100 protein-coding genes, 1 pseudogene, 3 riboswitches and 2 other annotated features (1 of these 106 cut by a window edge) are annotated in these 115343 nt (G+C 38.4%); of the genes and pseudogenes, 34 read left to right on the plus strand and 67 right to left on the minus strand.

The features are described 5' to 3' along the window. Nucleotides 1–277 precede the first annotated feature (277 nt). The 23 genes from B494_RS0103825 to speE form a co-directional block, all read right to left on the minus strand. Nucleotides 278–835 carry a hypothetical protein gene (locus B494_RS0103825; RefSeq protein WP_017471046.1) on the minus strand — a complete coding sequence of 186 codons (558 nt, stop codon included), beginning with the start codon at nucleotides 833–835 and terminating at the stop codon, nucleotides 278–280. A gap of 35 nt (nucleotides 836–870) precedes the next feature. Further along, nucleotides 871–1368 carry a hypothetical protein gene (locus tag B494_RS0103830; protein WP_017471047.1) on the minus strand — a complete coding sequence of 166 codons (498 nt, stop codon included), beginning with the start codon at nucleotides 1366–1368 and terminating at the stop codon, nucleotides 871–873. Nucleotides 1369–1623: 255 nt separating this feature from the next. After that, the gene (locus tag B494_RS0103835; RefSeq protein WP_017471048.1) at nucleotides 1624–2184 is read right to left on the minus strand and encodes a hypothetical protein; all 561 of its coding nucleotides are present in this window, start codon (nucleotides 2182–2184) and stop codon (nucleotides 1624–1626) included. A 44-nt stretch (nucleotides 2185–2228) separates the two neighbouring features. Then, the gene (locus B494_RS0103840; RefSeq protein ID WP_017471049.1) at nucleotides 2229–2729 is read right to left on the minus strand and encodes a hypothetical protein; all 501 of its coding nucleotides are present in this window, start codon (nucleotides 2727–2729) and stop codon (nucleotides 2229–2231) included. Between the two features lie 283 nt (nucleotides 2730–3012). Continuing rightward, nucleotides 3013–3564 (minus strand): manganese efflux pump MntP, encoded by a 552-nt coding sequence (locus B494_RS0103845; RefSeq protein ID WP_017471050.1) that lies wholly within the window; start codon nucleotides 3562–3564, stop codon nucleotides 3013–3015. Between the two features lie 182 nt (nucleotides 3565–3746). Beyond that, nucleotides 3747–4772 carry an L-threonylcarbamoyladenylate synthase gene (locus B494_RS0103850; protein ID WP_017471051.1) on the minus strand — a complete coding sequence of 342 codons (1026 nt, stop codon included), beginning with the start codon at nucleotides 4770–4772 and terminating at the stop codon, nucleotides 3747–3749. Between the two features lie 208 nt (nucleotides 4773–4980). Then, entirely contained in the window at nucleotides 4981–5346 is a 366-nt protein-coding gene (locus tag B494_RS0103855; protein WP_017471052.1) for a hypothetical protein, read from the minus strand. Between the two features lie 66 nt (nucleotides 5347–5412). Further along, nucleotides 5413–5973: a stage II sporulation protein R gene (spoIIR, locus tag B494_RS0103860; protein ID WP_017471053.1), complete on the minus strand. Its 561-nt coding sequence runs from the start codon at nucleotides 5971–5973 to the stop codon at nucleotides 5413–5415. A 58-nt stretch (nucleotides 5974–6031) separates the two neighbouring features. Further along, a complete protein-coding gene (prmC, locus tag B494_RS0103865) occupies nucleotides 6032–6889 on the minus strand; it encodes a peptide chain release factor N(5)-glutamine methyltransferase (RefSeq protein ID WP_017471054.1) in 858 nt (285 codons plus the stop codon). A gap of 2 nt (nucleotides 6890–6891) precedes the next feature. Further along, a complete protein-coding gene (gene prfA / locus B494_RS0103870) occupies nucleotides 6892–7962 on the minus strand; it encodes a peptide chain release factor 1 (protein WP_017471055.1) in 1071 nt (356 codons plus the stop codon). Between the two features lie 330 nt (nucleotides 7963–8292). After that, nucleotides 8293–8916, minus strand: coding sequence for a thymidine kinase (locus tag B494_RS0103875; protein WP_017471056.1), 624 nt, complete (start codon nucleotides 8914–8916; stop codon nucleotides 8293–8295). Nucleotides 8917–9374: 458 nt separating this feature from the next. Beyond that, the gene (locus B494_RS0103880) at nucleotides 9375–9620 is read right to left on the minus strand and encodes a type B 50S ribosomal protein L31 (protein ID WP_017471057.1); all 246 of its coding nucleotides are present in this window, start codon (nucleotides 9618–9620) and stop codon (nucleotides 9375–9377) included. 190 nt (nucleotides 9621–9810) lie between these two features. Continuing rightward, the gene (gene rho / locus B494_RS0103885) at nucleotides 9811–11097 is read right to left on the minus strand and encodes a transcription termination factor Rho (protein WP_017471058.1); all 1287 of its coding nucleotides are present in this window, start codon (nucleotides 11095–11097) and stop codon (nucleotides 9811–9813) included. 457 nt (nucleotides 11098–11554) lie between these two features. After that, nucleotides 11555–12838 carry a UDP-N-acetylglucosamine 1-carboxyvinyltransferase gene (locus B494_RS0103890; RefSeq protein ID WP_017471059.1) on the minus strand — a complete coding sequence of 428 codons (1284 nt, stop codon included), beginning with the start codon at nucleotides 12836–12838 and terminating at the stop codon, nucleotides 11555–11557. A gap of 541 nt (nucleotides 12839–13379) precedes the next feature. Next, nucleotides 13380–14234, minus strand: coding sequence for a class II fructose-bisphosphate aldolase (locus B494_RS0103895; RefSeq protein WP_017471060.1), 855 nt, complete (start codon nucleotides 14232–14234; stop codon nucleotides 13380–13382). A 251-nt stretch (nucleotides 14235–14485) separates the two neighbouring features. Further along, on the minus strand, nucleotides 14486–14848 hold the full coding sequence (locus tag B494_RS0103900) for a response regulator (protein ID WP_017471061.1): 363 nt from the start codon (nucleotides 14846–14848) through the stop codon (nucleotides 14486–14488). 473 nt (nucleotides 14849–15321) lie between these two features. Continuing rightward, nucleotides 15322–16917, minus strand: coding sequence for a CTP synthase (locus B494_RS0103905; protein WP_017471062.1), 1596 nt, complete (start codon nucleotides 16915–16917; stop codon nucleotides 15322–15324). 461 nt (nucleotides 16918–17378) lie between these two features. Further along, complete coding sequence (gene rpoE, locus B494_RS0103910; protein ID WP_017471063.1) at nucleotides 17379–17921, minus strand: DNA-directed RNA polymerase subunit delta; 543 nt, start codon at nucleotides 17919–17921, stop codon at nucleotides 17379–17381. Between the two features lie 143 nt (nucleotides 17922–18064). Continuing rightward, nucleotides 18065–18652, minus strand: a complete 588-nt coding sequence (locus tag B494_RS0103915) for a P-loop nucleotide/nucleoside kinase family protein (RefSeq protein ID WP_017471064.1) — start codon at nucleotides 18650–18652, stop codon at nucleotides 18065–18067. 565 nt (nucleotides 18653–19217) lie between these two features. Then, a complete protein-coding gene (argS, locus tag B494_RS0103920; RefSeq protein WP_017471065.1) occupies nucleotides 19218–20888 on the minus strand; it encodes an arginine--tRNA ligase in 1671 nt (556 codons plus the stop codon). After that, nucleotides 20885–21322 carry a YwiB family protein gene (locus B494_RS0103925; protein ID WP_017471066.1) on the minus strand — a complete coding sequence of 146 codons (438 nt, stop codon included), beginning with the start codon at nucleotides 21320–21322 and terminating at the stop codon, nucleotides 20885–20887. Before B494_RS0103925 ends, argS begins: the two co-directional genes overlap by 4 nt. Before the next feature lie 469 nt (nucleotides 21323–21791). Then, on the minus strand, nucleotides 21792–22664 hold the full coding sequence (gene speB / locus B494_RS0103930; RefSeq protein WP_017471067.1) for an agmatinase: 873 nt from the start codon (nucleotides 22662–22664) through the stop codon (nucleotides 21792–21794). Nucleotides 22665–22676: 12 nt separating this feature from the next. After that, nucleotides 22677–23498: a polyamine aminopropyltransferase gene (gene speE / locus B494_RS0103935; protein WP_017471068.1), complete on the minus strand. Its 822-nt coding sequence runs from the start codon at nucleotides 23496–23498 to the stop codon at nucleotides 22677–22679. Between the two features lie 290 nt (nucleotides 23499–23788). Between speE and B494_RS0103940 the strand changes: the two genes are divergently transcribed. Continuing rightward, the gene (locus tag B494_RS0103940; protein WP_017471069.1) at nucleotides 23789–25684 is read left to right on the plus strand and encodes a transglycosylase domain-containing protein; all 1896 of its coding nucleotides are present in this window, start codon (nucleotides 23789–23791) and stop codon (nucleotides 25682–25684) included. A gap of 40 nt (nucleotides 25685–25724) precedes the next feature. Here B494_RS0103940 and B494_RS0103945 read toward each other — a convergent pair whose 3' ends face one another. Next, nucleotides 25725–26237 (minus strand): YwhD family protein, encoded by a 513-nt coding sequence (locus tag B494_RS0103945; RefSeq protein WP_017471070.1) that lies wholly within the window; start codon nucleotides 26235–26237, stop codon nucleotides 25725–25727. A gap of 257 nt (nucleotides 26238–26494) precedes the next feature. Between B494_RS0103945 and B494_RS0103950 the strand changes: the two genes are divergently transcribed. Next, nucleotides 26495–26680 carry a 2-hydroxymuconate tautomerase gene (locus B494_RS0103950; RefSeq protein ID WP_017471071.1) on the plus strand — a complete coding sequence of 62 codons (186 nt, stop codon included), beginning with the start codon at nucleotides 26495–26497 and terminating at the stop codon, nucleotides 26678–26680. Nucleotides 26681–26746: 66 nt separating this feature from the next. Here the strand turns inward: B494_RS0103950 and B494_RS0103955 are convergent, their stop codons facing one another. Both B494_RS0103955 and B494_RS0103960 read right to left on the minus strand, forming a co-directional pair. Then, nucleotides 26747–27253 (minus strand): YwgA family protein, encoded by a 507-nt coding sequence (locus tag B494_RS0103955; protein ID WP_017471072.1) that lies wholly within the window; start codon nucleotides 27251–27253, stop codon nucleotides 26747–26749. Between the two features lie 11 nt (nucleotides 27254–27264). Further along, on the minus strand, nucleotides 27265–28563 hold the full coding sequence (locus B494_RS0103960; protein WP_017471073.1) for an HD domain-containing protein: 1299 nt from the start codon (nucleotides 28561–28563) through the stop codon (nucleotides 27265–27267). 98 nt (nucleotides 28564–28661) lie between these two features. On the opposite strand from B494_RS0103960, the gene B494_RS0103965 reads away from it, so the two are divergent. After that, nucleotides 28662–29501 carry a lipoate--protein ligase family protein gene (locus B494_RS0103965; protein WP_017471074.1) on the plus strand — a complete coding sequence of 280 codons (840 nt, stop codon included), beginning with the start codon at nucleotides 28662–28664 and terminating at the stop codon, nucleotides 29499–29501. A gap of 107 nt (nucleotides 29502–29608) precedes the next feature. Here B494_RS0103965 and pta read toward each other — a convergent pair whose 3' ends face one another. Beyond that, complete coding sequence (gene pta / locus B494_RS0103970; protein ID WP_017471075.1) at nucleotides 29609–30580, minus strand: phosphate acetyltransferase; 972 nt, start codon at nucleotides 30578–30580, stop codon at nucleotides 29609–29611. A gap of 746 nt (nucleotides 30581–31326) precedes the next feature. On the opposite strand from pta, the pseudogene B494_RS19845 reads away from it, so the two are divergent. The 3 genes and pseudogenes from B494_RS19845 to gerQ all read left to right on the plus strand — a co-directional run. Further along, nucleotides 31327–31628, plus strand: a pseudogene (locus tag B494_RS19845) (transposase); the annotation flags it as partial. Nucleotides 31629–32063: 435 nt separating this feature from the next. Continuing rightward, nucleotides 32064–32483, plus strand: a complete 420-nt coding sequence (locus tag B494_RS0103990) for a cell wall hydrolase (RefSeq protein WP_017471079.1) — start codon at nucleotides 32064–32066, stop codon at nucleotides 32481–32483. A gap of 28 nt (nucleotides 32484–32511) precedes the next feature. Continuing rightward, nucleotides 32512–32973 carry a spore coat protein GerQ gene (gene gerQ / locus B494_RS0103995; RefSeq protein WP_017471080.1) on the plus strand — a complete coding sequence of 154 codons (462 nt, stop codon included), beginning with the start codon at nucleotides 32512–32514 and terminating at the stop codon, nucleotides 32971–32973. Nucleotides 32974–33350: 377 nt separating this feature from the next. Here the strand turns inward: gerQ and B494_RS18925 are convergent, their stop codons facing one another. Beyond that, entirely contained in the window at nucleotides 33351–33626 is a 276-nt protein-coding gene (locus B494_RS18925; protein ID WP_017471081.1) for a YwdI family protein, read from the minus strand. A 94-nt stretch (nucleotides 33627–33720) separates the two neighbouring features. Between B494_RS18925 and B494_RS0104005 the strand changes: the two genes are divergently transcribed. After that, nucleotides 33721–34575 carry a fructosamine kinase family protein gene (locus tag B494_RS0104005; protein ID WP_017471082.1) on the plus strand — a complete coding sequence of 285 codons (855 nt, stop codon included), beginning with the start codon at nucleotides 33721–33723 and terminating at the stop codon, nucleotides 34573–34575. A gap of 198 nt (nucleotides 34576–34773) precedes the next feature. Here the strand turns inward: B494_RS0104005 and B494_RS0104010 are convergent, their stop codons facing one another. Continuing rightward, entirely contained in the window at nucleotides 34774–35766 is a 993-nt protein-coding gene (locus B494_RS0104010) for an acyltransferase family protein (protein WP_017471083.1), read from the minus strand. A gap of 211 nt (nucleotides 35767–35977) precedes the next feature. On the opposite strand from B494_RS0104010, the gene B494_RS0104015 reads away from it, so the two are divergent. Both B494_RS0104015 and recQ read left to right on the plus strand, forming a co-directional pair. Beyond that, nucleotides 35978–37060, plus strand: coding sequence for an AI-2E family transporter (locus B494_RS0104015; protein WP_017471084.1), 1083 nt, complete (start codon nucleotides 35978–35980; stop codon nucleotides 37058–37060). Between the two features lie 109 nt (nucleotides 37061–37169). Continuing rightward, nucleotides 37170–39239: a DNA helicase RecQ gene (recQ, locus tag B494_RS0104020; protein WP_017471085.1), complete on the plus strand. Its 2070-nt coding sequence runs from the start codon at nucleotides 37170–37172 to the stop codon at nucleotides 39237–39239. A 396-nt stretch (nucleotides 39240–39635) separates the two neighbouring features. Here recQ and B494_RS0104025 read toward each other — a convergent pair whose 3' ends face one another. After that, nucleotides 39636–40403 (minus strand): class I SAM-dependent methyltransferase, encoded by a 768-nt coding sequence (locus B494_RS0104025; RefSeq protein WP_017471086.1) that lies wholly within the window; start codon nucleotides 40401–40403, stop codon nucleotides 39636–39638. Between the two features lie 172 nt (nucleotides 40404–40575). Next, nucleotides 40576–41007, minus strand: coding sequence for a DinB family protein (locus tag B494_RS0104030; RefSeq protein ID WP_017471087.1), 432 nt, complete (start codon nucleotides 41005–41007; stop codon nucleotides 40576–40578). 366 nt (nucleotides 41008–41373) lie between these two features. Between B494_RS0104030 and B494_RS0104035 the strand changes: the two genes are divergently transcribed. Further along, complete coding sequence (locus B494_RS0104035; protein WP_017471088.1) at nucleotides 41374–45630, plus strand: 2-hydroxyacyl-CoA dehydratase; 4257 nt, start codon at nucleotides 41374–41376, stop codon at nucleotides 45628–45630. Between the two features lie 515 nt (nucleotides 45631–46145). On the opposite strand, the gene B494_RS0104045 is transcribed toward B494_RS0104035, so the two are convergent. From B494_RS0104045 to cls, 3 genes are all read right to left on the minus strand, one after another. After that, a complete protein-coding gene (locus B494_RS0104045) occupies nucleotides 46146–47384 on the minus strand; it encodes an aminopeptidase (protein ID WP_017471090.1) in 1239 nt (412 codons plus the stop codon). Nucleotides 47385–47455: 71 nt separating this feature from the next. Next, nucleotides 47456–49333, minus strand: coding sequence for an ABC-F family ATP-binding cassette domain-containing protein (locus tag B494_RS0104050; RefSeq protein ID WP_017471091.1), 1878 nt, complete (start codon nucleotides 49331–49333; stop codon nucleotides 47456–47458). A 242-nt stretch (nucleotides 49334–49575) separates the two neighbouring features. After that, nucleotides 49576–51018, minus strand: a complete 1443-nt coding sequence (gene cls / locus B494_RS0104055; protein ID WP_017471092.1) for a cardiolipin synthase — start codon at nucleotides 51016–51018, stop codon at nucleotides 49576–49578. Between the two features lie 418 nt (nucleotides 51019–51436). On the opposite strand from cls, the gene B494_RS0104060 reads away from it, so the two are divergent. Beyond that, the gene (locus B494_RS0104060) at nucleotides 51437–51850 is read left to right on the plus strand and encodes a NusG domain II-containing protein (RefSeq protein WP_017471093.1); all 414 of its coding nucleotides are present in this window, start codon (nucleotides 51437–51439) and stop codon (nucleotides 51848–51850) included. Here the strand turns inward: B494_RS0104060 and B494_RS0104065 are convergent. Further along, on the minus strand, nucleotides 51847–52293 hold the full coding sequence (locus B494_RS0104065) for an Hsp20/alpha crystallin family protein (RefSeq protein WP_017471094.1): 447 nt from the start codon (nucleotides 52291–52293) through the stop codon (nucleotides 51847–51849). The two genes, B494_RS0104060 and B494_RS0104065, sit on opposite strands and share 4 nt — an antisense overlap. A gap of 456 nt (nucleotides 52294–52749) precedes the next feature. Next, nucleotides 52750–52861, plus strand: a riboswitch (SAM riboswitch). A 204-nt stretch (nucleotides 52862–53065) separates the two neighbouring features. Here B494_RS0104065 and B494_RS0104070 point away from each other — a divergent pair. From B494_RS0104070 to B494_RS0104080, 3 genes are all read left to right on the plus strand, one after another. Beyond that, on the plus strand, nucleotides 53066–54748 hold the full coding sequence (locus B494_RS0104070) for an O-acetylhomoserine aminocarboxypropyltransferase/cysteine synthase family protein (protein WP_017471095.1): 1683 nt from the start codon (nucleotides 53066–53068) through the stop codon (nucleotides 54746–54748). Between the two features lie 211 nt (nucleotides 54749–54959). Next, nucleotides 54960–55901 (plus strand): GDSL-type esterase/lipase family protein, encoded by a 942-nt coding sequence (locus B494_RS0104075; protein ID WP_017471096.1) that lies wholly within the window; start codon nucleotides 54960–54962, stop codon nucleotides 55899–55901. Nucleotides 55902–56074: 173 nt separating this feature from the next. Continuing rightward, nucleotides 56075–56713 (plus strand): YpmS family protein, encoded by a 639-nt coding sequence (locus tag B494_RS0104080; protein WP_017471097.1) that lies wholly within the window; start codon nucleotides 56075–56077, stop codon nucleotides 56711–56713. 233 nt (nucleotides 56714–56946) lie between these two features. Here B494_RS0104080 and B494_RS0104085 read toward each other — a convergent pair whose 3' ends face one another. The 8 genes from B494_RS0104085 to B494_RS18940 all read right to left on the minus strand — a co-directional run bounded on the left by B494_RS0104085 (nucleotide 56947) and on the right by B494_RS18940 (nucleotide 62548). Next, nucleotides 56947–57780, minus strand: a complete 834-nt coding sequence (locus B494_RS0104085; protein WP_017471098.1) for a DUF4097 family beta strand repeat-containing protein — start codon at nucleotides 57778–57780, stop codon at nucleotides 56947–56949. Beyond that, nucleotides 57780–58334, minus strand: coding sequence for an HAAS signaling domain-containing protein (locus tag B494_RS20110; RefSeq protein ID WP_017471099.1), 555 nt, complete (start codon nucleotides 58332–58334; stop codon nucleotides 57780–57782). Before B494_RS20110 ends, B494_RS0104085 begins: the two co-directional genes overlap by 1 nt. An 18-nt stretch (nucleotides 58335–58352) precedes the next feature. Beyond that, a complete protein-coding gene (locus B494_RS0104095) occupies nucleotides 58353–58982 on the minus strand; it encodes a response regulator (protein WP_017471100.1) in 630 nt (209 codons plus the stop codon). A gap of 6 nt (nucleotides 58983–58988) precedes the next feature. Further along, complete coding sequence (locus B494_RS0104100) at nucleotides 58989–60029, minus strand: sensor histidine kinase (RefSeq protein WP_017471101.1); 1041 nt, start codon at nucleotides 60027–60029, stop codon at nucleotides 58989–58991. Next, the gene (liaF, locus tag B494_RS0104105; RefSeq protein ID WP_017471102.1) at nucleotides 60026–60745 is read right to left on the minus strand and encodes a cell wall-active antibiotics response protein LiaF; all 720 of its coding nucleotides are present in this window, start codon (nucleotides 60743–60745) and stop codon (nucleotides 60026–60028) included. The genes B494_RS0104100 and liaF overlap by 4 nt, the downstream gene beginning before the upstream one ends. Before the next feature lie 70 nt (nucleotides 60746–60815). Next, nucleotides 60816–61445, minus strand: coding sequence for a PspA/IM30 family protein (locus B494_RS0104110; protein WP_017471103.1), 630 nt, complete (start codon nucleotides 61443–61445; stop codon nucleotides 60816–60818). An 18-nt stretch (nucleotides 61446–61463) separates the two neighbouring features. Further along, on the minus strand, nucleotides 61464–61772 hold the full coding sequence (locus B494_RS18935; RefSeq protein WP_017471104.1) for a lmo0954 family membrane protein: 309 nt from the start codon (nucleotides 61770–61772) through the stop codon (nucleotides 61464–61466). Nucleotides 61773–61960: 188 nt separating this feature from the next. Beyond that, a complete protein-coding gene (locus B494_RS18940) occupies nucleotides 61961–62548 on the minus strand; it encodes a hypothetical protein (RefSeq protein ID WP_017471105.1) in 588 nt (195 codons plus the stop codon). A gap of 386 nt (nucleotides 62549–62934) precedes the next feature. Here B494_RS18940 and B494_RS0104125 point away from each other — a divergent pair, with 386 nt between their 5' ends. Next, nucleotides 62935–64269 (plus strand): ISL3 family transposase, encoded by a 1335-nt coding sequence (locus B494_RS0104125; protein WP_017470787.1) that lies wholly within the window; start codon nucleotides 62935–62937, stop codon nucleotides 64267–64269. Here B494_RS0104125 and B494_RS0104130 read toward each other — a convergent pair. Together B494_RS0104130 and B494_RS0104135 are read right to left on the minus strand one after the other, a co-directional pair. Next, nucleotides 64199–66490, minus strand: coding sequence for a DNA topoisomerase III (locus tag B494_RS0104130; protein ID WP_017471106.1), 2292 nt, complete (start codon nucleotides 66488–66490; stop codon nucleotides 64199–64201). The genes B494_RS0104125 and B494_RS0104130 overlap by 71 nt on opposite strands. A gap of 79 nt (nucleotides 66491–66569) precedes the next feature. Then, nucleotides 66570–66971: a DUF4181 domain-containing protein gene (locus tag B494_RS0104135; protein ID WP_017471107.1), complete on the minus strand. Its 402-nt coding sequence runs from the start codon at nucleotides 66969–66971 to the stop codon at nucleotides 66570–66572. Nucleotides 66972–67229: 258 nt separating this feature from the next. Between B494_RS0104135 and dat the strand changes: the two genes are divergently transcribed. From dat to chbG, 3 genes are all read left to right on the plus strand, one after another. Continuing rightward, nucleotides 67230–68069, plus strand: coding sequence for a D-amino-acid transaminase (dat, locus tag B494_RS0104140; protein ID WP_017471108.1), 840 nt, complete (start codon nucleotides 67230–67232; stop codon nucleotides 68067–68069). Nucleotides 68070–68090: 21 nt separating this feature from the next. Continuing rightward, entirely contained in the window at nucleotides 68091–68597 is a 507-nt protein-coding gene (locus B494_RS0104145; protein WP_017471109.1) for a DNA topology modulation protein, read from the plus strand. A 1494-nt stretch (nucleotides 68598–70091) separates the two neighbouring features. Beyond that, nucleotides 70092–70784: a chitin disaccharide deacetylase gene (gene chbG / locus B494_RS0104155; protein ID WP_017471111.1), complete on the plus strand. Its 693-nt coding sequence runs from the start codon at nucleotides 70092–70094 to the stop codon at nucleotides 70782–70784. Between the two features lie 182 nt (nucleotides 70785–70966). On the opposite strand, the gene B494_RS0104160 is transcribed toward chbG, so the two are convergent. Together B494_RS0104160 and B494_RS0104165 are read right to left on the minus strand one after the other, a co-directional pair. Then, the gene (locus B494_RS0104160) at nucleotides 70967–71566 is read right to left on the minus strand and encodes a nitroreductase family protein (RefSeq protein WP_017471112.1); all 600 of its coding nucleotides are present in this window, start codon (nucleotides 71564–71566) and stop codon (nucleotides 70967–70969) included. A 165-nt stretch (nucleotides 71567–71731) separates the two neighbouring features. Beyond that, complete coding sequence (locus tag B494_RS0104165; protein WP_017471113.1) at nucleotides 71732–73012, minus strand: helix-turn-helix domain-containing protein; 1281 nt, start codon at nucleotides 73010–73012, stop codon at nucleotides 71732–71734. Nucleotides 73013–73297: 285 nt separating this feature from the next. Between B494_RS0104165 and B494_RS0104170 the strand changes: the two genes are divergently transcribed. Further along, nucleotides 73298–74917: an ABC-F family ATP-binding cassette domain-containing protein gene (locus B494_RS0104170; RefSeq protein WP_017471114.1), complete on the plus strand. Its 1620-nt coding sequence runs from the start codon at nucleotides 73298–73300 to the stop codon at nucleotides 74915–74917. A 284-nt stretch (nucleotides 74918–75201) separates the two neighbouring features. Then, nucleotides 75202–76557: an FAD-dependent oxidoreductase gene (locus B494_RS0104175; protein ID WP_017471115.1), complete on the plus strand. Its 1356-nt coding sequence runs from the start codon at nucleotides 75202–75204 to the stop codon at nucleotides 76555–76557. A 260-nt stretch (nucleotides 76558–76817) separates the two neighbouring features. On the opposite strand, the gene trpA is transcribed toward B494_RS0104175, so the two are convergent. The 8 genes from trpA to B494_RS0104215 all read right to left on the minus strand — a co-directional run bounded on the left by trpA (nucleotide 76818) and on the right by B494_RS0104215 (nucleotide 84562). Next, nucleotides 76818–77606 carry a tryptophan synthase subunit alpha gene (trpA, locus tag B494_RS0104180; RefSeq protein ID WP_017471116.1) on the minus strand — a complete coding sequence of 263 codons (789 nt, stop codon included), beginning with the start codon at nucleotides 77604–77606 and terminating at the stop codon, nucleotides 76818–76820. Next, complete coding sequence (gene trpB / locus B494_RS0104185; RefSeq protein WP_017471117.1) at nucleotides 77599–78804, minus strand: tryptophan synthase subunit beta; 1206 nt, start codon at nucleotides 78802–78804, stop codon at nucleotides 77599–77601. Before trpB ends, trpA begins: the two co-directional genes overlap by 8 nt. Before the next feature lie 10 nt (nucleotides 78805–78814). After that, on the minus strand, nucleotides 78815–79414 hold the full coding sequence (locus B494_RS0104190) for a phosphoribosylanthranilate isomerase (RefSeq protein WP_017471118.1): 600 nt from the start codon (nucleotides 79412–79414) through the stop codon (nucleotides 78815–78817). Then, nucleotides 79404–80192, minus strand: coding sequence for an indole-3-glycerol phosphate synthase TrpC (gene trpC, locus B494_RS0104195; protein WP_017471119.1), 789 nt, complete (start codon nucleotides 80190–80192; stop codon nucleotides 79404–79406). The genes B494_RS0104190 and trpC overlap by 11 nt, the downstream gene beginning before the upstream one ends. Further along, nucleotides 80189–81214 (minus strand): anthranilate phosphoribosyltransferase, encoded by a 1026-nt coding sequence (gene trpD, locus B494_RS0104200; protein ID WP_017471120.1) that lies wholly within the window; start codon nucleotides 81212–81214, stop codon nucleotides 80189–80191. The genes trpC and trpD overlap by 4 nt, the downstream gene beginning before the upstream one ends. Continuing rightward, nucleotides 81186–81797, minus strand: coding sequence for an anthranilate synthase component II (locus B494_RS0104205; RefSeq protein WP_017471121.1), 612 nt, complete (start codon nucleotides 81795–81797; stop codon nucleotides 81186–81188). The genes trpD and B494_RS0104205 overlap by 29 nt, the downstream gene beginning before the upstream one ends. Beyond that, the gene (gene trpE / locus B494_RS0104210; RefSeq protein ID WP_017471122.1) at nucleotides 81794–83170 is read right to left on the minus strand and encodes an anthranilate synthase component I; all 1377 of its coding nucleotides are present in this window, start codon (nucleotides 83168–83170) and stop codon (nucleotides 81794–81796) included. The genes B494_RS0104205 and trpE overlap by 4 nt, the downstream gene beginning before the upstream one ends. 135 nt (nucleotides 83171–83305) lie before the next feature. Then, nucleotides 83306–83533: a binding site (T-box leader), on the minus strand. Between the two features lie 31 nt (nucleotides 83534–83564). Next, nucleotides 83565–83812: a binding site (T-box leader), on the minus strand. Between the two features lie 201 nt (nucleotides 83813–84013). Continuing rightward, nucleotides 84014–84562 carry a 3-dehydroquinate synthase II domain-containing protein gene (locus B494_RS0104215; RefSeq protein WP_017471123.1) on the minus strand — a complete coding sequence of 183 codons (549 nt, stop codon included), beginning with the start codon at nucleotides 84560–84562 and terminating at the stop codon, nucleotides 84014–84016. Nucleotides 84563–84762: 200 nt separating this feature from the next. Here B494_RS0104215 and B494_RS21570 point away from each other — a divergent pair, with 200 nt between their 5' ends. Beyond that, entirely contained in the window at nucleotides 84763–84894 is a 132-nt protein-coding gene (locus B494_RS21570; protein ID WP_017471124.1) for a hypothetical protein, read from the plus strand. Nucleotides 84895–85064: 170 nt separating this feature from the next. Here the strand turns inward: B494_RS21570 and B494_RS0104225 are convergent, their stop codons facing one another. Then, entirely contained in the window at nucleotides 85065–85847 is a 783-nt protein-coding gene (locus tag B494_RS0104225; RefSeq protein ID WP_017471125.1) for a 3D domain-containing protein, read from the minus strand. Between the two features lie 263 nt (nucleotides 85848–86110). Between B494_RS0104225 and B494_RS0104230 the strand changes: the two genes are divergently transcribed. After that, entirely contained in the window at nucleotides 86111–86839 is a 729-nt protein-coding gene (locus B494_RS0104230; protein WP_017471126.1) for a MurR/RpiR family transcriptional regulator, read from the plus strand. Nucleotides 86840–87072: 233 nt separating this feature from the next. Here the strand turns inward: B494_RS0104230 and B494_RS0104235 are convergent, their stop codons facing one another. Continuing rightward, nucleotides 87073–87630 carry a nitroreductase family protein gene (locus B494_RS0104235; RefSeq protein WP_017471127.1) on the minus strand — a complete coding sequence of 186 codons (558 nt, stop codon included), beginning with the start codon at nucleotides 87628–87630 and terminating at the stop codon, nucleotides 87073–87075. A gap of 182 nt (nucleotides 87631–87812) precedes the next feature. Here B494_RS0104235 and B494_RS0104240 point away from each other — a divergent pair, with 182 nt between their 5' ends. Genes B494_RS0104240 through B494_RS0104255 form a run of 4 tightly spaced genes read left to right on the plus strand, consistent with a single transcriptional unit; the run spans nucleotide 87813 to nucleotide 92548 of the window. Further along, complete coding sequence (locus B494_RS0104240) at nucleotides 87813–89000, plus strand: galactokinase (protein ID WP_017471128.1); 1188 nt, start codon at nucleotides 87813–87815, stop codon at nucleotides 88998–89000. Further along, nucleotides 89001–90002, plus strand: coding sequence for a UDP-glucose 4-epimerase GalE (gene galE / locus B494_RS0104245; RefSeq protein WP_017471129.1), 1002 nt, complete (start codon nucleotides 89001–89003; stop codon nucleotides 90000–90002). Further along, nucleotides 89995–91482, plus strand: a complete 1488-nt coding sequence (galT, locus tag B494_RS0104250; RefSeq protein ID WP_017471130.1) for a UDP-glucose--hexose-1-phosphate uridylyltransferase — start codon at nucleotides 89995–89997, stop codon at nucleotides 91480–91482. The genes galE and galT overlap by 8 nt, the downstream gene beginning before the upstream one ends. 19 nt (nucleotides 91483–91501) lie before the next feature. Then, the gene (locus B494_RS0104255; protein WP_017471131.1) at nucleotides 91502–92548 is read left to right on the plus strand and encodes an aldose epimerase family protein; all 1047 of its coding nucleotides are present in this window, start codon (nucleotides 91502–91504) and stop codon (nucleotides 92546–92548) included. Nucleotides 92549–93195: 647 nt separating this feature from the next. Here the strand turns inward: B494_RS0104255 and B494_RS0104260 are convergent. Continuing rightward, on the minus strand, nucleotides 93196–94398 hold the full coding sequence (locus B494_RS0104260) for an ROK family transcriptional regulator (protein ID WP_017471132.1): 1203 nt from the start codon (nucleotides 94396–94398) through the stop codon (nucleotides 93196–93198). Nucleotides 94399–94630: 232 nt separating this feature from the next. Further along, entirely contained in the window at nucleotides 94631–96400 is a 1770-nt protein-coding gene (locus B494_RS0104265) for an oleate hydratase (RefSeq protein WP_017471133.1), read from the minus strand. Between the two features lie 187 nt (nucleotides 96401–96587). Between B494_RS0104265 and B494_RS0104270 the strand changes: the two genes are divergently transcribed. After that, nucleotides 96588–97133, plus strand: coding sequence for a TetR-like C-terminal domain-containing protein (locus B494_RS0104270; RefSeq protein WP_241211405.1), 546 nt, complete (start codon nucleotides 96588–96590; stop codon nucleotides 97131–97133). 247 nt (nucleotides 97134–97380) lie between these two features. Here B494_RS0104270 and ade read toward each other — a convergent pair whose 3' ends face one another. The 3 genes from ade to B494_RS0104285 form a co-directional block, all read right to left on the minus strand. Continuing rightward, a complete protein-coding gene (gene ade / locus B494_RS0104275) occupies nucleotides 97381–99165 on the minus strand; it encodes an adenine deaminase (protein WP_017471135.1) in 1785 nt (594 codons plus the stop codon). 119 nt (nucleotides 99166–99284) lie between these two features. Further along, nucleotides 99285–99385: riboswitch (purine riboswitch) on the minus strand. Between the two features lie 147 nt (nucleotides 99386–99532). Beyond that, nucleotides 99533–100384, minus strand: coding sequence for an HAD family hydrolase (locus B494_RS0104280; RefSeq protein ID WP_017471136.1), 852 nt, complete (start codon nucleotides 100382–100384; stop codon nucleotides 99533–99535). Nucleotides 100385–100531: 147 nt separating this feature from the next. Then, nucleotides 100532–101494 carry a ring-cleaving dioxygenase gene (locus B494_RS0104285; protein WP_017471137.1) on the minus strand — a complete coding sequence of 321 codons (963 nt, stop codon included), beginning with the start codon at nucleotides 101492–101494 and terminating at the stop codon, nucleotides 100532–100534. 130 nt (nucleotides 101495–101624) lie between these two features. Beyond that, nucleotides 101625–101740, plus strand: a riboswitch (TPP riboswitch). 71 nt (nucleotides 101741–101811) lie between these two features. Between B494_RS0104285 and thiW the strand changes: the two genes are divergently transcribed. The 4 genes from thiW to nagB all read left to right on the plus strand — a co-directional run bounded on the left by thiW (nucleotide 101812) and on the right by nagB (nucleotide 105837). Then, nucleotides 101812–102303 (plus strand): energy coupling factor transporter S component ThiW, encoded by a 492-nt coding sequence (gene thiW / locus B494_RS0104290; protein ID WP_017471138.1) that lies wholly within the window; start codon nucleotides 101812–101814, stop codon nucleotides 102301–102303. A gap of 798 nt (nucleotides 102304–103101) precedes the next feature. Then, nucleotides 103102–103941, plus strand: a complete 840-nt coding sequence (locus tag B494_RS0104295) for a MurR/RpiR family transcriptional regulator (protein ID WP_017471139.1) — start codon at nucleotides 103102–103104, stop codon at nucleotides 103939–103941. 11 nt (nucleotides 103942–103952) lie between these two features. Beyond that, the gene (gene nagA, locus B494_RS0104300; RefSeq protein WP_017471140.1) at nucleotides 103953–105104 is read left to right on the plus strand and encodes an N-acetylglucosamine-6-phosphate deacetylase; all 1152 of its coding nucleotides are present in this window, start codon (nucleotides 103953–103955) and stop codon (nucleotides 105102–105104) included. A gap of 4 nt (nucleotides 105105–105108) precedes the next feature. After that, a complete protein-coding gene (gene nagB / locus B494_RS0104305) occupies nucleotides 105109–105837 on the plus strand; it encodes a glucosamine-6-phosphate deaminase (protein WP_017471141.1) in 729 nt (242 codons plus the stop codon). Nucleotides 105838–106243: 406 nt separating this feature from the next. Here nagB and B494_RS0104310 read toward each other — a convergent pair whose 3' ends face one another. Further along, nucleotides 106244–107083, minus strand: a complete 840-nt coding sequence (locus B494_RS0104310) for an aldo/keto reductase (protein WP_017471142.1) — start codon at nucleotides 107081–107083, stop codon at nucleotides 106244–106246. Between the two features lie 439 nt (nucleotides 107084–107522). Here B494_RS0104310 and zupT point away from each other — a divergent pair, with 439 nt between their 5' ends. Next, the gene (zupT, locus tag B494_RS0104315; protein WP_017471143.1) at nucleotides 107523–108332 is read left to right on the plus strand and encodes a zinc transporter ZupT; all 810 of its coding nucleotides are present in this window, start codon (nucleotides 107523–107525) and stop codon (nucleotides 108330–108332) included. A 49-nt stretch (nucleotides 108333–108381) separates the two neighbouring features. Here zupT and ric read toward each other — a convergent pair whose 3' ends face one another. Beyond that, nucleotides 108382–109074, minus strand: coding sequence for an iron-sulfur cluster repair di-iron protein (gene ric / locus B494_RS0104320; protein WP_017471144.1), 693 nt, complete (start codon nucleotides 109072–109074; stop codon nucleotides 108382–108384). Nucleotides 109075–109196: 122 nt separating this feature from the next. Beyond that, nucleotides 109197–111545, minus strand: coding sequence for an RNA polymerase recycling motor HelD (gene helD / locus B494_RS0104325; protein WP_017471145.1), 2349 nt, complete (start codon nucleotides 111543–111545; stop codon nucleotides 109197–109199). 228 nt (nucleotides 111546–111773) lie between these two features. Between helD and B494_RS0104330 the strand changes: the two genes are divergently transcribed. Further along, the gene (locus B494_RS0104330) at nucleotides 111774–112949 is read left to right on the plus strand and encodes an MFS transporter (RefSeq protein WP_187682934.1); all 1176 of its coding nucleotides are present in this window, start codon (nucleotides 111774–111776) and stop codon (nucleotides 112947–112949) included. 81 nt (nucleotides 112950–113030) lie between these two features. Here the strand turns inward: B494_RS0104330 and B494_RS0104335 are convergent, their stop codons facing one another. After that, nucleotides 113031–113411 carry a RidA family protein gene (locus B494_RS0104335; protein ID WP_017471147.1) on the minus strand — a complete coding sequence of 127 codons (381 nt, stop codon included), beginning with the start codon at nucleotides 113409–113411 and terminating at the stop codon, nucleotides 113031–113033. 132 nt (nucleotides 113412–113543) lie between these two features. On the opposite strand from B494_RS0104335, the gene B494_RS0104340 reads away from it, so the two are divergent. Continuing rightward, nucleotides 113544–113942 (plus strand): secondary thiamine-phosphate synthase enzyme YjbQ, encoded by a 399-nt coding sequence (locus tag B494_RS0104340; protein WP_017471148.1) that lies wholly within the window; start codon nucleotides 113544–113546, stop codon nucleotides 113940–113942. Between the two features lie 127 nt (nucleotides 113943–114069). Here the strand turns inward: B494_RS0104340 and B494_RS0104345 are convergent, their stop codons facing one another. Next, a protein-coding gene (locus B494_RS0104345; protein WP_017471149.1) for an alpha-N-arabinofuranosidase crosses the window boundary here: on the minus strand, nucleotides 114070–115343 show its 3' portion. 208 nt of this gene lie beyond the right edge of the window; the window shows 1274 of its 1482 coding nt (coding positions 209–1482); the start codon falls outside the window, past its right edge; its stop codon occupies nucleotides 114070–114072.

The raw sequence follows: 115343 nt of genomic DNA on the forward strand, positions 1-115343 counted from the left end.
ATATATACAGATAAAAAGCCGAACAAAATAGTTAATATACTATCCCCTATTATGTTAAGACATTTATTTTAGTCTCAAACTGTCCACGCCATCATTCAATTGTCCAATGTTATGTTAATTATTAGTGTGATTGTCAACAATCATAACTTCCATAATAATGAGATCACTAACCCTTTTTTATACATTTACCTATCTTTATTTAATCTCAGTAGTTAATTTCTCAGTTGTCTTGTCTTTAAATCTTCAAATTAGTGCTATATAGCAATTCATATGACTTTCACCATTTCAAATCAATCGTTACCTCAAGTTCATTAATTATTAAACCCTTACTATCTTTTAACACAAAAGTAGCTACTTCAAATGGTTCATCTTCCAGTATTAGATACCACATTTTATCTCCATGCTCACTTTCTATCACTTCTGCTTTAAACTGTCGATTATCATCTGTCCTAACAATTACCTCATCTATCTTGTTACTCAGTTTCCCTTGATATAACTTAACGTTTTCAAACGCTGAAAAATTGCAGCTGAATTTAACCTCATCATACTCAATGTAGTTACTAACAGCCTTATTGAACTTCCAAATTAACCCTTGTTTCTTAAGCTCTATTACACCAAGATGGTCTTGATTCGGGTAACCCCAAGTATAAAAAGCAAGGGCTTGATTATTATTGATTTTATGAATTTTGTAGACATCATTTTCTGTATGATTTAATTGGTAGATTATTGTTTCAACCTTCGCATCCAGTTTATTATCACTTTGAATCTTTACAAACAAAGAAATCAGAATAATACCGAAGATAAAGATAATGATGATTTTTTTCTTAACACTCATGGTATGCCCCTTTTCAATTTAACTTTCGGTAAAACTTATTCAATATCAAGATCAACTAATATTTCACTAAAGTACTGACTTTCATAGCTGTTATACAAAATATAATGAGAAATTGCTCCAGAACTAGCTCTTGCTTCATCTGGTGGTATAGTTGATTCCTCATACATTTGATCAACAATGGCTTGCATATGTTCACTGTTATTCTCCAAAACTTCGTCAACTTTAAACCAGTTATTCTCTTTAATTTCTTGATGAGGATAAATAAACTCGGGTGCATATATAGAAATCGCTTTCCATCGTGATAATAAATCGTAAGTGTATTGTGTAGAACGTAAATCAACATCAATCGGATCGTTTAAACGGTTATACATAATATCTAATTTATATTTATTAACTAACGATTGATATTCTGATAGCACCTGCTCATTCTTTTGTTCGTGTATGAGCGCTTTTATGTAAATGAACGAAATGAATGATAAAGAGATGACTAGAGCTAATATGATAAGTGCTTTAAATTTCCTTGTAGCTAGCATTTTATTTCACCCTCTTTTTTGTACTAATTTTTCACCAACGCTTTTAAAGTTTTATCTTTATCTATATTTCCTAATCTAATATATGAAAGCAATTCTTCATTAAGGTGATCAGCCATTCTCAGGTTTCAGCTATATAAGTACGCTTCAATAAGAGTTATTTCAACATTCAAATGGGATTGCAGTTATCTTCTACAAGAATTTCGTCCTATTAAAAAAAATTAGTAACCTTATATATAGTTACTAAGCTCCTCGCCATCATTCAATTGTTATGGTTCGCTGTAAATTTCCGTTGGGTTGTTCAGTTACTTCGATTATTTCGACAACTTCGCCTTCTTCATCATATGTCGTTATGATTGCATTTGAAAGATCTTCTGTGTCTGAATAGTAATACCAAAAAGGCTGATAGTACTCATCCACCTCTATTCTTCCCTTATGAACCTTTTCATTCTGGGTTAATATTTCAACATTTACGACAGAAGCAGGAATTCTTTGAAAGAGTATGGCATAGTAATCTAATTGAATGAATTGTATATCCCCTGTAAACCCTTCGGTTACTCCTCTTACAAGTTCCCAATTAAAACTTTCCTTGTTTAATTCCATTACTGCTAATTGATCCATACCATACCATCGATAAAAAGCTATTGCTTCTTTATTATTTGTTTCACTATGATAAATGGTAACATCCCTATGTAAGAAATGATCAATTTCTTGTATAATTAGTATGGCATCACTAGGCCGAAACAAAAAACTAAAGGAAATGGCAATAACGAAGACCACTATACCAATTTTAAATTTAACTTTAAATTTATTCGGCATGTTTGTCACCGTCTCCTTCACTATTGCTATAGTAATACTCTCTTTTATTTGAAAATATCATAGTCAACTCCTTGGTCATTAAATAATTGTTCTAAATCCTCTTCTACATATAAAGAGTCTGAGTAAATAAACCATTTTATCGAGTCTGGATGCACAGATTTTTGCTGTAATTCCTCATTTAAATTTCTATAAAACGCTTTATATTCTAAACGCTGATCCCACAAAATCTCACTAACAGCTACCCAATTGTTTTCATCAATCTGTTTGCTAGGTACTTCAAAAATGGGCACGACTTCTGTTATAAGACTTAATTTATCTATGAGTATTTGTGTATCCTCAGTAGGATATAAATCGATATTTAATACACCATCTGTATTTTGGATATGTATTCCTAATGAGTATCTAACTGCTACCCATGACAAACTTGTGCGTTCTTCGCTTTCAATTTGTTTTGCTTCATCATGGTCATATTTACCATAAAGAAGTAGTATTAAGACTATCAATCCAACAACTATGCTGAGCGCCTGACGTAATTCTTTATCCAATTCGTTCACCTCGTTCATTTTAAAATAATAACTTCTAAGCAACTCTTCCATTATACAGGTTTATTGGTTAATTTTTGAATATGACTAAAGAAGGGAGTTTTAATGAGGGAAATCTTCACTAAGGTATGACGACCTAGGTTCATAGAATGAGGAAGCCTTAGTTAATTGATTGGAAATCTCTTTAAAACACGAAATGATTTACTTATAATAGAAAAATGCTACTTGATCGCTTTCTCTTCTTTATGTTCTAGCGCACAAAAAAGAGGAGCCTCTAGACTCCTCTTTAAAATATAATATATAGACCAAGAAAGCAGAGAATCACACCGCCTAACCAATCAAATGACCGACCTATGTTACGTTGTACCTTCTTGCCAATTAACAAACTTAGCCAAGTCAATGTGGTCGTTATCACCCCAAACATTAACAACGTCAATGTTGCTTCAATACCCGACATCCCTAAACTTATTCCTACTGGGAAACTATCGATACTTACTGAAAAAGCAAGCAAAATAATCGCCATAACATTCAATGTTGTTTGCCGTTGTTGTTGGTAATGGTAATGCTCACCAAATGTATGAATAATCATATAAGCACCTAATCCAAAAAGGAGCAACCCACTCATTATTTCTGTCACATTAGCTACGCGTTCAAAGAGAAGTGAACCTAATAAAAGACCGATTAGTGGCATGATGATATGAAAAAAACCGATCCAAAGCCCAATTACAGCAATTTTCTTGAGACGGATTTGTTGTAAGCCGATGCCTAAACAAACCGAAAAAGCATCAAGCCCTAAAGCAAAGGCAATAAAAAATTGGGTGGCTATTGAATCGAGCATGAAATATCCTCCTTAAACGGACAGGCTACTCCATCTTATGTATCTCAAGCCAAAAAAATAACAGGTTTATATGTTGCTATTTCACCGGTAACTCTATAAAATGAGCCTTCAATCCGAGCGTTTTTTCGCTCGTGTCCCTTCTATTATAGGTGATCTCTACTCGCTATTTTGAGCCGGACGTTTTACGAACGGTTATCTACAATAAAGGTTGCCGCCTTCTTTAAACGATTCATAATAGCTTGACCTACCCCATCTTCCGGAAAACACTCAGCTAAAATAACATCTACATGACTTTCTTTAAATCCCCTTAAGGATTGGTATAACTGAGCGGCTACGGTAGACAGGTCAGCAACTGAGCCACACATTTGCACTTGATCCGCTGTTAATACACTGGCCAACTCTTCACTAACAAGAAGCCCCACTTTTTTTCCTTCACGTTGATAATCGATAATTTTTTGTTTAAAAAATGCTTGATCACCGGCAATTAAAATTAACGGGACCTCAGGTTGGTAATGTGTATACTTCATTCCAGGAGCTTGAGGTTTGGCATCGTCTTGATCACAAGTCGCATCTTCAACCACTTGGTCTAATACAGACTCAATTTGTTGGCGCGTAATGCCACCAGGACGCAATATTCGCGCCATATCACCAGTACAGTCAACAACGGTTGATTCCACACCGACTCCTGTTGTACCACCATCAAATATCGCTGCTATTTTGCCATTTAAATCTTGAAAAACATGAATAGCACTTGTCGGACTAGGCTTTCCAGATAGATTTGCACTTGGAGCGGCAATCGGTAAATTAGCAGCTTTTATAATTGCACGAGCCGCCGGATGATCAGGAATCCGAATACCTACAGTTGATAAACCTGCCGTTACATTAGCTGCAATCGTTCCATTACTCGGCAAAATAACAGTAAGCGGACCCGGCATAAAAGCCTTAATTAATTTATCAGCTATGGGGGATATCGTTGATGTATAAAGAGCAATTTGGTCTATTTCGGCTACATGAACAATTAGCGGATTATCAGCTGGACGTCCTTTTGCTTGGAAAATCTTTGCTACCGCATCCTCTTGAGATGCATCTGCACCTAACCCATATACCGTCTCTGTTGGAAAAGCAACCACTTCTTGCGCTCTTAACAATTGAGCTGCTTCCTCAATAGACTGATCATTCCACATCAAAAAAGTTGTATGCCCTGACATGATTGCCTTCACTTCCTTCTCATTCAATGTTGTTATACAAAGATTATCAACAAGTTGCACACAACTTATCCACAATTTATCCTTTTACACACTTTTTTTCATCTATTTTGTTAATAACTAATTAATTATTTTAGCGGTATATTGAATTTTTAACAAGTAAATCATTTGGAAATTAATTATCCACAAAAAAAGTGGATAACATCGGTCGTTACCCACAGGCATATCCCCAAGTATTACATTCATCTTTCCAATGCTTAAACCCAATCCATGTTAATAACTCAATGATATCTTGATGCTTAGTCTCAACCACAAGATAATGCTTGTGATTATCTTCAGCAATTTCTATAATTTTATAAAACATTTCAACAAGATCCTCTGACTGATCTAATGTCGTAATCACAAATGTGGTTAACTTGATCACTTGATCATCTAATGGATGTAGTGCAAAAAAACCGATCGCCTGTTGATCATCTTTTATCAAATAAGCTTGTTGGTCTCCACTTATCCGTTTCGAAACCTGTTCAAATGGCGTATTGTTAAGTTCACTAACCGATTGCAACCGAATCATATGCATGTCTCTTTCCTCCCAATCATTCATAGTTAATCTATTCTATGAAAGATAGAGACATACTATGCTAGATTAACGAAACCATTCCAGAAAAAAGAAAGAAACGTTAACAGATTCTTGCTCATCCTCATTATCCTTTGGTTCTACCGTTGTCCCAGCTGAAAAATCAAGAAAACATAAGGGAGGAAACAATACACACCACCAATTTGAACCTTGACCTTCACCTAATGTAATTAGAATGGCTTCATACTCCCCAGCAGGGTAGACATAATGATCATACAATTTAGCTGGAAAAGAAACTTGGTCATTGTACTCTACTTGATAAGACATCGTAGAATCAAATTGATTTAGTGTAGCTGCCACTATTTGTTCAACATCATCAAGACGGTCTTGAATGATAGCACGTGCTGCTTCAATATCGGTTAAATCTGAAACCCATTCAGTAATTTCAGCATTAACCGCATCACGAACATTGTGCTTAATCAATTGGTCTTCTTCATCATCACTTTCTGCGAGTATTCGTAGACGAATAGCCTCATCTGGAATGACTTGATAATCAGACAATGGTATCTGCGTTGATAGATTAAATATTGATAGAATGATAGCAATAATGGCACGAACAAGGACTGGCATGGTTTGTTCCCCTCTCGTTTTTTAACTTTACCTTAAGTATCAACAAGTTGAGAGGAATTTAAACGCATTTTTTTGCAAAAACAATCCGGTCTTTCCCATTAAGATCTTTAATGATCACCACATCACTTTTTGGAAACGTATTTTTCACAAGAGCCTTCACGTGTTCACCTTGTTGATCACCTATTTCAAACGCAAGACAACCTTGTTTAGCCAAAAGCTTCGGTGCGTTGCTAATAATTTGTTGATAAGCAGCTAAGCCGTCTTGATCAGCGAATAGGGCAAGGTCCGGGTCAAAATCTTTAACCGTATCAATTAAGTGGTCCTGTTGACTCCATGAAATGTAAGGTGGGTTAGAAACAATTAGATCAAACTGCTTCCCTTGGTTTAGCCATTCTTCTAAAAAATTGCTTTCTCGAAATGTGATATCAGCCTTTAAGGCTTTAGCATTTAAGCGGGCGACTGCTAATGCATCTGCTGAGATGTCGCCAGCTTCTATTGTTAAAGATGGCATCTCCAATTTTAAAGTAATGGCAATCACGCCACTACCCGTTCCAACATCCAACACGCTCAGTGGCTGGGAGCGTTGCTTAACTTCACCCAGCACATATTGAACGAGCTCTTCTGTCTCAGGTCTAGGAATAAGGACATGCTCGTTAACAGCAAATGTTCGCCCATAAAACTGTTCAACCCCCGTTAAATGTTGGACAGGTATGCCTGTCTCAACATGATGCTTTAAATCTGCTTGAAAAGCCTGATATACCGCTTGAGGAATCGGTGATCTTAACTCCATCAACAATTGGACCTTCGAATATTGTAGGTGATGCAGTAATAGAATTTCCGCTACTTTGGGTTCGCGATGATGCTGTTGTAAAAAAAGAAAAGCCCTATTAAGGACTTCTTGAATCGTCAGGTTCATGTTCACTCACCAATCTGTTCCATCTTACTTGTTTGTTCTTCCATAATTAATGCGTCGACAATTTCACCTAGCTTACCTTCTAGTATCTGATCCAACTTTTGAATCGTTAAGCCAATGCGATGATCTGTCACACGATTTTGAGGAAAATTATATGTTCTAATGCGTTCTGATCGATCACCAGTCCCCACCGCGGATTTACGATTTTGATCAAATTCTGCTTGAGCCTCTTGTTGATATTTATCATAAATGCGGGCGCGCAAAATCTTCATTGCTTTCTCTTTATTCTTGATTTGTGATTTCTCATCCTGCATCGATACAACAATCCCCGTAGGCTCATGTGTTAGACGCACAGCTGACATCGTTGTATTTACACTTTGTCCTCCTGGACCACTTGAAGTAAACGTATCTACGCGAATGTCTTTCTCCTGTATATCAACTTCAACTTCTTCGGTTTCAGGTAAAGCAACAACAGTGGCTGTCGACGTATGAATACGTCCTCCAGATTCTGTTTCGGGAACACGTTGAACACGATGGGCACCACTTTCATATTTCAGCTTAGAATAAGCCCCTTTTCCATCAATCATAAAAATAATTTCCTTATAGCCACCTACCCCTGTAGAATTGGACTCCATTACATCGACTTTCCAGCCCTCGGCCTCTGCATAACGATTGTACATACGAAATAAGTCACCTGCAAATAAAGCTGCTTCATCTCCTCCAGCAGCCCCTCGAATTTCCATAATAACACTTTTATTGTCATTTGGATCCTTTGGTAAAAGTAGAATTTTTAACTTCTCTTCAAGTTCAGGCATTTGTGGCTCAAGCTCTTCTATTTCTAATTGAACCATCTCTTTCATATCAGGATCAGATTCTTCATTCATCATCTCTTTGGCGCCTTGCAGCTGCTCAGAGACATCTTTATATTGACGGTAAACTTGAACAATGTCAGATAAATCCGCTTGCTCTTTTGAATACTCACGTAATTTTGATGTGTCACTAATGATTTCCGGATCACTTAATAATTCATTTAATTTCTCATAACGCGCTTCTAACGATTGTAATTTATCAAGCACAGGTTCCACCTCATTTAATTAAGTCCTAAGTTTTATTATATAATAGTGCGCATAGAGCGTCAAAATCAATAATTTAAGTATAGAGCTACCTGCTTAGTTTTCGTACCGTATACGATCAGAGAAAACAAACGTTCAAATCTTTTAATCAGACGTGAACGTGTATCAATACAACGAACCAACAAATCAGTGTCGTTGAGTAAAGCAAGACATTAGCGTCCGCTAGCTTCCACCTAAATAGATCATCTTTGCTCTCTATTTCGTGGCAAGCATTTTACGGATGGTTATTTGTGATAGATCAGCAACAAATCTTTGCAACATTGTGCAAAATGTCTAGTGCTTCTCCTCTTCCATTGATTTAATTTTAGTCTCAGGCTTAGGCTTGTTTGGTACTTGATGGCAATGGCGGCAACGTGGCTCATATGATTCCGATGCTCCGACTAATATAACTGGATCATGGTAGGAAGCCGGCTGTCCATCTATTAATCGTTGTGTTCGACTAGCTGGTGAACCACACTTTGTACAAATAGCATTTAATTTCGTGACCGATTCGCTTAATGCCATCAATTGTGGCATTATCCCAAACGGTTCTCCTCGGAAATCAGTGTCTAAACCGGCAACAATGACTCGGTGGCCTTGATCTGCTAATTGTCCGATAATATCAACAATAGCCTCATCAAAGAACTGAACTTCATCAATACCGACAACATCAATATCACTGTTCATTTGCTCAATAATTTCAGCAGCACAAGTAACTGGACGAGCTAATATGGAATTGCCATTATGTGAAACAACAGACTCTTCATGATAGCGATCATCAATAGCAGGCTTAAAAACCCTAACTGACAAATGACCGTATGTAGCACGACGGACGCGACGAATAAGTTCTTCTGATTTCCCTGAAAACATACTGCCACAAATAAGTTCAACCCATCCACTTTGCTTCATGATGTACACGATTTCGTTCCTCCTCAATATCGAAAGAATAGCTTCAATCTCTATTTATCATTGCGGTAAAATAAGCTACTCCTTCTGTATCATCTATCCCTTAATTTCATCATTTATCCATTAAGCAGTAGATGCGTTGCGTTTTTACTAATAAATTAACGGCCTCACAAATCAACGCACCACTCATTTATTTTCTACTCTTAAAGTTAAAATAAAAAACAGGCACATAAAAATCCATTTGCCTGTTTTATGTCATGTAAACTAGCTCTCATCAAGATCGAACCCTAATGTTAGACAAAACGAACCTTCAATCAGTGGTCGTTTAGTAAATCAGGACATTAGCGCTCGTTAGCCCCCGCCTAAAAAATTTTCTCCCGGTTGCGGTTTGAGGCAAAGTTTTATAATAAAAAAAGGATTAAGACAAGCCATCCCTTAATTGGAATGGCCGTCTATACTAACTAGCAATTCTAGTTAATGTTATATTTTTTCTTAAAGCGATCCACACGGCCACCAGCTTTATCAGCTTTTTGTTTACCTGTGTAGAACGGATGAGATTCTGAACTAATCTCAACACGGATCAATGGATACGAATTACCATCTTCCCATTCAATCGTTTCATCAGATGTTTTGGTTGATCCGCTTAAGAATTTGTAGTCAGAGCTTGTATCAAGAAATACAACTTTTCTGTATTCTGGATGAATATTTTCTCTCATGTTTTTACAACTCCTTCTGCCCTGAATCCCTTGGAAACAGAGTTAATTTAAGTATGCTTAAAACCATTCTAGCAACGAATTCAAGCTACCTTTTTGCACACTTTAAAATTATAACAGTGTCATTCGGACAATGCAATAGTTAGTCTTAGAAAAACTTAAGTTCACGTCACTCGAACGGTTAAAGTCATTATTAAGATTTACGCATTGTCCCTTTTCGTTTCATTTCTTCGATAAGTTGTTGATAAAATATCTCATTTGATTTCGTTGAGCGAATCTTTCTTAGGAAACGCTCGAGAAAATCAGGTGAGTCTTGCATACCTTTACGAATTGACCAAATCATATCAAGCTTTTCTTTAGAAAGTAATAGTTCCTCACGGCGTGTACTTGAGCGAAGCAAATCAAGTGCAGGGAAGATACGACGTTGAGCAAGTGAACGATCAAGATGCAGTTCCATATTCCCTGTCCCTTTAAACTCTTCATATATGACATCATCCATCCGAGATCCGGTTTCCACAAGGGCTGTCGCCAGAATAGTGAAACTCCCACCTTCTTCAATATTACGTGCTGCTCCAAAGAAACGCTTCGGCCTATGAAACGCTGCTGGATCAATACCGCCTGACAGTGTTCGACCACTTGGTGGAATAACTAAATTATAAGCTCTTGCTAACCGCGTAATGCTGTCCATTAGCACGACTACGTCTTTTTTATGTTCTACAAGACGCATCGCACGTTCTAACACTAATTCAGACACCTTAATATGATTTTCTGGTACTTCATCAAATGTTGAGCTGACGACATCAACATTTGGATTAACCGATCGCTCTATATCAGTAACCTCTTCGGGCCGCTCATCAACAAGTAATATAATAAGTTTAACATCAGGGTGGTTCTCCGTGATACTGTTTGCAATCTCAGTTAATAACATGGTTTTACCAGCTTTAGGCGGTGCCACGATTAAACCACGCTGTCCGAAACCAACCGGTGTTATCATATCCATTATACGAGTAGAAATATCTTTAGATTCGGTCTCAAGTTGCATCATTCGATTTGGATAAAGAGGGGTTAATGCAGGAAAATGAACACGTTCTTTAGCTAATTCTGGATCTTCACTATTAACAGCGTCAACATGCAATAATCCATAGTAGCGCTCATTTTCTTTAGGCGGGCGTACCTTTCCGGACACTTTATCACCGTTTCTTAAATCAAAACGACGAATTTGAGAAGCTGATATATAAATATCTTCTGCACTCGGAGAATAATTAATCGGTCTGAGGAATCCAAACCCTTCTGACGGGATAATTTCCAAAATACCATCCATAAATAAATAACCACTTTTTTCTGCTTGCGCTTTTAAAATTGCAAATATAAGTTCTCGTTTTGTTAATTTTGCATAGTAAGACACTTTAAATTCTCTAGCTTTTGTATAAAGATCCTTTAAAGTCATTTCTTCCAATTGTGAAATTGTTACTTCAGACACGTAGTCATCACACCTATCCTATTGTTTTTTACACTATCGGTTTATATTGGGATTTATTAAATCAGAAGAGCTCGGATCGAGAGATAATCCAGAAGTACAACGCAGTTATGTTTATCGTACTCTTTTTACAACAATTATTCAACCACTTTGTGAAAATTTAGTATATAGAAGAGGAAATACATTGTGGGTACAGGTGTGCTTTCCCTAATCAAGTTTGTGCGTGATCACACATTTATATATCATATGTGGTTAACCTTGAGGAAAATCAAATAAAATAAACCTTCAATTAGTGGTGCGTCTCATTCTCCTCCCACTGATTGGTCGTTGAGTGGATCAGGATGGCCGTCCGTTAGCTCCCACCTCAATAGATTTGCTCTACTTTCTATTTTGGAGGTGGGCGTTTTACGGACGATTACCTGTGATAAGCCAAAGTTTTTAAACACTCTCTCATGATCATTTAATTTTGAAATTGCTCAATTTCTTGTTCGGTCATTTCTTCGCGCCAAATGTTGGCCCCTAGATTTGTTAATTTTTCAGTTAGTTGCTCATAGCCACGATCAATATGTTCTAAACCGGTAATCTCTGTTACACCTTCTGCGAGTAAAGCGGCAATAATTAAAGCTGCTCCAGCTCGCAAATCACTCGCGCGGACTTTAGCCCCTTGTAATTTGACAGGACCTGTTACAATCGCACTCGCTCCTTCTAACTTTATTGTAGCATTCATACGTCTTAATTCATCGATATGCTTAAAACGTGCACTATAGATTGTATCTGTCACAATAGAGGTCCCCTCTGCTTGTGTCAATAATGAAGTGAACGGTTGTTGCAGATCGGTTGGGAACCCTGGATGTACAAGTGTTTTAATATCAACAGCGGTGAGTGGATATGTTGCTCTTATCCTCAACTGCTCCTCCCCTTCTTCTATCTGCACGCCCATCTCTCTTAACTTAGCTAATAGTGGTTCAAGATGCTGTGGTATGACATTATCAATAAGTACTTCTTCACCTTGGGCAGCTGCCATTATCGTGTAGGTGCCTGCCTCAATTCGATCAGGAATAATCGTATGCATACAACCGGTTAAGGTATCCACACCTTCAATTCGGATTACATCTGTTCCAGCCCCTTTAATTTTAGCACCCATACTTGTCAAAAGCGTAGCAACATCAATAATTTCAGGTTCGCGAGCTGCATTTTCGATAACTGTTTTTCCTTTTGCTTTTACAGCTGCTAACATAATATTAATTGTTGCTCCAACACTGACAACGTCTAAATAGATTCTCGCTCCCTTTAGCTGTTCTGCACGTAAATAAACAGCTCCTTGTTCATTGGTAACTTGAGCACCTAAAGCTTCAAATCCTTTTATATGTTGATCAATAGGACGCGGACCAAGATGACATCCTCCGGGTAATCCAATCACTGCCCGTTTGAATCGTCCAAGCATCGCTCCCATAAAGTAGTATGAGGCACGTAGCATCTTGACTTTTCCATTAGGAAGCGGCATCGCTGTCATCGATGATGGATCAATATGCATAGATTCACCATTACGCTTTACTGTTCCACCAATCTCTTCTAATAGGGCACTTAATGTCATTACATCTGATATATCTGGTAGTCCTTCGATCACGACTTCTGAATCCGCTAAAATAGTAGCTGGCAATAGAGCCACTGCACTATTTTTAGCACCACCAATTCGGACTTCACCTTTTAGTCGCGTTCCACCCTCTACAAATAATTTTTGCATATTATAATAGCCTCACTTTATTAGATAATCGTCTTTTATCGTTATTGTTAGTTTATACGTCTATTTTAGATTAATGCGTAAATTAACATACTGACTCTATTATACAAACAATTATCATTTGTATCTACCTTTAAAATCTTTAGGGAGCAATTTTTACATGATTTGCGACTAATGTAACAGGTTATATGTAATTTATGTTACAAAACATCATAAAAACGAACCTTCCATTAGAGATTGTTTTCGCTCTTCTACCAGTGATTGGTAGAAGAGCGAATCAGGACAGTTAGCTCTCGCCTAAATAGCTTTGCACTAGTTTCAGGTTAACGTTTTTCGAACGGTTATCTATACTAAATTTCCATACGTTGATAACTTGTTTAATTAGAGTAAAAGTAAAGCTGAACTCTGGCAGTTTTAAGCTTATGCCAGCTTATTAAAAAGAAAAGAGGTTGTGACAAAACCCAGATAAAAAAGTTGAGGTTGGGACATAACTAGCCTCATTAAAAAGAAAAAGGTCACCCAAATGGGTAACCTTAGAAAAAACTTATGCTTTTTGTGAAGAACCAAATTCACGCATTTTACCAATAACTGTTTCTTTAATTGCATCACGAGATGGTCCTAAATATTTACGTGGGTCAATCATTTCTGGATTAGCTTCTAAGACTTCACGTACCACTTTAGCCTGTTGAATCTGGTTTTCAGTGTTTACGTTAATTTTAGATGTACCGTAAGAAATAGCTTTTTGAATATCCTTAGTCGGGATACCAGTTCCACCATGAAGAACGAGTGGTACACCTGTAGCTGCACCGATTTCTTCCATCTCTTTAAATCCTAAGTTAGGCTCGCCTTTGTATGGACCATGAACAGATCCAAGGGCTGGAGCTAAAGTATCAATACCCGTACGCTCTACTAGCTCTTGACATTCTTTAGGGTCAGCATAGATAATGTCGCCTACAACATCATCTTCTTGTCCACCAACGGTACCAAGTTCAGCCTCAACAGAAACACCATGTAAGTGAGCAAGCTCAACTACTTTAGATGTAACAGCAATATTTTCTTCAAACGGATCATGAGATGCATCAATCATAACAGAAGTAAAGCCTGCATGAATTGCTTTTGCACACTGATCAAAGCTTGAACCATGATCTAAGTGAATAGCAACAGGAACAGTGGTTCCCTGTGCTTCCATTACCGCTTTAACCATTGCTACGACAACGCCGTAGCCACCCATATAGCGGCCAGCACCTTCAGATACACCTAGGATTACTGGAGATTTCTCATCTTCAGCAGCTTGTAAAATCGCTTGAACATACTCTAAATTGTTGATGTTGAATTGTCCAACTGCGTAACTCCCCGCTTTTGCGTCTTGTAACATTTTTGTCATTGATACTAATGGCATGATTGTTCCTCCTTAAAAAGTTAAGAAAAATTTTGTAAGTATAAAGCCGGTCCAAAAAGGATTTTTGAACATGCTCATATAGCCAGTCAATTACAACGGTTGATTGGATACTCTATTAGCATACCAATTTCATTAAATAGGTGCAACAAAACTTGTCGCATGTAAACGTTTTCTGTGAAAAAATTTAACAAAATCATTATTTTTCCACAATCTTTATATAATAATTAGAAATAAAATGTTTTTTTGTTAATTTAATCCTGCAAAAGTTGATTAACTTGCTTTTTAGCATCTACTATATTAAATGGTTTGGAGAAATAGCCTTTAACTGATTTACAGCCCATTATTTTTGGTTTAATTTCATCTATAAGACCACTCATTACAATTGTCGGGATTTGATAACCTTCTGCTTCTAAATGGGCAATCACTTTACCCCCATTCATCATTGGTAACCGATAATCGATGATTAATAAGTCTGGCGGTTCATTTTCTACTGATTTAATAGCTGAGTGACCATCTTGACAACTACTGACACGATAGCCTTCACTTCGCATAATTTCTTCTAATAGAAAGCGAATTCCTTTTTGGTCATCAACAATTAAGACACTTTTGTCCATCCTATTCCCTCCAAATTTTGTTTATCATGCTTCACACTTGTAATATTCGTGGTTTATCGAGCATTATCCTGCAAATCCCTAGATTAAACACAAATCACGTGAATGATAACGCAGGATGAGGACATATGTGTATGACAGTGTTGTATTTTCTGCAACTACTGGTTAAGGCTTCTAAGTTGCTAACGCAGTCCAAGCTATTCGGTTTGGTGGTCTAGAGAGTAGGTTTCACCTATACTAAAATGCACTTTTGCTCAACAAAATATATAATATCAACATTCAAAAGTAGAAGTTGAGTCAATCAGGACATGAACGTCCGTTAGCTCACGCCTAAATAAATTGTGCTCTAATCTTTATTTTACAGACAGTTATCCGTAATAAAAACCGCCACTTTAACTCGTGTCACTTGCTATTTGCTTTTAAAGCATGAATAGCTAAAGTGATCGATAATTAAAGTGGCGATGCCTATGATAGGGTTATTTTACAACTGCTCCGATAAACCCAGAGAATAATTCTTGTGGTCTTGTCGGTCTTGATTTAAATTCAGGGTGAAATTGTGATGCAACAAACCATGGGTGATCAGCTAGCTCAATTGTTTCCACCAGTCTACCATCTGGACTTGTCCCAGAAAAGATAAAGCCTTCAGCTTGCATCGCTTCACGGTATTCATTATTGAATTCATAGCGATGACGATGACGCTCATAAACAAGGTCTTCCCCATGATAGGCCGCTTTTGTTTTGGTATCTTCCTGTAAACGACAAGGATACAAACCAAGGCGAAGCGTGCCACCCATATCTTCTATATCTTTTTGTTCTGGTAATAGATCAATAATTGGATGTGGTGTGCTTGGATCAATCTCAGCTGAATGCGCGCCCTCCAAGTTTAATACATGGCGAGCAAATTCAACTGTTGCGAGTTGCATACCTAAACAAATACCGAGAAATGGCACTCGATTTTCACGCGCATAACGAATCGCCACAATTTTCCCTTCGATACCTCGGTCACCAAATCCTCCTGGAACAAGGATACCATCTACATCACTTAAATAATCGTTCGCATTATCAGTCGTTACTTCTTCAGCGTTTATCCATTTCACTTCAACATCAACATCATACGGATACCCCGCATGTTTTAAGGCTTCAACAACAGAGATATAAGCGTCCGGCAATTCAACGTATTTACCAACTAATCCTATTGTTGTTTTGCGCTTAAGGTTTTGAACTTTATTAGCAAGCGCCTTCCACTCATTCATTTCTGCCTCTGGGCAAGTCAAACCAAAGTGATCACACGTGATTTGATCTAATTCTTGAGCCTGCAATGATAAAGGGATATGGTAAAGCGTTGCTGCATCTGTTGATTCAATAACATTACGCTCATTAATGTCACAAAACAGGGCGATCTTTTCTTTCATTTCTTTACTAACAGACATTTCTGAACGCAGAATAATGACATCCGGTTGGATCCCAAGCGATCGAAGCTCCTTTACACTATGTTGTGTAGGCTTCGTCTTTAATTCACCTGCCGCTTTAATGTATGGAACAAGTGTCGTATGGATATACATGACATTTTCCTTACCGATATCACTTTTAATTTGTCTGATCGCCTCAAGAAATGGTAATGATTCTATATCACCAACGGTCCCGCCAATTTCAGTAATAACCACGTCAGCATTACTCTGTTCAGCCGATTGAAAGACTTTATCCTTTATTTCGTTGGTGATATGTGGAATAACTTGAACAGTCCCGCCTAGGTAATCACCACGTCTTTCTTTTTTTATAACTGTAGAATAAATTTTACCTGTCGTTATGTTAGAGTATTTCGATAGATTAATATCAATAAATCGTTCATAGTGACCTAAATCCAAATCCGTTTCTGCACCATCGTCAGTAACAAAGACCTCTCCGTGTTGGTAAGGGCTCATTGTTCCTGGATCGACATTAATATATGGATCAAACTTTTGAATCGTTACATTTAGACCTCGATTTTTTAATAGTCGTCCTAGCGATGCAGCTGCGATTCCCTTTCCAATCGATGACACAACCCCACCAGTTACAAAAATATACTTCGCCATATATCATCCGCTCCCCATTTTTAAAAATTTTTCGTTTTCCTGTATAATCTCCAAGGTTATCAAATCTATGCTGACAATGGATGACATCCTTAACATATTGCCATGATTGCTAAATTGATGTACCTTCTCACACGCATGTATACATTATCCATATTCTAATCCCATTATTAATATAAGATTATTGCTAAATGGCTAACATAAAACGCACCTTCAATCAGTGACATTTTTGCTCTTCCCCCACTAATTGTTAGTTAAGTGAATCAGGACATTAGCGTCCGTTAGCTCCGCCTAAACAGATGATCTCTGCTCTCTGTTTTAAAACAGCGTTTTACGGACGCTTATCCGTGATAAAACAAAAACGTCCCCCTAATGAATTAGGGGGACGTAAAATAATATAAATATTATTTCGTAGAGCCCAAATAAAATATTACGCACTGATGCAAAAAAAGTCAAGCGTCTTTTTATTTACGGTCATCATCATCTTCGTCTTCTTCATAATCTTCATCTGCGTCTTCCTCATAGTCCTCTTCATCTTCATCATAGCTCTCTTCAACATCATCTTCTGCAATGTCATCACCAAGATCAATCTCATCTTCGTCATCATCATAGCTCTCTTCGACAAAATCAAGCGGTACTTCAGTTAAATCCTCATCGGTTTCATCGATCGAAGGTTCAACCTCTTTCTTCGTTGTCTTTCTTTTTTTCTTTTTCTTCTTCTTAGGTTCGGCTGTTATGTCTTCATCAATTTGTTCGACAGGATACCATACTTTTAAACCCCATTGACCTGAACCTATTGTAAGAAAGCGCCCATCAAGGTTAAGGTCGGTATAAAACTGCGCAATATAAGTTTCTTTTTCAGCTTGTGAAAAACTTTTTAGCTCGGCAACCTCATCAAATAGATCTTTATAATTTAATGCTTTATTCTCTTTTTTAAGTATCTTTGTTGCTAACTCAATCATTGAATACTCTTGTTGTTCATCAAGATTTAATTCGGCTAAGCTCACCGTCAAAGCACTCCCTTTATCTGAATTATTGTTCTATCGGTATGTAGAACTTTATTTGGTCTACTCATATGTCTCCAGTACATTATATGGGTATGCAATCTAAAATGCAATATTAATTCCATCTTGTGCAAAATCATCACTATTTATGCTTCGACAAAGCGAATTAACTGATCGATCTTTGCCACAGTTAGCTCACCTGAATTATCAAATATATGAATGTGATCATCAGGAATAGCCCAATTAATCGTTGGTATAAAGTTAACACGCGACTCATAATTCGTCCAATTGTTCAGTTTCCAAGTATCCCTTACGGTTCCTCGCTCTTCAATCCGTTCTCTTTGTTGCTTAATATCTTGTAGCGTGACAACAATTACTTTAACATCGACTTGCTGCTTTGTTTTCCCTGCTGCAGTTAGAACTTGATCAATCCAGTCCTTATTTTTCAATTCGGCTGTAAACGGTGAAATCATAAAGACATTTTGCCCGACACGTAAGTTTTCAATGCAAATATCTTTCGTTGTATCATACTCAAGATCACGAAGATTATCTTTATAAAATTGAGAATCTCGATCATCCTTATCAAGTCCTTGTTGCTCAAGAAAATGTTCGACAAAACGACCTCCGACTGTATCACGGTCAAGAAATGCACATGGAATCTCCTCTGCTATCCGTTCTGCCACTGTCGTTTTCCCAGTCCCTGCCACTCCAACAAAAAATACTAATCTCTGCATTTTTCTAGCACCTCTTTAATTTTGATTATTTTACTATATGTTAACGTATACAAAGATAAATTGCATTGTTTTTCTTTTTCAACTAATACTTAAAAAATATTGATTCTTTGGCTACTGACGTTAGTGAAAACTTTTGTCGACAACATTCACAAACATTCGAGTCGGATTATGCTACTTGAATGTTTGTTTTATTAGATGCCCTTTGGACTGGATTCAATAGATCTTAACTTAAAAAGAAATAAAATACGTCTTCATAGTTTTTGAAATGACGATAACCATAGGCGACACGATGAAGTCCTTTAACTTTATTGTCGATCCCCACGATCTATCCGTTATTAAAGGGCACATAAAACTGATCTTAATGTTAGACAGCTGTTGGCGTAACCGAATTCATTTCTATATCTGAGAAAGAAAAGACGCCAGCGAAGCCTAACCCCCATTTCACAAACGCGTGAAATTGAGATTTTCCTTCGCCAACGTCAAATAGTATACAACCTATTTTGTCATGATAAGATTTGCAACTATAATATTTGGTTTAATTTCTCCACATGCATGCCGATTTCTTCTACATGCTTTCAGGTGCGTTAACCCCAATAAGTCGAAGTGCATTAGCAAGGGTGATACGTACCGCTTCCATTAAGGCCAACCGAGCTTTCGTCTTTTCAGGTTGATTCGGCTCAAGTACTTTCTCTGCATTGTAGTAGCTATGGAGACGTGCTGCTAAATCAAACACGTATTGTGTCAAACGATGTGGTGTTCGATTGACGGCAGCATCAGCGATAACTTGCGGAAAATCACCAAGCTGTTTTAAAACCTCTTCTGCTTTGTCTGTCATTAAATGTTCCGCCAAATGATTCAAATCAACATGGAAACCTTTTTCTTCGGCCTGCTTAAGTAATGTACAGATACGCGCATGTGCGTATTGAACGTAATATACGGGATTATCATTAGACTCTGATTTTGCTAAGTCCATATCAAAATCCAAATGCGCATCACTCGACCGCATCACAAAGAAATAGCGCATCGCATCAATGCCAACCTCTTCCATTAATTCGCGAAGGGTTACTGCTTTGCCGGTCCGTTTACTCATCTTCACTTTCTCACCATTTTCAAACAAGTTCACCATTTGAATAATTTGAACTTCTAGTGTGTGCTCGTCATGTCCCAGCGCTTGAATAGCTGCTTTCATCCGTGGAATATAACCATGATGATCTGCTCCCCACACATTAATTAATTTATTGAATCCACGATCTAACTTATTTTTATGATAAGCAATATCTGGTGTCAAATACGTATATGAACCATCATTCTTAACAAGCACGCGATCTTTGTCATCGCCAAAAGCTGTTGTTTGAAACCATGTTGCTCCTTCATCCTTATATGTAAATCCTTTTTCCTCAAGTAATTGTAACGTCGGTTCAATTTCCCCCTCATCATAGAGTGACGTTTCAGAGAACCAGTGGTCAAAGGAAACCCGAAAATCAGACAGGTCTTTAGCTAGCTTGTCTAACTCATACTTTAATCCATGTTCACGGAAAAAAGCTCTCCGCTCTTGCTCTGGTTTATCCGCCCACTTTTCTCCATATGTTTCTGCAAGTTGTTCACCAATTGCAATAATGTCCTTACCATGATAGCCATCCTCTGGCATAGGATAGTCTTTACCAATCGCTTGCATATAACGAGCCTCAACAGATAAGGCTAAATTATTAATTTGATTTCCAGCATCATTTATATAGTATTCACGTGCCACTTCAAAACCAGCGGCATCTAACAAATGACTGAGGGTGTCCCCTACTGAAGCACCGCGAGCATGTCCAAGGTGCAAGTCCCCTGTTGGATTAGCAGAGACAAATTCCACCTGAACCTTTTCACCTAAACCTGTATTAGTACGACCGTAGTTAGCTCCCTCAGTTAAAATCAAAGGAACTAAACGTGTCAAATAACTGTTATCAATAAAGAAATTAATAAAGCCAGGACCTGCTATATCAACTTGATCAATGGAAGCCTCAGATTTATCTATTGCTTCGACAAGTTGTTCAGCAATCTGACGTGGTGCTTTTTTAGCAACACGCGCTAGTTGCATAGCAATATTAGTTGCATAATCACCATGACTTTTTTCCTTTGGTTTTTCCAAAATAATATCAGGTATTTGGTCCTCTGTTGTTAATTCTGCTTTCAAAACCGCTTTTTTAATTTCTGCTTTCAAACGATCTTGCATCTCCTGTACAATACTCATCTATTATCCTCCTCAATTGTCAGCCTTACTTTATGTTGACGTTCTGCTTGTTGATTTAATTTTGTCGTGTAATGTAGCACGAGTTCCCCTTTGTGAGTTGGTGTTAAAGGTTGATAGTCTATTTTTTCAGTATATGTTTCCATATGAATCACGCCGTACGGATGCCGATAGATATGCTCCGTTTTTTTTTGTCGAATAAACTGCTGTGTCATTTCGACAGCACCTGAACGTTTAATCGTTATTTTCTCCGATTTTATCGTTATCATCGTGTTCACTTCAGGTTGATCTTCTATTCGCTCTATAAATCGAATCACCGCTTGGGACTTTGATTGAAACCACTCTCCATTAGCTTCAACACACGTTAATTGTTGATCATTGTCTTCAACAATTTCAGTCTGCAATGTTATTTTAACAAAACTTTTCTCTTTATGCATATGACCATCCTCAAATGTTATCAGTACGTTTAAGTATAGAAATGATTTTAGCTAAACACAAGTATATTGGTATTTTTTCTTGAATTTTTTTTGACTATGTTAACCTATGAAAAACTTCGTTCTCGCATCTAAAGTCATTCAAGCATTCGCAGTACACGTCGTCGGTTTAATGACTTCGCTTCTTTACCACAGATAACTGTCCCGTAAAACATCCACATTAAAATAGAAAACAGCGTTAAATCTATATAGGTGGGTGATAACGGGCGCTAGTGCCCTGCTTCATTCAACGACCAATCAGTGGGTGCGACACGTCCTGCTAACTGTTTATTATTAGATTCTTATACTATCAACTTTCAAAGCTTATTTTTTCATTAAAATTCTCCTAACATGAAAAAAGACGAATGAAAAGTGATTGGGTTGCTACCCTTCATTCGTCCTAACTCATCCTATTTACTTTTCACTACGCTCATTATTTAACCCAACCTAGCAACATTTCACGAACACATTTACTTGCGACAATAGCCGTTTGTTCTGTTGGATCATAGGCTGGTGCAACTTCAACTAAATCTGCACCGACAATATTAACATTAGCGTTTGCCAATAGATGTATCGCTTCAAGCAATTCTTTAGCGTTAATTCCACCTGCTTCTGCGGTGCCGGTACCAGGCGCATAAGCAGGATCAAGAACATCAATATCAATCGTAACATATAGGTCTGAACCAGCTAAATTCGGCAATACTTCTGCTAATGGTTTAGCTACATCATACCTTGCCATATACATTCCACTTTCTTTAGCATACGTAAATTCTTCTCTCATACCTGAACGAATCCCGAAAGAGTAAACGTTAGGAGCACCTATTAAATCACAAATTTTTCGAATTGGGGTAGAATGAGATAATACTTCTCCTTCATACTCCTCCCTCAAATCTGCATGTGCATCAATATGAATCACTTTCAAGTTAGGGTATTTTTTATAGACTGCTTGAACGACTGGCCATGTAACCAAATGCTCACCACCAAGTCCTAAAGGAAACTTATCCTTTTCTAACCATTTAGTGACGTGTTGATAAATCTCTGTTAAACTCCGCTCAGCATTTCCAAACGGTAGTGGCATATCACCGGCATCAAAATATGAAACTTGTTCTAGATGCCTGTCTAAATACGGACTATACTCCTCTAATCCAATTGAAGCTTCACGAATTCGGTTGGGACCAAATCGGGAGCCAGGACGAAAGCTTACCGTCCAATCCATTGGCATCCCATAAATTACTGCTTTAGCTTGATTAAAATCGGGTTGGGACATAATAAAAACTTTTCCTGAATACGCTTGATCAAATTGCATGAATGTCACTCCTTACTTCGTTAAATCTTCAACAAATTTAGGCAAGGCAAAGCTAGCATAATGAATGGATGGCGTATAATATTTTGACACTAACTCAGCCTGACGAACATCTTCTAATGGATGATGCTTTTTACTGCCCATGGTAAATGTCCAAAGTCCACTTGGGTATGTCGGAATATTAGCAGTATAGAGTTTAGTAATCGGGAAAATTTCTCTAACATCCTTAAAAACTTGCTCAATTAAATCTGCCTTAAACCATGGATTATCTGATTGTGCAACGAAAATACCATCTGCTTTTAATGCTTTACTAATACCCGCATAAAAGCCCTTTGTAAAGAGGTTGACTGCAGGTCCAACGGGTTCAGTTGAGTCTACCATGATCACATCATATGCGTGTTCACTTTCGGCAATATGCATAAAACCATCAGCAATCTTTACTTCCACACGTGGATCATCTAAAGCACCTGCAATAGAAGGTAAGTGTTTCTTCGATGCTTCAATGACACGACCATCAATTTCTACCAAAACGACTTTTTCAACCGTTGAATGCTTTAATACTTCTCGAATGACGCCACCATCTCCCCCACCTACAACAAGAACATGTTTAGGATTTGGATGGGTAAATAATGGGACATGACTGATCATTTCATGGTACACAAATTCATCCTTTTCAGTGGTCATCACCATACCATCTAACACAAGCATATTTCCCCACTGCGTTGTTTCAATCATATCTAACTTTTGAAAGTCTGTTTGCTCTTCTGCTAATGTCCGTTTAACTTTAGCTGTAATGCCAAACGTCTCTGTTTGTTTTTCTGTATACCATAAATCCATTTTATCGACTCCTTTTTATCTATCTTAACATGTGCTTTATTTTCGTTAGAAACACATTAATTTTAGAGTTTTTTAATGAAAAAGCAAGCATTTTTGATTAAATTCATTCAAAAAAGTGATACTGAATAAGTGATCGTGTCGATAATCGGTTGATCACAGCGGTCTTAAGGAGATTGATCTCATTGCATTCTATCATGGTCATGATCTTAACCCCGCGTTAACATTTACTTAACTTACCGTTAACCACTACTTTATTTCCTTTTTGAATAAGCAATAAGGAGGGGCTCATCATGCACAAACGATTAGGACTTTGGATAAGCTGGGGATTAATTATTGGATTTATAACAATGCTAACAACGATGTTTTTATTGGGAAAGCCTGAACTTAACGATCAACCGATCATGATTTATGACAATGAAGGTGAATTACTTGGCTCAGTGTACCCTGATGGTGAACGTCTCTGGTCAGTTCTTGATCAAATCAATCCTAAATTAATTGAAGCAACCCTAATGATTGAAGATCAAAATTTTTATCAGCACAGCGGCTTTGATCTAAAACGAATAGGCGGTGCATTGTTGGAAAATATTCGTCAACAAAATTTAGCTGAAGGGGCTAGTACAATTACGCAACAATATGCACGCAACCTTTATTTATCACACGAGAAAACATGGTTACGAAAACTTGCTGAAGCCGTTTATACGTTTCGTCTTGAACAACACTATGATAAGGATACATTACTAGAAGGCTATTTGAACACGATCTATTATGGCCATGGTATTTATGGTGTTGAGACAGCAAGCCAGTTTTATTTTGGTAAATCAACTAAACAATTATCAACAGCGGAAATCGCTATGCTTGTTGCTATTCCTAATCGTCCAAATGCTTATTCACCACTTGATCATTTTGACAGAGCAAAACAACAACAATTAAATGTTCTTCAAACATTAAAACGCACAGCTGTCATTGATGAAACAGCATATGATTTAGCCACACGTGAACAACTCGAAGTCATAGCTAAACCACTGCACGATCTGCAATTTGGTTACGTAGCTGATCTTGCTATAGCTGAAGCATCACAAATACTTGAGAAAGATCAATTTGGGGGATACCATATTTATACAACGATCAACTCTAGCAATCAAGACGCACTTAGCCAAGCCGTTCAGCAACATATTGAAGATCTCCAAGTTGGGGCACTAATGGCTGATCCAGCGACGGGGGCAATCGAGGCGATGGTAGGTGGTGTTGATTATTATCAGAGCACATATAATCGAGCCGTTCAAGCAAAGCGGATGGTTGGCTCTACCTTTAAACCAATTTTGTACTATACTGCATTAGAACATGGTTTTACAGCTGCAACGACTTTGAAGAGTGAACCAACCACCTTTTTATTCAATGATCGAGACAGCTACTCACCAAGCAACTTCAATCATGCTTATGCCGATGATACCGTTACCTTAGCACAAGCGCTTGCTGTCAGCGATAATATTTATGCGATAAAAACACAATTATTTTTAACACCCGAACTTGTGATAGACCGTGGGCGTTTGCTTGGCATTTCAAGCCCACTTGATCCTGTTCCTGCCCTCGCGCTGGGAACAGCTTCTCTCAGTGTAGAGGAAATCGTTGCTGCTTATAGCCACTTTGCGAACGGCGGTCATCAAGTGGACCCCTATCTAGTAGACCATATCGTCAACGATCAAGGAGAGAATGTATATCATCGCGATCATCGTTTAGGTGAACAAGTGTTGGATGAACAAGTTACCTTTATTCTCAATCAACTGCTTACCGGCATGTTCGATCCAAATCTATCGAGTTATCTGTCGGTAACTGGAGGTTCAATTAGTGAAGACTTAAGTGGTAACTATGCAGGTAAAAGCGGGACAACGGGGACCGACAGTTGGATGGTGGGCTATAGTCCCGAATTGGTCGTTGGGGTATGGACAGGTTATGACGACAACCGAAAACTTAGTAACACCCATGCAGCTAAACGTATTTGGCGTGATGCCATTGAATCAGGTCATGATCAAAAAAGCAGAGATAGCTTTATTGCTCCTCCTGGCATTGTAGCTGCTTATATCGATCCTACCACAGGTTTATTAAGTAGTGAACATTGCCCAGTTAGCCGACTGATGTTTTTTATTGAAGGAACTGAACCTAAGCAACACTGTCAGGCCGATCATTGATAGAATTCACTAAAAAATAAGCTCTGAGACTGACCAGAGCTTATTTCTTTAATGGAAGAGAAGCTTTCAATTGTTCTGATGCACACGCCCACATTTCTGGATTAAATTGACGTAGAAATTCTGCCAATAGGTCTTTTGATGTTTGGTCCATATGGTCAACAATCACATGACCTTTTAATGATTTCTCCATATGTGTCACATGTTCAGGCATGGATTTATAAGCGCGTTTAATTGACCGATCAACACGTATTTCACTTGCAGCCACACCATGATAATAAGGCCCCTGTTCTCCAGACTCAACTGTCACCCAGACAATCCAATACAGTAAGCCGTTTGGAACCTCTGATTTATCAGGAATGAATTTCACCCTGCGTTCCACTTCGCTACGCGCATGCATCGCCCCCATGTCAACAAAAGCACGTTTTTCATTGGGATCAATAATAACAGGAGAAATATTTTCTAGACTAATGGCACCGACACCATAACCACCATGGCCATCAGTTGAATCGTCTTTCATAATTGTAAAAGCCTGTTTTGTCTTCTTTTCAGTCATTTAAAAACCTCCTTAACAACGCTATTGTAGCATATTGAATCATTGCATTTCAGCTAATCTAACTGGTACACTTAGAATAATGGCACAGAATCAATCTTAACAGTAGGCGAACAAAGCCCCATAAAGGCAAACTAAAGAAGGACGATGACTCTAAATTTGTATCACATGACTGAGAAGTTGCTTCATTTCTGAGCCTTTGGTGTACCAATAAAATGAACCATGCTACACTATAAAAAAATTATAGGAGTGAATAATCCATGCCGTATGTAACAGTAAAAATGCTGGAAGGTCGAACAGATCAACAAAAGAAGGAGCTTGTCGAAAAAGTTACCGATGCTGTTGTTGAAACGACAGGAGCTAACAGAGAAAAGGTCGTTGTTTTTATTGAAGATATGAAGCACGACCATTATGCAGTGGGCGGAAAAAGGCTTTCTGATCAATAGCCCTTAGCTTGTTAATCTTGATTTAACTTTTTTAATATCATGTCAACTAAAAGAAGGATGTGTCCATTAATGAACACGTCCTTCTTTTAGTTGGTCAATAAAGTGCCAAGCTTCTTTAATATCTGCATCACTATAATTAACACTTGCTTTTACTTCATGAACCTTTTTCTCTACTTCTTCAAGGGCTAAATCATCAAAGAATAACATGGTTGACACAAGTTCGAGAAATCGTGAGCTTTGAGCTTTTAACAGCTCGATTTCATCTTTACATAAAGGTAAATCATCTGGAGCTTGTTCAAGAAAAGATAAACCAGCATCTGTTACCGTATACTGATATTGCAAATAATGGCCTTTATCCTGCTTCTCTTCAGAGATAAATCCAAGATTACATAGTTCTTCAATTCGCAAAGTTAGCTCCTCCGAATACGGACCATAAAAATGGAAGGCAAACTTCTCATCAAAGGGTAGGTTCAATTTTTTTAAAATATAAATCATTTTTTGCAACTTCTTTCTTCCAACAATGCTATTGGCGTCGATAAAAAAGCGCACTAATCGCGCATGATTAAGCAACATGTTGTCATCTCCTATTCTAAGCCTAGTAATGCTTTAATCCTTGCTTTTTCCGGTTGATCATCTGGCAATGCCTCTATCAAATCAGCCGGATAGTATAATTTATGGTCGGTCCGTTTTTTTCCGGAAATTGATTCAACAATATCTGAAGCACGAGACAACTCTTGCAATTCATCTTGAGGTGTTAATAAATAGATAGGTAGACGCTCTCCCTCTTCCCCTGGACGATAAAAATCATAGGGTAAATCTGAAGAGGAATCGACCACTAAATAATAATCCGGATCTAGATTGATCGCTTCAAACAACTGAAATAACTCGATGGATTCTTTAATTTGTTGTTTTGGATTAAATTCAACATACTGAAATAACTTTCGGTTCGTAAAGCGACGACACAGATCAGAGAGAATGACATCATCCTCATCGATCCATGCTTGGAAATAGTACATAACAATCGTTTCGTCTAAATTTATGTAATCCGTTAATGTGACATCCCCCGCAAAAAACGACAAAAAATGTTTCGGTTCTTGCTTAAATCGATAGTGTTGGTTATGTAAATGTTTAACACGGTGAAGAATTTTAGAAAGAATCACTTCGGCGCTTCGGCTTACTGGATGAAAGTACACTTGCCAATACATTTGGTAGCGACTCATAATATAATCTTCGACAGCATGCATACCCGATTGCTTAATCACAACTTGATCATCTAATGGGCGCATCACCCTAAGAATTCGTTCCATATCAAAGTGACCGTAGCTAACGCCAGTGAAATAAGCATCGCGTTGCAAATAATCCATCCGATCCGCATCAATTTGACTTGAGATCAGACTTACAACTAGCTTATCATGGTATGTCTTATTAATAACTTCGGCAACCTTCTCAGGAAACTTAGGCTCAACACGCTGTAAAATTTGATTAATTTCAGTATCACCTAAAATAATAGCCTTGGTAAAATCTTCATGATCTAGTTTAAATACTTTTTCAAATGAGTGTGAAAACGGTCCATGTCCTAAGTCATGTAATAAAGCTGCCGCTAGACATAGCAAGCGCTCTTCAGGATTCCAATTGGAACGACCTTCAAAATTAGTAAGGATACGTCTCACAATTTCATATACCCCAAGTGAATGATTAAACCGGCTATGTTCAGCTCCATGAAATGTCAGAAAAGTCGTGCCCAATTGCTTAATTCTCCGAAGGCGTTGAAATTCGCGCGCACCAATTAAATCCCAAATCACCCGATCGCGCACATGAATATAGCGATGAACAGGATCTTTAAATACTTTCTCTTCCCGAAGCTTCTCGTCACGATACGCCATGGCATGATCCCCCCTTTTCTAAACAGTTAAATTAGCTTATCATTTTTATTCATTATATAATAGATGAGGTTAATCTGAAAGAGGAGTTGACGTTAAACATGGATGATTGGAAAGAATTATTCAATGGAACAGAAGTACGTTTCATTGATCATACTAGAATAGAGCGACCAGCTTGGGAATCTTTTGCGATTGATGATGCTTTAGCTGAATCTGTTAACCGTGAGCACTCAGCAAATGTGGTTCGAATTTGGCGCCATACAGATACCGTCGTATTGGGGATCGCCGATACGCGTTTGCCGCATCTAGCCGAAGCAACAAACTGGTTAATCAATCAAGGATATCAACCTATTGTTCGCAATTCAGGCGGCCTTGCTGTTGTGGCGGATTTAGGTGTATTAAGTGTATCACTATTGATTAAAAACGGAGAAAAGATAAGCATTCACCAGGGATATCAGAAGATGGTCAGTTTTATTAAAAACATTTTCTCTGAGTGGACACACGCTATTGAAGCATTTGAGGTGGTTGGTTCATACTGCCCTGGTGATTATGACTTGAGCATAAATGGGAAGAAATTTGCTGGCATTTCACAAAGACGTGTACGAAATGGCATTGCTGTGCAAATTTATTTATCTATTGAAGCTGACCATCAACAGCGAGCGAAGTTGATACAATCCTTTTATCAAAAAGGGCTACAAAATGAAGCGACACGGTTCACTTATCCTTCGGTTAATCCTGATACAATGGAATCACTAGAAACGTTACTCGGTATACCTCTAACAGTAGACGACGTCATTGACAAAATAAGGGGAACACTTGATACATTGTCAAGTGAAATAATCGAAAATGATTTAGACGAGTCAGAAAAAGTTATTTATCAAAAGCGTCGAAAACAAATGATGGAACGCAATAAGAAAGCATTAGGTGAGTTATTCGAATAACATTAACTTTATTATAGAGCCAAATAAAAAAGATGCTATTAACGAAAAATGTAAATAGCATCTTTTTTATGTACTGAGGCTAGTTATTTCTCGACCTCTTTTTTATTTTATAGTGCTTGTGCTGCAGTAATAATAGCAAGTTTGTAAACATCATCTGCGTTACAACCCCGTGAGAGATCATTAACAGGTTGGTTGAGCCCTTGTAAAATTGGCCCTACAGCGTCAAAGTTACCTAAACGCTGAGCAATTTTATAACCGATATTACCTGCTTCTAATCCAGGAAAGACAAAAACGTTAGCATCACCTTTAATATCGGCATTAGGTGCTTTCTTTTCTGCTACACTTGGCACAAAGGCTGCATCAAATTGAAATTCTCCATCTAAAGTTAACGACGGCTTCATTTCTTTAGCAATTTTCACTGCTTCTGCAACCTTATCCGTTTCTTCTGAATTTGCAGAACCTTTCGTTGAAAAGCTCAACATTGCCACTCGTGGATCAATATCGAATAAAGCAGCTGTTTCTGCTGATGCAAGAGCAATTTCTGCTAAGTCTTGGCTATCTGGATTAATGTTGATCGCACAATCAGCAAACACATAGCGCTCGTCTTCGCGTACCATAATAAAAACACCCGACGTTTTTTTAATACCTGGTTTTGTTTTAATAATTTGCAATGCAGGTCGCACGGTATCTGCTGTTGAGTGTGCAGCACCACTAACTAAACCATCTGCTTTACCCATATAAACGAGCATCGTGCCAAAATAATTTTCATCTAATAATAATTGACGTGCTTTTTCTGGTGTTGCTTTTCCTTTGCGTCTTTCTACAAATTGCTCTACCATCCCATCAAATTCAGGATACGATTCTGGATCGACGCATTCGACCTTGCCTAGATTGAGGTTAAGTTCAGCCGCATTCTGTTCTAATTCTTCTTTCTTACCCACTAATACAGGTTGGATAAAACCGTCCTCTGCCAAGCGGCTTGTCGCTTCTAAAATACGCTGATCAGAACCCTCTGGAAATACAATTCGCTTAGCATTTCCAGCTAGTCTTCCTTTTAATGTATCAAATAAGTTACTCATGTCTATTACCCTCCAAATACTATTCTGTTATATATAATACGCCTTTTTCTGTTCAATGAAAAGGGTTAACGATTAAATTTCACAAATCTTTTATATTTAACTCAACTTTCGCCCACATTCAACATTGATCGTGTTCAATAGACGCATTATTCAATAGGCTTATTGCCGTTACTTCTACATGGTTGTGCCGCACGCGACCCCCTCATACGTTTGAACATTATTTTATTCCGAAAAGCAAAGGATTCGCTTTTCGCGGGGATGGCTTCAGCTAACTTGAGTCGCATCAAGTGGATCTTCAGCTCATCCTATTCGAGACTGCTGAAAAACTAACCCCTGGAGGTATTTTGAATTTAAAGGATTTTGTACTCACTCCAGTTACAGACGATCGCTTTCCGCGGGCACGGCCTCAGCTAACTTTAGAAGCTAAGAGCGCTTCTAAAGTGGATCTTCGGACGCGTGCTGATCCCGCAGGAGTCGTCGTCTTTCACTTCCGTTTTATTAGCGTTTTAATCTGACTAAACACATGAAAATAATCCGTTTTTAATCTCTTTTCTTCTGTATAATAGAAAGAGAAAGTAATAAAAAAAAGAGCGGTGAAAATTTTATGTTAAAACAACAAACATCCCTTTCGTTAAGTCCTTATATGCAACTCTATGATGCGTTTATTCTAAAAGACAACTTTCTTCGTCAAATGCACGATCTTGTTGATTTTGCAATTGAAAGAAGAAATAACCTATTCTTCAGTATGTCCGTTGCGTGAAGGTTGTTATCGAGAAGGGGCCAAAACAAAATCCTATTCAATAACAATAAAATCAACAGAACATGTGGAACAAGAGGTATTCCAAGAGACAAAAGAATTTAAAGAGTTAGCCGCATCAAGATATAAAATAGAAGCAAAAAATGCAGAGCTGAAAAATAGACACGGGTATGAAAAAGCGATTACCTCAGGTCAGGTCTGTTTGGCATGAAGATGCAAGGAGCTGACACCATCTTCGTCGTTAATATGAAACGAATTATTAAGCTAATAAATGAAAAAGAGATAAAGTAGGGGCTGTATACTCAGAAAAACAAGTATAATTTCTCCCTTTTATGACGAGCATTACGCTCGTTTTTTTTTATTAATACGGGAGAAAAATACTACTTTTTCAGCAGTCTCCATCCTATTCCCGCAGAAGTCTCATCCCTTGCTTATCTCCACTTAGTCTGGTGGTTCATACTGAATGGATAAGCCCAACCGCGCGTCTAAAACGAAAGGTTTATCATAAATCGAAAATCTATATTCAAAGTCAACCTTTATATTTATTATAAAGTTTATACCTATGCTTTCTTAGTTGAACCTGAAATTTAAGGTGAGAAAGTTGCGATATTTAAGTTTAATAACGACATAAATTAAATTACCCTAATCTTTTTATAAAAAACATATTCTTATCGATGGACGCATAAATATGGCTAAAGAAAGGTGTTGTAGAAATGAGGTGAAGATATGGCCGTTGTTCCATTTACTGAGAAAGATGTGGCCTTGCTTGCCCGATTATTACGTGCTGAAGCCGAAGGTGACGGTAAGCTTGGCATGTTAATGGTGGGAAATGTGGGGATAAACAGAGTGATTGAGGATTGCTTAGATTTCACTGATATTCGAAATATTCGTGAGATGGTTTATCAAAGTCCTGGTGGATTCGAAGCGACACAAATGGGCTATTTTTATCAACGAGCCAGGGAAGTTGATAAAGCTTTAGCACGGCGTGTTATCAATGGCGAACGCTTCCATCCGGCTTCACGATCATTATGGTTTTTCAGACCAGATGGTCCGTGTCCCGAACAATGGTTTGGCCAGTGGAATACCGGGCGCTATAAATCCCATTGTTTTTTCGCACCACTAGCAGCCGATTGTCCACGCTTGTAGAAGAAATTATTTTAAGGAGTGAAAAAGAATGAGTGAAGAAAAAAATCAACGTCAAAAAATGCCAATGCCTGGTACATTCCCGACTCAACAACCACATATGATGCCCATGCACCATTTTCCGCAACCGATGCAGCAACCGATGCAACCTGTATCTCAATTTCAACATGGCTTTCCATTTCAGCCAAGCTTTCCTTCGTTCCCTCAACAACCGTCGCAGTTTCCACAACAAGAAGGCATGCTGCCATTAGAAGAATCATACATTGAAAATATTTTGCGTTTAAATAGAGGTAAAGTCGCTACAGTGTACATGACTTTTGATAGTAATGAGCGATGGAATGCGAAGATTTTTAAGGGCATTATTGAGGCAGCGGGCAGAGATCACATTATATTAAGTGATCCAGAAACAGAGAAACGTTATCTCTTACTTACTATTTATTTGGATTATGTTACATTTGATGAACAGATTGAATATGACTATCCGATCAGTTAGTTAATTGAATGAAGGTGTATTTTCTAAGAGGAGAATGACATTTAAGTTAGAGGTTGGGACAAAAGTAAAAGACGTAAGATCAGTTGCGAATGATCCGTTTGTTTTGTGAATGGATTATTCGTCTTTATTATATTAAAACGAATGATATCAAATAGCTGAGGAAATATGCGACACTCTAGCGGGAACAGCACGAGCTGAAGATCCATTCAGTAAAGCGCTTTTGGCTTTACTGAATTAGCTGAAGCCGTGCCCGCAGAAAGGGAGTATATTTCCTCTGCGGGTATGTGATAAACCTACACATTCTAACACCATTCGTATTTGGAGAGCATATTTTTGTTATGTCCCGGCCTCATTTGGCTACCCCTTAATAGCTAAATTTAAAAATCCAGTAATGAATTTGGATTATCGTATGTTTCACTTGGTTGTTCTGTGTTTTGTGATTGATAGCGATCGCCCATCATTGTCCGAAGCTCAAGTTCCTCTGAGACGGTTTTTTTAATGGTAGGTTTGTGCTCTTCCTCGGTATCTAAAATTAAATCCGTCAGTAAGCTAATCGCACGGATATGCTCCTTTAATTTCGCTTGATCGGGGGACTGTTTTGCTAAGGCAAGCTCTTGCTCTATTTTTAATAAAATCTTATCATGACTTATCATTGTTGTGCCTCCTTTGATCCTATTATAACGTGGAAGGTTGATATCTGCATAGAATCACGTATACTGAAAAAAAGATGAAAGGTGGATCGTACAAATGAAGCAACAGATTAAAGATATTTTCAAACAATTTGATGATGCTATTGAGGTTCTTAACATACAACCCGTAACTGGTGGCGATATTAATGCGAGTTACCTTGTTACAACAGGTGAAAAACGCTATTTTATCAAAATTAATCTTGATGCGGCAGATGATTTCTTTGCGTTTGAAAGCTATGGATTAAAGCGCTTAGCTGAAACAGGTACGGTTCATGTACCTACGTGTTATTATCAGCAAACGTCCCCGCCCGTCTTAATCTTAGAGTGGATTGAAACAAGCGACCGTGACGAGACATCGTCACTTTTAGGGCAACATCTTGCCGAACTGCACCTTATCAAACAGCATAATTATGGACTTGATCGCGACGGCTATATCGGTTTACTTAACCAACCTAATCGATTAACTGACGATTGGGTTGGTTATTTTGCAACGATGCGACTGGGCAACCAGTTAAACATCGGTATTGATCAAGGGATGATCACTGGACAGAGACGCGCCAAATTAGAATCACTGATTACAAACTTAACAAACCTCTTGCCCAGGAACCCTCACCCCTCATTATTACATGGCGATTTATGGGGAGGCAATTGGTTACGTGGGGCTAATCATACACCTTATTTGATTGATCCTGCCATTGTTCAAGGTGATCGTCATTTTGAATTGGCCTTTACCGAATTATTTGGTGGTTTTTCTAATGATTTCTATATGGCTTATCAACAAGTATTTCCGATCGATCCAAGCTATACAGACACCAAACAGATTTATCAACTTTTCTACTTACTTGTCCACCTAAACATATTTGGAGGAATGTACGGACCACAAGTCGACCGCATTCTCAACAAATACACTTAACCCTCAATTTTAGTAGGATTGTAAGTTGAATCATTATATTCAAGTATTAATAGTAGATACAGCCTAGAAAATATTTTGGATAACGAATTTTCAATCAGTGGCAGTTTTTGTTCTTCCCTCACTGATTGGTAACTGAGCGGATCAAGACATTACCGCCCATTATCACCCACTTAAATAGATTTGATCTGGGACGAACGATTAACCAGTTCTTTGACTTAACTGTCTCCAAGCTGTTGTTTTGGTTTCAATAATCGGTTGAAATGATATAAAGATAGGCTTGCTTGACAATAATAAAACAAGCGCTAAGCTAATGGCGACTACCACAGCGAAATCAAGTAAACCATTGATTTGAATCAGATCTCGTTCCCTGAAAAACTGAACAAATAACCCATGAAGTAAGTAAACATATATCGTTTGCTGACCAAACTTAGTCAGCGTTAGCTGCCTTCTCGGGATCCAAGCATAAAAGCTAAATATTAACAAAAAAGTCACGATATATACGCCAGTTCTTATAAATGCTCCCATCGTTGGCGCATCTAAGCTTTGATAAGAAGCAGAACCAAATAACCAACCCACTTGAAAATTCGGCATGATATAGACAAGGAATAAGGCTAAACTTATAACTGCTAAACTGAGCATCTTCATCCTTCTTTTCTTTACTAGAAACAATTGTTCCTTACTTAACCAATAACCGATTAAGAAGAAAGGAAAGAACACAAATGTCCGTGACAAGCTGTACACATGGCCAACACTGTCAAAATAGCCGACGATAAGTCCAATCACCACTGACAGTGCAATCCCATGCTTGGCTGACAATCTTTTAAAGACAATAAGTAAAAGATGCCATGAGAACAAACTAAGCAAAAACCATAATGACCAGTGCGGCTCAAATAACGGCGTAGACCACCCACGATCAGTAAAGAAATAGTAATAAGCTGTATAAATCTTTTGAAAAATGACATAAGGAATTAACAATTTACGAACAAGGCTAAATAAATAGCTAGGCTGACTCTCTCCTTTAGCGAAAAAACCACTAACTAAAATGATAGCAGGCATATGGAACAAATAGATAAAACGATACAGCATTGCGATCATCTCAGATTCTACTGTTATCGGTTGAACCACATGTCCAAACACAACGAAAAAGATTAAAATAAATTTTGCATTATCAAAAAATGCATCTCGTTTCATAACCACTCAACCTCCGTCTAAGAGTGTATATCCAAGTTTAAAAGAAATCAAACCATAATTAAAGACATTTAATTGGATTGTTAGTCGGCTGTAATCAATTTGCAAGAAACATTAACAATTTATACTTGATCGTTTAAGAAGAAAAAGTATTCAGCTCCTTGATTTCTATGCTATTATAAATTTATAGTGTTAAATGAAGGATGTGGTTTGCTTGACTAAAGAGAAAATGTTTCGTTTTTTAGTATATGCTATTCTAATTTTCACCGTAATCTATTTAGTACATTTGACCGGTTTTATTTTCAGACCGATCGGGACTTTAATTGCTGCGATTGCTGTACCAATTATTGGTGCTGGCTTACTTTTCTATATAACAAATCCACTTGTTAATCGATTAGAACACTTCAAAGTTCCACGTATTGTTGGGATTTTACTTGTATTTCTCGGCTTAGTTGCCGTTGCTTTTTTTAGTGTGTATTTTATTATTCCACCGGTGCAAGAACAATTTACTAAACTGATTGACAATGCGCCGCAAATGGCACAGTATTTTGATGAAATATTTGAACTCTGGCAAAATCGACAAGAATTCATACCTGCTAGTGTTGAAGATACGATTCAAAATGTGATAAACAACTTGGATAGTTATGCAGAGTCGATTATGGGTTCACTTTTCAATTTTATCGGTTCCGTATTTAGCTTTGTCTTTTCATTTGTACTTATTCCCTTCTTCTTATTTTTCATGTTGAAGGATGGTCATAAGTTTATCCCATTTGCAACTAGTTTCTTTAGCCCATCGAAAGCGAGTAGTCTAGAGACCTTACTTAAAAACATTAATCGATCACTTTCTGCCTTCATTCAAGGACAAGCATTAGTTAGTTTATGTGTGGGGGTAATGCTGTTAATCGGTTACTGGGCGGTTGGCTTAAATTACGCCTTGATGCTTGCCATATTTGGTCTGTTTATGAACTTAATTCCGTTTGTTGGACCTTGGATCTCTGCGATTCCCGCTGTTATTATCGGTTTTTTCCAGGATCCAATGGTTGGTGTTTGGACAGCGGTTATTATGATCGTTGCACAGCAAATAGAAAGTAATTTTATTTCACCGAATGTGATGGGTAAGGTATTAAAGGTGCATCCACTAACAGTGATCACTTTAATCTTAGCTGCTGGCGCTATTGCCGGATTTCTCGGCTTATTGTTCGTCGTTCCTGCCTATGCAGTGACAAAGACAATCATTAGTCACTTTTATCACGTATATACAGACAAACGACCTGTCGGGCAGAAGAACTTATTTTAGAAAACCATACATTCGCTAAGACCGAGCGAATGTATTTTCTTTTCCTATAGGTTAGCTGTTTTTCGATTTGAAATCGGATTTTATTAATTGTTAGAAAGGTGTTCACGACATGCTAGATAAAGCAAGACATGTATTAAAAACCTATTACGGCTACGATCGATTTCGGCCTGGTCAAGAGGCATTGATTGACTCAGCATTAGCTGGTCACAATGCACTTGGCATTATGCCGACTGGTGGAGGGAAATCAGTGTGTTATCAAATACCAGGTATATTAATGTCTGGCACGGCTATTATCATTTCTCCGCTCATCTCTTTAATGAAAGATCAAGTCGATAGCCTCGAGACATTGGGGATGAAAGCAACTTTTATTAACAGTAGTTTATCACACCAAGACTACACTCAGCGGATGAGAAAAATACAGCAAGGAGCTTTTGACTTTGTATATGTTGCACCAGAACGTTTTGATAGTGATTCGTTTTTATATACCGTGAAACAAATAGAGGTTGCCTTTTTGGCATTTGATGAAGCCCATTGCATATCACAGTGGGGGCACGACTTTCGCCCAAGCTACCGTTCGATCATTGGAACCATACAAACACTTCACCATATTCCATTTCGCTTGGCACTGACAGCAACCGCCACACCAGAAGTGATTGATGACATTCAATCTCTGCTTAAAATCAATGATGCCAATGTTGTCAATACAGGTTTTGCCCGTGATAATCTTCATCTCCATCTTGTCAAAGGACAAGATAAGCAAAACTTTTTACTTAACTATCTTAATGACCATAAGCAAGATGCGGGTATTATTTATGCACCGACACGAAAACAAGTTGAATCGATTTATGCGTTATTAACGCAAAAAGGTTTTCGAGTTGCTTACTATCATGCCGGTTTATCAGAGGAAATGCGTCGTGATCAACAGAACACGTTTATTAATGATGAGGTTGAGGTGATGGTGGCAACAAATGCTTTTGGCATGGGGATTGACAAGTCAAATGTGCGCTTTGTTATCCACTACAGTTTACCGATGAATATCGAAGCTTACTACCAAGAAGCTGGACGTGCCGGTAGAGACGGGGAACCGAGCGATTGCATTTTGCTATATTCCGGTCAAGATGCCCACTTACAAAAGTATTTAATTGAACAATCGGGTCTTGAAGACGACAAAAAAGCCCTTGAATATAAAAAGCTGCAAGCCATGATCAATTATTGTCACACAGACGATTGTTTACAAGCTTACATCCTTGATTATTTCAATGATAAACGACCAGACTACCAGTGCAATCACTGCTCGAATTGCACACATACTGGCGAGAAAATCGATCGCACACGTGATGCACAAATGGTATTCTCTTGTGTCATGCGCATGGAACAACGTTTTGGTGCTGGGTTAACAGCTAAAGTATTAAAAGGGTCTAAAGATCAAAAAGTAAAGCAATTCGGTTTTGATCGCTTATCGACATACGGTTTAATGCAACACCGCACAGAGAAGGAAATTACCCAATTTATTCATTTCCTTGTTGCTGAATCCTTCTTAACAACAGGCGACCAACGTTTTCCGATTTTACAATTAACTAAAAAAGCGGCAGCCGTTTTAAAGAATGAAGAAAAAGTATGGATGCGTGCTACAACGATTCAACAAACAGAAGCAATCGACTTTGATCAACAATTATTTGAACAATTACGTCATTTAAGAAAAGAACTTGCTGAGCAAGATCACGTCCCACCTTATGTGATATTCTCTGATGCGACCTTAAAGGAGATGTGTCGAGCACTTCCGCAAACCAAACATGACATGCTCGCTATTAAAGGGGTAGGTTTAAAGAAATTCGATCAATATGGGGAAGCCTTTTTACAAATCATCACATTAAAAACAAGCGACCAGCCTAGTTATCTGATCAGCCACCAGTTATACCAAGAAGGCGATACTATCGAGCAAATTGCTAAAAAACGTGGCATTCAAGAACAAACCATCGCTAGTCATCTATTTCAAGCCCATCAAGAAGGCCATCCACTTACCTGGTCAGACTTCTTTAACGAAGAAGTGGAGGAAGCTGTGTTAGAAGCTGCTCAGACCATAGATGAACCTAAATTAAAAATGATTAAAGACATGATTGATGACAACATCAATTATACGATGATTAAAGCTGTTTTGTTAAAAAATCATGTCTCGTGACGCTTTGATTATGAAAATGCCTTATGAACATTAGAAAGTCCCCACTCTACCTTTAGATTAGTAACTGGCTAGGTTACGGTTAAGACATACGTCGTTCGAGGAAAAGAAATAAGATGATTAAACATTACGCCTTTCGCTTTCGATAAATGGGACCATCAACAAAAAGATAGTCGGCGTTTTTTTAAAGAAAAAGATAACCACACGCCAGAGCCAGATTGTTTTAACAGCTGGCTTTTTGGCTCGAGCGTACATGCACATAAACGAATGACCGTGCGCCCATTCGTTTTTTAAAACATAACGATTGAAGGAAAGCAGACTCAAAACGTCCCAAGTAAATGAACGTCTTTGCCTCAATTTGCAGTAAATTCCTTTATGCATGAAGTTAATTTTAAATCACTATGCTTGGCGCTGCTTCTTTAATTTAAATACGATAAAATCAGCACACCTAAAATCTTCTTCAAAGGAAGGATATTTTTTTAACATCTCTACCGATGGCTTCGGTTCCACTACTTTTTCTAAAATAAAGCCTGTTTTAATTAAAGTGTTTATATAACTTGTTAACGTTCTGTGGAATAATATCATTTTTTCTTTATCACCTAAAGGTTGTTCATATGCCCCTTCATAAAAATAGTTATCGACGTTCCAATGCAGCTTCTTACCGTCTTTTGTTCTCTCCCAACCACTATTAGGAGTAACAAAGCAAGGGTGTAAAATGGAAAAAATAAAGCAACCGCCGTCTATTAATAACCGATACATTTCTTGAAATGCTTTTTCGTAATTCGCAAGGTCTTGAATAACCATGTTGGAAACTATTAAATCGAAAACCTCATTTTCTAAAAAATGCAATGCTTCGCAATTCCCCTGCCGATAATCAATTTTCAATTCTGTTGGCGTTCTTTCTTTAGCAATTTCCAGCATTCGTGGTGAATAATCTACAGCAGTTACTTTGGCCTCGGATTTAGCTAATAGTCTACTTAGATAGCCTTCTCCACACCCAGCATCTAGAATTTTCTTATGTCTTATTTCTCCCATAAGCGAAAATAAAGTCGGATTTAAAAAAACTTCTTTATGACGGTCTCCTTGTTCAGTATGAGTTGCAGAATATGCATCTGCAAACCGATCCCATCTTTTTATCGCTTCTTCAGTACCGCTCGTTCGTTCCATCTTTATACCCCTTTTTTCATTACTTTAGCTTCTATCTCATATCTTACTATTCTACTCGTGACACAGTAGCTTTTCCCACTATCACTTTCCATTAGCAAATAACATCATTATACAACCTTTTCCTTTTCTGCTTCTTTGATGTTTAAGTAAATATATTTACAAACCTTCAGAATTACATGTGCCAACCCTCGACCCACTGTTTTGGTAGCTCAAATCCTGACTGTTTAAGTGCCACAAAATACTGCCCTTGATGAATGCCCTCGTGCTGTATTGCTGTACTGAATAATTCCATTATAGTTAGATACTCCGTTCCCATTTTTATCGATTTAAATTTTGTCTGTTTGAATGCAATTACTAATTCCTCCATACTACGTTCTAACTCATGAATCAAACTATCCTCTTCTGATGCCAATTCACCTGGAAAACAAACACACCCCGTTTTCAGACCATCACAATAAACATCTCTTACCCGAACCATGTGTCTAAAAAGCTTTCTCAATGTACCCAATTCTGGTATTAATTGAGCATCCCAATTACTTTCTGGAATTTCTTTGGCTAAAGAGTTAGTCATTTTTGCAGCATATATAAACCCATTTTTATCCAAATTATCCCCTTCTTTATCCTTTATTTTTATAATAACACAAAATTAAATGACAAACCTGAACATTTTACTAAGGCATTAGCTCGATGACTCCTACAGGTAGAGACCGAGCTAGGAAAAATTCAGAGACAATGAATAAGGGGGATAAAATGAATAGCAGTTATTCAAAGCTCGTAAATCATTTAAAGTACATATAGCTCGTGACATAATGACTGATCAATGGACGTGTTAGTGAAACATAGTTAAAGCGAACTGTTTTATCACATCAGCTGTTATCACTCTTTACTTACGGTATGTAAGAAATACGCATGTTTTGGTAATACTGGACAGTAATTATTCGATTATTCCATTTAAGAAAGGTGCTTTTTCATGAATCAACAACGACCTTTATTAGTAGGCATCGATATTGGATCGACAACGATTAAAATCGTTGTTCTTGATCAAGACCAGCATTTACTGTATAAAACCTATCAGCGGCACTATTCAGATATAAAATTAGCCGTCTATCGATTATTCCAAGAATTGATCGATACATTTGACGACCAGCCTATTAAGTTGAAAATAGCTGGTTCAGGTGGGATTGGTTTAGCCGACACCCTTAATATAACGTTTATTCAAGAAGTGATCGCTTGTTCTAAAGCCGTTGAGACACTTATACCTGAAACCGAGATTGCGATTGAATTAGGTGGAGAAGATGCAAAAATAACGTTTTTTGATTATAACCTAGATCAACGCATGAATGGGACATGTGCAGGTGGGACCGGTGCCTTTATCGATCAGATGGCAAGTCTATTAAACACCGATGTTAACGGTTTAAATGAACTTGCTAAAACACATAAAAAGATCTATCCAATCGCCTCACGTTGTGGTGTATTTGCTAAAACCGATATCCAACCGTTAATTAATGACGGGGTAGCAAAAGAAGATATTGCGGCATCAATCTTTCAAGCGGTTGTTAACCAAACCATTACCGGGCTTGCTGCCGGACGCAAACTGCAAGGGAAAATCGCTTTTTTAGGTGGTCCGCTTTGTTTTATGAGTGAATTACGGCAACGCTTTATTGAAACACTTGAGCTCAAAAACGATGACGTGATTTTCCCAAGTGATTCGCAATACTTTGTCGCTATCGGTGCAGCACTTGATGCAACGTCTTGTCAGTCGACTGATTTCATTACTCTAAAACAAGCACTTGAGACGGAGCAAGCAAAACAGCTGACACCATTACAGACATTAGATCCTTTGTTTGAAAATGAAGAAGCGTTGCAACAATTTAGAGAACGCCACCAAAAAGCAACTGTATCCGAAAGTGATTTGGATCAATATCAAGGGGTTTGCTTTTTAGGAATCGATGCGGGTTCAACGACGACAAAAGCCATCCTTATCGATAAAGATGGTGATGTGTTGTGGAAATTTTATGGTTCCAACGAAGGCGATCCGTTACAAAAAACAATGGCTATTCTAAAGCAACTTTACCAAGCGATGCCTGCAAATACATACATTGGTCGTACTGTCGTAACCGGCTATGGTGAAGCGTTAATCAAAAACGCCTTACACGTTGACCAAGGTGAGGTAGAAACCGTATGCCACTATAAAGCAGCCAATCGCTTTCAACCTGGCGTTGATTTCATTTTAGACATTGGTGGTCAAGATATGAAGGCGATGACGATTAAAAACGGAACATTAGCATCGATTCAATTAAATGAAGCCTGTTCTTCGGGTTGTGGATCCTTTATTGAAACCTTTGCGCAAACGTTAAAGCATGATGTAAAAGCCTTTGCTCAGAAAGCCTTACTGGCTGATCATCCCGTTGATTTAGGATCTCGCTGCACCGTATTTATGAATTCTAAAGTAAAACAAACCCAAAAAGAAGGCGCGACTGTTGAGAATATCTCAGCAGGTCTTGCGATATCTGTCATTAAAAATGCGCTTCATAAAGTGATAAAGGTACGAAATCCACAAGAACTAGGAGCAAAAATTGTCTGCCAGGGTGGGACGTTTAACAATGAGGCGGTGTTACGCGCTTTTGAGATCATGACCAAACGAGAAGTCATTCGCCCCAACCTCGCTGGATTAATGGGGGCATATGGCGCTGGATTGATCGCCAAGGAGAACTATAAAGACGGGCAAACGTCCAAAGTGTTAACGATAGATGCAATTGACACGTTTTCGACTAAAAAGAAATTCGCGCAATGTCGACTTTGTGAGAACAACTGTGCACTTACGATTATCTTTTTCCCTGACGGTAGGCGTTTCGTTACCGGCAACCGTTGTGAAAAAGGGGCAAAAGCCCAATATAATCAAAAGCAAGCAACCGAAACACCTATTAATTTAATCGATTATAAATTGAAACGTTTATTCGGCTACACACCGTTAGATAAACCAGATGCCCCTAGAGGTACGATCGGGATTCCAAGGGTTTTAAATCTCTATGATCATTACCCATTATGGTTTACGTTTTTTACTAAGCTAGGCTTTCAGGTCCGTTTATCTCCGCCATCAACGAAAAAAATCTATCATAGCGGTATCGATACCATTCCAGATGATTCGGTCTGCTTTCCAGCAAAAATGGTGCATGGTCATATTCAGTATTTAATTGATCATAAAGTCGATATGATTTTCTATCCTGCGATAAATTTAGAAATGCCTGAACAAGAAACAGCAGATAATTCTTATAATTGTCCAGTTGTTACCTCTTATCCAACAGTGATTAAAAACAATAGCGATCCGATCATGGCTAATCGTGTTGACTTTCGTGCCCCGCATTTAAATTTGAGCAAGCCAACGCATGTGATCGATACGCTTTATTTGTCACTTAAAGATAAGGGGCTAACAAAAAAAGAGGTTAAATTAGCTTATCAAGCAGGGCAAGAGGAATTAAATAAATACCGACATGACTTACAAAAACAAGGTGAACAAGCACTGATCACGGTTCAATCACGTCAAGAACAGGCGATCGTGCTGGCTGGTCGCCCTTATCATGCCGATCCTAAAATCAATCATAGTATCGCCAACATGATGACACAAGAAGGATTTCATGTCTTAACAGAAGATAGCATCTGCCACCTTGAAGAAGTGAAAGGCTTGCGAGTTGTCAACCAATGGACCTATTATGCCCGGCTTTTTGCTGCAGCAAAGGTTGTCTGTAAATTCCCAACACTAGAAATGGTTCAATTAAATTCATTTGGGTGTGGGATTGATGCGATCACCACCGATCAAGTACAAGAAATTCTTGAACAAGATAGCAAGATTAACACCGTTTTGAAAATTGATGAAGGATCCAATTTAGGGGCAGCCCGAATTCGAATTCGCTCATTGAAAGCAGCGATGCATGAGCGACGTGATTCGACAACATCTATTGAGAGGGATCAAGCACTACCAAGCAAGGTTACGTTCACAAAAAGCATGAAGAAAAATCATACATTATTACTCCCTTTATTAAGCCCGATTCATCAAGAAGGTCTATTTGACGAAGCATTACGGGCTTCAGGATATCATGTTGTTCAATTAACGGAAGATACGGGAAGAGCAGGTATTGAAGAGGGACTAAAATATGTTCATAATGATGCTTGTTATCCCGCAATCATTACGATTGGTCAATTAGTTAAAGCATTAAAAAGCGGAGCCTATGATGTTGATCATACTTCAGTGATGATGACACAATCCGGTGGTGGCTGCCGAGCAACAAACTATATCCCTTTATTAAGAAAGGCATTGACCGATGCAGGGTTTCCACAAGTTCCGGTCGTTTCCCTTTCGTTTGGCAATAAAGGAACAGAGAAAAATCAAGGATTTAAGTTAACGTTACCGTTAATCAAACGTGTATTTTTAGCCGTGTTATATGGGGATTTACTACAAAAATTAGTGAATCGGACACGACCATACGAAATTGAGCACGGCAGTGTCAATAGACTATATGACAAATGGTCAGCAAAAGCAAAGGTAACCGTTCAACGTGGACATTTAGCGAGTTTTACTAAACAAGTCCAAGACATCATTACAGATTTCGATACCCTTTCAATCTCAAATCAACGTAAACCTATTGTCGGCCTTACTGGTGAAATATTAGTTAAGCATTCAACCGTCGCCAATCACGATCTTGTTTGCTCACTTGAAGCAGAAGGCGTTGAAGCCGTTCTTCCTGATTTGTTGGGATTTATGAACTATAACTTACTAACGATGAAATGGAAAGCTGAACATCTTGGCTTTAATGGATCTAATAAATATACAGCTCAGTTTGCGCTCAAGCTCATCGAACGATTGACCAAGCCAATTAATCAAGCGTTACAACAGTCCCAACGATTCACGCCATTTCATTCAATTGAAGAAATAGCTAGAGACGTTGAGGGAATAATTTCTTTGGGCAATCATACCGGTGAGGGATGGTATATGACAGGTGAAATTGTTCAATTTCTCAAAGCTGGCATTAATAATGTTATCATTATGCAACCGTTTGGCTGCCTACCTAATCACATCGTCGGTCGTGGCATGATGAAAGCAATCCGATCACACTATCCGAAAGCAAACATGACAGCTATTGATTATGACCCTGGGATCTCGACCGTTAATCAGCTCAACCGGATTCGCTTAATGCTGGCTTCTGCATTTAAGTCCCATTCAGATAATTAACGGGTGCACATATACCCGAAACAAGATCGATACCATTTTTATGGCCTGTTTTGATGCTGAAAATTATATTACACATAGACATTTCTATCCTTTTAAACAAATGATAAAAAGCTTGTCAGGCATAGCTAACACCTGACAAGCTTTAACACAGATAACCGTCCGTCAAACACTGGGCTCAAGATAGAGAACAGAGATCAGCTATTTAGGTGAGCACTAACGGACGCTCATGTCATGATTCACTTAACGAACCATCAGTCGGAGAGGAAGAGCGCTTGGTTTGCGTTGGTAGGATGATTAATTATCTACTTGTATGACCCGCTGTTCTTTATCAACCTAAGAATAGCCATCAATAATATAATAAGAAAGATCAATCCATTATATATAATTGAATTTAAGTTAAAAACTTCTCGTAAAATAGTCACAACAATAAATAAGAATAATATTGGTATTAAATTAACCATCATTTTTTTCATAGCAATCGCTCCTATTTCTTCCTCTATTTCGCTTTATTCGGTTTACATATCTATTGCCCAAGCACCCTTGCGAAACACAGGTTCAATTGCTCCATCTTCTGTGACACCATCGATATCAAGTTCACTAGAACCAATCATAAAATCAACATGTGTTAGGCTGTCGTTCACACCATGCTTATCCAGTTCTTGATCTGACATTTCAGAGCCGCCTTCAAGGTTGTTCGGGTACGCTTTACCTAATGCAATATGACAAGATGCATTTTCATCATATAGCGTATTATAGAAAATTAATCCAGATTGTGAAATTGGAGAGGCATCTGGAACGAGCGCCAATTCGCCTAAACGGGTAGCACCTTCATCTGTATCAAGCAAATGCTTCAATGTTTGATAACCTGTTTCTGCTTCAAAATCAACGACTTTACCATCTTTAAAGGTTAACTTAAAGTTATCAATCGTGTTCCCACCATAAATTAACGGTTTTGTATTTGAAACGGTTCCGTTGACGTGATATTTATGTGGTAATGTAAACACTTCTTCTGTCGGCATATTCGGATTGAAGTGGCATCCATCGGCTGTTTTTGCTCCTCCACCCTTCCAAATATGACCTTTGGGTAAATCAAAAGTTATATCTGTGCCTGGTGCCTTAAAAATTAATTGTTTATATTTTTTGTTATTTAATACTTCTCGCGCATCTTTCAACGTTTGATTATGTTGATCCCAAGCAGCAATTGGGTCATCTTGATCAACACGGACAATCTTAAAGATTTGTTGCCAAAGTCGCTCTTTCGCTTCTTCTTGGTCGACCGCATCCGGAAAAATCTTCTGTGCCCAATCTCCTGTTGGAATTGAAATAATGGACCATGCAATCCGGTCATTCATCGTATATTGTCGAAATTCTTTCATCGCTTGAGCTGATGCCTTTGTTGCTTTAGCTACTTTTTCAGCATCAACATCTTTTAATAGGTCGGGATTGGTTGATCGAATTTGTAAAAGAGCTGCACCATCTTTTGCATAGCTCAAGAATTTATCCACTTGCCATTGTGGAATCGTGGTCAATACCTGTTCGGATTCATGTTGATACTTCAGCAAAGTAATCGCATCGTCTTGCCAGTTAATCATCACTTCCTTTGCTCCTAATTCATAGGCCTTGCGTACGACAATACGGGTAAACGCTACACCTTCTATCGATGAATTAATCATTAAAGCTTGCCCTTTTTGTAAATTAACACCTGTTCTTAATGCTAATTCCGCATATTTTTCTTGTAACTCTAAATCTGCCATTGATATCCCTCCAATATTTTCTACCCTTATTATTATACATAACCGCCAGTGATTTAGAAATGCGTTTGCTTCTATGTTAACTCTTCCAAACGGAGCGAGAGTGTTTCCCATCGCTCGATTTTCGCTTCTAGCATTTGCTCGAGCTCTGTTTGTTTCTGATAATGCGTTTGCACTTGCTCAAGATCTGATCCAGCTGCTACAACGGCCTCTTTCACCTGTTCGATCGCTTGTTCTAAATCAGCAATCTCATCTTCAATCGTTTCCCATTCTTTTTGTTCGTGATAGGATAATTTTTTTCGTTTTGGTCGTTCTACCGCCTTTTGTTTCGATGACTTCGTTGCTTGTTGTGTACTTTCCTTATCCGTTTCCAACCAGTCACTGTAATTGCCATAAAAGCTTGTGATCACACCTTGTGATTTAAAGATTAGCAATTGCTCAGTTAATTTATCTAGAAAATAACGATCGTGCGAAACCGTAATCACAACGCCTGAAAACTGGGTTAAGTAATCTTCTAATATAGCTAACGTCTCTGTATCAAGGTCATTTGTTGGCTCATCCAATAATAATACATTGGGTTCTTCCATTAACACCTTCAACAAATATAACCGGCGCTTTTCTCCACCGGAAAGCCGATGAATAAATGTCCATTGTTGAGCACGAGGAAATAAAAACCGTTCGAGCATTTGTTCTGCGCTAACGGTTACACCATTTTCAGTATGAATCACATCAGCTGTTTCTCTAATATAATCTATAATACGTAATTCTTGATTCATATCTTGATGGTCTTGTTGATAATAACCGATCTTTACAGTTGAGCCTATTTCGATCTCCCCTTGATCTGGTATGACTTGTTGAGCGATTATTTTTAATAACGTCGTTTTTCCACTGCCATTAGCACCGACAATACCAATTCGATCACCCGGTTTAACAAGAAAGCTGAATGGTTTAATCATATGTTGGTGGTGATAGCTTTTTGCTATATTTTTCAATTCAATAACCTTATTCCCTAATCGCGTCATTCCTACACCCAAATCAAGTTGTTCCTGATTGGTAGTGAATGTTTCTTTTTTCATCGTTTCTACCCGATCAATTCTTGCTTTTTGTTTGGTTGATCTTGCTTTAGCCCCTCGTTTCAGCCAGGCAATTTCTCGCTTTAAAATATTGGCATGTTTCTGCTCATTCTGTGTTTCTAACCTTAATCGTTCCGTTTTTTGTTCCAAATATGTTTGGTAATTGCCGTTGTAACGATAAAGTTGGCCTTGATCAAGCTCATAAATACGATTGGTGACACGGTTAAGAAAATAACGATCATGCGTCACGAGCATAACCGCGCCTTGATAGTTCGGAAGATGCTGCTCCAACCATTCAATCGATTGATGATCAAGATGGTTGGTTGGCTCATCTAAAATGAGTAAATCGGCGGGTTGAACAAGCGCCTTTGCCAGTGCAACACGTTTTTTTTGACCACCAGATAGTCGTTCAATCTTTTGATCAAAATGCTCAATGCCAAGCTTTGTTAAAATCGTTTTTGCCGTTGTGTTTGCATCCCATGCATTCAATTCATCGATTTTAGCTTGCGTGCGACTAAATTGCTTTTGTGCCATGACATCATCAGGCTGTTCTGCTAACGCTAGTAACGCTGTTTCATAATCGCGCATCGCCACCATAATATCAGCTTCACCAGCAAACACCTCATCTAATATCATGCGGTTAGCAACTAGCTCCGGTTCTTGAGCCAAATAACCAATCGAGAATGCTTTAGCATGATTTATTTCACCACTATCATGCCCTTCCTTTCCTGCAATGACTTTGAGAAACGTAGATTTACCTGTACCATTAACACCAACCAATCCGATCCGCTGTTTTTTTTCAATCGAAAAAGATATTTGATCAAATAACACTTTATCGCCAAAAGCCTTCGTTAACTTTTCAACTGATAATATTTCCATTTTATTAACCCTCTATTCCTTACTTGTCTCTCTATTGTTTCATGATCATAACAATTGTCAAGCCACTAAACCTATTTAACGATGACCAAACGAATCAAACGTGACGGTTCGGTTATCCATCACGTTTGATTTTTATCACGGATAAGCGTCCATGAAACACCTAGCTCAAAATAGAGCGTAGCGATCATCTTTTTAGCTAGTAGCTAACGCACGCCTCCACTGGTTAAAGGTGCGTTATATTATTATAAAATAGGAGAAATCAACCGTGCGACTGATTCTTTAACACGAATCCAGATCGATCGCTCTTTATAGGCTTCATATGTGAGTAAAGAAGATTCCTCCATATCTTCTTTAAAGTCCTTTACCAAGCGATCTGTCACATCTTCACTGTAAAGAAATGCATTCACTTCAAAGTTTAATCGGAAACTACGTACATCAATATTTGCTGTACCTACTGAAGCAAGCTTACCATCAACCATTATCGTCTTTGCATGTAAAAATCCATTTTGGTATATGTAAATTTTCGCGCCAGCTTCAAGCATATTTCCTATATAAGAAAAGGTTGCCCAGTATACAAATGGATGATCTGGTTTATTTGGAATCATAATTCTCACATCGACGCCCGACAGTGCGGCAATCCGAACTGCATCTGCCAAACTTTCATCTGGGATGAAATAAGGTGTTTGAATATAAATATATTCTTCCGCTTCCATAATCATCTTAATATAACCATACTTAACTTGTTCCCATTCGGAATCAGGACCACTTGAAACAATTTGAATACCAACATCGCCGGTTGGTTCTGCTTTATAATAAGTTGGTTCATATTGTAAAATCTGCTGTTTTGAAGCTTGATTCCAATCTAAAATAAATCGTGTTTGCATATTGCGAACAGATTCACCTACAATGCGAAGATGAGTATCTCGCCAATAACCAAATTTGGGGTCTTCTCCTAAATATTCGTCACCGATATTAAAGCCACCAATATAACCAATCTTCCCATCAATAATAGCCAACTTACGGTGATTTCGATAATTAATTTTTAAGTTAATTTTAGGTATCGGAGACGGAAAGAACGCTTCAACCATAACACCAGCTTGCTTTAGCCGATGAATAAAATGACGCTTCAACCGCCTTGCCCCCATATCATCATATAAAAACCTAACAGTCACCCCTGCTTCAGCTCTCTTAATTAATGCATCTGCAATACGGTAACCAAGTTTGTCACTTCTTACAATATAGTAAAGAATATGAATATGATGATTAGCTGCTTCAATATCTCGAATTAGTGCATCAAATTTTGCTTGTCCATCATTAAAAATTTCGACTTCATTTTCTTGAGTGAGAATCGCATCATTATTTCGAAGATGCATATAAAATAAGTCCTTATGCTTTTGATAATGATCTGGAATTGGAAAACTATCTTCATCTAATAATTGCAATTGATTTTCGACGGCTTTCTTCACACCTAATCGACTTTTATTATCCCAAACAAACAATTTTTTTCCACTTAATTTCCGGCCAAATACTAAATACAAAGCAAATCCTACAACGGGGACAAAAGTAAGTACTAATAGCCACGCCCATGTTGAAGTTGGATTTTTCCGTTCTAAAAAGACAATAGCGAATGCTAGAGCAATGTTTAAGAAAATGGTAAGTCCAAATATAATTGCTATAATATCCAAATATAACCCTCCCTTACACTCGATAACCACAATATAGCATAAATAGATAACAATTGGCATCATTAAGCCATTTAATTTAGTCGTTTATTACTCATTGGACTTATCTTATGTCATCTTGCTGTTCCAATACAAAAGCAGAGTCAAACCTCAATCAGTGCGTGTTTTCGTTTTTCCACTATGGATTGTCCGTTGCACGAATCAGGACATAAGGGGCTATTATTTCCCATCTTAATAGATAAGCGCTGCTCTTTACTTTAAGCCAGGCGTTAACAAACGATTAGCTGTGATAAATTATTTTGTTTTTAATGTTGACGAAACAGGTGCCAATCCGATAGGCTTAACTTATATAATCATTGTCGCACACGTCACTATAGTGAACAGCAAGATGATGTCATTTAATATGAGGAGGCTGATCGTCGTGTGGACAGCTTTAAAACAACAAATTAGACCGACCGATATTATTATTATCGTGATTTTAATTATATTATCCTTTGTTCCCTTCTTTGTTTTTACATCTTATCATGCAGGCACGCAAAATGATGGAGAACCAACGATCGCTATCGTTTCCATAAATGGTGAAGTTGTTGATGAGTTTGTCCTAGCAGAAGATACCCCCCATCAGGAGATCACTTACTATCCCAATGATGGTCAATACAACATTATTGAAATTGATGGTCCACGTATACGAGTAAAAGAGGATAACAGCCCTGACCAAATCGCCGTCCAAACTAGCTGGATTAGTCGACCTGGTCAGACAAGCATCTGTCTTCCCCATCGTTTAATGATCGAAATAAAAGGTGGACAATCCTTTGATGATGACGTGATTTATTAATCAATTAATAAATCACGTTTTTTCTCGTTCTTTTTTCTGGCTTTCACCGTAAGTAAACCATCATTAAATGAAGCCGTCAATGTTGAGGGAATAACATTATTGGGCATATGAATAAATCGTTCGCGCTCTCTTTGAAAATGGTTAAAATGGTAGACGCCTTCTTGGTCATCCTTTACTTCCTTTTTTTCATCCTCTGTAATACGGATGGCCAAATGGGTTTGCTCAATTGAGAGCTTTACCCTATCTTTAGTCACACCAGGTAACTTGAAGTTAACCTGCCACTCCTCATCCGTTTGATTAACATGGGTGGGGATATGACTGTTTTGAAAAAATTGATCAATTGAAGCGAGCATACTATCTTGGTGATAGCTATTAAACAAGTTATCCATTTTTTTCACCCAATCACGTGCAACTTCCCATACATCGAAATTCTGTTCTGACATAGCTCTCCCTCCTATCCATAACTAATCTATGCACATATTCTAAAATAGGTACTAAACCTTCCCGCCCACTTTATTTATGAACGTTAACTAACCGACGCTAGGACTTTTTTAATGAACGCATCATAGCACCATATCCTTAGCAAATAGATATAGACATAATACAAACCTTCAATCAATCGGCGGAGGGCTACAGAACGTAGGGCATGCAGACGATGCCACAGGACGTGACGGTTTTAGTTAACGATCTTACCCACCCACTGACGGGGCGTTGAGTGACTCAGCACATCGACATGAGTGTCCGTCCCACCCCTAAATAGATTTGTTCGATTCTCTAGTTTAAGACGGACGGTTAGCTATGATAAATGATTTCACTTAATAGTCTAAATTTTCGTTATAGTCAGAAAGAACCTTGACTATTTTTACTATCTAAACTATAATCCTTACTAACATGTATAACTCTTATCAAGAGAGGCTGAGGGAATAGGCCCTGTGAAGCCCGGCAACCCGCAAGTGAAAGCTTGCAAAGGTGCCAAATCCTACAGGTTACAATTAACCTGAAAGATAAGAGGGGGAAATTGCTGACTAAGCCCTCTTCTTACTTTTTAAAGAAGGGGGCTTTTTATGCATTAGCAACGTATAGACTTCTAAAGTCAAAGGCTAAGTGCGTGCAGTTATGCTAATGAAATAAACCATGACACTTTTTACACGTAGCCTGTTACGATTTTTTAGTCTCTTATTGAAAAGAGTGTAATTAAAAAAGGAGGAATTTATTATGTCTAATCGATTGTTTGCTTCATCTGGCGCAGAAACACAACTCATTCATGGTGGGCAACAGCCTGACCCTACCACAGGTGCTGTCGCTGTACCTATTTATCAAACGACTTCCTATGCCTTTCGTAATACAGAACATGCCCAAAATTTATTTGGGTTAGCCGAGCCTGGCAACATATACTCCCGCATTATGAACCCGACGGTTGATGCATTTGAACAACGGATGGCTTTATTGGAAGATGGAGTTGCTGCTGTTGCAACCGCTTCTGGGATGGCAGCGATTACACTTGCTATTTTAAATTTAGCAGAATCTGGTGATGAAATTATTGCCGACAGCAATTTATATGGTGGGACCTATAACCTGTTTGATAAAACACTTCCGAAGTATGGGATTAAAGTTATCTTTGTCGATGGAAAAGACCCAGAAAATTTCCGTACGACGATAACAGAGAAAACAAAGGCGATTTTTGCTGAAACCATTACTAACCCTTCTTTAAACGTTTTTGACATTGAAGCGGTAGCAAATATCGCTCATGACCACAAAATCCCACTAATTATTGATAATACATTTGCAAGCCCTTATAGTGCAAAACCTATTACGTGGGGAGCCGATATCGTTGTCCACTCAGCAACAAAATGGATTGGTGGCCATGGGACAACGATTGGTGGAATTGTTATCGATGGTGGGCGCTTTAATTGGAATCAAGAACGATTCCCTGGCTTTACTAAACCCGACTCTTCCTATGGTGGAATTAGATTCGGTATCGATACTGGACCAGCCGCGTTTGCTATTAAATTGCGTGTCCAATTATTGCGTGATATCGGTCCGGCATTAAGTCCACAAAATGCCTTTAACTTCTTGCAAGGATTGGAAACATTAAATTTACGTATCCAACGACATGGTTACAATGCTAAACGCATCGCTCAATTCTTAATCGAACACCCACAAGTTGACTGGGTTAACTATCCAGGTTTGAGCACACATCCAAGTCACGAACTTGCCAAGAAGTATCTCGCTAATACATTTGGTTCTGTGATCACCTTTGGCGTCAAAGGCGATCGTGAAACGGGTCGGAAGGTGATCGATAATATCCAATTGTTCTCACACGTTGCCAATGTTGGTGATGCTAAGTCATTAATTATTCATCCAGCTTCAACTACACATCAACAATTAAATGAACAAGGCCTTCAAGCCAGTGGAGTGAGTGATACATTAATCCGCCTATCTGTTGGGCTTGAAAGCTATGATGACCTTGTTAAAGATCTTGACCAAGCCATTGCAACAGCTACTGGAACTGCTGTTACCCTTCAACCTAAGCTTGATGATGTGATTCGATGGGCACTTGAATCACCGTTTGTACGCGCTGATGGTGATATACGGTTGAAAAATATCGTCGTTGCCGGTGACCAAACCAAGCATAACTGTCTAAAAAAATTAACCAAATTGGGCTTTCACTTTACTGATTTGGCAAAGAATGAGGGACCTATTGATCTTTTATTTATTACAGAGCCAAATCAGATTGAGGTCTTACCGTCGGATGCGAAGATCATCTGGTTTAGAACAGAAGCAGATTACAGTGCCTTAAAAACACAAGCTGAACAAAATGGTCAATGGATTGTTGAGAATGAATGCTTATTTAAAACCGCTAATTACATTCGACACCATCCTAAACACGATCATTAATCAACGCATACAATAACTAAAGCACAGCGGAAAAGGTTACCATTCACTTTCCTTTCCCCTGTGCTTTTTGTTGGTTATCGATGCAAATTAGCGTCGACTATTGTCATTATACTTATATTTGTCTTATAATGAGTTGCACAGCCTTGTTTTAATTTCATTGAATAGGGAATATATATGATCACATAAACTATTTTGAATGGATGTTTTACATATGACACGACGAAAAAAAATGACACTAATCTCACTTGTGTTAATCTTTTTGATCGTAGGAGGTTTTCTCTTCTTTATCATTAGACCTACATCATCAAATCAAACTACCCAAACAGAACCTGACAGTGAAAATATTGATCAGGTGCTTGAACAAGTAGAAAACATGGATGAAGAAGTGGCGACTGCAACAAATGATTTGTCTCAAAATTTAAGAGATGCCGTTGAACAGACACTTGGGGTTTTTACACAACATGATTATCATATAACAGCTGTAGGAGATTCTTTAACTCAAGGCGTCGGTGATGAGACCAATAATGATGGTTATATTGGTATATTAGAACACCGTTTAAATGACTTAAATTATCAAGTAAACATTGATAACTACGGTAGACGTGGCAATCGTACGGATCAATTGTTGACACGCTTAGAAGAAGAAAATGGACTTAAGCGCTCGATACAGCGAGCTGATCTTATTTTGGTTACGATTGGTGCAAATGATATTATGCGGATTGTTAGAGAAAACTTCCTTGACCTAAATGAAGGCGTATTTGACTTGGAGCTTGACGACTACCAACAAAGATTAACGGACGTATTTGAAATGATTCACGCATATAATGATGAAGCAGAAATCTATTTAATTGGATTTTTCAATCCATTTGAAGGCTATTTTGATGACGTAGAAGCGCTTGACAGTATATTAACAGAGTGGAATGAAACGGGAAAAACAATAGTTGAGGATTATCCAAACGGGCACTTCATCCCAATCGAAGATCTGTTCCAAATTAATGAAGTCAATCTATTAGCAGATGATAATTTCCATCCAAATGGTACGGGGTATTCTTTAATGGCATCACGGATCCTTTTTGCGATTATACCCGCACTCGAAGACATAGCTGAAGAACGAGAAGAAGAAACTGCTGAACAAGGCATATCTTTAGAATAAAGCATCGCTTCAATCAGCGGGGATTTTCGTTCTCTTCCTATCAATGAATCAAGACATTAGCTCCTACCTATATCAGGTGATCTATGCGCTTTATTTTGTAGCGGGCGTTTTACGGACGGTTGGCCCGCTTATGTTTCGCCCAACAAAAAGCAGGTAAGAAAGAAGGTGAGAAAATGAAAGAAATAAAACAAGGGAACAAAAAAATGTATAAACGTTATTTTTTAATGCTTCTTAGTGTCAACCTTGTTTTATTAATGCTTTTTATTGTTCTCATATTGGTTTCCCCACCTCGCTCTGACGTCTTACCTACACCACAATATATTGATGAACCAGGCGCAGAATTTAGGGTGGAATCAACGAAAGAAGACTTAAACGAATTAATTAATGATTATTTAGATCAAGTGTTATTAGCTGACAACGCTGAATTTTCTGTGCATATTGATCAAGATGTCCATTTGTTTGGATCATTTCAAGCCTTTGGCGCATCGATTCCACTTAATGTAAGAATGGAACCTAACGTACAAGCTAATGGTGATTTAATCTTAAGTATGACCGAAATGTCACTCGGCTTGCTAGACTTACCAAGTGATCGAATCTTACACTATATTAATCAACAAATTAGTACACCTGATTGGCTTTACTTTGATTCAGAAAATGAACAACTTTACGTTGCAGTGACTCAAATTGATGTTCAGAGTAACTTTCGTTTCAGTGTCCAAGAGCTGGACTTAACCGATGATAACATTTCATTTTTAATCAAGATCCCTCGTGCTGGAGCCATTCAAACTGAGGACAATGATGATGAAGCATGATCACTTCTCGTTAAGTAATGCGTCTCATATAAAGCGAACGTTTAATCAGCGGGAGGTGTCCTTCTCCCACTGATAGTTTACCTGGACATTAGCGTCTCAACGCCCGCTTAAATAGCTAACCGCTACTCTATATAGTTGAGCCGGACGTTTATTTCCGGTTAGCTGTGATGCTTCAGCTTTATAGCTGTCACAGGATGATACAACAACTTATAGAGTTAACCGACACCGCTCCATCACCAATTTATTTCAATATCACCTATTTGGCTCTCTACGATTAAATCTGGTCCATGACTACCTACGTTTTCAATATACGTTTTCCCTAAATTTTCTGTTCTTGTACCAACAAAATCGCTAAACTTAATCGCTCCCAAACTTGTTTCTAGTTGAAGTGAATAGTTATCCGGGCGATCTGGTAACTGTACATGAATGTCACCTATATGCGTACGTGTTTCTATTTCTCCTTGCCATTCAACAAGGTCAAGTCCTATTCCACCTACATTGGTTTTAATATCCCAATTGCCACTCACTTGATGAATAGCAATATCCCCAACAGCTACCTCCGCTCTTCCTGATTCAAGTTGTAATTGTGTGAGTTCAATTCGACCTACTCTCGCTTCAGCAGATAAGTTTTCAAGTGCTAAACCTTCACCATAAATAGAGCCAAAATCAACACGAGCATCGACATGCCCTTCAAAAGATCGAGGTATAGCTACAGTAAGCTTAAGTTGAGCATTATTTCTAGTTGGTATCAATGAAAACCAGCGTCTTGGCTTTTGATCAACTTCGACCCGTAAAGTCTCCGATTCTTGGTCAAACATTAAAATATCTTCAACCGCTTGGTCTAATCTTCCTGATACATGTACTTCAATCTGTTGTTCTTCACTTTCAATGAAATAAAGGTTAGCAACATCAGCATTAATAAGTATATTTGTTATAGAAGAATCCTCTATAATCATCACTTCTTCTACATTTTCTCCAGCCACATCAAACAATTGTTGACGATAGATAAACGTACCAATGCTACCAATCATTAATGCCAAAAAACCAACGATTGCTAATTTCTTCATTACATCACCCCTCGCACGAATCGATTCATTGTTCTAAAATAGCCTCGGGTGAGCCAACTCATAAATTTCGCGACATAGTGCATGGCTACAAAAAGCAACGTGCCTAGCCCAAATAACATTAAAACAAAAAAAGCTTCTGGAAGTGAAAACAGCACATCACCCCACAGTGCAAAAAGTGGCGTTGCCATTAAAACAATGGCTACTAGCCAAAAAGAAAATATTACACCAGCTACTGCAACTGCCGGTCCTAAAACAAAAATAAGATTAAAAATAATCAGCATAATGAGTACTGGAATATTTGTCTTTGTTCGCGATTGATTCATTGCATTAGGTTGCTCTTGTTCTTTATCAATCTGGTCGGCGTGTAGCGCTAACTCTTTTTCTGCTACAGCCTTAGGACGTCCTAAAGTTAAAATAACATCTTGAACGGGTTGTCCTTCTAATTCAGCAATCTTAAATTGATCTTGATACATTTCGATAATATCTTCACGTACTGACTTTGGTAAGCGTCGCAAATGATAATTGAGTTCTTGCAAATAACGCTTTTGCTCCAAAATAAACGCCCTCCTTCTTTAAACAAGCTCATGCTGATAGGCATAAATAGCAGCTTGAGTTCGGTCTTGCACTTCAAGCTTACTTAAAATATTACTTACGTGAACTTTTGTTGTTTTCAATGCAATAAACAATTGATCTGAAATTTCTTGGTTTGTTCTCCCTTGTGCGATCAACATTAAAACTTCGCGCTCGCGAGAAGTTAATGTTTCATGTAAAGGGACTTCTTGTTGCCCACGCATCCTAGCCATCATTTTATTGGTAACTTCCGCTTCAAACACGGACTCTCCTTTTGCTGTTTTGCGTACGGCATTTGCAATTTCACTGGCTTTTGTCGTTTTAAGTAAATAGCTCATTGCACCAGCTTCTAGTGCTGGATATACTTTATCATCATCAACAAAACTCGTTACCATTAAAATTTTTGCTTCGGGCCACTTGGCGATAATTTGTTTCGTTGCTTCAATGCCATCCATCTGATCCATCACAATATCCATTAAAATGATATCCGGCTTTAGCTCAAGCGCCCATTTAACCGCCTCTTCCCCATTACTAGCCTCAGCAACGACTTCAATGTCCGGTTGTGTCGATAAATAAGTAGTCACGCCGATCCGCACCATTTCATGATCATCCACAAATAATACTCGTATCATTTACCTTCACCCTTCATGCTTATTAATCGGTACACGCACATCTAACTTTGTTCCTTGATCGGGTACACTTATTAATTGATATTGGCCACCGATTTCTTCAGCTCTTTCTTTCATATTAGCTAACCCATAAGAACCCGATTGTTCCGCATCACAATCAAAACCAACACCATCATCGACAACCGATAAAACGGCGATGTGATCACGTTTAATAAAGAGCACATCAATTTGCGTTGCCTTTGCATGACGTAAAGCATTAGACAGCGATTCCTGTAAAATTCGGAATAAGTGATCCTCAACCGCTCGATTAAGTGTAATCGGCTCTGTCCGCCAATCAATTGAAATCGGTACTTTTGATACCAACTCTGTAAGCAATTGATCCATTCCTTCTTGTAAGCTGTGATCCTTTAAAGCGATCGGTCGTAAATGCAACAACAGTGCTCGCATTTCTAGTTGGGCTTGTTGGATCATCCGTTCAATCTGTGCTAAAGGTTGATTGAGTTGATCGTTGTTTTGTTCCAACATTTCATTAACAGCGGAAACAAGCATGGAAGCTGCAAATAGCTCTTGACTGACGGAATCATGAAGCTCACGCGCTAATCGATTTCGTTCCTGGGTAAGACGTGCTTCTATTTGTTGTTCTTGATCTTCGATGCGCTCACTGATTACTTTTTGCATCCGATTCCTTGCCGATTGTAAATGCAGTTGAATCTGACGAATCTGCGAAATGCATTGATAAGCTTCTTTTGATCCACCATAGTAACGCACCTTCTCATCGGTTGACTTTGATTCAACCTGTACAAGCGCATCATAAATGGCCTTTAATTCTCTCTTATGAAAGAAAAATATCATAAAACCATTAAACGTTCCGATGCTCACACTTGTTAATAACAAAATCAAGCCCAACGGCAATTGCTGTAGGCGTATCGTCCAAAGCATCGACCATTGCAAGGGATCGATCTGACTGAAAAGCAATATAGTTAAAGAAAAGATGAGTAGATTGGTTATCATCAAGCTACGCATTAAAATTGGAAATAAAGAGCTTCTCATCCGCGTCTCACCTCAATCTGACCAGCTATCATTGAGGTATAAATTTTAATGCGTTGAGGGGCTGTTTGATAGTTTTTCGTTCGATAATGAACGGTGCGATTAACGATTCGGTCATCTCCATAACCAAAAATATCTACTGATCCCGCTAAGACAGAGTGGTGAATACTTACCTCGACATCATAAGGAATAATCAGCGTTATTGTTCCTACTAAGTGGTGCAATACTAGAGTCGGCTCTCCCTTTGGTAAGACGGTCTGATTTAGATTTATGATGGTCTGGCCAAAAAGCGTTTGACAATTAATATCTTGCCATTGATAGGGCTTAGCTCCCGTTTGTTGCTTACCAAACCAGCGGTTGGAGAAAAGCAACTCTTCTTCTTCAAGCGGTTCTTCACCAAATTGCAATTGCTGCGGTGCTCGTTTTTTATTTTCCTTCATTTGATAAAAATATAAGCCAACGATCACTACAATTATCGCTAAGATAAAACGGAATAAAAACGTTGACAACATCATTATTGAAAAAGCAACAATACCAACCCAAAACAAGACCCGCCCCTCTTGGCGATAATAATATTGCCAAGCAAAATAAGTGACAATGCCCCAAATAAGCAACCAAAAATACGCATCAGAGCGTAGAAAGACAAATTCAACAATAAACAATGCGATCGTAGCCAAAATTAAATATGGCACGATTTTTTTATCTATTGGGTTAAACATAGGCGTACCCCTTTTTTGATTAAAATAGGTAGTTAAGTGAACAACTTAACTACCTATAGCGTACACGATCTTACTTTGAAAGAGAATGCTTTTTTTCTAATTCAGCAAAACGCGCATCTAAAGTATGCAACCGGTGGTTCGTTTTTACTTGTTGTTCCAAACGTTCAATATAATCCTCTGCCTCAGCAAATTTATTACTGCTACGATCAATATAATCTGCTTGTAACACTTGATTAATTCCTTTATGGACACGGGCAAGATTTTCACGTCCTTTTAATTCTAGACGTTTAACATATAAATTCTTTAATTGCTGTTGCATCTCCCCATATTTAGATTCGATTTCTTCAATTTGTGTTGTTGACGAATCATGCATTTCTGTTAATTGATCTACCCGAGCTTGATATTGATTCATTTCTATTCTTGCTTCCTCTAAAAGTTCGTGCTCATCGGTTTGCTCGGCCAAAACGACTTGTTTGCTACGTTTGTCTAACATTAACTTTGCTTGACTTAATTCTTTTTGATACTGTTGTTTAATCATGTACTGTTTTTCAATTAATTGTTTAAGTTTTTTCACCTCATCCTCACATTTTCGAATGTATTGGTTTAAATGTGTCATCGGATGCTTTTCCTCTTTTTGATCAAGTAAATGATGAAAATCAGCTACTACTGTATCTTTTATTCGCGTGAAAATATTTGTCATAATTATCCACTCCTTTTTTTAATCGATCATCCAATCTTCTTGTTCATATCCTTCAGGTGCTTTCCTATAGCCGCGGTATGCATAATACAAAAGTAAAGCCGCCACAATACCCACTAATGCTGGCGTATTTGATATCGACATTGACAATGCAATTAGCACCAGCACTGCCCAACCCAGCTTACCAAGTGCTGAATCAGTCAATAGAAACCGGCGGACACCATAATAGCCAAGCGCTAACGTTAAAAACAATCCTATCAATGGGGCAACTGTGCTTAAAACGATCAGACCTGCTATGCCTGCTATAACTATAAATAGTAATGTTCGCAATCCGCTTCCCCTCCTTTCGATAATTAAAGTTTAACTCGGAAGCTGAGAAAGCGTAACAGCCTCTAGGTATATCTTTCACTAAGACTAGAGACGTATTTATAAAAGGCGGACGCTAATCTCCTGATTTGAAAGTTCGCTTTATTAGCATTCTACATTTGGCTTACACACAAAAAAAAGCTTAGCTAATTTTAGCTAAGCCTAAAGAATGAACGTCTCCAACTTTTTCTTTGCTCTTGTTCCACGTGAGCAGTAAGATATGGATAGTCTTTTAATTTACCGTAATAAAAGGGTGTTAATTCTCGCCAAGCTCTTAAATCTTGAGGTCTAATTAACCCCGGTGGCTTGGCACTATGATAGATGCCACATTCTTGCAACATCGATGCAACAAATTGTGAACAGAAAAAAGCATTTTCCCTATGAAACTCTTTATTTAACATGACACCAAATAAACCTAAAAAATTATAACGATATAAGTGCTTATGACTTTCCATAATCATAATTTGTTCAACAAGTTGTGTATATTCCTCTTCCGTTACCTTTAACTGATAAATGGCACACATTGAACGATTAAAAAAGGGTAAACTTAAATTCTCGCGAATAAAGCCACCGATAAATGGATTATGTGGTCGTTTTCGCCCAAAGCTATAAACGAGATTTAATTCTTGGTCTAGAGCGATTGATACATGGTTTAATGATTGTTTCGTATAAAGATCAATCGTTTTTGCCAATAAGGTACCTGTACTTAAGAATAATAAGTAAACGGTTTTTGTCTTCATATACTGCCTCCCCTCTTTACTAATAGACTGTATTAATAAAATTAAAGTTTCATAGAAATAAAAATAGTATAACAAAATATAGGCTAAATAGTAACAAATTTCTAAAAAATACAACGCTGTACCTAGAAATGTATTGGACTTCTTTAACTTTTCTAAACCATTAAAACAGGGAATGAACCATTGGTCAAAAGTTCATTCCCTGTTCGCTTTATTCCTTTAATTTGGTTGTATAATATTTGACGTTGGTGAACAGAAATCTCCCTTTCATAATTATGTGAAAAGGAGATCGAAATTCACTAGCGTCTTTTCTATGTATATAGATAGAAAACAAGTGCGTTTCCCTGTAGAATTAAAGTCGACGAAAACCAATCCAGGAGGGAACGCACTTGTCATACTCTAATGATATTAGAATGTTACTCGATATTCAAGACCGAAATATAACTTTTGAGGAAGGATGCCTCTATGATGGGGAATTAAAGGGAAAACCGTGTCGCTATGTAGAAGGAAAGTTAACGTATACACCAGAAGCTTGCATAAGTTGTGGCGTTAAGAATGAAGATTACACGATCTATAAAAATGGCACACAATGCTCACGTATTACCCTTCCGATTGATGGGGTGAAGAAAACCTACCTGAATTTGAGAAAGCAACGCTTTAAGTGTAAGGCGTGCGAGGGTACGTTTACCGCAACTACCTCTCTTGTAGAAAAACATTGTTATCTTTCGAAATATACGAAGGCATGTGTTTTAATCAAGGCGACAGAAGCGCAGTCTTTACAGGATATCGCAAAAGATACGGCCGTGTCTGCGACAACGGTTCAACGGCTCATTACGGAAGAAGCGAAAGGGTATAGCTTTCATCATTGCTTATTACCTAAACATCTTTCGTTTGATGAATTTAAATACGCCAAAGGATTGATGGCCTTTGAATACATTAACGCGGAAACGGGCGATATTCTTGATATCCTTGAATACCGAGACGCTCGAAAGATTAAGGATCACTTCATCGCGAATTATAGCTTAGCTGACCGCAAAAATGTGGAAACCATCACCATTGATATGAATGCGGGATACGTGAATGTCATCAAAGCGATGTTTCCTCAAGCGGAGATCGTTATTGATCGTTTTCACCTCACGCAATTAATCAATCGTTCCATGAATAAGACGCGTATTCGTGTGATGAATAGCTTCCATACTTCTAACGGAGAAGATCTTAAGAAATACCGTCGCTTAAAGCGTTACTGGCGTCTGTTATTAAAGCGTCAATCGGATTTATCGAATACAGAATATAAGTATTTTCATTTATTTGGGCAACGGTTGGAAACCAATGTAGTAGAAGAACTACTTCGTTTCTCCTCTGAATTAAAAGAGAATTACGACTTGTATCAGCGTATCTTGTGTGCGTTTGAGCAAGCAGATCAGGAGGCACTGCGGACGCTCTTAAACCACCAGCATAAAGGCCCAGTCTCTAGCTATATGAAGACAAGTATGAAAACCTTACGCCAACACCTGCCTTACATTAAAAATAGCTTTACGTACCCGTTTAACAACGGACGCATCGAGGGGATCAACAATAAGATTAAAGTGCTTAATCGTGTGGCCTATGGTTATCGCAATTTCAGAAACTATAAATACCGCATCTTACTTCATTTCAAGTTAAGATCAGTTGAATCAAAATCAACAAAAATGGTGCCAAACCAAACAAACATTCAAGCAGTATAACCCTACTTAAATGTTTGTGAAATTCAACTATAAAATTGTCGACAAAAATTCTGACCAACGTCATTTGACAAAGAACCTTTAATTTCGCTAGCGCATCTGCAAGCGCAGAATTGGTAAATTGGTCATTATTTTTTTTCATATACTTGTTAACATCATTTTTCGAAGCTTTACTTGTCTTGTTTTGTTCTTTTCTTTTCTGAAAAGCAGATAATTTTTCGCGGTAGCCACATCGGCAGGAAAAGGTTTGCGCTTCACCGGTACCACGCATCTCCATTTTTTTATGGCATTGTGGACAACGCGCATTCGTTTGGCGTGCAATCTGTTTCTTTTCACCGCATTGACGATCCTGACAGACTAACATGCGACCTTTCTTTCCATTTACTTCAAGCATTAACTTACCACAATTCGGACATTTCGTACCAGTCACATTGTCATGTTTAAATGCTGTGTCACTATTTTTTATTTCACGAACAACCGAGCTAGCGTATTGTTTCATTTCTTTAATAAACGTAGCCTTTTGCAACTTCCCATTAGCAATTGCAGTCAACTTCTGCTCCCATTCCGCGGTTAAGACAGGCGAGCTTAAATCCGACGGAACCAGTTCAAGCAATTGTCGCCCTTTAGATGTCGTATAAATATACTTACCCCGGGCTTCAATATAATGAATATTGTACAATTTATCGATAATGTCAGCTCGGGTAGCTACCGTTCCGAGACCACCTGTTTCATTCAAAGTACGTGCTAACTTTTTATCATCCATTTCCATAAATTTAGCCGGATTCTCCATCGCTTGAAGTAACGTTCCTTCTGTAAATCGTTCAGGAGGCGTGGTTTCACCTTTTGTTCGTTTCACCGTAACGTCTAACTGTTGACCTTCTTTTAAAACCGGGAGTGATTCTTGATCACCCAGCTCTTGGTAAAGAGCTTTCCAACCAAGTGCTTTCACTTGTTTGCCACTTAGTTTAAACGTTTCTCCGTCAATATCAGCGCTAACCGTCGTTTGTTGATAGAGATAAGGCTTAGACAAAACAGCTAGGAATCGCTTAACGACAAGATCATAAATTTTTCGTTCTTTATCATCCAGATCAGCTAGGTTAACTGATTGTTCAGTTGGGATAATCGCATGGTGATCAGAAACCTTTTTATCATCAACAAATGACTTACTCGCTTGAATACCTTGGTTTAAAATAGTACGAGCCGCTCTGGCGTATTGATCAACCCCACATGCATCGACCCGATCCTTTAAGGTTGAGACAATATCAGAGGATAAAAAACGCGAATCGGTTCTTGGATACGTTAATATCTTATGTTGTTCATAAAGCTTTTGCATGATCGATAAAGTCTGTTTACCAGAGAAACCAAATGCTTTATTTGCTTCTTGCTGTAAAGCTGACAAATCATATAAAGGTGGGGCGTAACTTTTCTTTTCTGTTTGCTTGACCTCGGTCACCTTTGCTTTTTTTCCTTTAAGACGCTGAAGCAATTGATCAGCTTTATTTTCATTAAATAGTCGACTATTTTGATTAGCATCCTGCCAATTAAAACTTAAACCAGAATCGGTTTGTGCTTTAATGCCATAATAAGGCTGCGGTTTAAATTGGTTAATCTCCTTTTCGCGTTTTGCGATCATCGCCAACGTTGGTGTCTGCACTCGACCACTTGAAAGCTGTGCATTGTGCTTTGTTGTTAAGGCACGCGTTGCATTTAAACCAACATACCAGTCTGCTTCCGATCTTGCAGCAGCCGCCATATATAAAGGCGTATAAGCTTTTCCTGGTTTTAAATTTTTGAATCCATCACGAATCGCTTTATCGGTCACTGATGAAATCCAGAGACGTTTAATCGATTTATTGATACGAGCCTTTTCAATGATCCAACGCGCAACGAGTTCCCCTTCACGACCAGCATCCGTTGCGATCACGATCTCACTAACATCTTTGCGAATCAGTTGTGATTTGACAATTTGAAATTGCTTATTGGTTTGACGCATCACAACTAACTTGAGTCGTTCTGGTAACATTGGTAAGTCTTCCAGTTTCCATGTTTTGTACTTTTGATCATAAGCTTCTGGATCAGCTAATGTAACAAGATGCCCCAGTGCCCACGTAACAATATATTTCTGTCCTTCAAAAAAACCATTCTGTTTTTTCGTACAATTTAAAACGCGTGCAATGTCACGACCAACTGATGGTTTTTCTGCAAGAACAACCGTTTTACTCATTATAATTGTTTCATTCCTTCCTCTTTTACACTGTTTATAGCTTAACATAATTTAGTTGCGATTCGGAAAGAATTCATATTTAGGCTAAAATCAATAACGTTAAATAATTTAACAGTGCAAAAATATATCCGCCCGCTATATTTATACAAGTAATATAAGCTTGTTGCGGTTGGTCTGAACGATACCATTCAAACCATGCGCGAATGCATTCGACACTAGCTAATAAAATTGGATAAACAACTGCCATAAGGAGTACTGTCGTGTATTGTGGTCCTTCTAAATTTAAAATAAGCATAAACACTAAGGCGATAACTATAAAAATTCGAACCACTACATCAATGAAAGCATGTTTTTGATTGAGATAGTTAAAACCAAACCACTTTCGTTTATGTAAGCCGAAGCGTTGCCGAATCTTTTTAGAAATAAAGTATCCTACTAACATTAAAATGATTGAATAACTAATTACCAATCCAATTAACATACTAGTCTTCCCCCTGCTCATTTATATAACAATCACACTATTTTCCTGATTTTACTATATATTTCATCATATCATTACGATCTGTCGCTGTAAACCTGCTATAATAGATAGATATATTCAGTTAGAGCATAGATCAAATCTATTGAGATGGGTGATAACGAACGCTCATGTCCTGATTCACTCAACTTACTATCCGTGGGCAAAGATCGAAATCGCCCACTGATTGAAAATTCATTTTAAGAGAAGGGGTGTTTAAAGATGACTGTTGTGTTAACAAACCAAGGCTTTAACGAAGCCTCAGCTGTTGTGTATCCATACCAAGAACGTGCCCTGCAGTTTGGTGATGGAATCTATGAAGTGATTCGTGTGTATCAAGGGCAGGCTTACTTAATGGAGGCTCACCTTGATCGATTATACCGATCTGCCCAAGCAATCAAGCTAAGTATTCCATTTAAAAAAGAGGACTTACATAATCAGCTAATTGAACTGATTGAACGCAACAAGCTTACTAAAGATGGTTTAATATATTTACAGATCAGTCGTGGATCAGCCAAACGACTTCACCTGTTTCCAGACTGCCAGCCAAATTTCTATGCATACACTGACACACTCGTTCGCCCCATTTCAGAGTTAGAAGCTGGCGTGAGCGTGATTACACACGACGACATCCGTTGGCATTATTGCTATATTAAAAGCTTAAATCTACTTCCAAACGTTTTGGCGAAACAAACAGCTCATGAACACGGCGGTTTTGATGCCATTTTGCATCGAGACGATATCGTAACAGAATCAACGGCAGCCAATGTCTTTATTGTTAAAGGCGATGTCATCATTACCCACCCTGCAACTGAGCGGATTCTCCACGGCTGTGTTCGAAACCGATTGATTGATCTCGCTAGGGCAAACGATATTTCTGTCATCGAAGCTTACTATACTGTAGCGGATTTGTTAAATGCAGATGAAGTGTTTATGACCAGTAGTGGTATCGAAGTCCTTCCGGTTGTCAAAGTCGACGATCAAACAATAGCTAACGGTAAACGCGGTGACATCACCAAGCAACTTCAGCAATGGTATCAAGAAGACGCAAATCTAATATAACTGATCAGTGGAGGCGATTTTATGAACAAGATCATCATTATTGGCTCACCAGGGGCAGGAAAATCGACCTTAGCGCGAAAATTAAGTGAAAAACTAAACATCCCTATCCACCATCTAGATAATTTGTATTGGCAAGCGGGGTGGCAAGCGGTTGATGAGAGGACGTTTCAGCAATGTCAAGAAAAAATTCTATCTGCTGAACGTTGGATTGTTGATGGCAATTACAGCACCACACTTAATATGCGCTTAGCCGCATGTGATACGGTAATTTTTTTGGATTATCCAACTTGGCGTTGCTTAGCAGGCGTTACGAAAAGACGATTAAAGTATCGCAAGAAGACAAGACCAGATATGGCAGAGGGTTGTCCAGAAAAATTAGATTGGGCATTTTTCTTGTTCGTTTTAAGATTTAGACGTGACAAACTTCCAAAGACCGAAGCCGCGCTCAAAAAATGTGGGACCGATAAAAAGATTTATCGGTTAAAGTCACCTAAACAAATGAAGCAACTATTGACAAATGTGCTTTAATCAATCTTTAAGGGAGGGAACAAACATCCCCTCCTTCTGTTATTTCTATTGTATAAAACGAACCTTCAATCAGGGGGCGGAGGGCTACAGGACGTGGCGGTTTTAGTCTACGATCTTACCTGCCAATCCAAATTCATTTACAATCTCTTGATTATGCTCTTCTTTGTCATTCTGGAGTTGCTTTAGAAATTTTGCTGATTCAGAAGGACTTCCCTCTCCATCTATTTGTTCCCGTTCTCTTTTCTCGATAGCCTCAGCCCGGTTATATTCTTCGTAGAATTTTTAGAATTGCTTTCCGAGCGTATCATCACTATTTGTTTTTCTAAACGTCAGTGATTGAAGATATCTATGCTGAGATTCATCACTTATCGTGACAGTTGCTGCCTGAGTATTAAGCGTATACTTACCTGGAGTATCCAACTCCGCCTTAATAGAATGGCTGGTCGTTTGTTGAACGTTAGTGATTTTAACCATGTTAGTCATCCTTTCAAGATATAGAATCCATTATTAGAACTCATTGTTTCCACTGTTGGAGAGAGGTTTCGTTCGCTTTGTTTGCTTAATTGATTAGTTTCAAATTTGTCTTCAATATAGTCTTTATCTTCTATTTTTTTATTGTTATCTTTTTCAAGAGATTCGATTTTGTTTGTAGGCATTTCTTGGAGGTTAGGGATAGTCTCTGAAATCTGAGGGGCATTATCGAAAGTTCACTTCTGAGCAAAATTTTTGAAACATTAACCTAAGAATAGGTATTAATAGTATAATAAATAACACCAATACATTATATACAGTTACATTTAAATTAAAAGCATTTCGACAAATAGTCAAAATAATAAATAATAGTATGGGTATTAAATAAACCATCATTTTCTTCATAACAATCACTCCTATTTTTCATTAATTAAATAGCTTCTTCCATATTGTCGTCATCATCACTAAAAGTTAGCAATATATATGATAAATTTATAATTATTCTTATAAGATCAATCTACTATTTTTGATCTTGATTATAAATCTGCTCGAATCTAATTTATGTTTAGAATGTAAAACACTTCTTTAATGACAGTTAACCTTTTTTGTTGAACTAAATGCAACCGTTTTACTGATACCTCTATCCTCGCTTTTTTCATTTTATATTTAAGAGTCCCTGATAACTGTTAAACATATAAAAATTTGTAAATATATTATAAAATATTATTCACTTATGTAATTTTAATAACATTTTTTATGTAATTTAGATGTGCTTTTTTCTGTAATTATAAATTATTTTCTGTTTTTAACACTTTTTTATCAAACTAAAAGTATATTGGTGAAATCTCCGTCGTTATGCAATTGCTTAACATAAAGTGAACCTTCAATCAGGGGGTGTTTTACGGACGGTTATCTGTGATAATTATATCTTTTATCTAAGGCTATTCATCCTCCTCCCTTTATACCAATACATATGCTAAACTAGCTGTAACAACATTAATAGACGATTGGGGAATATCAGAAATGAAAGTCATATTTAACGCTGACGATTTTGGTTTAACAAACGGGGTGACTGACGGGATTATCAAAGCACATTTAAACGGGGTGATCAATAGTACCACCTTAATGATGAACGGGAAAGCGGTTGACTACGCCATTGCGATCGCTAAACAAACCCCTTCTTTGCCCATTGGTATTCACCTTGTCCTCACCTATGGGAAACCTTTGTGCACTGATGTCCCTGAGCTTGTTAATGCAAATGGTGACTTTAAATTCACTAAAGACATACAACAATTAAGTCCATGTGAAATAAAGCAAATTGAGCAAGAATGGCGCACACAAATCGAAGCGTTTCGCTCAGCTGGTTTAACGCTTAACCACATCGACAGTCATCATCATGTCCATGGATGGGTGGCATTGAAAGACTTAATTATTACACTCGCAAAGGAATACCATGTACCGTTAAGATATACTCAGACACTGAAAGATGAAAAAGACTTGCTTTATACAGATAAACTATGGGCGCGTTTCAGTAATAATAACGATAGCCTCGATGTGTTTCAACAGCTAAAAAAAGTAAAAACGGATTCAATTGAAGTGATTACACACCCTGGCATTGTCGATCAAGATTTGAGACAGATAAGTTCATATGTCGATCAACGTGAGCAAGAGCTGGAGATACTTTGTCAACTCAATGTACCCAATTGGGTGAATTAGCATTTCAGTTTTCTAGTAGTTGTAGCTAAACCCTTTTATCACAGATAACCGTCTGTGAACACCCACCTCAAAAGTAAATCTATTTTGGTAGATGATAGTAGACACTAATATCCTGATTGAACGTTCGTGTTATTCGATTTAATAGCAAAAGGATGTGCTTCAATCGCACATCCTTTGTCTGTTTATTTATATACTTTAATACGCTCTTCTAGTGGTTGGAACTGTTTTTCCCCAGGCTCAATCTCAGGTTTACCAAACGGCATTTGCGCACGAAGCAACCAACTATCTGGTAACTGCCAACGTTGTTTGACTTGATCATCAATTAACGGATTATAGTGTTGTAAAGAAGCACCTAATCCCTCATTTTCTAATGCTGTCCATACCACATGCTGTAGCATGCCTGACGCTTGATCTGACCAAATTGGGAAATTATCTTTGTACAATGCCATTTGTTCCTGTAAACCTTTCACTACATCTTGGTCTTCAAAGAACAGTACCGTACCATAGCCTGCTTTAAAGCTATCAATACGTGCATCCGTGTCTGAGAAATTTTCAGCAGGAACGATCTTACGCAATTCTTCTTTTGCTATATCCCACAGTGCTTTATGTTCATCATTAAATAACACCACAACTCGACCACTCGTTGCATTAAATGCATAAGGGGTGTGTTTAACTGCAAACTGAATAACTTCTTCAATCCGTTCCTCATCAACGACTTTCTCATCACTTATAACGTAAATTGAACGACGATGCTCTATTGCTTGGTAAAAATCTCTTGCCATAAGTATCTCCTCCTTATTACTCAGATTATCATGCATTTTCTTACTAAAACTTAACATGTCGCTATAAGAAAATAATCTAATGATAACTATACCCGCCTTAGAAGCAGCATAAACACCTTTCTTACATTTTATACTTTGATTAGTCAACGGCTTACGCTTTTATACTTAATTATTATCTCTTAGACGCAATTGATTCAACGCTTCGTTAGCCTCTCGATAATAGTTAGAAGACACTTTATATTTTCTTACTTGATAGTAATAATCACCTGTAATTTGTAAATAATACGCATAGTTTAAATACATTTTTTTGCTTTTGAAAAAAGGTAGCACTTCTTTCTCCATTAACACTTCAAAGCCTTGATCAAAACCATAAATCAAGTAATAATAAATACTAATTTCATAATTTAATGGTTGGGAAATCGTTAATTCATGATTGACCAATTTTCCGGCTTCCTTATGCCATTGCTTTGCTTTCTCCAGCTTGCCATCATTATAATACGTTTTAAAAAGTCCAGTAACTGCGATTAACTCTGATTCAGTAAAAGAATGCTTCGTTAATTCGTAACAGTGCATATAATAATGGATAGCTTGTTCTGTCAGCTGCATATCACCGTAAAGCTCACCCATTGCTTGGTTACATCTGACTAGCACCTCACGCTCATCTAATTCTATGGCAATTTTACGTGCTAATTCGAAATTGGTTAATGCTTCATTAACCTCATTCATTCTTTTATAAGCGACACCGAATATAATATGACATTCTGCACAACGCCTTAATTGATAGGTATTACGATAATAGTCCAAGGCGCGTTTTACATAGACTGTGCTATGATAAGTATAATAGAGTCGAGTCGCTACACATGAAATTTGGAAATAGAGATCATGCTTTTCTTGTTGATTATTAACGAGCGCTTCAGGCATCATCTTCTCGGCACGTAAATAGGATTGGAAGGCGTCTTCATAAGCTAAGTTTGAATAATTGTAATAACCTGAAAATTTCAACCAATAGTATTGTTCTATTTCATTGAAATGACTCATATCTTGTTCCAGAAAAATATATTTTCGCTTTGCGTATTTAAGCTGATTCGTTAAAATAAAATAAAATAATGTATGTAGTTCGACTAGCCAATATAGATCAGCATCAATTACCTTCTCTATTTCTTCTTCAATCTGTTGATAGGTTTCATGGGCCATGATCATGTTCCCGTCTAATAACTGATTAAACCATTGATAAACAAGGTTATTTATATTGTGATCAAGTACCCGTTCGGGTTGAATTTCTAAGCGTTGACATATCTTTTCAATTGCCTCTGGATTCGGATCAGCACTATTACGCTCTATTTTTGATAAATAAGATACCGAAACAATACCTCTAGCGAGCTCCTCTTGAGTCATATTGGCTTTTGTGCGAAAATACTTAATCTTGTAACCAATACCTTCTGACATCATATCACCTCTTATCCCCTATCTTACACAATTAAATAAGGTAAGTCATTATTAATACATCTATTTCTATCTCCTCTCTATATCGTTCTACTTTTAAAAAACTTAAATGCTTGAAATGTGTATTTCTATATAATTGATCTTGAACAAGGAAAGCATTTATGAACAGTTATTATGGAAGGGAAATGAAATGATAGATAATTTTTTTAAAACATCAATTGACTTCATTACATTTTTAGCTTAAGCTAGGCTTTAATTATGTCTATTTTGATGGAGGAACAATTAAGTATGTTACAAGTAACAAATGTAAGTTTACGTTTCGGCGATAAAAAGCTGTTTGAAGATGTTAATATTAAATTCACACCAGGGAATTGTTATGGATTAATCGGGGCAAACGGAGCGGGTAAATCAACATTTCTCAAGGTATTATCCGGAGAAGTTGAACCTCAATCTGGCCATGTTTCTTTAGGCAAGGATGAGCGATTAGCGGTTTTAAAACAAGATCATTTTGCTTATGAGGACTATCAGGTACTTGAGACTGTCATTCTTGGTCACGAGCGTCTCTATCAAGTGATGAAAGAAAAGGACGCCATCTATGCTAAAACTGATTTTAGTGAAGAAGATGGCATGAAAGCAGCCGAACTAGAGGGTGAATTCGCAGAATTAAACGGGTGGGAAGCAGAATCAGATGCTGCCATTCTTTTAAAAGGATTAGGTGTGGCAGAAGATGCACATGATAAAAAAATGGCTGAGCTTAGCGGTTCAGATAAGGTCAAGGTATTGCTTGCACAAGCTTTATTCGGATCACCAGATATTTTATTACTTGATGAGCCAACGAACCACCTAGATATCCAGGCCATTCAATGGCTAGAGGAATTTTTAATAAACTTTGATAACACGGTTATCGTTGTTTCACATGATCGTCATTTCTTAAATAAGGTTTGTACACATATTGCTGATGTTGATTATGGAAAAATTGAACTTTACGTTGGTAATTATGATTTTTGGTATGAGTCAAGTCAACTTGCATTAAAAATGGCTCAGGATCAAAATAAGAAAAAAGAAGAAAAAGTTAAAGAATTACAAAACTTTATTGCCCGCTTTAGTGCTAATGCATCTAAATCACGACAAGCAACTTCACGCAAGAAAATGCTCGATAATATCACTATTGAAGATATTAAGCCGTCTTCACGTCGTTATCCCTATGTCGCATTTAAGCCTGAGCGAGAAATAGGTAATGACTTATTGCGTGTTGAAGGGATAAGTAAAACGATTGATGGCGTTAAAGTACTTGATAACGTTAGTTTTACCTTAAATCGCGACAATAAGGTTGCTTTTGTTGGACGAGATGAATTAGCGAAGACGACATTATTTGATATAGTAATGGGAGAGATGGAACCTGATGAAGGTAGCTATTCATGGGGCGTCACCACATCTCAGGCTTACTTTCCAAAGGACAATAGTAAGTTTTTCGAGAATAATGAACTAACATTGGTCGAATGGCTTCGCCAATACTCTCCTGAAGACCAAACAGAAACATTCTTGCGTGGTTTCCTAGGTCGCATGTTGTTTTCTGGAGAAGAAGCTTTAAAGAAAGCAAAAGTTTTGTCAGGTGGCGAGAAGGTCCGTTGTATGCTTTCAAAAATGATGTTGTCAAGTGCCAATGTGCTAATCTTGGATGAGCCAACAAACCACTTAGATCTTGAATCGATTACATCCGTCAATAATGGTTTAATCCAATTTAATGGGGCTATTCTGTTTACTTCGCATGACCATCAATTTATTAATAGTATAGCGAATCGCTTAATTGAAATCACACCAAAAGGTTTGATTGATAAAGAAATAAGTTATGATGAGTATGTAAGCGATAGAGCATTGCAAGCTGAAATTGAAAGTTGTTATCAATAGACATGGGGACCTTTCCCCTTGTCTATTTTTTTGAAAAAATACTTCTTTAAAACAAGTTATTTACTTGAAAATCCCCTTTCAATCATGTGACAACTTTGTGAATTTTATATAAAAAATGCGTTTAAATATTGATATGACAATACTATCCAAAAAAGTTTGTGAAATATTATACAATTCCCTTGATACTTAGCAGACATAATAGTATAATAAGTTTTACAACATATTTGAATGTATGTTTATTTAAAGTTGTGAAATAATGAACCTAAAAACGGAGGATGACAAACATGAAAGTAGCTGTAATTGGATGTACACACGCAGGAACAGCAGCCATTAAAAACACACTTGCATTATACCCTGACGCTGAAATTGAAGTATTTGAACGTAATGATACGGTCTCATTCTTGTCTTGCGGTATTGCGCTCTATGTAGGTGGTGTTGTTGAAAAGGCAGAGTCACTTTTTTACGCATCAGTTGAAGGTTTTGAAGAACAAGGCATTAAAATGCATATGCAACATGAAGTGCTAAATGTTGACATTGACAAAAAACAATTAGCAGCAAAAGATTTGAGTACAGGGGAATCAACTAACTATGACTATGATAAGTTGATTATTACCACTGGCTCTTGGCCAATTACACCGCCAATTCCTGGATCTGACTTAGAGAACGTTGTACTATGTAAAAACTATGATCACGCGAAAGATATTATTCGTCGATCAGAGCATGTTGATAACGTCACTGTTGTTGGTGGTGGTTATATCGGTGTTGAACTCGTTGAAGCCTTCGAAGAAAATGGTAAAAATGTAACGCTAATCGATGCTGAATCACGTATCCTTAACCGCTATCTAGATAAAACCTTTACTGATCCTGTTGAAGCTTCATTCCGTGAAAAAGGGGTTAGCTTACTTTTAAATGAAATGGTTTCAGGCTTTGAAGGTAATGGTAAAGTTGAAAAAGTAATAACCAATAAGAGTGAAGTAAAGGCAGACCTGGTTGTGATGTGTATTGGCTTCCGTCCAAACACAGACTTAATCAAAGGGCAAGTCGATATGCTTCCAAATGGAGCAATCGTTGTTGATGAGTATATGCGTACAAGTGTAAAAGACGTATATGCAGCAGGTGATTGCTGTGCTGTACCTTACACACCAACAAAACAGCCTGCATATATTCCATTAGCAACCAATGCGGTACGAATGGGAACACTCGTTGCGCAAAATTTAGTTGAGGCTAAGCTTCCACATCCAGGTACACAAGGTACTTCTGGTTTGAAAATTTATGATCATTATATTGGGTCAACTGGTTTGACAGAAACAGCAGCTGAAGTCAATAAAATCAAGGTACGTTCTGCTTACTTAGAAGAGACATATCGCCCTGACTTTATGCCAGAAAACAATGTCATTAAACTGAAGTTAGTCTATGAAGTAGACAGTCATCGTGTCGTTGGTGCCCAAGTGATTTCTGATACTGATCTTACACAAGTTGTCAATACAGTTAGTGTAGCGATCTCTAATGATATGACGATTGAGCAACTGGCATTAACAGACTTCTTCTTCCAGCCACACTTTAATAAGCCAGTAAACTACTTAAACGAAGTCGCTCTAAAAGCGATGCAACAAGAAGTTAAAGAAACAGTAATACAATAATTGATATTTCGCCACGCTTGATTTTTTATTAAGCGTGGCGATTTCTTTCGTGTGAAACTTTATCTTTTCGTGCGAGCGCTCGATACTTTCATGCGAAAATCTCTTCTTTCGTGCGAGCGCTCGATTCTTTCATGCGAATTTCTCTCTTTTCGTGCGATCGCTTGATACTTTCATGCGTAACTTTCTCTTTTCGTGCGATCGCTCGATACTTTCATGCGAAACTCGCGCAGGTGAATCAATCCTCCAAAAAACAGATCCGCCTAGTTTGCGGATCTGTTTTTTGTTGCTTGAATAAGTGGTTTAATTTCTGTCCGATTGTTTTCATGTAAGCTGGCGACAATTTTACTACCTACTACCACACCATCGCAATGTTCGCTTAGTGCTCGAACTTGTTCGGGTGTGGAAACGCCGAACCCAGCTAATACAGGGGTGTCAGTCATCGTCTTTAATTGTTCCAAATACACCGTGACATTATCAGCAAAAGTCGCTCGTTCACCTGTTGTACCCGTTACAGTGACTGCATAGAGAAACCCTTCTGTTTGAGTAGCAATTTTTTCTAATCGTTGTTTAGAACTTGTTAAAGCAGCTAGACGGATTAATGCTATTTGGTAATCTGCTAAAGATGGGGTAAGTAAACCTTCTTCTTCTAACGGAAGATCAGGAACAATGACACCATCTACACCTGCTTGTTCACAGGCTAGAGCAAACGCTTCAACCCCATAGTTATAAATCGGATTAAGATATGTCATTAATACAATCGGAATTGAGCGCCCTTGTTTCGTTTCTGCCAGTTTGTTTAACACAGACCGCAAGCTAACACCTTCAGCTAATGCTCGCAATCCAGCTGCTTGTATCGTTGGTCCATCTGCAACAGGATCAGAAAAAGGGATGCCTAATTCAATTGCTGTTGCCCCTTGCTCTTGCAAAAATTGTATCTGTTCAGGTAATGCATCAATTCCACCGTCACCGGCCATAATGTAGGGTACAAAGATTTTATCACCTTTGGAAAGTGTCTGTTCAAAGGCTTGTTCCAACTTCGCTTTAGGCATTACCCTCACCTCCTAACGCATCTTTGACTGCTTCAACATCTTTGTCACCGCGTCCAGACAGACAAACCACAATCGATTGGTCGGCACGCATCGTTGGTGCGAGTTTTTTTAAATAAGCAATGGCATGGGCGCTTTCTAACGCTGGGATAATCCCTTCTGCTCGTGATAAAAACTTAAGTCCTTCTAGAGCTTCATTATCTGTTATCGAATGGTAGCTGACACGCTCAATCTCTTTAAAATGACTGTGTTCCGGTCCAACCCCCGGATAATCGAGCCCTGCTGAAATAGAATGTGCTTCTTCTACTTGTCCCTCTTGATCTTGAAGTAAATACGTCATCGTGCCGTGTAAAACACCGACCTTACCTTCTGTTAAGGTGGCAGCATGCTTTCCTGTATCGATGCCTGATCCCCCTGCTTCAACGCCATACAGCTTAACAGTGCTGTCATTCACAAATGGATAAAACATTCCCATTGCATTGCTACCACCGCCGATACAGGCAACAACAGCATCAGGCAGACCCGCTTCAACCTCGGCAAACTGTTGCTTTGTTTCTGTACCAATGACACTTTGAAAATCACGGACCATTTTTGGAAACGGATGTGGGCCCACCACGGAACCTATAATATAGTGGGTATCTTCAACATGGGCAACCCAATAACGTAGTGCTTCATTAACTGCATCTTTTAACGTTCCACTTCCTTGGCTCACACTAACCACTTCAGCACCAAGTAATTCCATTCGGAAGACGTTTAGCTTTTGTCTACGAATATCTTCTTCTCCCATAAAAACGATACACTCAAGTCCCAACAATGCACATACAGTTGCTGTCGCTACACCATGTTGACCAGCACCTGTTTCAGCAACTACTTTCTGTTTGCCCATCCTTACGGTTAATAATGCTTGACCCAGAGCGTTATTTATTTTATGTGCACCGGTATGATTGAGGTCTTCTCGTTTTAAATAAATCTTCGCCCCTCCGAGCGCTTTTGTTAAACGTTCCGCAAAGTACAATGGCGTCTCACGCCCAACATACTGTTTCAAATAATAATTAAATTCCTTTTGAAATTCTGCATCTTCACAGGCCTGCTTGTATGCTTGTTCTAGCTCAATTACTGCAGGCATTAATGTTTCTGGAACGAAGCGCCCGCCAAAAGAACCAAAATGTCCGGTTTCGCTTGGTTGTTGATAAGCTGACATATGCTTTCACCTAGCCTTCCTTTGCATTTTTTATAAATTGAATAATTTTTTCATCATCTTTTACACCGTTGACTTCCACACCACTTGAAACATCAACACCAGCTGGCTGTATGTGGTGAATCGCTTGTTGAACATTGGTTAGGGTTAATCCACCAGCCAAAATCAACTTTTCTCGCTTTAGTTTGAACGAATCAATTAAGTTCCAATCAAATACGTGGCCACTTCCTGCCACAGCACCATCAAGTAAAACATAATCAACATCATTAATATAATGACAAATGCTATCAACATCACTGAATGTTTGGATGGAAATCGACTTAATAACGGGATAGCGACTCGCTCGACAAGCGGATAGTGACTCATTGCCGTGTAACTGCACATAATCGAGACCCACTTGATCAGCGATCTGATTAACTTCTTCAATTGGCTTATTAACAAAAACACCAACTGACTTTACAGACGATGGCAAACCCTCACAAATGGCTTGTGCCGCTTCAATCTTTAGTTGTCGCTTGCTTTTTGCAAAAACAAATCCAATCAAGTCTGCCCCAGCATCAGCTACAACTCTTGCCGTTGCTTGAGACTGAACACCACAAATTTTAACCAACATGGTCTTCACCCACACTAATAAAATCATTAAACGTTTGCTTCACGTCTTCCGACTTCATCATCGTTTCACCAACTAAAATGGCGTTTGCTCCGGCAGCTTTCACTCGAGCAACGTCATCCGATGTTTTCATGCCGCTTTCACTAATTAGCACTTGTTTAGCTGGATCAATTGATGCTGCTAACTGTTCGGTAATTGCTAAATCAACTTCAAAAGTCTTAAGATTCCTATTATTCACACCAATTAAGGTTGATCCTAAACGTTGAGCCACATGCATTTCAGCTTGATTATGAACTTCGACAAGGACCTCTAACCCCAAATCAGTCGCATATTGAAACAGGAATGTCAGTTTTTCCTCAGATAAAGCCGCTACAATTAACAAGATAACATCCGCGCCACTGACATAAGCGCGATCGATTTGAACAGGGTCAATAATAAAGTCTTTATTCAAGATTGGTAAATCCACAACTTGACGTACCGCGAGTAAGTCATTCATTGTCCCTTGGAAAAATGGTTGATCGGTTAACACTGAAATCATTGAAGCACCAGCTGCTTGATAAGCTTTTGCCTGTGCAGCAGGATCTAAATTTGGATTAATTAATCCTTTCGATGGTGAAGCACGTTTAAATTCAGCAATGATATTTAATCCATCACTTTTTTGACACCGTTGATAAAACGAACGGATTGGCTGGGTACGTTTGAGCTCAGTATCCTTATGGGTTGCTTTTAACCTTTCAACTTCTGCCATTTTCTCCAGTAAGATATCTGCTAAAATGGTCATTCCCTCACCCCTCGTTGATTCTCACTGTAATTAATTAAGAAATCAAGCTTGGCTAACGCTGCTTTTGAATCAATACTTTCTTGAGCCAATTGAACCCCTTGCTGAACTGTATCTGCCTTTCCATTTGCAAAAATCCCAAGCCCAGCATTTAGTAATACCGTATCACGATGCGGGCCCTGTTCACCTTCTAATACAGCACGTAATATCGCAGCATTTTCCTGTGCTGTTCCACCACGAATCTGTTCATTATTTACAGTTGGCAAGCCGACTTCCTCGGGTGTAATGGTAAATTGCATCATTTCACCTCGATCAAGTAAGACACAATGGTTCTCACCCGCAAGCGACGCTTCATCCATGTAACCTGCTCCATTTATAACGAGCGCTCGCTTACGACCTAGTTGATGAAGGACATTAGCGACTTGTTCTAATAAATCACGACGATAAACGCCTAATAACTGTGTCGTTAATTCAACAGGGTTCGTCAATGGACCAATTAAATTAAAAATCGTAGGTATCGCCAATCCGCGTCTAACTTGCATCACTTGCCTCATCTCTGGATGGACATGCTGAGCAAATAGAAAGGCAATGCCATTATCTTTTAACAGTTCTGTCATTTGCTCAGGCGTTGAGCTCAATTCAACACCTAATGCTTCTAAAACATCTGCACTACCTGTTTGACTCGAGATACTACGATTCCCATGTTTAGCTACTTTAATACCAGCGCCTGCTAAAACAAATGCACTCGTTGTACTAATATTAAAGCTTTGCGAACCGTCACCACCTGTTCCACAGTTATCCATTGCACCAGCTATCTCTGTTGGTAAAGGTAAAGACTTCTCACGTATCACATTAACTAACCCCGTTATTTCACTTACCGATTCCCCTTTGAGCTTTAGCGCGACTAAAAACCCCCCAATTGCAGCCTCTGGTGTGTCCGGATCAAAGATGAGACGGCTCGCCTGCTCCATCTCTGCAATCGACAAATCCTGTTTATCAGTGACTTTCTTTAAGAAGCTTCTCACCTTTATCGCCCTCCCTAATTGTGGTTAAGAAATTCGCTAATAACTTCTTTCCATCTGTTGTCCCAATCGACTCAGGATGAAATTGCATACCGTAAATCGGAAAATCGTTATGTTTCACAGCCATTATTTCGTCGTCTTCCAACGATATCGCTGTAACTGTCAAACAAGACGGCATGGTCTGTTTTAAGATCACTAAGGAGTGATAACGCATCACCTCAATGGTATCATTTAAATTTCGAAAAATATTATCACGATAATGCTTAATTTCCGACGTTTTTCCATGCTTCACGAATTTGGCGTGGCTCACCGTTGCTCCATAGGCTTCACCAATCGCTTGATGACCCAAGCAAATCCCTAAAATAGGAACCTTTTGTTCAAAGGCTTTAACTACATCAATGCATATCCCTGCTTCTTTTGGTGCACCTGGACCCGGAGACAAAACAATCGCTTCAGGTGATAATGACTCAATTTCCGCTAAAGTGATTTGGTCATTGCGTACGACTTTGACCTGTTCTCCCAGTTCACTAATGTATTGATACAAGTTATAGGTGAATGAATCATAATTATCAATTAATAAAATCATCGGTTCGCTACCTCCAATAACGATTTTGCTTTATTTAATGTTTCCTGATACTCACTAGCTGGATCTGAATCATATACAATACCTGCTCCCGCTTGAACATAGGCGGTTTGACCTTTTACAACCATTGTTCGAATTGCCAAAGCTAAATCTAAATCGCCATTTAGGTTAATATAACCAACTGATCCAGCGTAGACACCTCTTTTTTTGGACTCAAGCGCATTAATAATTTGCATTGCACGTATCTTAGGTGCACCAGAGACGGTTCCTGCCGGTAATGTTGCTATTAATGCATCCAACCCAGTCATATTTTTTTCCAACTTCCCTGTTACCTCTGAAACAATGTGCATGACATGTTGATAACGTTCAATCTCCATATATTTAGCAACTTCTATCGTGTGTACTTGGCAAACCTTTCCCAAGTCATTTCGGCTCAGATCAACAAGCATCTTATGCTCTGCACGTTCTTTTTGGTCAGCCAGTAACTGTTCAGCTAGTGCAAGATCTTCTGATTCCGTTCTGCCTCTAGGACGCGTCCCTGCAATTGGATTAGTGACCACCTCATCGCCTTTAATTTTAATGAGACTTTCCGGAGACGCACCTAAAACGATATAATTTTCGAAATCGATATAGAACATATATGGTGATGGATTGGCTAGTCGCAACCTACGATAGAACGTAAACGGATCAACAGTGAATGAAGCCTTCATTCGTTGTGATAAAACAACTTGAAAAACGTCGCCGTCAATAATATGTCGTTTGGCCGTTTCTACCATTTCTATGAAGGTACGCTCATCAATTGAAGGAGTAAATGTTAAGGCGAATTTTTCATTTCCTTGTTTCACTTGGTTCGTCAAAAGTTGTTCTGTCAATTGATCCAATTTAGCATTCAAATCTTGTTTCGTTCTTGTTTGCGTCATATCAACAGCAACGACAGTGACTGATTGTTGTTTATGATCAAAAATGACGACTTCTTGGTAGAACATCAGATGGAGATCCGGCATCTCAATTTCATCATCAAGGCGTTCACCTATATCTTCGTATTGACGGATACTATCGTAGCCGATATAGCCAATCGCTCCACCATAAAAAGCGAATGGTAAATTTAAATCAACATGAGGCACGTGTTTTTTCACGATCTCCAGTGGATCGCCTTGTTCAGTGTGTGCACCCTGATCAGTGTTAATTTCGACTCGTTGCTGCGAGGCGATAATCTCTTTAAACGGATTGACACCGATAAATGAATAGCGTCCTTTTTCACCATGACCACTTGAACTTTCCAGAATGAATTTCCGCTTACCTTGAAGTCGATTAAACACAGCAATTGGTGTTAACGTGTCACCGTTAAGTTCTTTTATTTGATATTGAAAGCCCATCATCAATCACCCCTTTTATTAGGATAAGTTACTTATCTTTCATCTCATCACTTATTATTTAATAAAAAACATAACTTTAAAAAGAAAACCATTAAACAAATAGACAAAAAACCCCTAAAACAGACTTAGACTATTTTAGGGGACGATTTATTGAGTTCAAACCGCGGTACCACCACCAGTTTAGAAACATGTGTTTCTACGCTTTATATCTTGTAACGGAGATCAACCGTTTCTTCCTACTCGTTTCCTTTCAGAAAAACTCTCGCAAGGCCATTCGGCTTAACAAGCATGCTGGATTCACAGCCCCACCAGCTCTCTGTCATGACTTGTTTAAGCGTACTATTCTTGCATCATTGATTTGTTTTGTATATATACAAAAAGGGTTCCCTGATCCAGTAAGGACGAGGGAACCCGTGGTGCCACCTTGATTAGCAATTATTGCTCACTTGACGATCAATCATTCGATGAATCGTTGTTTCTTGATAACGGCGAAACAAATGCCGTCAAAGCCTACTAAGCTAATTGCCGTTCAGTTTGAATGCTCAGAAGTCCATTCACTTAACACTTCACACTAGTTCGCACCAACCACTAGCTCTCTTTTCGTAAAGCCATTAAGCTACTCCTCTTCGTCAACACAAAACGTTATGAGTTGGTTACTATCATATTATGTTCAAGTAAAGAAGTCAACCAAAAAGAATAAGAATTTTTAGAAAATAATAATATTCTGCGGTAAAGACTTCTTTTAAAAGAAAACGAACCTCCGATCAGTTGGGATTCGTTGTTCTCGCAGTTATTGTCGACCGAGTAAATCAAGACATTAGTGGACAGGGTTCTGCAATAAACTCAAAGCTCAGTAATCTCTTCTTCAATCTTCTCACCTAAATGACGTCCTGCTTGATCCGGATAGCAAAGCAACTCATCACCGACAACTAAATCAATAGCTGGTTTAGCGGTTTGATCACCTGCTAGCAGATGCACACTATCTGCTTCTTGAACCGTCACCGATATTTGCTTATCTGTATCCTTTACTTGACAAACAATTCGAATAAATGGGCGACGCTCTAGCTTCACCCGTCCAACAGAAAGCAGTCGGGTCTTCGTGCGATTCCATAACGGCACTTGCATACCTGGTTTGATTTCCGCTAAATATTGTGTTTTATCTTCACCCACTGAAATATAATGGTGATAGGCGCCAGCATTTACTCGAAATGGACGAGGAGGATAAGTGTCTGTCGAGCGATTTTCAGATAACGCTACTAAATAACCATTACCTGTGTTGCCAATTAATACCCCTTCTAACGGATCAAGTTCATCGATTAGGTCTAAACATACACGCGTCCCTTCGCCAATTGAGGTTATTTCAATAACTCTAGCTAATTCAAACGGTTCCATCATCTGCTTCCTTTCTATCCATTCATCACCAACAAAATACATGTTAACGGGCTTAATAATTGTTGCCCTTTGGGTTTGATTATTTGCATTGATTTGTGGATTTTTTAAAATTTTGTGAAACGATTAATTAAGACTTTTCTATTTAGTTATTATCATATACAATGTAAATGGACTTTACAAATATATAGGAGGCAAGACCGATGCGTAAAGGTTTGATTATTTTGTTTCTGCTGTTAGTGGTCACTTTTGGCATCATTGGATTACGGCAAGATAGCCCGAATCACGATGTGAAGATTGAAGATGAAGCCGTCTCAACTATTGTAGACTTCTAGTTTTTTAGTGAAGGATTCGTCTTTGTAAATAAATTTAAGTATAATAAAAACCTTATTTCACATAGATAACTTATTATTCAAAATGCAAAAGGGCACCTATAGATGAAGCACTTTACTCAAGTGTCTTCGCTATAGGTGCCAGTTTAGTTTAACCAACTTGTTATTTCATTCTACTCTAAAATAGTGACATCTACTTCACGCACACCCCAAGATAGGGCTTCTTCACGTGTAGGCACGTGAATATCAATTTTGTTACCTTGAATCGCACCACCCGTATCGCCGGCTACTGCTTCACCATATCCTTCTACATGGACACGTGTGCCTAGCGGAATAACAGATGGATCAACAGCAATCACTTTCTTATTGCGATCTTCATTTAAATTTAAACCTGTTGCAGTAATGCCTGTACAACCGTCGCATTCCGCTGTATAAGCAGTTGCTGTCATACTTATTGTCTTCTGATCAGACGATTGTTCATCCTCTGATTGATTATCATCCGACTCAGAAGCTGCAACTTCTTCGGCCTCTTCTGTCTCTTCTGGTGCTGACGCTGGTTGTGCCGGTGTTTCTTCAACCCCTTGATCAACTGCTTCAGCATTTGGATAGATAACGAGCTCTTGACCAACAATAATGAGATCCGAGTTTAAATCGTTCCAATTCATTAGATCAAGAACGGTTACCTCATACTCTCCTGCTAGGTCATATAATGTATCTCCTCGTTCTACTTGATGATATATTTCTTCTTCCTCAATTTGAAGAACTTGTCCTGGGTGAATGATATCTGAATCAAGTTCATTTAATGTGCGTAACGTATCAATTGAGGTGTCATGAACGCTAGCGATTTCCCATAAACTATCACCTGATTCTACCTCATATTCTTGCGCATGAAGTGATGCCGAAATAGCAGTTGATACTACTGTCACTGTTAATAGTGACAAAACCATCTTCTTCATTTCATTGCCTCCTTTTCGTTAAGCAACTTCCATCATAGTACAAAGTATTGCTTAGTAGGTTACAGACTAGTTAAAGATTAATAAAAAATAACGCTGTAACTGTTACATTTGTCATTCTGGGGCAATGTTTAAGGATTTTATACATCTTTTTGTTATTTTTTTTACCGTTTTTTCTTAATTCTTTACTAGAAGTTGCGAGATTTAAATAGGAAAGACTATAATAATAGTAAGAGATAACGAGCAAAGCGGAAGGACGGATGACGTTGTTTACTAGCAAACAAATCGCTACTTTTTCTGATTTAGAACATAGTTTATATAGTTACATTATTAAAAATATAGATAAAGTGATTTACATGCGGATCCGAGATCTAGCAAATGTCACACATGTATCGACAACAACGATTCTCCGTTTTTGCAAAAAAATAGATTGTGATGGCTTTTCTGAATTTAAAGTCAAACTGAAGATGTATCAAGAAGGCCAAGAGGAGAGAAACGAAATATTAACTGGCGAGAAGAGTTTAACTGAATTTTTAGAACGCACATTAACACAAGATTTCCAAAGTAAAATTAGTGACATCGCTAAAGTGATTGCCAAAGCACAACGTGTCGTCTTTATTGGTATCGGCAGTTCGGGGATCTTAGCAGAATACGGTTCACGCTATTTCTCCGGTCTAAAGAAGTTTGCATTCTATATTAAAGATCCGTTCCTCCCGATTCATGAACAGTATATAGAAGATAGTGTCACCATTGTCCTTTCCGTATCCGGTGAGACCAGCACGACACTCGCACAAGTTAATCAATTTAAGCAAGAAGGCAGTGTGATTGTTAGTATTACCAACAATGCGGATAGTGCTCTTGCTAAGTTATCCGACCATAATCTAGCGTATTATGTCAGTACCGAATTTATTGGCAACACTAATTTAACAACACAAATTCCCGTTGTTTATTTACTAGAGAGACTTGCAAAGGCAACTTATCAAGAGATGAAATAGGTGTTTTAATTTTCGCCACTTTAAATCAATGATCATAAAACGAACCTTCAACCAGTGGTTTTTTCGTTCTTCCCCATTAAGTATTAGTTAAGTAAATCAGAATATTAGCATCCGTTATCACCCACCTCAAAAGATGTGTTCTACCTCTATTTTGAGGGGGGGTTTACCAACGGTTATCTGTGATAAGCAAAAATCACTATCGTCAACTAACGATGGTGATTTTTATAATCTATTTAATTTAATTCTGTTATTCGATCTGTTAAGTCAGCCCTTGGTCTTGCTTTAGGCACTTTTTCGGGATACCCTAATTGGAGCATACCGACAAACTTTTCTCCTTGTTTCACACCAACCAGCTCACGAAAGCGAACGTCATCTGTTAATGGTCCGGTTTTCCAGATCATCCCGATACCTTTTTCCCAACAAAGTAGGCTGAGATTATGAATAATTAAGCTCGTTGAAGCATAGTCCTCTTGCCTAGTCTTGAGTAGATGGCTTTCTTCCATGATCACCATTAAAAATACAGGTACGTGTTCAAAAGTTTGGTAGGCCTTTTGATAAGCAGCTGCTTTCTCTTCCCCAACTTTTCCCTTGCTCATAAATGAACCGGCGAGTTCAGCAAGTTGTTGCTTCGTTTCTCCAGTAATAAAGACAAAACGCCACGGCTGCGTCATTTTGTGATTGGGTACCCAAATCGCCGTATTAAGCAGTTGTTTTACTTCTTCCACATCCACAGGTCTTTCGCCAAAACGCGCTATCGATCTTCTTTCTTTAATTAGTTGTTCGATCAGCAATTATCTCACCCCTTCTCCCCTTTGGTGAAAATAGTATAGCATATTTTTATTGAGCTCGCAGTTAAGGTAGCTTGCCCATCCAATGATTTGTTTAAATAGTGATTGATTCTTCGATATTAACATGATAAGATTAAATTATATTAATAAATTAATTTAATTAAGTGAATTGGAAGGTGGTATTCATGGATATTCTAGAACTGCTCAACACATTTAAGAAACGCTTTCCGTCTCAACAAGGCGAAGCTCGCATTTTTTTTGCACCTGGAAGGATTAATTTAATCGGTGAACATACAGATTATAATGGCGGTTATGTATTCCCCGCATCGATTTCATTTGGTACTTATGCGGTAGCCGCTCCACGTGATGATCGTCAAGTCCGCCTCTATTCAGACAACTTTAAAGATTTAGGCATCATTACGGTTGATCTAGATGACTTAAGCTATAACAAAGCAAATAATTGGGCTAATTATCCAAAAGGAATGATTCAAGCTTTTATTGATGAAGGGTTCGCGATCGAACATGGTTTTGATATTTTATTTTATGGCAATATCCCCAATGGTGCTGGACTCTCTTCTTCTGCATCAATTGAATTAGTAACAGGCGTAGCCCTATCTTCTTTATATAACCTTACTATTGATCGGATCCGTATGGTTCAACTTGGGCAACAAGTAGAGAATAAATATATTGGCGTCAACAGTGGTATTATGGACCAATTTGCAATTGGGATGGGTAAGAAAGATCATGCCATTCTATTAGACTGTCATACATTAGACTATCAATACGCACCTCTAGAGCTTGGTGACTATGTGATTGCGATCATTAATACTAATAAACGCCGAGAATTAGCAGATTCTAAGTATAATGAACGCCGTAGCGAGTGTGAGAGCGCATTACGCGACCTTCAAACCCAATTACCTATCCAAAGCTTAGGTGAAATGAGCATGACGATGTTTGAAGAGTACAAAGGGCTAATTAAAGATGACATCCATGTTAAGCGTGCTAAACACGCCGTCTACGAAAATCAACGTACCAAAGATGCTTTAGTTTGCTTAAAAGAAGATGATCTTGTTGGCTTTGGTGCATTACTGAACCAATCCCATCTTTCATTACAACATGATTATCAAGTGACCGGCATTGAGCTTGACACACTGGTAGAAGCATCATGGACACAACCTGGCGTGTTAGGTGCTCGAATGACTGGAGCTGGATTTGGTGGTTGCGCCATCGCTTTAGTAGAGAAAGACAAGTGGGCGAGCTTCAAAGAAAACGTTGCAAGTATCTATAGTGCAAAAATTGGCTATGCACCAACTTTTTATAAAGCAACAATCGGCGATGGTGCAAATGAGCTTAATAATAAGGAGGTTAATTGAATGCGTGTATTAATTTTAGGTGGAGCTGGCTACATTGGTTCACATGCTGTCTATCAATTAATTGAGCAGAACCATGATGTGATCGTAATTGATAACCTTTCTACTGGTCATCGAGATGCAATTCATCCAGCAGCAACTTTTTATCCGGGAGATATCCGTGATCTTGTCTTTTTACGTGAAGTCTTTGAAAATGAACAGATTGATGCCGTTATCCATTTTGCAGCGAACTCTTTAGTAGGCGAATCGATGGAGAATCCTTTAAAGTACTTTGATAATAATGTTTATGGCACACAAGTATTACTGCAAGCAATGGAGGAATTCGGTGTAAAAAATATTGTTTTCTCTTCAACAGCAGCAACCTATGGTGAACCAGAACGGGTACCGATTACTGAAGATATGCCTACAGTTCCTACTAACACCTACGGTGAAACCAAGTTAACAATGGAAAAAATGATGCGTTGGTGTGAGAAAGCATATGGGATTCGGTTTGTTTCATTACGTTATTTTAACGTTGCTGGGGCAAGAACGGATGCTAAGATTGGCGAAGACCATGATCCTGAAACACATCTGATCCCCATCGTTCTCCAAGTGGCGCTAGACCAGCGTGAATTTATTACTATCTTTGGTGATGATTATCCAACTGCTGACGGGACATGTATTCGTGACTATGTTCACGTAGAAGACTTAATCGATGCGCATATACGTGCCGTTAAGTATTTATTAGATGGTGGTGATAGTCATATCTTTAATCTAGGAAGCTCCCAAGGCTTTTCTGTTAAAGAGATTGTCGCAGCTGCCCGTCATGTGACAGGCCACCCTATACCCGAAAAGATCGGTAAACGGCGCGCAGGTGACCCTAGTAAATTGATTGCCTCATCAGCTCAAGCCAAAGCCATCTTAGGCTGGCAACCTAGTCGAACAGAAATTAAACGTATTCTAACTGATGCATGGCGCTGGCATCAACAACACCCACATGGCTATAAGGAGGGATCGTATGATTGAACAGACCATAGAACAGTTAATCACAAAAGTGATCGAAGCCGGCTTGATTGATGCGCGTGATCGTATCTATTGTCGCAATCAAATCTTAGGCTTACTTGAACGGGACACCTTTTCAAGTACGGACATAGCTGACAGTGATCGATCAATACCTCAGCTGCTTCATCTATTAATTGATGATGCCGTGGCGCGTCATGTTATCGGCCCTGCCTTAGATGAACGTGAACGACTTGATGCCGAGATAATGAACGTTTTTTTATCTAAACCATCTGAGATTAACCAAATATTTTATCGGCATTATGCTGAACACCCTAAACATGCAACTCATTTTTTCTATCATTTAAGCCAAGTTAGCAATTATATTCAAACTGAACGCATTGCAAAAAACATACATTACAAAGCAAGTACAGATTATGGTAAAGTAGATATAACCATTAATTTATCAAAGCCTGAAAAAGATCCTGAGCAAATCAAACGCGAGCGCCAAGTTAAGCAAGATGTCCAGTATCCCCAATGTTTACTTTGTATTGAGAATGAGGGCTACCTGGGTAGAACCGGGCATCCAGCTCGATCAAATCATCGTGTAATCGACCTTAATTTAGCTGGAGAAGATTGGTATTTTCAATTCTCTCCATATGTTTATTACAATGAACACAGCATCGTTTTCTCTAAAGAGCATCGACCAATGGTCATATCTAAAGATACGTTTAAGCGGTTATTGGCTTTCGTTGAGCAATTTCCACACTATTTTATCGGTTCTAATGCCGACTTACCGATTGTTGGTGGAAGCATTCTTAGTCATGACCATTATCAAGCTGGGCAATATACATTTGGGATGACTGAAGCAGATGATGCTTTTACATTTACGCTAAATCATTATCCTGATATCGAAGCAAGTGTCCTTCATTGGCCGATGTCTGTTATTCGCTTACGGCATACGAGTCAAGAGCGACTTACTGACGCAGCTAGCCATATCTTAACCGCCTGGCGCCAATATAGCGATCATGAAGCAGATCTTTTAGCTTTCACCGAAGAGACATCACACAATACTATTACGCCAATTGCTCGGTTTAGAGATCAACAATATGAACTCGATTTAGTGCTACGTAATAATCGTACAACAGACACACACCCAGACGGACTCTTTCACCCTCATCAAGATGTCCATCATATTAAGAAAGAAAATATCGGCTTAATCGAAGTCATGGGTTTAGCGGTCTTACCACCAAGATTGAAAAACGAGCTTGATCAAATAAAGAAATATTTAACCAATCAATCCAGCGAAATAGAAGCTTATCATCAAGAATGGGCCGAACAAATGAAACAGAACACCCCGAATTTAACCGTTGATAATGTCGAGCACGTTGTTGAACAGGCGCTAGCGAAGAAATTTATTAAAGTATTACAGGATGCAGGTGTGTTTAAATTAAACGCTGAAGGGAAGATAGCGTTTAAGCGATTTCTTTCAACATTAAATAGTTAAGTAAAGAGGAGGAATGGTTATGGAAGTTAAACAAACCCCTTTAACGATTGAGGGGCAAGCATGGACAGAGTATACCCTGGTAAATGATCACGGTAGCAGTGTTACCTTTTTAGATTTTGGTGGTATTATTACCTCTATAAATGTTCCAGACCGTAATCAGCAAATCGAGAACGTGGTGATTGGCTATCGAAACTATGCAGATTACTTGGATAATCCCAACTATTTCGGCGCGCTTATCGGGCGTGTGGCAGGTCGAATTGAAAATGCACGTTTCAAATTAAATGATAAGATATATACGTTACCAGCAAATGAAAATACGCATCATTTACACGGTGGTCCAATTGGGCTCCACTCAGTTATATGGCAAGTCGAGTTAATCGAAACAGCAACACATGTAGGTGCTATCCTCTACCATACAAGCGTTGATGGTGAAGCAGGCTATCCGGGTACGATTAAATATAAGGTAACCTATACGCTAACGAATGATAACGCATTCACAATCGATTACGAAGCATTCTCTGATCAAGATACAGTGTTAACCCTAACGAACCACTCCTATTTCAATTTATCGGGAGATTTAAAAGACACGATTCTTGGTCACTACGTAAAAATGAATGCAAGTCAATTTGTTGAGTTAGATGAAGAGCTGATACCTACTGGAAGAATTTTGCCTGTTGCAAATACGGTATTTGATTTCACAAAGGGACGTCCGCTTGCAGATGGTGTCAATTCTGGTGATCCACAAAACATTTATGCTAAAAATGGTTATGATCATTTCTTTATTTTTGATCAACAGAACGAAGGAAAGATTATCGTGACAGATCCTATCAGTGGCCGGGTCCTAACCGTTACAACTGATCAACCAGGTGTCGTCATGTATACCTCAAATGGATTGGATGATACGTTAACATTAAAAGAAAGAAACAGCGCGAAGTACTTAGGGGTTTGTTTAGAAACACAGAGCTCCCCTGCTTCGCTCGAACATGCAGGTTTCCCAAGTATATATTTAAAAGCAACAGAACCCTACCGAAAAACAACAACGTTTACCTTTACAACACAGAGCTAACCAATGATCGTTATGTGCCTTTACTGAAAAGAGTTATTCAACCTTGATAGCGCTCAATAGACTCTGACTTTACTTCTGCATGGATGCGCCCGCATGCCACCTTTCATACGTTTAGCACGTTATTTCGTTCCGAAAAGCAATCGATTCGCTTTTCGCGGGCTCATCCTATTCCCGCAGAAGTCTCACCCTTGCTTCTCTCTACTTAGACTGGGGGTTATACTGAATGCGATTTCTCCATTTTGCGTGCAATCGCAACTCGTTTTCATGCGAAATTCTTACTTTTCGTGCGATCGCAACTCGTTTTCATGCGAATTTCTCTCTTTTCGTGCGATCACAACTCGTTTTCATGCGAATTTCTCACTTTTCGTGCGATCGCAACTCGTTTTCATGCGAATTTCTCACTTTTCGTGCGATCGCAACTAGTATTCATGCGAATTTCTCAATTTTCGTGCGATCGCGGAAAGCGAACATAGCTCACCTGCGCGTCTAAAACGAAAGGTTTATAATCAATCGAAAATCTATATGCAAAGTCAACACTTATATTTAATATGAGGTCTATCCTTATGCTATCCCTGGAAATTTAGATGAGAAAGTTGAGCATATAAGAACAAAACGACGGCATTGGGAGTTTAAAGTAAAAGTGGACCTCATATCGAAATTTCACCATTTTTCGCAAACAACTCCACTAATATCAGTGCAACAGCTCCTAAAGCTGTGGCATGATCACCTAAATCGGATAAACAAATCGCTGTTGACTTAGCTGAAGCTGTTAATGCACGCTCTTTCACAGTCGCTTTAATGGCTGGCAATAAATATTTACCTGCCTTAGCGACACCACCATTCAAAATGATTTGACTTGGATTTAACGTATGAATCAAATTCGTTAATCCGATTCCGATATATTTACCGGTTTCGGTTAAAATCATTTTGGCAAACTGATCTCCTGATTCTGCCGCTTTGTATACGTCATATGCTGTTAAATGATCACCTTCAGTTAAAGAAGTGGTAACCCCCTCTTTCATTAGCTTGTTTGTTCGCTCAGCTATAGCAGGACCAGAAATAATCGTTTGCAAACACCCGCGATTACCACACGAACAAACCTCACCATTTAAATCAATCGTCATATGACCAATTTCACCGGCTATATGTGACTCCCCACGATATAACTCACCATCAATAGCAACACCAGCCCCTACACCTGTTCCAATATTAACAGCGACGAGTCGGTCACTGCCTTTCCCTTGACCAAACCAGGTTTCCGCTAATGCTAGGGCACGAGCATCATTTTCAATGCTAACCAGGTAAGCGAAATGATTCGCTAATGTCTGTTTTATTGGCATATTATGCAAATCCAAGTTAGGTGCATAAAGCGACTCACCGGCTTCAGCATCAACGACACCATGCATCGCTACCCCAATGCCGATCACATCATTAGCTCGTTCTGAGTTGAGTTTAAGGATTTCTTCTGTACCCTCAATTAACTTGTCGAGAAACTGTGCTTCTGTAATCGGTAATGGTAACTGATATTGTAGATTAGATATAATGTCACCAGCTAAATTGGTTAATACAATATCTATTTTAGTTGGACCTGCATCAATGCCAATCATATAGTACGCTTGATGATCAATCACAAGCATCGTTGGCTTCCGTCCACCTTTTGACATGCCTTGTGTACTTTCTTTAACAATCTTTTGATCGATTAACTCTTTAACAAGTGACCCCACTGTCGGAGGGGTTAATTTTGTTTCTTTCGCTATTTGCGCTCGAGATATGGGTCCATCATTTAAAATTTTCGTTAAAATAATTGATTTATTTAATGACTTCATCGCTTGAAAACTACCACGTTGCATCTACTTAACCTCCGTTAACTCAATACTATCCTGACCTTTATTTTATCACTTTAGTTAATTTAATTAAAGAAGTTGATAGAAATACATCGTCGATATTCACAGCAAAAAGGAACAAATTTGAGTAACTGGTCATTTCACGCTTAATAATGATAAAAAAATAGATGATTACTTAAAAAAAGTTGAAACGCTTTTACCTCGCGTTTCAACTTTTCCAACGGTAACGACACAGCATTTACAGGAGTTGATATTCTTTTAATAACCGTATTACCTCGGTATCAGACATACGGTTAAGCCCTTTATTGATGATTTGTTTTGTTTCATCCGGTAATGCTAAATCAGTAAGTTTTTGCCCATCGAGCATTTTAGCTGTTGAATCAAGTAAAACACGTATATCATAAGCAGAGGCAAAAACTTCTGGCACCCCTCTATCAATATTAAGTAAGGTGTAGACAGCCTCCATTGCTGTTCTTACAGAGTATTCAGTCGTAAAGACGGTATCTCTTGGTGTTTCAGCAAAGTTGCCAATAAAGGCAGCGTTAACACATCCCTCGGGCACCACATTGGGGCGATCACCAGCCGATCGAGTCATGAAATAAGAAGTAACAAAAGGCATCATACAGGGTATACAATTAGCAGCATGTGTAGCCATGTCATGAATTTCAACTTCTGGAACACCTAAGTGATAAAGCCATTCCTCCGTAATTTCAATACCTGTACAATCTTTCATTGGTTTTTTGATATAGTTACCAGGAACGTCACAATATAAGCTATAAACCCAAACAACTAACTGATCAGCTGGCTGATCCTTAAAGTGGGGTTGTCTGTTAAGGGTAAAGCTCATCAGCCAATTAGAGTCTTTAATAGTGACTATCCCACCAGTGACTACTTTCCCGCTAAAGGGATCACGTTTGCAAATTTTCTCAATATAAGCTGGGATACGATCGTCTAAAGTCGTGATCGTCGCTGATTCCCAGTTGCTTTCTGCAATGTTTCCACAGAATGTTTCCGGTGATCCAAAGGCAGGATCTTGTTTAGCTATATTTTTCCACAGCTCCCAACTCCCCCCAAGATCATGATTAATAGTAGCTGGTGTATGGTTATCACCAAGCGTAGAGCTTTCCGTGTTACTTCCGTTCGTGATAAATACAAAGTCATCTTCTGCGAGTGATAGCTGTTTTTCCTCGTTGTGCTGTTGATAAACGATTGTTTTAGCAACTTTTTTATTATGAGTAATAGCAAATTCTACTTGTGTCACTGTTGTATCGTATTGAAAGGTAACACCATGATTTTCCAGAAATGTTATAAGTGGTAAAGCTAAAGATTCATATTGATTATATTTGGTAAACTTAAGTGCGGAGAAATCAGGTAAACCACCGATATGATGAATAAACCGCGCAACGTAACGGCGCATCTCCATTGCACTGTGCCATGGTTCAAATGCAAACATCGTTTGCCAGTAAAGCCAAAAATTCGACTCAAAAAAGTCTTCACTTAATACATCTGTAATTTTTAATTTTTCCAATTTATCTTCTGGAGTGAAAAAGAGTTGAATCAGTTCCATTGAAGCCGTTTGGCTCAAGGTGAACTTCCCATCAGTATGGGCGTCCTCCCCTCTGTTCACAATCGCACGTTGCAAAGAGTAATTGGGGTCTTCCTTATTAAGCCAATAAAATTCATCTAGTACAGAAGCTCCATCTATTTCTAGCGAAGGAATCGAACGGAACAAATCCCATAAACATTCAAAATGATCCTCCATTTCTCGTCCACCACGGATAATGAAACCACGATCACCATTATAAATGCCATCAAGTCCACCACCACCGATATCAAGTTCCTCGAAAATATGAATATTCTCTCCTCTCATCTGACCATCACGAATCAGAAAAGCAGCGGCCGACAAAGATGCTAAACCAGATCCGATCAGGTAAGCGCTTTTTTTATCGACATCTTTTGGTTTTTTCGGACGAGCAAATGCTTCATAATTTCCATTGCTATAATACATTAGAATAACCTCCTCGTTTTAAATTCATCTTCATTGTATTGGCTATTTTTGCATGCTAATATAGACATTAAATACTCAATGTTTAATTTTTCAACATTAATGTGAAATTGTATAGAAAATAATAATGCTTTGAAGTGTCGTGCAGTAAGAAAAAACTTTTATGATTAAGAGGCGATTTACTGTGACCATGTATACGAAGCAAGCTTTAGCCAATGCCTTAAAAGATACGCTGAGTATAAAACCTTTAGACAAGATTACTGTTAAAGAATTAGTGCAAGTCTGTAATCTTAATCGGCAAACATTTTACTATCATTTTCAAGATATCTACGCCTTACTTGCATGGATTTATAAAACAGAAGCAATTGGGGCGATTAAGGATTGTCGTTCTTATAAGACTTGGAAGCAAGGGGCAACCATTATTCTAAATTACGTAGAAGATAACAAAAGCTTATGTATTAATACTTATCGTTCATTGGCGAAAGACCATTTAGAATGGTTTTTAAATCAAGTATTATATGATTTGTTCGCTGGCGTTATTAACGAAATTGAGAACGCCGAAAAGTTATCAGTAGCAGATAAACACTTCATCATTCAGTTTTATGTCCATGCTTTTACAGGTGTGTTAATTGACTGGATTAAAGATGACATGAACCTTTCAGTTGAAAAAATAGTTGATTATATCGGTTTGTTAATGGAAGGACAATTCGCTGTCTTAATTGAAAAACTAAAGTAAATGACAAAGCTATAGCGCGAATCTGATGCCTTTATTACAACAGTTTCATCTATAGCTTAATCGTAATTAATATAAGTATTTTTCAATAAGCACCGTTAATCGTTTATTGACATAGGATACCGAAACTGACTAAATGCAACACAAAAAACCACAGCCCTCTTATTTAGACTGTGGTCCAGTTCGAGATCTCATTGCCCTTTTTTCGGGATGAATTGTGACTCTCCGAATAAGTTCATATTTAGATTGATCAACCCTCTAAAACATTAATTAACTCAAATGTGGTCACATCAACTAAACCACGATTTGAGATGCGAATGTCTGGAATAACAGGCAGTGCAATTAATGAAAACGTCATAAACGGTGCGTGGATCGAGCAACCAAGGTGTTGCCATGCCGCTTCAAGTTGCTGAACCTGTCTAACAACGTCTTCCGCGTTACGATCTGACATTAAGCCAGCTACTGGCATAGGAACTTCTGCTAAAACTTCACCTTCATCAACCACCAACATCCCACCACCAAGCTCAATTAACTTATTCGCTGCGATCACCATGTCGTCATCATTCGCTCCCATCACAAGCAAATTATGACTGTCATGAGCAACAGTTGAGGCAACTGCACCACGCTTTAAACCAAAGCCATGGGCAAAAGCAACTGAAATATCACCCGATTGATGATGGCGATCAAGACAAGCTAATTTAACGACATCTTGTGTTAAGTCTGAGTGTACTTCTCCTGTCTGATTCGCTGTTAGCTTAAATTGGGTACGCTCTGTTCGCGCACTATTTTCAATAATTTTTATGACATTCGTCATGACCGTTTGTTTGTCTCCACTTGTTTTAATGATCAAATCAGATGTCATTACTGGGCGTTGAACATGGACTGAATTTTTAATCTTATCTGGATACGTATATGTTGGTAAATCTATTACCAGTTTACCTTCGCTCGCAACGATCTCACCATTAACAATCACCATTGAAGGTTCCATCTTTTCTAAGTCATCAAGAATCATCAAGTCTGCTACTTTACGCGGTGAAACACTACCATAATCATCAGCTAATTTGAAATAGCGAGCAGTATTTATCGTAGCCAGTTTTACAGCAGTAACAGGATCAACCCCCTCTTCTATCGCTCGTCTAACGACATGATTAATTTGTCCTTTCTCAACTAGAGTCTGAGGGTAGATATCATCGGTCACTAAAATAATATGGTCTGTATTGACTTGATCTTCTGTTATCACCTTAATGACTTCCTTGACGTCTTGCCAAGCTGAACCTTCACGAATCATTAAATACATACCTAGACGTAGCTTTTCCAAAGCTTGTTCATGTGTCACTGTTTCGTGACAAGAATCAACACCAGATGCTAAGTACGCTTGTAACATTTGGTCTGATCCTTCTGGAAAGTGCCCCGTCACTGTTTGTTGTGCTTCAATCGTGGCATTGATCTCACCGATCATTTTCTGATCACGAGCGATCACACCCGGAAAATTCATGACTTCTCCAAGACCAACCACGTTCGACCATGTTAGACCTTCTTGAACATCCTCAACCGTAATCGTAGCACCAGCATCTTCCAAACCGTCTGTTGCGGGTACACACGAAGGGAAGGTGGTGAATACATGCAACGGTAGCTGTTGTCCCTCGTCATGCATATAGCGCACGCCTTCTCTGCCAAATACATTCGCCATCTCATGTGGATCCATAAAGATACTCGTTGTCCCTTTCGTTAAGGCAATACGGGCAAATTCAGTTACGGTTAGCATCGTACTCTCTACATGCATATGGCCGTCCATCAACCCCGGCGCAATATATTTACCATTAAGGTCAATAACCTTGGTCGAATCACTAATCGTGTGATCGGCTTTGCCTACATATGCAATCCGTTGTCCTGAAATAGCAACATCGATGCCTCTATTTAATTCACCTGTAATCACATTAACCAACGTCCCATTTTTTAAAACGAGATCAGCCGGCTCTTCTCCCAACGCTACTGCTATTAATTGTTTATTCATTTTCGGTAATTGACTAATCATTAATTAAACTCCCCTTCTCATTTCATTAACCGCATGATGGTATTGAAAAAAGCCTAGTAATAACTAGACTTTTATAAATGTGCAACGAAAAGAAAGGAGACTAACAACGTGTCAGATGCACCCTTCCTTGTCACACATGTAGTCCAATGATTTACGGTCATTCGGTAGAAACGCTTATGCCTATTCATAAACTTATACATGTACGCCACAAGCTATGCTATTTTTTGTATCACTTTGCTCGATCAGAATCCACTTCCTTGTTAGATGATCTGTCACTTGCATACACTCGGCTTTTAGCAAATCTGTTCGTTTTTCTGATATTTGCCACTTTAAAACCTTAACCATGTTGCTTCATACTTTTTTCTATCTAACGCAAAAAACGATCATTTAAATAGTGATAAACGCCTTCTTGATCACAACTATATGTCGTGACTTCATCTGTTATCGCTTTTATTTCATCTGGCGCATTTTGCATGGCAACAGTTTGTCCAGCTAATTCAAACATTTGCAAATCATTAAAGCTGTCACCGATAGCTAAAATTTGATCTGATGTTAAATGCAACGCATCTAGGAAACTTTGAATTCCCGTTGCTTTGTTTTTTTCTGCCACCATAATTTCTATATTATGCTTAGAAGACGACGACGTAGAGAAAGGGATATCTTGTTTGAGCTGTTCTAATGTTCTTCCCCACTCTACCATCTTGTTTTGCTCTTTGCTAAAGCAGTAAAATTTAGAAAAAGCTTCACCTTCAATACGATCGACAAATGCAATGCCACCATTGATCGCTTCTCCACGTTCAATCCATTCGTTAATACCCACTGTATCCGGTTTTGGACCAGCAACAGCCTCAAGTAACATCGCTCGATCTTGTTGCTCTGCTTGGCAAGGTCCGGATGTAGGGAAAAGCTCATAATATACCCGTTGCTGACGTGCCTTCTCGATGACGTGGTCAATAAGGTCCACAGGCAATGTATGCTGGAATAATTTCTTGTCCCCCAGATACCCTGTCATCCCATTTGAGCTAATAACCCCATCTACCGCAAATCCCTCCGGTGTCGTCGTGTAAATTTCATCTTTCCCTCTGCCTGTTGCTATAAAAACATAGATACCTTTTGCACGCAAACGATCGATTATTTCTTTTGTGTTTAGACTGACACGGTTATAATGATCCAGAATCGTACCATCCATATCAAGAAAAATAGCTTTCGGTTCCGTCATGCAATGATCCCCCTATTGCTTTATGTTTAAAATCTAGTATAGCACGTTTAAACAAGTTGAACAGGGGGAATTTTCTACTTTCGTTGTCTGTCACTTTCAATTAAACACTGTCTATTGACAAAAAATCACCTATTTACAACATGTTCATCATTTAATCGGCGCTAACTGCGCTTCAATTGCGGAACGTTTTCCCTCTAAGAAAGGTGGTAACGCTAATGATTCGCCCAACGATTCGACCGGTTCATCTGTGGTAAAACCGGGTTCATCTGTGGCTAATTCATAAAGGATCCCATTAGGCTCTCTAAAGTAAAGCGATTTAAAATAATAGCGATCAATTAAGCCAGAGTTTGGCATGCGTTCTTCTTTTATCCTTTCATACCACAGCTTAAGTTGTTGTTCATCCTTTACACGAAAAGCGACATGATGAACACTTCCTCGTCCTGGCTTTTCCTTACTTAAATCATTCCTCACTTCTAAATGCACCTCGGCACCTGTACCCCCTTGTCCCGTTTGATAAACTTCAACCTCTGCTTGTCCTTCCTGATAAGCGGGGTAACGACCTACATGCCTGAAACCCATCACACGCGTGAGCACACGTTCGGAAAGTGCCAACTCAGGAATCGTCAATCGAATCGGGCCAAGACCCGTTATACCATATTTTTGTGGAACTGGACTTTTATCCCACGGGATACCTGCTGCTACCCCTTGATTATTTTGATCGGATACAAGCATTAACCGTTGACCTTCAGGATCTTCAAAGAAAATCACTTGACGACCCAATTGTTCAGTTAAACCTTGATGTTTTACTTGATAGTGCTCAAAACGTTCAACCCAATACTTTAATGCCTCATCATCGGGCACACGTAAACCTGTAAGTGAGATGCTGTTATTACCTCGATACGTTTGACCTACACCGAGCATTTCAAAAAAAGTAAGATCTGTTCCGGGACGGCCCATTTCATCTGCATAAAAAAGATGGTACATGTCTGGCGAATCTTGATTAACCGATTTCTTTACAAGTCGCATACCTAAAATTTCTGTATAAAAATGATAGTTCCGCTTTGCACTAGCTGTTAAAGCTGACACATGGTGAATACCTGAAAATTCCATCGTTTCTCCTCCAATATCGTGAAAATCTTTTATAGATAGTATACGCTATATTTATCTCGAATTCAAGATAAATACACAACACACTTCTCATCTTTTATAACATATGATATCCTTGATGTAATTATATAGCTTTGACTACTAGGGGTGCCTATCAGTATAGGCTGAGAGAAAAGCGCGATGAGGCTTTTTAACCCTTTTGGACCTGATCTAGATTATACTAGCGTAGGGAAGTAGCTGATTTTACAATCCGTCAGGTCCTGTCTTTAGCTGATGCAGGCTTTTTTAGCCTAAGCAACAATTAAAGGAGGACTTTTTTTATGAAAAAAACAAAACACATCACGGTTATGGCTGCATTTATCGCGATTGGCGTGCTTGGCGCCTCATTTCTCTGGTTCCCAACTGGGGTCGCGCGCGCTTACCCTATCCAACATGCAATTAACGTGATTAGTGCCGTTATACTTGGACCTCTACCTACTGTTATTATTGCATTTGGGATTGGTTTGATTCGTAATTTATTAGGATTGGGCACTTTACTTGCCTTTCCAGGCGGTATGGCGGGAGCATTGCTCGCAGGCTTTTTTTATCGATATAAACAAAAAACACGTGTGGCTGTGATTGGTGAGCTGATCGGAACGAGTATTTTGGGTTCCTTATTATCGGTACCTGTTGCCCACTTATTAATGGGACAAAGCGTGGCTGTCTTTGCCTTTGTACCTGGCTTTTTTATTAGTAGTGTGACAGGCGCATTGCTGGCCACCCTGATTTTATCACGTCTTAAACCAAGTAAATGGCAACAATATTTCCGATAAACATAGCCCACTGCATCAAGCAGTGGTTTTTTTATAACTCAACTTTCGCATCTGAATTTTCAGGGATAGCATTCATATTAAATATAAGCGTTGCTTTTGAATATAGATTTTCGATTTTAGACGCGCAGGTGAAATATGTTCCGCTTTCCGCGATCGCACGAAAAGTGAGAATTTCGCATGAAAACGAGTTGTGATCGCACGAAAAGTAAAAATTTCGCACGAAAGCGAGTTGCGATCGCACGAAAAGTAAGAATTTCGCATGAAAGCGAGTTGCGATCGCACGAAAAGTAAGAATTTCGCATGAAAGCGAGTTGCGATCGCACGAAAAGTAAGAATTTCGCACGAAAGCGAGTTGCGATCGCACGAAAAGTAAGAATTTCGCACGAAAGCGAGTTGCGATCGCACACAAAATGGAGAAATCACATTCAGTATAAACCCTCAGTCTAAGTAGACATAAGCAAGGGTGAGACTTCTGCGAGAATAGAATGAGCCCGCGAAAAGCGAATCCCTTGCTTTTCGGAGCGAAATAACGTGCTTAACTTATGATCCGCCCCCAAAAGTTAGACCTAAACTCTAACTCTTGGGGGTTCTTGATATGGTGAAATATAGTTTTGAATTTAAATGAAGCCTTGAAAGCGTGTTTAAGTGGTGAAGGAAAAAGCAAACACACATCTACTAACGATAAGCGAATAAAAAGCTTCTAATAAACAAAATGACAATTAACAGTCAAAATATAATTAAAATTTGACTATAAACAGTCAAAATGATATCTTTAAGATATTAAGAAGGAGGCACATGATGAAACAAGATGCAAACGTCTCATTAAAACCCACCATTCAATTTGAACAAAACAAACACCTTTTCACTAAATCCGAGCAAAAGATTCATCACTACATTACAACACATCAAGATCATGTCATTTATGATTCTTTAACTGAGCTCGCTGACCATTGCAAAGTCGCTGAGGCAACTGCTTTACGTTTTTTTCGCAAGCTTGGTTTTAGTGGCTTCCAAGCTTTTAAACTGGCCTATGCGCATGAACTCACTTTAGAAAGGCCTAGCGATCAGTCAGTCGGGTACACGAAACAAATTAAAGACAACATGATCAATGCAATAGAACAATCCTTTCAACTGGTTGATCAAGATGAACTCAATCAAGTGATTGATCGCATTGACCAAAGCGAAGATGTCGTCATTTTTGGTATTGGTGCCTCAGGGATAGCTGCTCTTGATATGCAAAATCGCTTAATGCGAATTGGCAAAAATATATCCGTTGTGACGGATACACATGCTCAAATTATGCGAGCAACATCTGCAACTGATAAAACAGTCATTATAGCCATTAGTCTTACTGGAAGTACAAAAGAGATTATTGACAATGTCACCATAGCGAGAGAAAAAGGTGCTACTATCATTGCTTTAACCAATTATGCGAAATCGCCTCTAACTAAATTAGCACACTATATATTATTATCATCAGTCAAGGAGAATCCTATTGATAGAGGATCGCTCGTATCTAAAATATCTCAATTATTTCTAATTGATTTAATTTGCACAGGATTAACGATAAAAAATAATGATGAGGCCAAACGCATTAAGCGAGAAATCACCGAGAATACAACAAACAAGATTTTTTAAGGAGAGGTACTATGCTTATTAAAGGTGCAAAACTATTTTTAGAAGACCGTGAATGTATCGGAAACATCTTGATAGAAGCCGGAAAAATAACAAAAATAGTTGAGAAGCTTCCAAATGATTTAGCTGAAAACACAACTATAATCGATGGCTCCGGCTTAAATCTTATTCCGGGCTTTATTGACACACATATTCATGGAGCAAACGGTGCCGATGTAATGGATGCCACAGAGGATGCCCTTCAAACCATGGCAAGTTATCTCGTTAAAGAAGGAACGACGAGTTTCCTTGCTACAACCATTACGCAATCAAATCAACAAATTGAAGCAGCCCTACAAACAGCGGCACACTTTCATGCCGAACATGGCTCTGCTGAACTACTAGGTATCCACTTAGAAGGTCCATTTGTTGAAAAAGAAAAAGCTGGTGCTCAACCCACTTCATTCATTAAAGCACCTAATCTTGATTTATTTAATCATTGGCAACAACTAGCGAACGGTAAGATTCGCACCATTACAATGGCACCCGAGCTAGATCAGGACGGTACATTTATTCGAGCACTTCGACAGGAAAATGTCAATGTATCTGCAGGCCATACCAATGTAAATTTTTCTGAATTAAAAACAGCCGTGAATAAAGGGGTTAATCAGTTAACGCATTTATGCAATGCAATGAATGGCATTCATCATCGGGATATTGGTGCAGTCGGTGGTGCATTTTTACTTGATACACTGCATGCCGAAATTATAGCTGATGGCATCCATGTTTCCCCCCCAATGCTTGAGCTTATTTATCAAAATATCGGTACTAACCGCTTAATCTTAATTACCGATGCTATGCGCGCGAAAGGGCTTCCTGCTGGGGATTACGAACTGGGTGGACAACCTGTAAAAGTAACGGAAGATCGAGCTATTCTAGCAGACGGTACCTTAGCCGGAAGTATCCTCAACATGATCGATGGCGCTAAACAACTGCATCAACTACCCGATGTCACCTTAAGAGACATTGTTCAGATCGCATCTGTCAATCCTGCTAAGCAGATCCATGTATTTGACCACAAGGGCTCAATAACGGTGGGAAAAGATGCTGATTTATTACTCGTTGATGACGAATTAAATTTGAAAATGACGCTAACAAAAGGAAAAGTAGCATTTAATGAGGAGTGACAACATGAATATTATTAAAGTAGACGATTATCAAGCAATGAGTCAATGGGCTTGTCAGCATATTATTGATAAAATTAACCAAACGAACCATCCCGTATTAGGGTTGGCTACCGGATCCACACCTGAGGGGATGTATCAGTGCTTAATTGACAGTTACCAAGCAGGATTCGTTTCTTTTAAAGACGTAACAACCTTCAATTTAGATGAATATGTAGGATTAGCTATTGACGATCCCAATAGTTATCATTCGTTTATGCAGGATAAACTATTCAACCATATCAATATCCGTGAAGAACAGACGCATCTACCTAATGGCAATACAAAAGATCATCAACAGGAATGTAAAGATTATGAACGACTTATTCAACAAGCGAAAAATATTGATCTACAAATATTAGGGATTGGATTAAATGGCCATATTGGCTTTAATGAGCCTGGAACACCTTTCACTAGTCGCACACACATTGTTGAACTCGATCCATTAACACGTGAAGCGAATGCACGATTTTTTAATCAAAAACAAGATGTGCCAACACATGCCATTACGATGGGCATCGAAACCATTATGGAGAGTAAAGAAATCGTATTACTTGTCTCTGGAGCTAATAAAGCTGAGGCGGTTAAGCGCTTGGTTACAGGCGAACGCAGTGAGTCTTTCCCTGCTTCAATATTAAAACAGCACGATAATCTTACTATTGTAGTTGATCAGGCCGCAGCAGTCCATCTAAATTAACAGGCATCGATTTGCGAAATTTGTCATCCTATGTCAATTCACATCCTTTCTAGGCATGACAAATAAAACGAACCTTCAATGTAGTGAGCGCTTTTGTTCTTCGCCCGCTGATTGAAGGTTCGTTGAGTGAACCCGAATATGAGCGTCCGTTATCATCCACCTCAATCAATTTGCTCTACGCTCTATTTTGAGGAGATGGTTTACGAATGATTATCTGTGATAAAACTTCAACATAACCTAAAGCTAAGAAAAGCGGAATGCATTCGTTTATACTTGCTTTTAAGATTCCTTTCGCTCATAGCGTTTCTATGCTTGCATGCAAAAAAGGCGAATGAAAAATCAATTGATACATCTCATTCGCCTTTATCACGATATTTACTTTTGTCCCAAATGCATCCTTGATCACTTAGTACTTATTAAATGCATCAGGGTCTGGACCCCGTCGATCATCTTTGTTCATCGCATTAATCTGACTCATTTCCTCAGATGTCAATTCAAAATCAAACACATCAGCATTGCTAATGATACGGTGTTCTTTAACCGATTTCGGTATCGTTACTACCCCGCTTTGCAAGTCCCATCGAATAATAACTTGTGCGACTGTTTTATTATGATGCTTCGCAATCTCGGTCAGAATAGGATCATCTAATAGTTCACCTTGTTTTAAAGGTGACCATGCTTCAAGTTGGATATGGTGATCACCAGAATACGCACGTAATGGCTCCTGTGTTAAATGCGGGTGAAATTCGACCTGGTTAACCATTGGCACAATTTCACAATCCTTGATTAGCTCGGCTAAATGGCTTTCTTTGAAATTGCTGACACCAATCGCTCTAATCTTCCCTTCCTTATATAGCTTCTCAAGGGCACGCCATGTCTCTTTGTACTTATTTAATTCTGGAACAGGCCAGTGGATTAAGTAAAGATCTAAGTAGTCTAACTGTAAACGCTCTAAGGTAGATTCAAACGCATCTAATGTTGATTGATAACCTTGATCACTATTCCATACTTTAGAAGTAATGAATAATTGATCTCGTGCAACATCAGATTGTTTGATTGCTTGCCCCACACCTTCTTCATTTCTATAAACAGCTGCGGTATCAATGCTGCGATAGCCATTTTCAATTGCTTTTGTCACCGAGTGAATAACTTCATCACCATCCTCTACTTTGAAGACTCCAAGTCCAAGCCAAGGCATTTTCACTCCATTATGCAATGTCGTTGTTGATGATAAATCGTTTAACATCACAAATGACCTCCTTCATTGTTATATGATTTATTGTCTCACATTTCTAAAAAAATGAAAAAGAATTTAAACTTTACATGCTTGGCTAAGGGGTGTCGTTGGCTGATAAACATTTCAATCCGTTAGACATTTGGATTCGGTGTCGTCTATTTACTGATGATCAATCCTTTATTATCCGATTGAATGTTACGACTTTCTATCGCTGGGCGTTTTTGTTCTTCTCACACTAACGGGATGTTGACTGGATCACGATCCCGACACGACCAGGCGTTTGACGGACGGTTATCTGTGATAAAAACATTGCATAATGCGAAGGCTAGACTTAAAATGTATATAGATTCGAAAGTTGCTTGCAGGAAACATTTAAGACGATGCACAATTTCTAACTGCACGCCTATACTAAAGATAGAACTCGAAATCAAGAAAGGATTTCATACTTATGGACGAAAATTTACTACTTGCATTTGGATTAACATTATTTGCTGGTTTAGCAACAGGTATCGGCAGTATACTTGCTTTTTTCACCTCCACAACGAACACTAAGTTCTTGTCTTTCTCACTTGGATTCTCAGCAGGTGTGATGATTTATGTTTCAATGGTTGAGATCTTTTTTAAAGCTCAAGAATCATTAATAGCAGAGCTTGGCCAAGTACGCGGTTCTTGGATGACCGTAATTGGTTTTTTTGGTGGAATGTTGTTAATTGCACTTATTGATCGATTTATCCCAAAGCAAGGTAACCCTCATGAAGTTAAGAAAATAGAGGATATGGATAAAAGACCCACACAGGTAAATGATCCAAGTCTATTAAAAATGGGGACGTTTACTGCACTGGCGATTGCGATTCATAATTTCCCCGAAGGCATTGCGACATTTACAGCTACCCTTCAAGATCCGGGCTTAGGCGTTGCCATTGCCATTGCCATAGCGATTCACAACATACCTGAGGGCATTGCCATCTCCGTTCCCATCTATTATGCAACAGGCAGCAAGAAGAAAGCATTTAAACTATCTTTCTTATCCGGCTTAGCTGAACCTGCGGGGGCGATACTCGCCTACCTCATTTTAATGCCTTTCTTAACAGAAACACTATTCGGTGTTGTTTTTGCCGGTGTCGCTGGTATCATGATTTTCATCTCATTGGATGAGCTACTTCCGGCTGCTAAACGTTACGATGAAACACACACATCGATCTATGGTCTTATTGCTGGGATGGCCGTTATGGCACTGAGCTTATTATTACTCATTTAGTCATGAAAAGAGGGTCTGTATCAAAACGATTGATACAGACCCTCTTTCGTTAACTTTTTAATAAAATATGATTCTCTAAATAGATGTGTTGAAGTGTATTGTTCTCTAGTTCTGCAAGGCGCGCATAAGTTATCCGATAAGAATTACATGCGCCTTCAGGTGGGGTGAAAGCATTTGTCAGATCGCGCATTTCTTTCAATAGCTCCCCTACTCTTTGGTGCTCTTCTTCCATTTGGCCATTTAATGTTTCTATGTCTCGCTTAAGTTGTGCATCACCCGTTTGCTCATATTCACGTATAAGAGGAAAAAGCTCTTGCTCTTCTGTCACTAGATGAGGCTCAATCTCTGCTTTAAATGCATGAAAGTTTTGATAAAGCTGTTTTAAATGTGGATGATTACTGCCGTGCACCCGAAAAATTTTAGTTACGAATTGGCTAAGCGGATCAAGTTCTTGCTCTAAATAGCGATGATGGCGTTCGACAATATGTGTGATAAGCTCTGTGTGCGAGACTACCGTCCAGTCTATATTTTGATGGCCTGCTTCCTGCCATTCTTGATATGCTTTGTTCAATGTATCCATAACGGCTTGACCATCAATGTTTTGCCTTTTTTCAAATACAGCTTGTAACGGCTGATCTCCCCCACAACAAAAATCAATCCGTGCTTCTTTAAATAAATCGCTCGCTTTTGGAAATGCCTTAACGACCTCTGCCGGTGTATGTTCAACGCGAAATGTATCCATAAAATATAACCTCCTAAAGAAATGGTCATTAAAAGATAACACAAATATTTAGGAGGATCGGTGATCTCGATCACTTTTTCTAGCATAATGCCTACTGAAGGCATGGTAAACGATCGATAACACTACTCCGCATTTACTTCATGAACTTTATAAAAATCATACAAAGGTGCGGGCACTTCTTTAAGAAAAGCTGAAACACCGTCAATCGCAATGACTGTGAGTGCATGCATTGCGCGCGTACAAGCCGTGTACAAGAGGTTTCTATCCAATTCAGTAACATATTGATCGACCGAAGCATCATAAACAACCACCGCGTCAAATTCTATCCCTTTTGCTAAATAAGCTGGGAGCACTTGAATACCTTGTTTAAAAGTATGTGTTTCCGTCCCGACAAAGTGAACATCTTGGTAAGATTGCTTTAGTAGCTTAGCTAAACGCTTGGCCGCTTCCTTGTTTTTTGTAATAACAGCGATATTTTGATCGGCATGGTTTAAGTAATCACTAATAGCCGTATAGAGTTTATACTCTGCAATGGTTTCATTATCAACTTCGATAACAACAGGCATCTCTCCTTCTCGATTAAACGGCTCGATCTGATTTCCGTTCGGCATAAACGACCGCGTAAATTCGACAATCGGCCGTGTTGATCGATAACTTCTCAACAATGTGATCCGTTCAACGTGATGATCCTCTTGATCTATCAAAACATTTTGATCTGTCATCGCATGATAGTAAATCGCCTGATTGATATCACCCAAAAGTGTCATTCGACTATTTGGATAAATATGGGCTAAATAGCGCAATTGAAAGGGAGAATAATCCTGTGCTTCATCCAAGAAAATATATTTAATCGCACGATTGGCTTCAAATCCCATAAGCATACGTTCAAAATAGAGAAATGGTGTCGCATCCTCCCATGTTAAAAAGTTATCTTTAATACGTTTTATTGTAGAATCACTAATGGCTTGCCACTCTAATTTTGTTAATGGTTGATCAACGTCAGCTTGCTCGAACAGTTGAAGATATGTTTTCTTTGTATCCATAAAGTAAAACCGTTTAATTTTTTTACGTAATGGCTTTAGTTGTTCTCTAATCACTTTCCGTTTTAAATAATCCGTTTCTTTATCGACATCATGATAGGTTTCCATGTCCTCACTTGATTCTTCCTCGAGAGCTTGGTAAGCTTCTTGAAAATCTTCCTTACTTAGGAGCTCGATCTCATTTTCAACCCACTTTGCTTTCATATACTGACGTTCTTGTTTCTTCAATTCTGCTAATATCCACTGTGACATCTTTTCTAAACGAACTTGAATGGGCGTCGCATTTGAAAAACTGTAAAAATAACGCGTTAGTTCGGTTTTAGATAAAAGTAAATCGCTTCGAAAACGAATATTTCGAAAGACGATTCCACTTTCCTTTAAATGTTCTAAAAAATGATCAACATGGCGCTTGAATAACTCACTTGATTTATAACGCATACCTACTAGACGCTCATTTGCTTCGTTATCGCTATTTGCCAAAGCAAATTCTAACTGTTCAAATGGCGATTCAATCACAAAACGTCTACCTAGCTGCTGTTCAATATAATGATAAAACGTCATTTGTTTAATATTATCTTCGCCTAGTTCCGGTAATACACGCGAGACATAACTGTTAAACAAAGGATTGGGTGAAAATAAAATCATTTGATCTGCTGTTAACTGTTCACGGTAACGATATAATAAATAAGCGACACGTTGTAATGCAGCAGATGTTTTCCCACTGCCCGCTACCCCTTGAACAACAAGCATTTTGCTTTTTTCATTGCGAATAATTTTATTTTGTTCGCGCTGAATCGTGGCAACAATACTCTTCATTGTCGTATCCGATGACTTGCCAAGCACAGATTGTAAGAGATGATCACCAATGGTCAATCCCGTGTCAAACATACCTGTTAGTTCACCCTGCTTAATCACATATTGCCTTTTTAAAGTCATTTCACCTTCAACTTGCTGATCAATCGCTTGGTAACTCGCACGACCCGGTGGATAGTCATAATACATACTTGAGATCGGCGCACGCCAATCATAAACGAGAAATGCTTCTTCCTTCTCATCCATTAATGATGACGTCCCAATATATATACGTTCTTCCGTTTGTTCGCCTGCTTCTATAAAGTCGATTCTGCCAAAATAAGGTGTCTCTCTTAGACGTAATAATTTATCTAATTGCTGGGACAACTGACCATGACTACGTTCTCTTTCTGATAAAAACTCAGCTTGTTGCTTCAAACTTGCTTGTGTTTCAATGGCATCGTCTAATTCTGTTAAATTGACTGTGACATCATCCCAAAAGTCTTTTCTTATATCAATAACACGATCCTTTAATGTTTTCATATAAGCGGTTAAACGACTTATTTTCCGATCAATATAGTTACTGACTCGCTTCACACGCTGATATTCTTCTTGCCAATCCTTTTCATGTTTGGTCATGTGTTTCACTCCTCTATTACCAAAACCTGTCGTCGCTAAGCGACACCTTACTTTTACACTCTATTCTACGTGATTATCCCCAAAAAAACTAGAAAAAAGCGGTTGTTGCAAAAGTCTTTCTTCCTGCTTGCAAATACGTTATCATATATATTTAGAGAGACGAAAGATTTTTTGAAAGAAGGGGTTATCATTCAAGAACAGCAATTAGTTAAACGAAATGTTGCCATCATGTGGTTTGCCAATTTTTTTATCGCTGGTAGCATCACAATGGTTCAACCTTTTTTATCGCTTTATATTGATTCATTAGGGGATTATTCAGCTAGCTATGTTCAAACATGGTCAGGGTTAATCTTTAGTATCACTTTTGTTACAGCCTTTATCTTTTCTCCTATTTGGGGAAAGGTTGGTGATCGTTTTGGTCGTAAGCCAATATTAGTCGTTTTTGCTTTTGGATTAGGGATTTCTTTGTTTTTAATGGGCTTTGTCACTTCGATTGTCCAGCTCTTTTTCTTACGGATGTTTATGGGGGTTTTCACTGGTTTTATTTCAATGTCACAAGCTTTAATTTCAACACAAACATCAAAGCGCGTCGCTGGACAGGTATTAGGTACATTACAGACTGGAAGCATAACAGGCACATTATTAGGTCCATTGATTGGTGGAGCACTGGCTGATTTATTTGGTTATTCTGCTACTTTTCAATGGCTGGCTTTTGTGTTGCTTTTTGCTAGTTTCCTCGTTCTTTTTGGTGTCAAAGAATTTCGCATTCAAGAAGAAGAACAACCGATTCACTATTCAAGTCGACAAGTATTGTTGCATATCCTTAGACACCCGATGTTATTGATCGTGATGTTTATGTCGATGATTGTTCAAGTTGCTAATTTTAGTGTGCAACCGATATTGTCTTTGTTTGTTGGCGACATTCACGGATCGGCTAATATTGCCTTTTTCTCGGGCCTTGCCTTTTCATCAGCTGGTCTGGGTAATTTGTTAATGGCACGTAAATGGGGAACCATTGGAGATCAGGTCGGTTACATTAAAGTATTGACAATCTTATTATTTGCTGCTGGCATTATCTATTTCCCAGCTGGATTTGTGACAAACCTTTGGCAATTAATTATCTTACGTTTTCTACTGGGTATTACCATTGGTGGTATTATCCCCATAAGAATTGCATATATACGCCAAGAAGCACCGATTTCAATGCAAGGGGAAGTGCTTGGTTACAATACAAGCCTACGCTTTTTCGGCAATATGATTGGTCCAATGCTAGGGGGAACAATCAGTGCTTATTTCGGGTATTCAGCTGTCTTCATCTTAACAAGTGCATTATTATTGTTAAGTGGTATCATTATGGCTGTCGCACAACGTCGCCATCCTGAACTTGTACCTAATCATGCTTGATCTAATGGCATCATTGTTGTGTTCTTAACTATTATATAGTCATACAAAAGCCAACATCGCTCATGGATGTTGGCTTTTGTATTACCTTCTTGCAATAACGTCCATTTCTACTTTAACACCTTTAGGAAGTTGACTCACTTCAACTGTCGCGCGAGCAGGATAAGGCGCTGTTAGAAACTCAGCATACGTCTCATTTAACGTAGCAAAGTCATTCATATCGGTTAAATAAATCGTAAACTTTGCGACATGTTCAAATGTTAAATTGGCTTGTTTTAAAACAGCAGCTAAATTTTTCATCACTTGAACCGTCTGCTCTTTTATCCCCCCTGCTACAACTTCCATCGTGTTTGGATCAAGTGGAATTTGCCCTGAAACAAATACAAGATCACCCAAATCAATGGCTTGTGAATAAGGTCCAATTGCTTCAGGTGCCTGATTGGTCTGAATCGCTTTACGTGTCATAAGTATGACTCCTTTGTTATTCATTTTGTTGTTAGCATTTTACCACACTACCGTTTTTTTAGTAAACTAATGATGTTGGGTTTACATTTAATGACCAAGGGAATACAGCGCTATATAGGAAGGGTGATCAAATTGTTTAAAACATTTACATTAAAAACAAATAAGCATAGTGACATGATCGAGATTACCAATCAAATTCAACAATGGCTAACTGAAGAGCTAGTTGATAGCGGCGTAATTGTTGTTTCCTCCATGCACACAACTGCAGGTATCACTGTTAACGAAAATGCCGATCCCGATGTCAAAACAGATTTTTTGCGAAGGCTTGAGGAAGTCTATCCATGGGAGCACAAAAAAGATCGTCATATGGAAGGTAATACTGCAGCACATTTAAAGACCAGTACAGTTGGACATGCTCAAACGATCGTTATTGATAAAGGTCAGCTAGTCCTTGGTACATGGCAAGGTATCTATTTTTGTGAATTTGATGGTCCTCGTTCACGTCAATTTCATGTGAAAGTACTGCGCTGATTCATTCAACTAACAATAGTGGGAGGAAAACAGTGAAGATTCCTTTCATCCCCACTGTCATAGCTCTGTTTCACATAAAGAAGACAAGGTTTTCACCTAGTCTTCTTGTTAACTTCTATTTGAATGCCTATATTGTTACCTTAAGAACGACAACAGACATTGGTGGTAAAGTGACCTTTAATCCCCCGCCTTTGTTTTCAAATGCTGTAAATGCAACCGGCTTAACTTTATCTGGATTGTCAAATGTATTATGATCATTCATTTTTTCTGAAGTAATCACTTCTCCAGATACGTTGGCAAAATCAACACCGCGAATGTCAAAGTCAATTTCTGCTTGGTGATCTTTGTCCGCATTTGTCAAACTAATATGAATAGACCCGTCTTTGGCTTTTGAAGCAGACCCATTCACTTGTGGATACGCTGCTCCATCTACTTCTAACATTTTTGTGTCAATATCTAATGCGATTCTTTCGGCATCTTGATGGACTTTATACATTTTGAAAACGTGATAGGTTGGCGTTAATAACAGCTTGTCTTCTTCTGTTAACACCATCGCTTGAATAACATTAACCATCTGGGCAATATTTGCCATCTTAATACGATCATTATGATTATTGAAGATATTTAATGACACACCTGCAATCACCGCATCACGCACTGTGTTTTGTTGATATAGAAAACCTGGATTGGTTCCTGGCTCGACATCATACCATGCGCCCCATTCATCAACAATCATCGCTACACGCTTTTCAGGATCATATTTATCCATAATGGTACTGTGTTTTTCAATTAATTCTTCAATATAGTATGCCTTTTGCATCGATATTTCCCACTCTTTATCATCAAAACGAACGGCGTCACCCTTGTTCCAGAAGCCGCCTGGATGGACATAATAGTGTAAGCTCAAGCCATCCATCATTTGATTAGCTTCGCGCATTAGCGTTTCTGTCCATTGATAATCAGCGACATTTGCTCCTCCTGCGATTTTGAAAATTTTATTGTCGCCATAGTTGCGGACATATGTTTGGAAACGTCGGTATAAATCAGCATAGTATTGGGGCCGCATATTGCCGCCACAACCCCAGTTTTCATTACCGACACCAAAGTATTTAACGTTCCACGGTTTTTCTTGGCCATTTTCTTTACGCCAATTTGCCATTGGTGACTCACCATCAAATGTCATGTATTCAACCCATTCTGACATCTCCTGTACCGTTCCACTACCTACATTGCCATTAATATAAGGCTCTGTCTCAAGTAACTCACATAATTTCATAAATTCATGTGTACCGAAGTGATTATTTTCAACAACACCACCCCAATGTGTATTGACCATGCGCTTTCGCTCTTGTCTGGGTCCAACGCCATCTTTCCAATGATATTCATCGGCAAAACAGCCAC

The sequence above is a fragment of the Amphibacillus jilinensis Y1 genome, from assembly GCF_000306965.1.
Taxonomy (GTDB): Bacteria; Bacillota; Bacilli; order Bacillales; family Amphibacillaceae; genus Amphibacillus_C; species Amphibacillus_C jilinensis.

Coding starts and splice junctions, on each gene's coding strand:
- spoIIR (WP_017471053.1), bottom strand. CDS start 5,973: ATGCCAGTCCTTGTTCGTGCCATTATTGCTATCATTCTATCAATATTT.
- B494_RS0104285 (WP_017471137.1), bottom strand. CDS start 101,494: ATGGAATTTTCAGGTATTCACCATGTGTCAGCTTTAACAGCTAGTGCA.
- B494_RS0103850 (WP_017471051.1), bottom strand. CDS start 4,772: ATGTCAGGGCATACAACTTTTTTGATGTGGAATGATCAGTCTATTGAG.
- B494_RS0104175 (WP_017471115.1), top strand. CDS start 75,202: ATGAAAGTAGCTGTAATTGGATGTACACACGCAGGAACAGCAGCCATT.
- zupT (WP_017471143.1), top strand. CDS start 107,523: ATGGACGAAAATTTACTACTTGCATTTGGATTAACATTATTTGCTGGT.
- B494_RS0103955 (WP_017471072.1), bottom strand. CDS start 27,253: ATGTTGCTTAATCATGCGCGATTAGTGCGCTTTTTTATCGACGCCAAT.
- B494_RS0103940 (WP_017471069.1), top strand. CDS start 23,789: ATGCACAAACGATTAGGACTTTGGATAAGCTGGGGATTAATTATTGGA.
- thiW (WP_017471138.1), top strand. CDS start 101,812: ATGAAAAAAACAAAACACATCACGGTTATGGCTGCATTTATCGCGATT.
- B494_RS0104045 (WP_017471090.1), bottom strand. CDS start 47,384: ATGGCAGATTTAGAGTTACAAGAAAAATATGCGGAATTAGCATTAAGA.
- B494_RS0104190 (WP_017471118.1), bottom strand. CDS start 79,414: ATGTTGGTTAAAATTTGTGGTGTTCAGTCTCAAGCAACGGCAAGAGTT.
- speB (WP_017471067.1), bottom strand. CDS start 22,664: ATGCAATTTGATCAAGCGTATTCAGGAAAAGTTTTTATTATGTCCCAA.
- B494_RS0104165 (WP_017471113.1), bottom strand. CDS start 73,012: ATGTCAGAAGGTATTGGTTACAAGATTAAGTATTTTCGCACAAAAGCC.
- B494_RS0103880 (WP_017471057.1), bottom strand. CDS start 9,620: ATGAGAGAAAATATTCATCCAGAATACAGAAAAGTTGTATTTCTTGAT.
- B494_RS0103900 (WP_017471061.1), bottom strand. CDS start 14,848: ATGGACAAAAGTGTCTTAATTGTTGATGACCAAAAAGGAATTCGCTTT.
- B494_RS0103890 (WP_017471059.1), bottom strand. CDS start 12,838: ATGCAAAAATTATTTGTAGAGGGTGGAACGCGACTAAAAGGTGAAGTC.
- B494_RS0104110 (WP_017471103.1), bottom strand. CDS start 61,445: ATGACAAATATTTTCACGCGAATAAAAGATACAGTAGTAGCTGATTTT.
- nagA (WP_017471140.1), top strand. CDS start 103,953: ATGCTTATTAAAGGTGCAAAACTATTTTTAGAAGACCGTGAATGTATC.
- B494_RS0104255 (WP_017471131.1), top strand. CDS start 91,502: ATGGAAGTTAAACAAACCCCTTTAACGATTGAGGGGCAAGCATGGACA.
- B494_RS0104130 (WP_017471106.1), bottom strand. CDS start 66,490: ATGAGTAAAACGGTTGTTCTTGCAGAAAAACCATCAGTTGGTCGTGAC.
- prmC (WP_017471054.1), bottom strand. CDS start 6,889: ATGAACCTGACGATTCAAGAAGTCCTTAATAGGGCTTTTCTTTTTTTA.
- speE (WP_017471068.1), bottom strand. CDS start 23,498: ATGGATTTATGGTATACAGAAAAACAAACAGAGACGTTTGGCATTACA.
- B494_RS0103835 (WP_017471048.1), bottom strand. CDS start 2,184: ATGCCGAATAAATTTAAAGTTAAATTTAAAATTGGTATAGTGGTCTTC.
- trpC (WP_017471119.1), bottom strand. CDS start 80,192: ATGACCATTTTAGCAGATATCTTACTGGAGAAAATGGCAGAAGTTGAA.
- pta (WP_017471075.1), bottom strand. CDS start 30,580: ATGAGTAACTTATTTGATACATTAAAAGGAAGACTAGCTGGAAATGCT.
- B494_RS0104205 (WP_017471121.1), bottom strand. CDS start 81,797: ATGATTTTATTAATTGATAATTATGATTCATTCACCTATAACTTGTAT.
- B494_RS0103895 (WP_017471060.1), bottom strand. CDS start 14,234: ATGCCATTAGTATCAATGACAAAAATGTTACAAGACGCAAAAGCGGGG.
- B494_RS0104010 (WP_017471083.1), bottom strand. CDS start 35,766: ATGAAACGAGATGCATTTTTTGATAATGCAAAATTTATTTTAATCTTT.
- B494_RS0104225 (WP_017471125.1), bottom strand. CDS start 85,847: ATGAAGAAGATGGTTTTGTCACTATTAACAGTGACAGTAGTATCAACT.
- B494_RS0104075 (WP_017471096.1), top strand. CDS start 54,960: ATGACACGACGAAAAAAAATGACACTAATCTCACTTGTGTTAATCTTT.
- B494_RS0104215 (WP_017471123.1), bottom strand. CDS start 84,562: ATGGAACCGTTTGAATTAGCTAGAGTTATTGAAATAACCTCAATTGGC.
- B494_RS0103915 (WP_017471064.1), bottom strand. CDS start 18,652: ATGCAGAGATTAGTATTTTTTGTTGGAGTGGCAGGGACTGGGAAAACG.
- B494_RS0103925 (WP_017471066.1), bottom strand. CDS start 21,322: ATGCATAAAGAGAAAAGTTTTGTTAAAATAACATTGCAGACTGAAATT.
- B494_RS18940 (WP_017471105.1), bottom strand. CDS start 62,548: ATGAAGACAAAAACCGTTTACTTATTATTCTTAAGTACAGGTACCTTA.
- galE (WP_017471129.1), top strand. CDS start 89,001: ATGCGTGTATTAATTTTAGGTGGAGCTGGCTACATTGGTTCACATGCT.
- B494_RS0103950 (WP_017471071.1), top strand. CDS start 26,495: ATGCCGTATGTAACAGTAAAAATGCTGGAAGGTCGAACAGATCAACAA.
- B494_RS0104265 (WP_017471133.1), bottom strand. CDS start 96,400: ATGTATTATAGCAATGGAAATTATGAAGCATTTGCTCGTCCGAAAAAA.
- argS (WP_017471065.1), bottom strand. CDS start 20,888: ATGAGTATTGTACAGGAGATGCAAGATCGTTTGAAAGCAGAAATTAAA.
- B494_RS0103855 (WP_017471052.1), bottom strand. CDS start 5,346: ATGCATATGATTCGGTTGCAATCGGTTAGTGAACTTAACAATACGCCA.
- B494_RS0103830 (WP_017471047.1), bottom strand. CDS start 1,368: ATGCTAGCTACAAGGAAATTTAAAGCACTTATCATATTAGCTCTAGTC.
- B494_RS0104260 (WP_017471132.1), bottom strand. CDS start 94,398: ATGCAACGTGGTAGTTTTCAAGCGATGAAGTCATTAAATAAATCAATT.
- ade (WP_017471135.1), bottom strand. CDS start 99,165: ATGATTAGTCAATTACCGAAAATGAATAAACAATTAATAGCAGTAGCG.
- B494_RS0104240 (WP_017471128.1), top strand. CDS start 87,813: ATGGATATTCTAGAACTGCTCAACACATTTAAGAAACGCTTTCCGTCT.
- B494_RS0103905 (WP_017471062.1), bottom strand. CDS start 16,917: ATGGCGAAGTATATTTTTGTAACTGGTGGGGTTGTGTCATCGATTGGA.
- B494_RS0104100 (WP_017471101.1), bottom strand. CDS start 60,029: ATGAGAAGCTCTTTATTTCCAATTTTAATGCGTAGCTTGATGATAACC.
- B494_RS0104080 (WP_017471097.1), top strand. CDS start 56,075: ATGAAAGAAATAAAACAAGGGAACAAAAAAATGTATAAACGTTATTTT.
- ric (WP_017471144.1), bottom strand. CDS start 109,074: ATGGATACATTTCGCGTTGAACATACACCGGCAGAGGTCGTTAAGGCA.
- B494_RS0104170 (WP_017471114.1), top strand. CDS start 73,298: ATGTTACAAGTAACAAATGTAAGTTTACGTTTCGGCGATAAAAAGCTG.
- B494_RS0104005 (WP_017471082.1), top strand. CDS start 33,721: ATGAAGCAACAGATTAAAGATATTTTCAAACAATTTGATGATGCTATT.
- B494_RS0104035 (WP_017471088.1), top strand. CDS start 41,374: ATGAATCAACAACGACCTTTATTAGTAGGCATCGATATTGGATCGACA.
- B494_RS0104070 (WP_017471095.1), top strand. CDS start 53,066: ATGTCTAATCGATTGTTTGCTTCATCTGGCGCAGAAACACAACTCATT.
- dat (WP_017471108.1), top strand. CDS start 67,230: ATGACTGTTGTGTTAACAAACCAAGGCTTTAACGAAGCCTCAGCTGTT.
- recQ (WP_017471085.1), top strand. CDS start 37,170: ATGCTAGATAAAGCAAGACATGTATTAAAAACCTATTACGGCTACGAT.
- gerQ (WP_017471080.1), top strand. CDS start 32,512: ATGAGTGAAGAAAAAAATCAACGTCAAAAAATGCCAATGCCTGGTACA.
- nagB (WP_017471141.1), top strand. CDS start 105,109: ATGAATATTATTAAAGTAGACGATTATCAAGCAATGAGTCAATGGGCT.
- B494_RS21570 (WP_017471124.1), top strand. CDS start 84,763: ATGCGTAAAGGTTTGATTATTTTGTTTCTGCTGTTAGTGGTCACTTTT.
- trpA (WP_017471116.1), bottom strand. CDS start 77,606: ATGCCTAAAGCGAAGTTGGAACAAGCCTTTGAACAGACACTTTCCAAA.
- liaF (WP_017471102.1), bottom strand. CDS start 60,745: ATGTTTAACCCAATAGATAAAAAAATCGTGCCATATTTAATTTTGGCT.
- chbG (WP_017471111.1), top strand. CDS start 70,092: ATGAAAGTCATATTTAACGCTGACGATTTTGGTTTAACAAACGGGGTG.
- B494_RS0103965 (WP_017471074.1), top strand. CDS start 28,662: ATGGATGATTGGAAAGAATTATTCAATGGAACAGAAGTACGTTTCATT.
- B494_RS0104335 (WP_017471147.1), bottom strand. CDS start 113,411: ATGACACGTAAAGCGATTCAGACCAATCAGGCACCTGAAGCAATTGGA.
- B494_RS0103960 (WP_017471073.1), bottom strand. CDS start 28,563: ATGGCGTATCGTGACGAGAAGCTTCGGGAAGAGAAAGTATTTAAAGAT.
- B494_RS0104145 (WP_017471109.1), top strand. CDS start 68,091: ATGAACAAGATCATCATTATTGGCTCACCAGGGGCAGGAAAATCGACC.
- B494_RS0104330 (WP_187682934.1), top strand. CDS start 111,774: ATGTGGTTTGCCAATTTTTTTATCGCTGGTAGCATCACAATGGTTCAA.
- B494_RS0104095 (WP_017471100.1), bottom strand. CDS start 58,982: ATGATACGAGTATTATTTGTGGATGATCATGAAATGGTGCGGATCGGC.
- B494_RS18925 (WP_017471081.1), bottom strand. CDS start 33,626: ATGATAAGTCATGATAAGATTTTATTAAAAATAGAGCAAGAGCTTGCC.
- B494_RS0104135 (WP_017471107.1), bottom strand. CDS start 66,971: ATGTTAATTGGATTGGTAATTAGTTATTCAATCATTTTAATGTTAGTA.
- B494_RS0104270 (WP_241211405.1), top strand. CDS start 96,588: ATGTATACGAAGCAAGCTTTAGCCAATGCCTTAAAAGATACGCTGAGT.
- B494_RS0104050 (WP_017471091.1), bottom strand. CDS start 49,333: ATGGAAATATTATCAGTTGAAAAGTTAACGAAGGCTTTTGGCGATAAA.
- B494_RS0103845 (WP_017471050.1), bottom strand. CDS start 3,564: ATGCTCGATTCAATAGCCACCCAATTTTTTATTGCCTTTGCTTTAGGG.
- B494_RS0103945 (WP_017471070.1), bottom strand. CDS start 26,237: ATGACTGAAAAGAAGACAAAACAGGCTTTTACAATTATGAAAGACGAT.
- B494_RS0103825 (WP_017471046.1), bottom strand. CDS start 835: ATGAGTGTTAAGAAAAAAATCATCATTATCTTTATCTTCGGTATTATT.
- B494_RS0104025 (WP_017471086.1), bottom strand. CDS start 40,403: ATGGAACGAACGAGCGGTACTGAAGAAGCGATAAAAAGATGGGATCGG.
- B494_RS0104065 (WP_017471094.1), bottom strand. CDS start 52,293: ATGTCAGAACAGAATTTCGATGTATGGGAAGTTGCACGTGATTGGGTG.
- trpB (WP_017471117.1), bottom strand. CDS start 78,804: ATGTCAGCTTATCAACAACCAAGCGAAACCGGACATTTTGGTTCTTTT.
- trpE (WP_017471122.1), bottom strand. CDS start 83,170: ATGGGCTTTCAATATCAAATAAAAGAACTTAACGGTGACACGTTAACA.
- B494_RS0104310 (WP_017471142.1), bottom strand. CDS start 107,083: ATGTTAAACGATTTATCATCAACAACGACATTGCATAATGGAGTGAAA.
- B494_RS0104280 (WP_017471136.1), bottom strand. CDS start 100,384: ATGACGGAACCGAAAGCTATTTTTCTTGATATGGATGGTACGATTCTG.
- B494_RS0103990 (WP_017471079.1), top strand. CDS start 32,064: ATGGCCGTTGTTCCATTTACTGAGAAAGATGTGGCCTTGCTTGCCCGA.
- B494_RS0104160 (WP_017471112.1), bottom strand. CDS start 71,566: ATGGCAAGAGATTTTTACCAAGCAATAGAGCATCGTCGTTCAATTTAC.
- galT (WP_017471130.1), top strand. CDS start 89,995: ATGATTGAACAGACCATAGAACAGTTAATCACAAAAGTGATCGAAGCC.
- helD (WP_017471145.1), bottom strand. CDS start 111,545: ATGACCAAACATGAAAAGGATTGGCAAGAAGAATATCAGCGTGTGAAG.
- B494_RS0104295 (WP_017471139.1), top strand. CDS start 103,102: ATGAAACAAGATGCAAACGTCTCATTAAAACCCACCATTCAATTTGAA.
- B494_RS0104085 (WP_017471098.1), bottom strand. CDS start 57,780: ATGAAGAAATTAGCAATCGTTGGTTTTTTGGCATTAATGATTGGTAGC.